This is a genomic window from Streptomyces sp. NPDC023541 (assembly GCF_055559995.1).
Window position 1 is genome coordinate 1 of record NZ_JBVHJO010000017.1, and the last position, 115343, is coordinate 115343.

Sequence of the window (115343 nt, forward strand, 5' to 3'; positions counted from 1 at the left end):
CGGCCCACGACCGGGCATCAGCACGTTCCCCACCCATGACCTGACAAACGACCGACCTGCCCAACCGTCACGGCAAGCACCGTTGCAGTACTAGGCCGGGCTGCTCGGGATCTGGGCCGGGCTGCGGAAGACGGGCAGGGCCCACTCGGGGGGCTCCGGAGGTGGTGCGGCCACCACCTCCGTGGCGCGGCGGGGCTTCTGGTCCGGACGGGGGCCGTTCTCCGCGGCGACCCGCAGGGCCGCCACGAACTCCAGGCAGGATCCGTACCGGTCCTCCGGGACCTTGGCCAGTGCCTTGGCGAGTACCTCGTCGACGGCGGGGGCGATGTCCTGGCGGCGCTCGGTCAGGGGAGGCGGCGCGTCGTACTGGTGCGCCCACAGCAGGGCCGCGTCCTCCTCGCGCACGAAGGGCGGCCCGCCCGCGAGGGTCTCGTAGACGACGCAGGCCAGGCTGTAGAGGTCGCACCGGCCGTCCACCGGCCGGCCGGAGATCTGCTCGGGCGCCATGTAGTCGAGCGTGCCGACGAACTCCCCCGCCGTGGTGAACCCGCTCAGCGACAGGGACTTCTTCGTCAGGCCGAAGTCCGTGAGGTAGATGTGCTCCGGGTGGTCCCGGTCGGGCCCCGCCGCGACCAGGATGTTGCCGGGTTTGACGTCCCGGTGCACCAGGTCGTGGTCGTGGGCGGCGTCGAGGGCGGACGCCACCTGGGCGGCGATCCGCAGGGCGGTCGGGACGGGGAGCGGGCCCTCCCGGTCCAGCAGGCCCCGCAGGTCCAGCCCGGGTACGTACCGCATGGCGATGTAGAGCACGCCGTCGGTCTCGCCGGCCTCGAAGATCGGCACGATGTGCGGGTGCTCGATCGAGGCGGCCACCCTGGACTCGTGGGTGAAACGGCGCCGGAAGGTGTCGTCCCGGGCCCGCTCGGGGGCGATCAGCTTGATCGCGACCGTGCGGTCCAGGCGCAGGTCCTTGGCGCAGTAGACGACGGCCATGCCGCCTCGGCCGATCATGCGCTCGATCTTGTAACCGGCGATCTGCTGCCCGACCAGCCCGGAGGGCCGGCCCGTGTACTGGCTCAGGTCCGCGCCCATCAGGCGCCCCCCTTCCTCAGCATTGAATTCTATCGAGTGCCCCCTCCACCCGCCCGACGGGCACATCCCAGACATGGGGGGAAGGCGGCAGATAGCGCACGTCACGGTGTCCGCGTTCGCACGGAGCTTCGGGGGGACGGACGCGAGCGAGCCTGTACTCGCACGTCCGGAACGTCCAGGACCTGCGCGAGGGTGTGGCCGTGATCGCCGCCTTCGGCGACGCCTACCGGCAGTACGCGCTGCACCACCCCGGGCGGTACGCGGCCCCGCAGATCCAGCTGAACCCGGCTCGGGCCGCCGCCTCCCCGGACGCCTGCGGAGCACCGAGCCGACATACGGGATGCTGCGCGGCTACGGCCTCGGCGAACCGGACATGACCGACGCGGTCCGGCTGCTGCGCAGGGGCGGGGGTCGTGCCGGGGAGTGGACCACCACCATTCGCCGGATGGCGGGGCGGCGCCCGGATGGGTGGCGCGGCCGGGGAAAATGGGGGGCCGGCGCCCATGTGCGGGGAGCGCGGACGGCGTTGACTCGGGAGTGCCGATCGGCCGGCGCCAGTCCTACTCCAGCCGCGCGTCCCGCGCATTCGACCTTTCTAGGAGGTGAACCGGGTGAGCGTACTCAAGCCCCATCACACGGCGGCCCGCAGGACGCAGCGCGGCCCGGGATACCTGAACTGACCCGGCGGATCCGGGCGGGGGCGCTCCCCCGTGCCCCGGCCCGGATCCCGTCGTTCCCACCGGCTGCTGCCGGCGGCGCCTCGGACGATCACAGAGGCTGACAGCTCACATGCGCAACGAAAGAGGGGTCGACCGCTCTCTCTACGCCTCCACGACCCGGACGCCGGGCGTGGTTCGTCCGCGCGGCGACCGGTGGAGCCACCGGCACGTTCCGGCACCGCCGGAGCAGGACTGGAAGATCCACACCTCGGCGAGCCGCCGGCGGCGCGAAATCGCCGCCCCGATGATCGGCACCTGAGCGCACGCGGCACCGACTTCGAGGGCGCCCTCGATCCCACCGACTTCGCGATGCGGGGCGGAGGCCGACTCGCCACCGTCCACCCGCACGATGTCGAGGAGTTCAGGAGCTGCCTGCCCGGCCCGGCCCGCCTCCTGGGCGGCGTGGAGGGACCCTGCGTCCTGTCGGACGCGCACCACCGGGACAGCAAGGCGCTGTACCTGCGCCACGGCCCGTCCACGACGCCCGCACCGTCGACGTCTTCGGGCGCCGGCTGCCGTCCGCGCCGCGCCGGCCGACGACGCGGGGCCCCGGAGCCGTCCGTCGAGGGGGGTTCGGCGGGCTTGGGGAAGGTACTTCTGCGCTACGGGGACCTGGCCTCGGCCCGCGCCGTCCTGCGCGGCCTGGACCTGCGGTCCTCGGCCCCGCCCGGGGTACGCCTGCGGGATGTCTGGGGTCACCGTCGCGCTGCCGGCCGCGGCGGACTTCTCGGGCGACCCCTCGCACCGCGAGACGGCGCTGCGGCAGCTCGTGTGCGCGACGCCCACGGGCGGCCCCTGCTGGGGGTAGCCGGTGAGGATCTGCAGCGCTGCTCCACCGACTACCTGACCGGTTCTGTTCGGCGGGCGTGCGGCGGGCGTGCGGCGGGTGCTGTCCCGCATCAACTCCCCTGTTCGATCAGGGCGGCTCAGGCCGGATCAGGCCGGCACGGGCGGGACGAGGTCGCGGGCGGCGGTGGCGAAGGCACCGCGGTTCGGGTGGCCGGTCTTCTGCAGGACGCTCGCCACGTGCTTCTCGACGGTGCGCGGCGAGATGTGCAGCCGGCCGGCGATGTCCCTGTTGCTGATCCGTTCCGCGACCAGCCGGGCCACCTCGAACTCGCGGACGGTGATGCCGGACCTGCGCAGGTGCGGCGGCACCTGCTCGGTGCCCGTGCGCCGCTGCCGGACGGACGCGCCCATCCCGCGCAGCAGGGCCCGGCCGGCGGCGGCCGCATGGTGGTGGCCGGCGGCGTGGAAGTACTCCTCGGCCTCGCGCAGCCACTCGACCGGCGCGCCCCAGCCGTCCTCGTACGCCGTCCTCGCCACCAGCCGCAGGCACAGGTGGCGGGCCATGGGGTACGGGGCTGCCGCCGCCAGCGCCTCGTCCGCGACGGCCGTCGCCTGCTCACGGTGTCCTTCGCGGCCGAGGAGCACGGCGTGGGCGAGACCGGCGAACTGGCGGTTCCAGCGGGTGCCGCCGGCGCCGGCGTCCGTGAGGCCGCCGCAGTGCCGACGGCCCATGCGTCCGGCCAGTACGCCGAGGAGTACGGCGATGCCGTGCCGGCCGAAGTCGCCGGTGGCCGGGTTCTCGGTGTCGTAGGCGAGCGCCCGCGCCAGCTCCTGTTCCGCGGCGTCGTGCCGCTCCTCCAGCAGCGAGCAGAAGGCCCGGGCCAGTCCGTACGACATGGCGCGCAGGCCGGGCGCGGCGTCGAGGTACGGCTCAAGTCGCTCCAGCGCCCCGCTCATCTCGGCGCGGCGTCCTTGGTGGGCGTACCGTACGGCGTCGGCGAGCCGGAACATGGCGAGGGGCCGGTCCAGGCCCAGGCCGGAGGCTTCGGCCGTCCCCCGGCCGATCCCGTCGCGGGCCTCGTCGAAGGCGCACCGCTGGATGCGCTCCAGTGCGAGGGCGAAGCCGGCCTCGTGTGCCGGCGGCAGCAGGCCCCGGCGCCGGGCTGCCTGCCGGGCCTGCTCCAGGCGGGTCGGCCGCTCGTCGTGTCCGGCCGCGGTGATGGCCAGCTCTACGTCGGCAGCCGCGCGCGGCACGGGGAGTCTGTGGGCGAGGGCGATCGCGCGGGCCCGCTCGAAGTGGGCCGTCGCCGCGGACTCGTCCTGGGGCCGGGCCAGTTGGCCGAGCAGCAGCAGGGCTCCGCACTCGACGTCCGGCCGGCCGCCGGCGCGGGCGGCGTCCAGGGCCCGGCGGGCGAGCCGGGCGGCGGTGTGCAGCCGGTCGGGGGCGGGCCTGCCCAGCTCGGCGTGGGCGGCCGCGAGGTCCACCAGGGCGCTGTGGCCGTCGGCGGGACGGCCGGGGAGCAGCGAGCGGGCGGTGTCGAGCTGGCGCAGGGCTTCGGCCGGGCGGCCGGTCAGGGTGGCGATGGCGCTGAACCGGGCGTGGATCCCGGCCCGACGGGCCGCGGGAATGCCCTGGTCGACGGTGTGCGGGGCCGGTATCCGGTCGAGGCGGGCCGAGCGGGCGGCCGTGTCCAGCAGCATTTCGAGCACCGTGGCGTGCAGTTCGGGTGGCGCGGTGCCGGGTTCGAGGAGGCGGTGGGCCCGGGTGAGCAGTTCCAGGGCCTGCTCCGAAGGCTGTTCCGGGGTGTGTTCCGGGCTGGTCCCGTCCGTCGCCCACCGCGCCGCTTCGCAGTACAGGCGTACGGCTTCACGGACTTCGCCGGCGTGTTCGTACAGCCGGGCGGCGTGTGCGCGCCAGGCTCCGGGCAGTTGCGGGTGGAGGTGGGCCAGTGAGCGGGCCGCGCTCCGCGCGTGCCGGGCGCGTTCGCCCGGCCCGAGGTCGTCGAGGAGTGCCTCGGCCGCCAGCGGGTAGCGGAAGGCGTACCACCGGCTGCCCGGCCCGTCCGGTGTGATCAGGGACGAGGCGAGGGCGGCGCGCAGGACCTCGGACAGGGCCGTGTGGTCGACGCCCATGGCGTGCTCCAGTACCGGCAGGGGGAAGCGCCGGCCGAACAGGGCTGCCGTGCTCAGGAACCGCGTGCCGAGCGGCCCGAGCGATGCGGTCCGGCGCCTGATGTCGTCGGCGACGGTGGAGGGTACGGCCACCGTCCGGTCGCCGTGGTGGGCGGGGCGGCCGGCGTGGTCGCGGACGAGTTCCTTGACGACGAACGGGATGCCGGCGCTGCCGGTCACCGCGCGGTGCAGGAGTTCGGGGCAGACCTCCCCCGGTGCGACGCCGAGCTCGGCCGCGACGAGGAGGCGTACGTCGGGGTGGGTCAAGGGGGTCAGGTCGAGCGTCTCGGCCGCCTCCCGCCGGCGGGCGCGCAGGGCCAGTTCGGCCGCCGCGCGGGGGGTGGGCCCCGCGACGAGCAGGAGTACGGCCGGCTGGTGCCCGATGTTGTCGAGGAGGTACTCGACGACGGCCAGGGTGCCGGCGTCGGCGTCGTGCAGGTCGTCGAGGACGAGCAGGCAGCCCCGCTGCCGTCCGACGGCCGTGAGCAGACGGAGCACCGTTTCGGCGACGGTGAGGGGTGACGGTGCGCGGTACGCGGCGCCCGGAGCGTCGGCCGCGCCCGGGGGGTCCGCCGCGCCCCGGGTGTCGCTCAGCAGTCCGGCCATGACGGGGCCGTAGCCGCCCAGTTCCTCCGGACCGGGCAGCAGCCCGGCACGGGCGAGCAGGAGCAGCGCCTCGACGAGCGGCCGGTAGGGGACGGGCGGGCCGACGGTGCTGGCCCGCCCGCGTACGGTGACCATGTCCGCCGCGGCGGCCTCGGCGAGGGCCGCGGTGGCGAGCCGGGTCTTGCCGACGCCGGGCTCGCCGGTGACGAACAGGGCTCCGCCCCGCCCGGACCGGGCGGCGGCCAGTGCGGCCGCGATCCGCCCCATCTCTGCCGTACGCCCGACGAGGTGTCCCCGCCCCCGGTGCGGGCCGCAGACGGGGTCCGTGGCGGTGCGGTCCTCGGCCGGCCCTGCCGGCCCTCCCGACCCGAGTGCGGTCACCGGCTCGTCCCCTTCCCGGCGGGCCGTCCGAGGCACCGCCGGGACAACCGTACGAGAGGCGCGGGTGCCCTCTGAAGCCGTCCGTTTGGGGGGCTTGCGCCGGGCGTCAGCCCCCGTCGAGGCTGTCCTCCCGTACCCGCAGGGCGAGGTCGAGCTTGGTGTAGGTGGGGCGTCCCGCCTGCTGGTACTTGGCCTTGACGCGGTCGAGGTAGTCCTTGGCCGTGTGGACGGTGATGCCGGCGCGCCGGGCCGCGGACTTGAGGGTCATGCCGGACGCGTAGTCGAGCAGGATCTGGCGTTCCCGGGGCGAGAGCCGGGGGCGGGCGGGACTGTCGTCGTAGGCGCAGGCGAAGGCGAGTTCCATGGAGTGGGCGCCCCGGCCCTCCGCCACGTCCTTGACGGCGGCGACCAGGGTCGGCAGGTCGTGGTCCTTGGTCAGGTACCCGTCGGCGCCCGCCCGGATCGCCTCGATGATCCGGGAGCGGTCCGGCACCGTGCTGATCATGAGGACGCGGCTCCCGGTGCGCAGCAGCCTGCGGATGTTGTCGGCGGGGTCCGAGCCGTCCCGCAGGACGAGGTCGAGGAGGACGACGTCGGCCGGGGCGCGCTGCGGGTCGCCGCACCGGCCCGGGTCCGCGAGGAGTTCCCCGACGGTGGCGACGGTCGCGACGAGCCGCAGGTCGGGTACGCCGCCGAGCCAGGCCCGCAGTCCGTCGCGGAGCATCCGGTCGTCGTCGACCACCGCGACCGTGATCACCCGGGCCATCTCAGCTCCACCCGTACGCCCTCGCCGGGGGCGGTGTCCACGGCGGCCCGGCCTCCCGCCTCGGTCATCCGGCCGTGGACCGAGCCGCGCAGGCCGAGGCCGGGCTCGCACCGAGCGGGGTCGAATCCCGGGCCGCGGTCGACCACGGTGACGACGGCTCCGCCGCCGCCGTCCGGGTCCGCGGTGGCGGTGAGGTAGGCGTGGCCGGTGCCGGCGTGGCGCCGTACGTTGTTGAGGGCTTCCCGTACGGCGTGTCCCAGTGCGGCGGCCACGTCGGGCGGTACCTGCGGCAGGGCGTGGTACTGGGCGGTGACCCGCAGTCCGAGGCTTTCCACGGAGCCGACGGCCTCCTCCAGTGCGGCGCCCAGCTCCCGGTGCGGGACCTCGTCGGCGGTCTGCTGGATCAGGCGGCGCAGGTAGGCGGCCTCGCGGGCGCACCGCTGCCGTACTTCGGGGGCGTTGGCGTCCACGGTGCCGGCCGCCAGGGTGGTCAGGGTGGCGAGGACGGTGTCGTGCAGGGCCCGGTGGTGTTCGAGGCGTTCGGCGTAGCGGGCCTTGTGCGCTTCCGCGGCCAGCGCGCGGGCGTTGGCCTCGTCGAGGAGGCGGCCCTGGCGGAGCAGGTACCAGCGGAAGGCATAGGTCATCACGGCGGACGACACCAGCGAGTTGAGGTGGCCGACGACGACGGCGGGGGTCGCGCCCACGGCCTGGTAGCCGATGAAGTGGGTCAGTACGAGGAGCGCCACCACGGCGAGGGCATGGAGGCGGTCGAGGGCGATGGCCGCGGTGGCGCTCGCCGATCCGCCGAGCAGCATCGCCCAGGCGATGACGGGGGGTTCGCGCACGCCTCCCCAGGCGCACAGGGCCAGGGGCAGGACGCATCCGGTCACGATGACGTCGGCCCAGATGTGCCGCCGGTCGAACCGGCCGCGTCGCAGGGCCGTGCCGTAGGTCAGCACGCTGAGGCCCAGGGCGGCGGCCAGGCCCAGGTGTTGCAGGGGCGGGTTCCACGGGCGGTGGGCGACGGCCATGACGGCGACCGTGAGGTGGCTGCCCCGGTAGAGCAGGGTGGCCACGATCAGGAAGGACTGGGCCCGGTCCGTCCCCGACCTCACGGAGGCCGTTGCGCGCAGTGCTCGTATGCGGCGTATCTGTAAGGACTGCAACGCCAGAACCACTCCTCCCCAATCCGTGGGCGGCGCGGGGTCCCAGGGGGGCGTGCCGTAGGGGACGGATGTGCCGCGAAGCCCGCAATTGCCAGTGACACCAGGCATTTTGCCCCAACCGGTGCACGCCAGAAAGGCACGTCCCGGACGGTCGGTACCGGGCCGAGGCCGATTTCACCGCCCGCGGCGGACGGCCGGGCCGGTTCGGGCGGTCCCGGCGCCGCGGAAGGAGTGCCGGTAGGCGGCGGGCGGGACTCCGACGATGCGTTTGAACTGGCGTCGCAGCGTGGTCGCGGTGCCCATGCCGGTGGCGAGGGCGACGGTCTCGATGCTCTCGTCGGTGGCCTCCAGCAGCTCCTGCGCGCGGCGTACGCGCTGGGTGAGGAGCCACTGCATCGGGGTCTGCCCGACCACCGACCGGAACTGCCGTCCGAGGTTGCGGGGGCTCGTGTGCGCCTCGCGCGCCATGTCGGTGACGGTCAGCGGCCGGTCGAGCCGCTGCTGGGCCCAGGCGAGCACGTCGGCTAGCCGGTGGTCGCCCCGGGCCTGGACGGGGGTGCCCACGAACTGGGCCTGTCCGCCGGGGCGGTGCGGTGACATGACGAGGCGGCGGGCGACGGCGTTGGCGACGGCGGCGCCGTGGTCGAGGTGGACCAGGTGCAGGCAGAGGTCCACGGCGGCGGCCTTGCCCGCGGCGGTGAGGACGCTGCCGTTGTCCGTGTAGAGCACGTCCGGGTCGACGACGGCCAGCGGGTGGCGTGCCGCGAGCTCCGCGGTGTGCGCCCAGTGGGTGGTGGCCCGCCGGCCGTCGAGCAGGCCGGCGGCGCCGAGTACGAACGCCCCGGTGCACAGGGAGGCGACGCGGGCTCCGGCCTCGTGGGCGGCACGGACGGCCTCGACGAGCTCGGGCGGCGGGGGGACGTCCACGTCGGCGCAGGCGGGGACGATCACGGTGTCGGCGGCGGCCACCCGGTCGAACCCGTGGTCGGGTTCGACCGTGAACGGGCCGACCCGCACCGGGCCGGGCCCGCAGAGCTGCACGTCGTACCAGCCGTCGGTTGCCTCGCGCGGCGGGTTGCCGAAGATCTCGTAGGCCACCCCCAGTTCGAAGTGCAGGAGGTCTCCGGCGGTGGGGAGCACGACGGTCGGCATGTCCGAAAGTGTACGGGCGGTGTCGTTGCGGACCATCACGGCCGGGCTCCCGCCACGGCGAGACTTGGCCCGTCGGCACGTCGAGAGCAGGGGGAAGCCATGGGTACAGCGGCAGTGGTGGTCTACGGGGCGACCGGACACACCGGCCGGTTCGTCGTCGCCGAACTGCGACGGCGCGCGATCGCCGTCATCGTCTCGGGCCGGGACGCGTCCCGGCTGGAGGCGCTGGCCGCGCGGTGGGGAGACGTGGAGGTGCGCCCCGCCACCGTCGACGACGCCGGGTCGCTGGACCGAGCCCTCGCCGGTGCTGCGGCCGTCGTCAACTGCGCCGGGCCCTTCGCGGTGACCGCGGGCCCGGTCGTCGAGGCGGCTCTGCGGGCGGGTATCCCGTACCTGGACGTCGCGGCGGAACTGGAGGCGAACGTCGCGACGTTCGCCGACCACGAGCGGGCGGCCGCCGCGGCAGGCACGCCCGTGGTGCCCGCGATGGCGTTCTTCGGCGGTCTGGGCGACCTGCTGGTGACGGCGGCGATGGGCGACTGGACCTCCGCGGAAGTGGTGCACGTCGCCTATGGATTGAACAGCTGGCACCCGACGTCCGGCACCCGGGCGGCGGGCCGGGTGTCCCACGAGCGCCGCGCGGGCCGCCGTGTGCGGTTCGCGGACGGCGCGCTCCAGTACCACGACGACGCGGCGAGGGAAGAGGACTGGGTCTTTCCGGAACCGCTGGGCCGCCGGTCGGTGATCGCGGAGTTCACCATGGCCGACGCCGTGACCGTGCCCACCCACGTGGCCGTGCCGGAGGTCCGTACCTACATGACCGTCGAAGCCGCGGGGGACCTGGCCGCCGAGGACACCCCGGCGCCGGAACCGGCCGACGACCTGGGGCGGTCGGACCAGACGTTCGTCGTGGACGTGGTGGTGGGTTCGGGTGGCGTCGAGCGCCGGGCCACGGCCCGCGGCCGGGACATCTACGCGGTCACCGCGCCCCTGGTGGTGGAGGCCCTCGAACGCGTACTGTCCGGGCGCACGCGGACCACGGGGGTCGCGTCGGCCGGTGCGATGTTCGACGCGGCCGACTTCCTGCGGGCACTGGCCCCCCACGTGTCGGTGGAGTTCCCGCGCTGAACGGGCGGGCGGTGGGGGTGGCCGCACTCCCGTTGGGGGGTCAGCCGTAGTGAGTGGACACCGCCCCCGCCCCTAGCGTCTCGCTGTATGACACATGGACAGAACACGGTGAAGAACGGCAGCTTGGGACCGGGGCGGCCATGGCGCGCCCGGCGGTACGCCGTGGCTCCCGCCCTGGCCCTGGCCGTACTGGCCGCCGCCGTCCCGGCGGCGTACGCGACGGCCGCCCCGGCGCAGGGCGGCGGGGACGGCCTCGACCGCTTCCACCGGCAGCGCCTCGCCTGGGGCAGCTGCGCCAAGGGCCCGGACGACACGGCGGGTCACGCCCTGGACGGGGCCGGCGTGAGCTGCGCCGATGTGACCGTCCCACTGGACTACGCGGACCCCCGCGGCCGCACGATCAGCATCGCCGTCTCGCGGCTCAGGGCCACCGACACCCGCCACCGCATCGGCGCCCTCCTCCTCAACAACGGCGGCCCCGGCGGCACCGCCGTCGAGTCCCCTCCGCACATCCGTGAGGCGATGAAGGAGGTCGGCGCGCGCTACGACATCATCGGTTTCGACCCGCGGTTCGTCGGCCGCAGCACCCCGCTGGACTGCGGCTGGCCCGTCGGCACGGCGTGGTTCTCGGCCGGCTCCGCCCGGGCCGGCTTCGAGCGCCAGGTCGCCCTCCAGAAGGACCTGGCCGCCAAGTGCCGTGCCGCCGGCGCCTCGGTGCTGCCGCACATCAGCACCCGCAACACCGCCCGCGACATGAACGTCATCCGCGGCGCGCTCGGCGAGCGGAAGATCTCCTACCTGGGCTACTCCTACGGCACCTACCTGGGCACGGTCTACACGCAGATGTTCCCCGGGCGCCATGACCGGGTCGTCCTCGACGGGGCCGTCACCCCCGGCGACTACAAGGCCCGGCTGCTGCAAGGCGCCGAACCCGAGAACGAACGGGCGCTCTCGGACTGGGCCGCCTGGGCCGCCGGGCGGCACGACGCCTACGGGCTGGGCCGCACCCGCGCCGAGGTCCTCGCCACCGTCGACGCCGTCGTCAGGGCGTCGGCGCGGGGACCTCTGACCGTCGGCGCCGGCCCGGACGTCTTCCGGCTCGACGACTCGCACATCCCGTTGATCCTGTTCATGGGGATCGCGGACGACACCGACCCGGCGCGGGCCGCCCTGGCGGAGCAGGTGTCCGCCCTGGCCCGGGCGGCGCACGGACAGCCCGCACCGCTGTCGCCGGACTTCGCCCGGCTGCTCCGGTACACGCTGGGCGGCGAGCAGGCGATCTCGGGCGGCGTCCAGGCCGCGATCATCTGCGGGGACGTCGCCGCCCCGCGCGATCCCGAGGTCTACTGGCGCGACATCGAGCGCAGCCGGGCCGCGCACCCGCTGTTCGGGCCGCTGACGAACAACATCGGCCCCTGCGCCTTCTGGGACCGGCCGCGGGAAGCGCTCACCCAGGTGCGGCGTGACGTCCCCGCGCTGATCGTCGCGGCCACCGGGGACCCGCGCACCACCTACCGGAGCAGCGTCGAGCTGCACGAGCAGCTGCCGAGTTCGAAGCTGATCACCCTCGAGGGCGCCAACCGCCACGGCCTCTACGGCGAGTACGGCAACCCCTGTGTCGACGACGCGGTCAACGCCTACCTCGCCTCCGGAAAGCTGCCGCAGCAGGACCGTACCTGCGGCGCCCGCCCGACCTCCGATTGACATTCTTGCACTCCAAGTGCAAGCGTAAAGCTGCACAGTAAGTGCAATATATTGCCGTCGGATCGTGGAGGGCCCGGATGTTCCTCACCATGGGGCGCTGGTGCGCCCGTCGGCCGAGACGGGTGATCGGGGCCTGGCTGATGCTGCTCCTCGTGCTCGGCGGCGCCGTCATGGCTTGCGGCCGGGTGACCAGCGAGGCGGTGACCATTCCGGGCAGCGACAGCCAGGCCGCGCTCGACACGGCGGCGACGGCCTTCCCCGGCCCGGCCTCCGGCAACCAGCCCCTCGTCCTGCGCACCGGGCCCGACGGTCCGGACCTGACCGGCGAGAGCGCCCGGGAAGCCGTGGAGCGCAGCGCCCGGGCCATCGCCGAGGTCCCGCACGTGGTGAGCGTGGCCGTGCCCTACGAGCGTGGCGGCGCCGCCGGGATGAGCCGCGACGGGCACACCGCCTACCTCACCGTGGGCCTCGACGTCAGCGGCCGCGACATCAGCCCCGAACTGTCGGAGCGGATCACCGACGCGGCCGGACCGGCCGAAGCCGCCGGGATCGAGGTCACGGCGGGCGGCGACCTGGCGGCCGCCGTCGACCGGCCGGACACCGGGCACAGCGAGCTCATCGGCCTCGGTGCCGCCGCCGTGATCCTCTTCGCCGGCTTCCGGAAGGCGGCCGCGGCCGGGCTGCCCCTGGCCATCGGCGTCGCCGGGCTGGTGGCCTCGCTGGCCGCCGTCGGCCTGGTCGGGCACCTCATGGACATGCCATCCTCCGCCACCACCATCGCCGCGATGATCGGCCTCGGCGTGGGCATCGACTACACGCTGTTCTGCCTCACCCGGTTCCGGGAGTTCCGCGGCCGGGGCGTGCCTGCCGCCGAGGCCGCCGCCCTGGCCACGGCCACGGCCGGGAAGGCCTCCGCCTTCGCCGGATGCGCCGTGATCGCGGCACTGGCCGGGCTGGCTCTCGGCGGGCTGCCGCTGCTGCGCGCCCTGGCGCTGGCGCCCGCGATCGCGGTCCTCGTCGCGGTGGCCGCGACCCTCACCCTGCTGCCCGCACTGCTGAGCCTGCTGGCCCGATTCCTCGGCGAAGCCCGGGAGGAGGGCGCCGCCGCACCGGACGGGGCGCAGGTGCCCGCCCCCGCGGGCCGCGGCTGGCAGCGGATCGCCGAGCGCGTCACGGCCCGGCCCCGGCGCCACCTGCTCGCCGGCCTCGCCCTGCTCCTGCTGCTCGCCGCGCCCGCCACCCAGCTGTCCTTCGGGCAGCTCGACGCCGGCGACAAGCCCGTCGGCTCGGCCGGCCGCACCGCCTACGACCAGCTCTCGGACGCGTTCGGACCCGGCGTCAACGGCCCCCTCCAGGTGACCGACACCCTGGCCGCGCCCGCCGCCGGCCCCCAGGACCCCCGGGTGGCCAAGGTGTCCGCCGCCCTGGCTGCCGCCCCCGGCGTGGCCTCGGTGAGCCCGCCGCAGCTCACCGCCGACGGCCGCACCGTCCGCTGGCAGATCACACCCGCCACCGGCCCCGGCGACCCGGCGACCGCCCGGCTGGTCGGCACCCTGCGCGGCGACACCCTGCCCGCGGCCACCGCCGACGGGGCGGGGACGGCACACGTCGGCGGGGCCGCGGCCGCCGTCACCGACCTCAACGACCGCCTCGCGGACCGGCTGCCCGCCGTGATCGGGACCGTGGTGCTCGTGGCCGGACTGCTGCTCCTGGCGGCCTTCCGCTCACCGCTCCTCGCTCTGAAGGCCGCCGTGCTCAACCTGCTGTCGGTGGCCGCCGCGTACGGGGTGCTCACCGCGGTGTTCCAGTGGGGCTGGGGGGCGGAACTCATCGGCCTGGAAGGCCCGGTCCCCGTGCCCGGCTACGTACCGCTGGTGATGTTCGCCGTCCTCTTCGGCCTCTCCATGGACTACGAGGTGTTCCTCCTGACCTCGGTGCGCGAGAAGTGGCTGGCGAGCGGCGACAGCCGGCAGGCGGTGGTCGCGGGCCTCGCCTCGACCGGCGGGATCATCACCTCCGCCGCACTGATCATGGTGAGCGTCTTCCTCGCGTACCTGCTCTCGGACGACCCCGTGGTGAAGATGTTCGGCACCGGGCTCGCCGCGGCCGTCGCCCTCGACGTCACCGTCGTGCGCGGCCTGCTGGTCCCCACCACCATGGCACTGCTCGGGGACCGCGGCTGGTGGCTGCCCCGCCGCCTCGACCGGCTCCTGCCCGAGCTCGACATCGAGGGCAGCGCCCACACACTGCCGGCCGAACGGCCCGGTACCGTCGCCGCGGCCGCAGCCGGCGGACGCGGCGAGACCACCGACACCAGCACCCTTCCCACCCCGTGAGGTTCCGTATGCTCCCCCGCACCACCCCACGGCCCGGCGACACCGCAGGCCGCCGTCCGTCCCGGCACGTCGCCCGGCCGCCCCGCTCCGGGCGCCGCCGCACCCTGCTCGCGGCCGGCCTGGCCGGTGCACTGCTGCTCGCGCTGCCCGTCACCGACTCGGTCGCCCGAGGCCTGGCCGAGGGGCGGCTCGCGGACCGGATCAGCGAGCGGCAGACGCGTCTCGAGGGACGCCCGGACGTGTCCATCGAGGGGCTGCCCTTCCTCCTCCAGGCCGCCCGCGAGACCTACCCCGAGGTACGGGTGAGGGCCGACGCGACGACCGACCGCGGCAGCCGGGTCAAGGCCGACGTCACCCTCGACAACGTCACCCGCGAGGGCGACGGCTTCACGGCGGACTCGGCGTCGGCCCGCTTCACCGCCCCCTACTCCTCGCTGGGCGACGGCCCGGGCGGCGACACCCGGATCTCCGACGCCGGCAACGGCCAACTCCTCATCCGACGCAGCGTGCTGGGCGCACCCGTGGTGCTGACGGCGGGCGTCGAACTCCACGACGGCGTCGTCTCCCTGCGCCCGACGGCCGCCTCGGTGGCCGGCCGGACCCTGGACCCGGACAGCCCGCTCGTCGCACAGGCGCTCGCCCGGCAGACCCGTACCCTGCCCGAACTGCCCCTGGGCCTGCAGCCCGCGGGTGTGTCGGTGGGCGCGGACGGCGTGACGGTGACCGCGCGGGCCGAGGGCGTCCGCCCGGTCTGAGGGCCCGTCGGGTGCGGCCCCGCCGCTCATCCGCGCGGGTGGTCGCCCGCCGCGAGCAGGTTCAGCACGGTGGCCTCCATCGCCGCGCGGGCCTGCTGCGGGCTCTTCCCGCCGGAGCGCCAGTGGTGCCAGGCCCCCCACGTGGTGACGGCGTCCAGACCGTCGAGGAGTTCGGCCGCCCGGTTGTCGTCCAGGCGGCCGAGCTCCTCCGCGAAGACCTCCGCGACCTTCCGCCGCGCGTCCGCGAACGCCTCGTCCGTAACCTGCCGGATGCGCGGCGACGGGTGGTCGATCCGCATCAGCGTCAGCCGCGCCGGGGTGATCCACTCAAGGATCCGCGCCCGCTGCTCGACCAGGGCCCGCACCCGGACCCGGCGGGGGCCGGTCACGGGCAACGGCCTGATCTGCTCGGCCAGTTGCTCCAGCCGGCGGGTGATCGCGAGGTCCACCAGCTCGGACATGTCGGCGAAGTGGTGGAAGACAAGCCGGCGCGAGACACCCGCGCGTTCGGCGACCCGCTCGGCCGGGAACTCCACGACGCCCTCGTCCAACAGGTCGAGCAGCGCGTCCACGATCTTGTCCCGGGTACGGCGTCCGCGCTCGGTCCGCCCGTCCACCCGTACCGGCGCCGGGCCGGGCACCCGGTCGTCCGTCTCCGCCACCGCCGCTCCCTCCGCCGCCCTCTCCGGTATTTTCGCACCTCCTGGCTCGGGGGTGTCCTACGCGTATCCCGCCACGGCCGGCTCCGCGGCCGGGGACGCGGCGGTGAAGCGGTGGCGCATCCGGTGCAGGCCCCGCCGGGTGTGGCTCTTCACCGTGCCGAGCGGCATCCCGGTGCGCTCGGCGATCTGGGTCTGGGTGAGGTCCCCGTAGAAGGCCATGGCCAGCACCTCCCGCTGCGGACCGGGCAGTTTCGCCAGCTCACCGGTGATCAGCAGCCGGTCCAGGACGGCCTCGGGACCGACCGCGGGCTCGTCCGGCGGGGGCAGGGCGGCGCCGGCCGCGGTGACCAGGGCCAGCCGCCGGGTGCGCTCCGCGAGCGCGTCGGCGGTCTTCCGGCGGGTGATGCCGACGAGCCAGCCGGGGAAGGCGCCGCGCTCCGGCCGGTAGCCGGCCCGGCCCCGCCAGGCGGCCAGGAAGACCTGCTGGCTGATGTCCTCGGCCTCCCTGGGATCCCCGAGGGTACGGGCCGCCAGGGCCTGGACGAGGCCTCCCCATCGACGGTACGCGGCGGTCAGGCACTGCTCGTCCCCGCGTACGAAGCCCTCGGCGACCTCGTGGTCGAGGAGGCCCTCCCAGGTCGCGGGGGACGGCTGGACGGTGGCGCTCCGGGCGGTCATGCGGCTGCTCCTCGGGCCGGGACGGAGCCGGCAGCGGGCCGGTCGGCGGACGGGTCGCCCCGTGGGGGGCGGGTCGGACCCCTCCAGATTCGGGCCCGTGCACGCTTCGGCACCACTCGCATCGGTTGTGCGTCGCATCATGGACCCATGACGGAGTCCGCACACGGCTTGACCACGGGGGCGGTGGCCCGCCGGCTGGGGGTCGCCCCGACGACCCTGCGTTCCTGGGACCGGCGCTACGGCATCGGACCGGCCGCCCGCGAGGACGGCCGGCATCGGCGGTGGACGCCCGAGGACATCGCCGTCCTGCGGGAGATGTGCCGGCTGACCTCGTCGGGGATCCCGCCCGCGGAGGCCGCGCGGGCCGCTCTCGCGGGTCCGGCGCCCGCCCCGCCCGCCGACCGGGAACCGCTCCCCCGGCCGGCCCGCCCGCCCGGTTCGGGCAACGGCCTGCCGCTGGGCGCCGTACGGCAGGAGTGCCGCGGGCTGGGGCGGGCGGCGGTACGTCTCGACGCCTGGGCCGTGGACGACATGCTGGCCTCCGTGATCGCCCAGTACGGCCTGGTCACCGCCTGGGAGGAGGTGATGGCGCCGACCCTGCACGCCGTGGGCCGCAAATGGGAGACCTCGGGCGACCGGTACGTCGAGGTCGAGCACCTGCTGTCCTGGCACGTGTCGAGCGCGCTGCGCCGCGCCTGCGGGCCCCCGCCCGCCGGGTCGAGGACGGGTGTGCCCCCGGTGCTGCTCGCCTGCGTGCCGGGCGAGCAGCACACCCTCGCGCTGGAGGCGCTGGCCGCGGGGCTGGCCGAAGTGGGCCTGCCCACGCTCATGTTCGGGCCGGCCGTGCCGCCCGAGGCGCTCGACCAGGCGGTGCGCCGGACCGGTCCCGCCGCGGTCGTGCTGTGGTCCCAGGCCCGGTCGACCGCGAATGCGCCGCTGGCCCGGCACGTGGCCGACACCGTGTGGGGCGTCCGGGGCGCCCGCGCCCGGCCCGCCGTACTGCCGGCGGGCCCGGGCTGGGCCGGTCAGCCCCTCGCCCCGGGCACGCTGCGGCCCGGCGGGCTGCGGGACGCCCTGGTCCTGCTGCGCGGGCTGTGCGACACGGCGGCAGCGGGGGCGGGGCGGCCCGCCGCCCCGGGTCAGTCCTGACCACGGGCCCTGCGGAAGCGGGCCAGCCCGTCCGGGAGTGTGATCAGCGGATCGGGATAGCGGTCGTACCGGGCCCGTTCGGGACCGTCCAGCTTCCACGGCTCGTGGATCCGGGGCCCCTGCAGCCCGGCGAGTTCGGGCACCCACCGGCGTACGTACGCGCCCTCCGGGTCGTAGCGCTTGCCCTGGATCACCGGGTTGAGGACCCGGTTGGGGCGGCTGTCGGTGCCGGTGCCGGCCATCCACTGCCAGTTGAGCTGGTTGTTGGCGACGTCCCCGTCGACCAGCAGGTCCAGGAAGTGGCGGGCTCCGGCGCGCCAGTCGATGTAGAGCGTCTTGGTCAGGAACGAGGCGGTGAGCAGCCTGCCCCGGCCGGGCATCCAGCCCTCGTGGGCGAGTTGGCGCATGGCCGCGTCCACGACGGGATAGCCGGTACGGCCGTCCTGCCAGGCCCGCAGGTCGGCCTCCGCCTGCCGGCCGCTCCGCCATCGGTCGGCCCGGGTGCGGTAGTCGGCGTCCGCGAGGGCGGGGCGGGCGGCGAGCAGCTGGTGGTGGAAGTCGCGCCAGCAGAGCTGCCGTACGAAGGCCTCGGCGCCCGCTCCACCCCGGTCGCGGGCGCGGTGCACGGCCTCGGCCGCCGACAGCGCGCCGAAGTGGAAGTACGGGGAGAGGCGGGAGGTGGTGTCCGCGGCGAGGTCGTCGTGTCCCTCCTCGTAGGCGTCGGCGTACCGGTCGAGCCAGTACGCGAGCCGCTTGCGGCCCTCTTCCTCGCCTCCGGTGGCCAGGCCCGCCGAGACGGCTCCGGCGGCCGGCCGGAGGGGCAGGGCCTCGGAGCGGATGCCGGGCGGCACCAGGACCGCGCGCGGGGCCGCGAGCGGCGGGCGCAGCCGCTCTGCCGACCAGCGTCTGAAGTACGGGGTGAACACGGCGAAGTGATCGGATCCGGTCGGTGTCACGGCGCCGGCCGGCAGCGCCGTGACGACCGCGTCGTGGACGTACAGGCGGCGGCCGTCGGCCTCCAGGGCCCGGCGCAGCCGCTGCTCCCGCCGCAGGGCGAAGGCACTGCACCCGGCGGCCATGTGCACCTCGTCGGCGTCGGCCTCCCGCACGACGGCGCACACTTCGGCGACGGGGTCGCCCGAGCGGACGACGAGCCGGCCGCCCCGCCGGCGCAGCCCCTGGTCGAGGTCGGCGAGGCAGTCCGCGAGGAAGGCGAGGCGGTTCGGCGGGGCGAAACCGGCCCTGTCCACCGCCGGGTCGCGGACGAAGAGCGGGACGGTCTCGTTGCGCGGGCCGAGCGCGGCACGCAGCGGCGGATGGTCGTGGACCCGCAGGTCCGAGGTGAACAGGACGACCGACACGTTCATGATTCCGCTCCCGGGGTGGGGCCTCCGGCGGGGTGGGGCCTTCCGGCCGTCGCTTCCGCCGTGCGCGCGATGTTGCGGGCCATGCCGCCGAAGACGAGGGCGTGGAAGGGCGAGACGCTCCACCAGTAGGCGTGGCCGGCCAGGCCGCGGGGGTGGAAGAGCGCCCGCTGCCGGTACCGCGTGCGGCCCTCGTCGTCGTGCTCGGCGTACATCTCCAGCCAGGCGAGGCCGGGGAGCCGCATTTCGGCGCGCAGTCTGAGCAGGCGCCCGCGTTCGATCTCCTCGACCCGCCAGAAGTCCAGGGAGTCGCCGATCCGCAGGAGGGTGGCGTCGCGCCGGCCCCGGCGCAGTCCGACTCCTCCGATGAGGCGGTCGAGCCAGCCGCGGACGGCCCAGGCGAGCGGGAAGGAGTACCAGCCGTTCTCACCGCCGATGCCCTCCACGACCCGCCACAGCGCCTGGGGCGGAGCGTCGACGATGCGCTCGCGGACGTCGGTGTAGAGGCTGCCGCCGGCCCAGTCGGGGTCGGTGGGCAGCGGATCGCTGGGCGTGCCGGGCACGGAGGCCGAGGACCAGCGGGTGTCGACCTGGGCGTCGCGGACCTTCTGGAGGGCGAGCGAGAGCGCCCTGTCGAAGGAGATCGGAGTGCCGGGCGGATCGGGCACCCAGTCGGCGATGTCGTGCTCGTCGCAGACGACCTCGTACTTGAGGGACTCCGCGAGCGGGCGGGCGATGGACCGGGGCACGGGGGTGACCAGGCCGACCCAGTGGCTGGACAGGCGCGGTGTGAGGACGGGCGAGGGCAGGATCAGCCGCCGGGGCAGTCCGTCGACGTCGGCGTAGCGGCGCATCATGTCGAGGTAGGTGAGGACTTCGGGGCCGCCGATGTCGAAGGCGCGGCTGACGTGGCCGGGCATGGTGGCGCTGCCGACCAGGTAGCGCAGCACGTCGCGGACGGCGATGGGCTGGATGCGGGTGCGCACCCAGCTGGGGGTGACCATCACGGGCAGCCGCTCGGTGAGGTACCGGAGCATCTCGAACGACGCCGAGCCGGAGCCGATGATGACGGCGGCGCGGAGCACGGTCGTGGGGACCCCGGAGTCGAGGAGGATGCGGCCGACCTCGGCGCGGGAGCGCAGGTGGGGCGAGAGGTCGCGGTCGGGGACCCCGCGCGGGACGAGTCCGCCGAGGTAGACGATGCGGCGTACGCCGGCGGCACGGGCCTGGTCGGCGAAGGTGCGCGCGGCCCGGCGGTCGGTCTCCTCGAAGTCGCGCCCGCTGCCCAGGGCGTGCACGAGGTAGTAGGCGACGTCGACGCCCCGCAGGGCGGCGGCGAGCGACGCGGCGTCGGTGACGTCGCCGCGGACGATCTCCGCCTGCCCCGCCCAGGGGTGGTCGCGCAGCTTCTCGGGGGTGCGCGCGAGGCACCGGACGCGGTGTCCGGCGGTGATCAGCTCGGGGACGAGCCGGCCGCCGATGTAGCCGGTGGCGCCGGTGACCAGGCACAGCGATCCGGGGGGCTGCGGGCCGGGGGGCCGGGCCGGGTGCCCTTGGGTGTCGGTCATGGAGGTGCTCCGTTCCGCCGTCGACCGGGGTGGTTCCCTGATCTCTTCCGCGATCGCGGGCGGGACGGATGCACGGGGTAGGCCGGATGGGCGTGCGCTCTTCAGCGGACCGGGGAGCGGAAGCGGTTGCGGTACTCGGTGGGGGTCGTGTCGAGGGTGCGGCGGAAGGCCCGGATGAGGGTGTCCGTGGTGTTGAAGCCGCAGGTGGACGCGATGCGGTCGAGGGTGGCGTCGGTGGATTCGAGCTGGTTGCGCGCCACCTCGACGCGGGCCGATTCGATGTAGGCGGCCGGGGTCGTGCCCAGTTCCGTCTTGAAGATGCGGGTGAGCTGCCGTTCGCTGACGTGGGCGTATTCGGCGAGGTCGGCGACGGAGAGCCGTCCGGTGATGTTGCGCGTGACGTAGTGGCGGAGGTCCTCCGTGCGCCGTGTGGTGGACAGGGGTGCCAGGGGGACGCTGAACTGGCTCTGTCCGCTCGGCCGTTTCAGGTACATCACGAGCTGCCGGGCGACGCGCAGGGCGACGGCCTCCCCGAAGTCGTCGGCGACGAGGGCGAGGGACAGGTCGAGGCAGGCGCTGATGCCCGCGCCGGTCCACACGTCGCGGTCGCGGATGAAGATCGGGTCGGCGTCGACCTCGACCGCGGGGTGGTCGGCGGCGAGCTGCTGCGCGGTCGACCAGTGGGTGGTGGCGCGCCTGCCGTCGAGGAGTCCTGCCTCGGCGAGGATGTGGGCCCCGACGCAGACGGACGCGAGCCGCCGGGTCCGGCCGGCGAGGGCCTTCACCCGGTCGACGACGGCGGGGTCGGCGACGGCGCGTGCCCGGCCGGTGTTGTCGATCTCGACCGAGCCCGGGACCAGCAGGGTGTCGATGCTCCTGCCGGACAGCTCCAGGTCCGTGAAGGTCGTGTCGGGCAGGATCCGGACGCCGGCTGAGGTGGTGACGGGGTCCGCGGTCTCGGCCGCGAGGACGACGTCGTAGCCGTCGGCGTCGCCCACTTCGCGGCGCAGCAGGGCGAAGACCTCCGGCGGGCCGGTGACGTCCAGGAGGTCCACACCGTCGAAGAGGACGACGACCACGAACCGTGCGGCGCTGTTCACGGGGTCTCCGTTCGGTCGGCCGGGGAGGCCGGAAGGCTCTCGTACGGCATGTCTGTTTCTGCAAGTCGGATGACATTGCAGACACTACCCGGGGGCTCATAGCGTTCATGGCACGGCCGCCGCACGATGCGGCCGGAACCTTCCGACATGACGCCCGAGGGGGCACCTCCATGACCACGACCACGCCCGTGAACACGACCACCCTGCGCGAGCTCAACGGCCTCGACCAGACCCCGGCTCCGCTGGCCGGGGCGACGCTGATCCTGGTCGACTACCAGAACACCTACACCCGCGGCGTGCTGGAGCTGACGGGTTGGGAAACCGCCCTCCACGCCGCGGCCGACCTGCTGGCCCGCGCCCGGGCCGCCGGCACGAAGATCGTCCACGTGCAGCACGACGGCGGCGCGGGGACCCCGTACGACATCCGCGAGGACATCGGCCGGATCCACCCCCGGGTGGCTCCCCTCGACGGCGAGAGCGTCGTCGTCAAGACGGCCGCCCCCAACGCGTTCGTCGGCACCGACCTCGGCGAGATCCTCGACGCCGCGGGCAACGAGCACGTCATCGTCGTCGGGTTCATGACCCACATGTGCGTGGCTTTCACCGCGGAGGGCGCCTTCCTGCGCGGCAACCGCCCCACTGTGGTCGCCGACGCCTGCGCCACCCGGCCGCTGCGCTCGGCGGTGGCCGGGCTGCCCGCGGAGCAGGTCCACCACGGCGCCCTCGCGACCATCGCCGACCTCTACGGCGTGGTCGTGCCTACTGCCTCGGACCTGGGCTGAGGCACGGGGCGGCCGGCCCTCCGCGTCAGAGTTCCTCGCCGAGCGGCAGCCGGTGGATGCCCGGCAGGTAAGCGTCGAGCTCCCCCGGCGTGAAACCGGGTCATGCCCCGCACGCGCCAGAGCCCCCGGCCGTCGCCCGTCGTACTTGCAGCCGCCGGGCGGTGTCAGGGCCGTCCAGCCGTCCGCCACGCCCATCGGCGTCGCGCGCAGCGACGGCGGTTCCCCGTCCGCCGGGATGCTCCCCATTCGCTGCTCGGGCATCGCCCGCCGGGACCCGCGGGCTCGCCCGCCCGACCATGTACGTCACCGCCACGCGGGACCGGGAGTTCCCGGGCACCGCCGAGGTCGGCTTCACCCACCCGCCCGAGGCCGTCCACAGCGCCTGCGCGGCGCGAACGCCGAGCTCGACCAGGTGGCCCGTCCGCATCGTCCCCCTCCCGCCGCCGATGACGCCCCGGCGGGTGTGTCGCGACCCGCTTCCACGACGTGGTGCTGTCCCCCACCAGCTCCATGCAACGCGCGCAGTCGCGGACCGACATCAACCACCCGATGTCCTTCGACCACCCCGTCGACACGCCCCGGGCATGCTGCTGCTGGAGGCCGTACGCCAAGCCGTGCGCCCCTCGCGCGCCTTCACCGCGCCCTGGCCTGCCCCAGGGGGTGTCCGCAAAGTCCCGCCGGTCCCGCGGTGCCTGGCACCGCACCTCGCCGTGTTCGCTGTCGGGCGCGCCCGGGTACGTCCGGTACCCGGGCGGTCGGCGCTGCCTTGCGGACACGCCCCCCCACGCGTACGACGAAGGCGCCTGCCCGGCCTCCGCCCGGCAGGCGCCTTTTCCCATGCCACGGATCCCCCAGGTCTCCTCAGACCTTGCGGACCACACGGGACTTGAGCTGCATCTGCCCGAAGCCCTCGATCCTGCAGTCGATGTCGTGGCCGTCCACGCCGTCGACGAGGCGGATGTTGCGCACCTTGGTGCCCGCCTTGATGCCGGTCGGACTGCCCTTGACCTTCAGGCCCTTGACGACCGTCACGGTGTCGCCGTCGGCCAGCACGTTCCCGACGGCGTCCTTGATCACCCGCTCCTCGGGCGCCTCGGCCGGTCCGGCGCCGGCGGTGAGGGGCCACTCGTGCCCGCACTCGGGGCAGATCAGCAGCGAGCCCATCTCGTAGGCGTAGGCACCCGCACACTCGGGGCAGGCTGGCAAGGGGTCCTCAGTCACCCCATCAGTATATTTCAGGCGCCATCGCCCCAGATCGCCCCGCCCGCCCTCCCGTCCGCCCGTCCATCCGCCCGCCCGCCCGTCCGCCCGTCCGCCCGTCCGCCCGTCCGCCCGTCCAGGAGGTCCATGTGTCTGCCGCATCGAGTTACGCGTCCGGGGTCTGCGAAGTGCCGTTGCTCGGTGACACCATCGGCGAGAACCTGGACCGCACGGTGCGGAGGTTCCCCGACCGCGACGCCCTCGTCGACGTGGCCGCCGACCGCCGGTGGACGTACGCGGAGCTGGCCGCCGATGTCGACGCCCTCGCCCTCGGGCTGCTGGACCTGGGCATCGTGAAGGGCGACCGCGTCGGGATCTGGGCCCCCAACCGCGCGGAGTGGACGCTGGTGCAGTACGCCACGGCCAAGATCGGGGCGGTCCTCGTCACCGTGAACCCCGCCTACCGCTCCCACGAACTGGAGTACGTACTGCGGCAGTCCGGCATCCGGCTGCTGGCCGCCGCGGACCGCTTCAAGACCTCCGACTACGCCGCCATGATCGAGGAGGTCCACCCGCGATGTCCGGACCTCGAGTTCGTGGCCCTGCTCGGAGGGCACCTGTGGGACTCCCTGCTGGAGCGCGGCCGCCGGGGCGACCCGGCCGACCTGGCCCGGGCACAGGCCGCGCTGAGCCCCGACGACGCCGTCAACATCCAGTACACCTCCGGGACCACCGGATTCCCCAAGGGTGCGACGCTCTCGCACCACAACATCCTCAACAACGGCTTCTTCGTGGGCGAGCTGTGCCACTACACCGAGCAGGACCGGGTCTGCATCCCCGTGCCCTTCTACCACTGTTTCGGCATGGTCATGGGCAACCTCGCCTGCACCAGCCACGGCGCGGCCATGGTGATCCCCGCGCCGGCGTTCGACCCGGTGGCCACCCTGGCCGCGGTGGAGTCGGAGCGGTGCACCTCGCTCTACGGCGTCCCCACGATGTTCATCGCCGAGCTGGCGGAGCCCGGTTTCGACTCGTACGACCTGTCCGGCCTGCGTACGGGGATCATGGCGGGCTCGCCCTGCCCGGTCGAGGTCATGCGGGAGGTCATCGAGCGGATGGGCATGACGGAGGTGTCCATCTGCTACGGGATGACGGAGACCTCCCCGGTGTCGACGCAGACCCGCGCCGACGACTCGGTCGAGCGCCGGGTGTCCACCGTGGGCCGCGTCGGGCCGCACCTGGAGGTGAAGGTGGTCGATCCGCGGACCGGGCGGACGGTGCCCCGGGGGGAGCCGGGCGAGCTGTGCACCCGCGGCTACTCGGTGATGCTCGGCTACTGGGAGGAACCGGAGCGGACCGCCGAGGCCGTCGACGCGGCCCGCTGGATGCACACCGGCGACCTGGCCGTCATGGACGACGACGGTTATCTGAGCATCACCGGCCGGATCAAGGACATGGTGATCCGCGGCGGGGAGAACCTCTACCCGCGCGAGATCGAGGAGTTCCTCCACACACATCCGGACGTCCTCGACGTCCAGGTCATCGGGGTGCCCGACCCCAAGTACGGCGAGGAGCTGATGGCGTGGCTGCGGATGCGCGAGGGGGCCGAACCGCTGACCGCGGACGCCGTCCGCGCGTACTGCGCCGGCCGGCTCGCCCACTTCAAGATCCCGCGGTACGTGCACGTCGTGGACGAGTTCCCCATGACCGTCACCGGGAAGGTCCGCAAGGTGGAAATGCGCCAGGAAGCCCTCCGCCTGCTGGAACCTCCTTCATAGGACAGCGCGTTGCGGCTCGCGCCGCCGCCGCTCCTGATCGATGATCTTTCTGGGCCCGTCGCGGTCGCGCCGTCCGGCCGTCCGCGACGCCCCGCCCTGTGCCGCCGACTGACCACCGACCAGAGGAACACCGTGCCGCTGCCCGTGCACCGACGTCTCGCCCTGACCGCCGCCCTGCTCGCCGTGACGGCCGCCGTCACCCCCGCGGCCACCGCCCAGGCGGCCGGGACCGCCGCCCCCGATCTCGAAGCGCTGACCCGGGCGCTGCGCAACACGACGGCCGCCGGAGCGCCCGGCGCCATGGCCCGCTTCAGCGGCCCCGGCGGGGTCCGCACCCGGGCCGTCGGCGTACGCGACAAGGCCACGGGCGCGGCCATGGACCCGCAGGCCCGCTTCCGGATCGGCAGTGTCAGCAAGACCTTCTCCGCCGTGGTCCTGCTCCAGCTCGTCGGGGAGAAGAAGATCGACCTGGACACGGCGGTCAACCGCTACCTGCCCGGCCTGCTGCCCGACGACCGGATCACGGTGCGCCATCTGCTGACCCACCGCAGCGGACTGGCGGACTACACGGACGCCATGTTCGAGCAGACGGTCCCCGGCTTCGAGGCCGTGCGCAACCGGGTGTTCAGCCACCAGGAGCTGGTGGACCTCTCACTGCGCGAGCCCAGGACCACCGAGCCCGGCGTGGCGTACAAGTACTCGAACACCAACTTCGTCGTCGTCGGCATGCTGATCGAGAAGGCCACCGGCAACCGGGTGGGCAAGGAGTACGAGCGGCGCATCTTCAAGCCGCTGGGCCTGCGCAGCACCGCGTACGTGCATCCCGACACCGAGATCAAGGGCCTGCACGCCCGCGGCTACCTGCACCCCGACGAGGCGGGCGCGCCGCTGGTCGACTCCACCGAGCAGACCGTGTCGTGGGCCCAGTCCGCCGGTGCGGTGATCTCCAGCCCGGCCGACCTGAACACCTTCACGTCGGCGCTGCTCGGCGGCCGGCTGCTGCCGCCCCGGCTGCTGGACGCCATGGTGACCGCGACCCCGACCGACACCGCGAACACCCGGTTCTACGGATTGGGTCTGCGCCGCTACGACCTCTCCTGCGGCACGTCGGTCTACGGGCACACGGGCACGGTGCAGGGCTTCTACACCTACGCCTTCTCCACGCGCGACGGCCGGCGCAGCCTGTCCGCGATGGCGAACACCTCGAACCGCGGCGAGGCCAACACGGCGCTCGGCGGCACCCTGGAAGCCGCGTTCTGCGGGAAGCAGACCGAGAAGAAGGGCGCGCGCGGCTTCGGCTTCGCGCCGGCCGAGACGGACCTGCCCGAGCGCAACGCGCGCTGACGCCCGCCCGGCGGACCCGCGCCGGCCCGGCGCCTCAGTCGGTGCCCACCGCGTCGTCGCACGCGGGGCAGACCCGGTCCGCGTACTCCGTGTCGTACCACGTCGCGCCGGGCTGCCCGGCGGGTTGCCCCGCCTGCCCCGGCTGCGGCGGGGCGGCCCGCATCGCGAAGGTGTCCCTGCCGCAGAAGGTCCGCGGACCGGGGACACCGGACATCCCGGGCGCCGCGGGCGCCGCGTGCACGCGCACGACGACCGCCTCACCGCCGCCGTCCACGGTCCCGCCGGGGTGCGCCGCCACCGGCTCCTCGACCTCGTACACCACCGCCATCGCACTCATGGCTCGACGGTAGGCCGTCCCGGCGTCTCCGGCCGACCGGCCACGCCGGACCCTGCCCGCCCGTACCGGCACTCCCCGGCGGAGCTACTGACGAACGCTACTGACGGATCATCAGGTCATCCGTCCCGGACTCTTGACTCTGTCGGCGCCAGTGGCGATTCTCGGATCACCGTTTGCGGGTTCATGACAAGTCAGCTCTCCCGTGTGGCCGTCGCGTCCCCGAACGGGTCCGGCTCCTCCACCGCGCCATCCGCTGACCGAAGACGTGAGTGATGACCATTTCCCGACACACGCACCACAGGCGCAGCCCCCTCGCGGTCCTGTCATTGCTCCTCGCCGTGGTGGCGATGGTGCTCGGCCCCGTGCCCAGCTCCGCCGCCGACCCCGGCTGGTGGAATCCGGTGGCGCGGCCCGCACCCGACTCCGACATCAACATCACCGGCGAACCGTTCAAGGGCACCGACTCCCAGGGCCGGGTGCGCGGTTTCGTCGACGCGCACGACCACCTGATGTCCAACGAGGGCTTCGGCGGCCGCCTCATCTGCGGCAGGCCCTTCTCCGAACTGGGCGTGGCCGACGCGCTCAAGGACTGCCCCGAGCACTACCCCGACGGCACCCTGGCGATCTTCGACTTCATCACCAAGGGCGGCGACGGCAAGCACGACCCGAACGGCTGGCCGACCTTCAAGGACTGGCCCGCCCACGACTCGCTGACCCACCAGCAGAACTACTACGCCTGGGTCGAGCGCGCCTGGCGCGGCGGCCAGCGGGTGCTCGTCAACGACCTCGTCACCAACGGCGTGATCTGCTCGGTCTACTTCTTCAAGGACCGAGGCTGCGACGAGATGACCGCCATCCGGCTCGAAGCGCAGAAGACGTACGACATGCAGGCCTACATCGACAAGATGTACGGCGGCCCCGGAAAGGGCTGGTTCCGGATCGTCACCGACTCCGCCCAGGCCCGCGAAGTCGTCAAGCAGGGCAAACTGGCTGTCGTCCTGGGCGTCGAGACCTCCGAGCCGTTCGGCTGCAAGCAGATCCTCGACATCGCGCAGTGCAACAAGGAGGACGTCGACCGCGGCCTCGACGAGCTGCACAAGCTGGGCGTGCGCAGCATGTTCCTCTGCCACAAGTTCGACAACGCCCTGTGCGGCGTCCGCTTCGACCAGGGCGCGCTCGGCACCGCGATCAACGTGGGCCAGTTCCTGTCGACCGGCACCTTCTGGAAGACGGAGAAGTGCACCGGCCCGCAGCATGACAACCCCATCGGGCTCGCAGCCGCTCCACAGGCGCAGAAGGAACTTCCGGCGGGCGTGTCCGTGCCCTCGTACGCGGCGGACGCGCAGTGCAACACCCGCGGCCTGACCGAGCTCGGCGAGTACGCGGTGCGCGGGATGATGAAACGCAAGATGATGCTGGAGATCGACCACATGAGCGTCAAGGCCGCCGGCCGGGCCTTCGACATCCTGGAGTCCGAGTCCTACCCGGGCATCATCTCCTCGCACAGCTGGATGGACGACAACTGGACCGAGCGGCTGTACAAGCTCGGCGGATTCGTCGCCCAGTACATGAACGGGGCCGAGGGCTTCAGCGCGGAGGCCAAGGCCAAGAACGCCCTGCGCGACAAGTACAACGTCGGCTACGGCTACGGCACCGACATGAACGGCGTCGGCGGCTGGCCCGGCCCCCGCGGGGCCGACACCCCGAACCCGGTGCGCTATCCGTTCCGCAGCGTCGACGGCGGCTCCGTCATCGACAAGCAGACCACCGGACAGCGCACCTGGGACCTCAACACCGACGGCGCCTCGCACTACGGCCTGGTCCCGGACTGGATCGAGGACATCCGGCTCGTCGGCGGCCAGGACGTGGTCGACGACCTCTTCCGCGGCGCCGAGTCCTACCTCACCACCTGGGGCTCGTCCGAGAAGCACAAGGCGGGCGTGAACCTCGCCGCGGGCGCGTCCACGGCGGCCAGCTCGGCGGAGTGGAACCCCTTCACGAGCTACGCCCCGTCCCGGGCCGTCGACGGGAACAAGGGCACCCGCTGGGCGAGCGACTGGAGCGACGACCAGTGGATCCAGATCGACCTCGGTGCGGCCCACCTGGTCAAGCGCGTCACGCTCGACTGGGAGCGGGCGCACGGGCACGCCTACCGCATCGAGCTGTCGAACGACGGCACCGACTGGCAGTCCGCGTGGTCCACCACCACCGGTGACGGCGGTCTGGACACGGCGCTCTTCACCGGCACCACAGCCCGCTACGTCCGTGTCCACGGCGTGCAGCGCGGCACCAAGTGGGGCTACTCGCTCTACGAGGTCGGCGTCTACAGCAGCTGACGCCGCTCAGCCGACCCATTCAGGTCCCGGGGCCGGGGCCGGCCGGATCCGCCGATCCGGCCGGCCCCGGCCGCCTTTGCCGCGACTGCACTGCTGCACCACTGCGCTAGGAACGAACGGAACGAAGGGAACCAGCGCCCATGGCACGCATGCCGTCGGCCGAGCGACGCCGCCAGCTGACCGAGGCGGCGATCCGCGTGATGGCCCGCGACGGCGTCGCCAGGGCGACGACGCGGTCGATCTGCGCCGAGGCCGGCGTGTCCCTGAGCGTCTTCCACTACTGCTTCGAGTCCAAGCAGGCCCTGCTGGAATCCGTGATCGTGGCGATCACCGAACACGGCATCACCGTGGCGAGGGAGGCCATCCGGCCCCGGGCCACCCTGCGGGAGACCATCCGGGCCGGCTTCCAGGCGTACTGGGACCACGTCGCCGCCAACCCGGGCGAGCACATGCTCACCTACGAGCTCACGCAGTACGCCCTGCGCCGGCCCGGGTTCGAGCACCTGGCGCGACGCCAGTACGAGCTGTATTCCGACACCTACACCGAGCTCATCGAACAGCTCCGCCTGCTCATGCCCTTCGAGCTGCGCGTACCGGTACCCGTACTGGCCCGCTACCTGGCCGCCATGACGGACGGGCTGACCCTCAACCACCTCGTGCTCGGCGACGCCGAAGTCGTGGCGGCCATCCTCGACATGGTCACCGACCATGTCGCGGGACTGACCGAGACCACGGACGGGGACCGGCCGTCCGTACGGGAGCACACCGGTCCACCGCTCTCCGTTTGAAGGGACCCGCCCGCCCCGCCCGCCGGCGCAGCCGGCGCCCACCTCAGTAGACGTCCTGGCGCCGAGCCGCATCTGGAGCCAGATCCAGTCATGGCGTGAATTGCGTCACTGCGACAGAAGTTGTGTCCCGCTTGTCCGTTTACGAGTACGAACTGCCTGGTCAGGGCGCTACGTTGCTCCCCTCGTACCTGGTTCATCGGGTACTCGCAGAAAGACCGAGGAAGTATGGCTACTCGCTTCTCCACGGCAAGACGCCGTGGAAGAGGGCCCTGGGGGACCACCCACTGGATAGCGGGCGGAGCGGCACTCATCGTGACCGCCACCCTGATCCAGAGCTCGCACCCGGCCGGCGCCGCTCCGGCCGAGGCCGCCACGGCCAAGCCCGGCGCCGTGACCGAAGAACTCAACCTCGCGCGCGCCCGGGTGGCCGCGCGGACGGCGGGGCACCGCGTGGAGGCGGTCTCGGAGCGGTCCGAGACGTCCACGACATGGGTCAACCCCAACGGCACGCTCACGACCGAAGTGGCCGCCGGACCGATCCGCTTCTACGACCAGCAGGCACGCGCCTGGCGCGGGGTCGACGTGACCCTGGGCCACGCCCCTGACGGGTCCGTCGCGTCCAAGGCCCATCCGCAGGGCCTGAAGTTGGCCGCGGGCAGCCTCCCGCGGATGGCCAAGGCCGTGCCCCAGGCCGCGCCCCAGGCCGCGCCGTCCGTCAACTACATCAGCACCGACCTCGTCACGCTGGGCGAGGGCGAGCAGCAGATCACCCTCAAGTGGAAGGGCGCCCTGCCGTCGCCGAAGCTCGACGGGGCCCGCGCCGAGTACACCAACGCCGTGCCCGGCGGTGACGTCGTCATCGAGGCCACGCGCAGCGGCTTCGAGCAGTTCGTCGAGCTGAAGCAGCGTCCGGCCGGCGGGAACTACGCGTACACCCTGCCGCTGGTGGCCAAGGGCCTGAAGGTGGAACAGCAGGCCGACGGCAGCGTGCAGTTCACCGATCGCAGGAGCAAGAAGACCGCGGTCATGCCGGCACCGGTGATGTGGGACTCCACGGTCGATCCGGTCTCCGGCGAGCACACCCGCAAGGTGCCCGTGGCGATGAAGGTCGTCCAGGGCAAGGGCACGGTCGACCTGGTGGTCACCCCGGACGCGAAGTTCCTCGCGGACCCGGCCACCAAGTACCCCGTGACCGTGGACCCCTCGACCTCCTCGCTGGGCAACGTCTTCGACACCTACGTCCAGCAGGGCGAGACCGTCGACTGGTCGGGCGACACCGAGCTGGACCTCGGCAACCCGGGCACCAAGAACGCGAACGGCACCTTCCGCACGGCGCGTTCGTTCATCACGTGGAACACGGCGCCGATCGCGGACGCACTGGTCTCCGACGCCAAGCTGTCCCTGTGGAACTTCCACTCGGGCAACACCGACTGCGTCGCGCAGCCGTGGGAGGTCTGGGACTCGGGCACCCCGAGCACCGCGTCGCGCTGGACGAACCAGCCCGCCATGGGCACCAAGTACGCCACCTCCACCGAGACCCGCGGCAACCCCGGCTGCGGCTCGGCACCGGACGGCTGGATCAACGCCGACGTGACCACCCTCGTCCAGACGTGGGCGTCCGCAAAGGCGCCGCTGTCCAGCATGGGCCTGCGCGCCACGTCGGAGTCGGTCGTCGGGCAGTGGAAGCGCGTCAATTCCGCGAACGCCACCTCCAACCCGCCGAAGCTGACGGTGACCTACAACTACCGTCCGCAGACCGGCACCAAGCAGGAGGCCGGCCCTCCGTTCGTCCAGGACAAGACCCCCGCCTGGCGCGTCGAGACGACGACGCCGATCCTGCGGGACACGTTCGCGGACAAGAACGGCGACACGGTCAACGGCACCTTCCAGATCTTCGACGCCGCCACCAACACCCAGGTCGGCGGCAACCTGGTGTCGCCGTTCGTCCCGCAAGGCACCCCGGCCTCGGTCGTCGTACCGGCGGGCGTGCTCCAGCACGGGCGCATGTACCGCTTCCGCACCTCGCCCTACGACGGCACGCACTACAGCAACAGCTGGTCGCCCTGGTCCAACTGGAGCACCTTCACGGTCAGCCCATTGCCTGACGCCCCGCAGGACATCCAGGCCGGTGCCCAGGAAACCCTGACGCCCATCCTGTCCGCGGTTGTCACGACCCCGGCGCAAACGCGCGTGAGTGCCGAGTTCTCCCTGAAGGACGCGGCCGGCAACCCGGTCCCGAACCTGCCGCTGCCCCCCGTATGGGTGGAGAGCGGCAACCGGGCCGCCCTGCAGATCCCCGAGGGCAAGCTGACGGACGGCGCGACCTACCGCTGGTCCGTGCGCGCCTGCACCAGCACCGGGTGCTCGCCCTGGTCGGCCGAACAGAACATGACGGTGCGCGTTCAGGCTCTGCCTCCGATGCCCGCCGCGCAGTCCCTGGTACTCGGTGACGCCGCTCTCGAGAGTGCGTCGGTCGCCACCGACTGCGCCACGGCGGGCTGCGCCACGCCTCCCGCCGGTCAGCTCCGGCTGGGGACGGCCGACGGCCACTCGTGGGCGACGCGGCTGAAGGCGAACTTCGCCGGGCTCCCCAAGGGGGCCCGGGTCACCTCGGCCAAGCTGTCGCTGAGCAGGGCCGACTGCACCACGCAGTGCGTGGTGCAGCAGCCTGACGTCTTCGAGCTGTCCGCCCCGTGGACCCCGGCGCAGAGCGGCATGGATCTCCTCACCGCCGCCGGAACCGAAAGCTACGCTTCCCAGATCGCGCTGAACGAGATCGAGTTCGGGATGCTCGTGCAGTCCTGGCTCGACCGCGGCGAGAACGAAGGCCTGGCCCTCACCGTCCCCGGCACGGTGCAGGGCGCCGCATACCACTCGGGTGCGGCGACGGACGCCACCAAGCGGCCCAGGCTCACCATCGAGTACCTGCCGCCGACGGCTCCCGGCGCGGTCAGCGAAGTCGTCGCCACCGCAGGCGACACCGGTCTGCTCGCCACGTGGAACGCTCCCGTCGACGGGGGTGCGACCGGCGAGACCGGCTACGTGGTGAAGGCCGAGAAGAACGACGGCACCGTGGTGGGCACCTGGGAGGGCGCCGCGACCCGTGCGGCCTTCACCGGCCTCGACAACTCCCTGTCCTACCGGGTGGCGGTGACGGCGAAGAACGCCGTGGGCACCGGTCCGGTGTCGCGCTCCGCGTCCGTCCAGGGGGCATCGGTGCCCGGCGGGGCGACCCGCTACAAGGACTACGTCCAGGCCTATCTGAGCGCCCGGGGCAAGCTGGTCACGGGCCTCAGCCTGACCGCCGCCGATGCGGCAGCCGCTTCCCCGCACGGAACCACCTTCGGTGACTTCCTGGGCACGCAGGAAGGCGCCCTCGTCGCGACGCGTGAAGCGCTGGAGGGCAAGGGCCAGGCCTACGTCGGTTCCTCCTCCGCGCTGACGGACACCGTGGTGGCCAAGGGCTCGACGGCCGGACGTGTACTGGTACGCACCACCGTGGTCCAGACGATGACGGTGCGGATCGACGGCGTCGACCAGGTGTCCGAGGACACGAGCACCAAGCGGTTCGTCTTCGGCCTCACAGGCGACGCGGCGAAGCTGGAGAGCGAGTCCGACGACACCAGTGCCGGCCAGACTCTGTCGACCACGGCGACCGCCGGCACCCAGGTCGTCGCCACACCTGCGGAGCCGGGCGCGGCAGACGACTCGGGCGCGCTCACACTCGGCGCGGACGGCTTCCCCGTGGAGGCGCCGGCGGCGCCCGGTGCGCAGCCGGCCGCGTACTTCAACGCGGCGGGCACCGGTGCCTGGGCCTTCCACAACACTGGAGTGAAGAAGGAGTACGACCAGGACTGCACCAATTTCGCGTCGAAGGCCCTCTACTACGGTGGTGGCATGAAAATGCGCACCGGCTGGTACCGGTCGGACAGTGCCTGGTGGAAGAATCCGAGCTGGGCCGTGTGGCCCAAGAACAGTTTCGCCTGGTCGGGGGCGGAGAACCTGCGCCGGCATCTCCTCGGCTACCGCTCCCAGTACTACGTGACCGACGTCAATTCCCTGCGCTCCGGTGACCTGCTCTTCTTCAAGTGGAAGAGGGAGGGGGTGTACAACCACGCGGCGGTCGTGACCGGCAGGGGCCAGGGCCAGGTCAACCTCGCCCAGCACGGCTGGACGAACCACACGACCCTGAACGCGGCCATCGGCCGGTACCGCGGCGGGGACAACCCCATCGTCAGCGTGGTGGCGATCCGACTGGTGAGCACGAATTGAGCACCGCACCGGTGAGGTCGGCGTTCCTGGGCTGTCTGATGGCGGTCTCCGTCCTGACGGGCTGCTCAGCCGGGTCGGACCTCGCCTACGACGACGACTATTCCCAGCACGAACCGCTGGCCGTGGTCGGATACCCGAGCCGAGGGACGTTGGAGATCACCCAGCGGGTGGTGTGGGGGATCGCCGACGGCCAGGCGGGCGAACTCGCCGCTCTCGGGACTGACGGGGAACCCCGGAAGACCGCCGAGAACTGGATCGCGGCGTTCGGCCAAGGAGCCCGTGGCAAGGTCACTGCGGATTTCTACGACTCCGGTTCCACCAGGCAGGTGGTCGTGCTGTATTTCCACGACACCAGCCAGATCAAGGAACTCCAGGTCCGGACCGTGGGCGACGACGGCTGGCGCGTGGTCATGGGCCAGCCCGACCCCAAGGACGCCACCGCCGTGTACCCCTGGGTGCCGAAGAAGCCGGGCGAGCTCGGTTCCAGGAGGGAAGGGTGAGCTGACCGGCTCCCGGCCTGCATGAGGGGCGTCGTCCCCGTGGGAGACCACGGGGACGACGCCCCTCGTCTCGCTCCTGGATCACCAGGTACCGACCGAAGGACCGAAGAAATATGGATACTCGCTTCTTCACGGCACGACGCCGTCGAAGAGGGCCCCGGGGCGTCCTCGTCGCCGCCCTGGTGTTCGGTCTGCTGACCGGCTGCTCGTCGGGCTACGACGCCGCCGACGTGGAGTACGCCGGGGACTACAGCAGCCACCCGCCGCTCGCGGTGGTCGGGTATCCGTCCACGGGGACGCTGGGGATCACCCAGCAGGTGGTGTGGCGGATCGCCGACGGGAAGGTCGACGCGCTGGCGTCCTTGGCCGACACCGACAAGGATCGGGGCACGATCGAGAAGACCGCAGAGAACTGGATCACCGCGTTCCGCAAGGGCGCCGGCGGGAAGGTCACCGCGGAGTTCTACGACGAGGGCTCGTACCGCCAGACCGTGGTGCTCTACCTGCACGACACCGGCCAGATCAAGGAGATCTACGTCCTGCCCGTGAACGTGGACGGAAAAGGCGTGTTTCGGGTGAGCATGGCCGAGCGGGAACCCGGCGAGGCCACGGCCGTGGCACCGTGGGTGCCGGAGACGCCGGGCGGACTCGGTTCGAAGATGGTCCCGTGAGCTGATCCGGGACGTGTACGGGCAAGGAGGCGCCGTCCCGCGGATTTCCGCGGGGCGGCGCCCCTATGCGTCCTCCGGGCGGGCCCGCGTCAGTAGCGGTCCAGCAGGGTGGTCAGGACCTTGTAGAGGACCGACTCCGGGTCCGCCACGGCGTCCGGCGAGCGCCAGGCCACGAAGCCGTCCGGGCGGACGAGGACCGCTCCGGACGCCGTGGTGCCGTGCGCCTCGGCCCAGTCGCCGCCGTCCTCCGGGATCAGGTCGGCCTCCGGGCCGGTGCCGATCGCGTAGGCGTCCAGGCGTACGTTCATCCGCTTGGCGACCGCTCCCGCCGCTCCGCTCCACGCTGTGCCCTCGGAGCTGAGCAGGACGAAGGACCGCTCGTAGAGGTCGACCGTGGACCTCCGCTCGCTCCGCGCCGGATCGCGGAGCCACAGGTGCGGGGCGCGCGTGCCCGGGTCCCCGCACAGCCGCATCCGTTCGGGCACGACGGGCAGGTCCGGGTCGGCCCCCACGACCGCGCCCTGGCCGTACCGGTACCCCATGGCCACGGTGAGGACGCCGTTCTGGCGGCCGCCGCCACCACGCGCGGGTGCTCCGGCGACGGGCTCCGCAACGGTCTCGGGGTCCGGTTCGTACCCCGGGTGGCTGTGCTCCGCGGAACGGGCCGAGGCCCGCTCGCTCGTGGCCCGCGCCACCGGGAGCCGCTCGGACTCGTACGTCTCCAGCAGCCCCGGGCCCGCGGCGCCGTCCAGCACCGCGGCGATCTTCCAGGCGAGGTTGTGCGCGTCCTGGATGCCGGTGTTGGAGCCGAACGCCCCGGTGGGCGACATCTCGTGGGCGGAGTCGCCGGCCAGGAAGACCCGGCCTGCCGCGTACCGCTGGGCGACGCGCTCGGCTGCGTGCCACGGCGCCTTACCGGTGATCTCTACGTCCAGGTCGGGTGCGCCGACGGCCCGCCGGATGTGCTCAACGCAGCGCTCGTCGGTGAACTCCTCCAGCGTCTCGCCCCGGTCGGGGTGCCACGGCGCGTGGAAGACCCACCGCTCCCGGTTGTCGACGGGAAGCAGGGCCCCGTCGGCGTCCGGCTTGGTGAGGTAGCACACGATGAATCGCCGGTCGCCGATCACGTCCGCGAGCATGCGGGACCGGAAGGTGATGCTCACGTTGTGGAAGAGGTCGCCGGGACCGCTCTGGCCGATCCGGAGCTGTTCGCGCACGGGGCTGCGCGGCCCGTCGGCGGCGACCAGGTAGTCGGCGCGCACGGTGCTGTGCTCGCCGGTCTCGCGGTTCTTGACGATCGCGGTGACCCCGCTCTCGTCCTGTTCGAAGGAGAGCAGTTCGGTGGAGAACCGCAGGTCCGCCCCGAGCGTGGGGGTGACGGACATCAGCACCGGCTCGATGTCGTTCTGGCTGCACAGGCACCAGGTCGAAGGGCTGAAGCGCGCCAGTGCGCCCCCCGGGTCGATCTGCTCGAACAGCCACTCCTGGTCGTCCCCGGTCAGGGAGCCGCCCTGCAGGATGCCGTGGTTGTCCGCCAGGACCGAGGCGGCCTCGCGGATCCGGTCCTCGACGTGGGCGACCCGGAACAACTCCATCGTGCGTACGTTGATACCGCGTCCACGCGGGTGCAGCGAGGTTCCCGCGTGCTTCTCGACCAGCATGTGCGTGATGCCGTGACGGCCGAGGAACAGCGAGGTGCACAGGCCCACCAGCGAGCCGCCCACGATGAGGACCGGGACGCGGTGGTCGACGTTTTCCTTCATGGCTCTTCCATGCCCTTTACGACGGGGGTTCCCTCGCTCGTTCACCCGGTTGGTTCTCTCCTCTCGCGCCGACGGGGCTACCGGACCACGATCGGTTCGGGTGGCGCCGCCCCGTGGCGACCGTGTGGTCTCGAAGGAGTGTGAACGATGACAACCTTGTCGGAACGGATATCCCAGTCCGCCTTCGACGACTCGAGGCTTCGGGTCGTGCTGCTGCTGGATCTGTACGACGGTGCTCAGAACCAGTTCCTGGAGGTCTACGAGGACCTCCACAAACATGTCTCCTCCGTCCCCGGGCACATCCGGGACGAGCTGTGCCAGTCGATCGAGAATCCGTCGCAGTGGCTGATCACCAGCGAATGGGAGAGCGCACCGCGGTTCTTGGCCTGGGTCAACAGCGAGGAGCACGTCGCGTCGGTCCAGCCGCTCCACGGCTGTGTACGGGACACCCGCTCGCTGCGGTTCAGCGTGCTGAGGGAGACCGGCAGGGACCACGGTCCCGGCGCCGCCGCGGCCTTCTCCCCCGGCCCGTCCGCCGCTACCCCCTTCTCCGCCGCCGCTGCCGCCGTGTCCGCTTCCGCGGACGGACCGGACCGGGCGAGGGGCTGCCTGCAGGTCGCCCCTCGGCGCGGGGACGGCGTCGTCCGCCACGCCCTGACCTTCACGGTGAAGCCGGGCAGCGAGTCCGTCGTGGCCGAGCTGCTGAGCGGGTACGCGTCGCCGGAGGCGCAGGTCGACGAGAACACCCGGCTGCGCCGCACCTCGCTCTTCATGCACGGCAACCGCGTCGTACGGGCCCTGGAGGTCGAGGGCGACCTGCTGGCGGCGCTGCGCCACGTGGCCCAGCAGCCCGGGGTCAGGGCGCTGGAGGAGGCCATCAACCCGTACTTGGAGCAGGACCGCGATCTCAGCGATCCCGGTTCGGCCCGGAACTTCTTCACCCGTGCGGCGCTGCCCGCCGTGCACCATGTGGCGGCGGGCGGGGGCGACGGCGCGGAGCTCGGACGGCACGCGCTGTTCTATCCCGCCAAGAAGGGGTGCGGCACGGAACTCGCCCGGCTGCTCGCCGCACAGGACGAGGCGGCCGTGGACGACGCGACGAGCCCCATCGTGGCGAGCACCGTCTTCCAGCGCGACGACATCGTCGTCCGTCTCCTCGACCTGCGCGGGCCGCACGACGCGCGGCCGGCCCTGACGCTCGGAGTCGAGGGCGGCCACAAGGCGGCGGTGCTCGCACGGCTGCTCGACAGCGCCAAGGACGGCGTCCCCACCACCCACCAGGAGATCTCGCGCTTCCTGGAGCGCTCCGAGATGCGCCTGATCACCGACCGGCGTTCGCCGGCTCGAGCCTGAGGAGAAGCCCGCCATGACCGACCGACTGACCGTGGAAGAACTGGCCGCGCTGATGAAGAAGGGTGCGGGCATCGCCGTCGACCCCGCCGTCATGGCCGACCGGCCCGATGCGAAGTTCGACGAGTGGGGGCTGGACTCCCTGGGGCTGCTCGGCATCGTCGGCGAGCTGGAGAACCGGCACGGCCGGTCCCTGCCCGCCGGTGCGGACCAGTGCAAGTCTCCGCGCGAGTTCCTCGACCTGGTCAACGAAGCCCTGACGGCCGGGACCTGACGGTTCCGGGCGGACGGGCGCCGCCGCCCGGCACGCATGACGACGCCCCGGGACCGGCCGACCGCCGGTCCCGGGGCGTCGTGGCGCGTGCCGGCCGGGATCACCCGGGCACGGTGCACTCGAAGGCGTGCAGGTACGCGTTGACGGGGCGGACGTCGCCGAGCAGGAGTCCGGCGTCCGCCAGACGGGTGCGGAGGCTTTCCTCGGTGTGCTTCGCCCCGCCGACGTTGAGCAGCAGCATCAGGTCCATGGCCGTGGTGAACCGCATCGACGGGGTGTCGTCGACGAGGTTCTCGATGACGACGACCCTGGCTCCGGGGCGCGCCGCGGCGACGACGTTGCGCAGGGTCCTGCGGGTGCTCTCGTCGTCCCATTCGAGGATGTTCTTGATGATGTAGAGGTCGGCGTCGACCGGGACGGCCTCGCGGCAGTCGCCGGGGACGATGCCGGTCCGGTCGGCGAGGGGGCCGCCGTCGCGCAGCCTGGGATCGGCCTTCGCGACCACGCCGGGCAGGTCGAGGAGGTGCCCGCGTACTGTCGGGTGCTTCTCCAGCAGGCTGGCCAGGACGTGTCCCTGGCCGCCGCCGATGTCCGCGACGACCGAGACGCCGGTGAGGTCGAGGAGGTCCGCGACGTCCAGTGCCGACTGCCTGCTGGAGGTGGTCATGGCGCGGTTGAAGACGTGCGCCGACTCGTGCGCGTCCTCGTGCAGGTAGTCGAAGAAGCCCTTGCCGAAGAGGTCGTGGAAGACGCTCCCGCCGGTGCTGACGGCGTCGTCGAGCCGCGGCCACGCCTGCCAGGTCCAGGGTTCCGTGCACCACAGGGAGATGTAGCGCAGGCTGTGCGGGTCGTCCTCGCGCAGCAGCCGCGACATGTCCGTGTGGACGAAGCTGCCGTCCTCGGTCTCGGCGAAGATCCCGTAGCAGGACAGGGCGCGGAGCAGCCGCCGCAGGGGCTGCGGCTCCGCGTGCACCGCGGCCGCGAGCTCGGCGGGGGTGGCGGGCGACTCCCCGAGGGCGTCGGCCACCTTGAGCCGCGCCGCGGCGCGTACGGCGGCGGCGACGGCCGCACCGAAGGCGAGCTCGCGCAGGCGCATGGCCGGCGGGGGTGTGTGCGGGGGGCCGGCGTTCGGGGCGGGAACGGCCGCGGGGGCGGCGGCGGGGGTGGAGCTCACCGTGGTCATTCGGTCTCGATTCTCCTCATGAGGGGGGCGCGGTTCAGCACAGGCCGGCCGGCACGGAGGTGTCGCACCGGTTGTCGAGGAACCGGTTGCCCGATCCGGCCCCCTGGTCGGCCAGGTCGTACGGCAGGTTGTCCAGCACCACGTTGTCCTCGATGACGTTGTCGGTGTTGGTCGCGCCCACGAAGCTCTTGAACAGCAGGATGCCGCCCGACAGGGGGGAGGATCCGACGTTGCCCCGGATGGAGTTCGCACGCACGATCGTCTCTTCGGCGCCGGTGAGGACGACGCCGACGCCCTGGATGTCGGGGAGGCGGCTGTTGCCCTTGCAGAACTTGTTGTTCTCGTGGATGCGGTTGCCGCGGATGGTGAGGTCCCCGGCGCCGGGCTCGCCCTCGTCGCCGACGACGAACACGCCGCCGCAGTTGCCGGTGAGGTGGTTGCCGCTGACGGTGAGGTTCCGCACGCGCCTGACCGTGACCCCGATCCGGTTGCCGGTCAGCCTGTTGCCGCGGATCACGGTGCCGCCGGTGTCGGTGGCGCCGCCCTCGCGCGCGACGGTGTTGGCGATGAAGATGCCCGACTCGGCGTTGTCGCGGGCGATGTTGTCGCGGAAGAAGCCGCGGGTGGAGCGTTCCTGGGCGATGCCCCAGGTGCTGTTGTTCTCGGAGATCACACGCTCGACGCTCAGCCGGTCGGTGTAAGAGGCCCAGATGCCGTTCCGCTTGAAGCCGGATACGGTCAGCGCGCGGATCTCGACACCGGTGACGGGCTGCTCCTCCGTACCCATGACGCAGATTCCGGTGTCGGCCTGGGAGCAGGCGGGGGCGGCCCGTCGCCACGTCTTCGGCGTGGCGGGCAGGGTCTTCGCGGCCGGTGGCTTGATCACCGTCCGCTCTCCCCACCCCCGCAGGGTCAGCCTCTTCGTGATCAGCACGTTCTCGTAGTAGGTGCCCGGCATCACGGTGATGATGTCGCCCGGCCGCGCGGAGTCCACCGCGTCCTGGATCGAGTCGCCCGGGCGCACTCGATGTCCGGCCGCGGATGCGGGAGGCGCGAAGACGCCGAAGCCGGCGGCCATGACGACGGCGATGCACGTGAGGGACTTGAGTTGTCGGTTCGTCACCCTGCAGAAGTTATGGGGCGATTGCGACAAATCGCCACACTGGGTGAGCGGATCGACGCATGCCGTCGGCAAACGGCCGCATTTTGACGCCTGGAGAGTGGATCGTCGTACCGCAGGCGGGTCCCGCGGGCCCTGCCGCTCGCGTTGTTGCCCCCTGACCGGCAACGACGCAGGCCACAAGGGGTTTCCCGGTCCGACGGAGGACGGTCGACGGGCAACCCGTCGACCCCGGGGCCCGGGCGGCACCAGGCTGGAGCCGTCAGCACGAGGCACGAACCGCAAGGGGAAACCATGCGCAAGCTGTTCCGCGGCGCCGCCGCTCTCGCCACGTCCGTCGTCGCGGTGATCGCGCTCAGCGCCGCGGTGGAGGCCAAGCCGGTCGGCTCCTGGGCGGGATGCCCGGACGGGGCGGTGTGCATCTACCCTCAGAACCAGAACCCGGCCGTCAAGCCGACGCACGTCTTCCACCGGTACGGGGCCCACAATCTCAGCAACCAGTTCGGACATCACTGGGTGCTCAACAACCAGTACGGCGGTGCGACCGCAAACCTGTGCACCGGCACGGGCGGCGCGGGCTGCGGCAGCCCCATCGCCGCCAAGACCGGTGTGTACGCCGACCTCACGCCGGTCAACTCCATCCGCCTCGACCGCTAGCGTCCCCGCGAGGGGACGTTCGGGTCCGCCGCGCGGCGGACCCGGACGTTCCTGTGCTCGTCATACCGGCTGGAAGATCCACATTTCCGGCCGCCCCGCGCGGTAGCCTGGGCGACGCCATCTCACTGCCTGGGCGCACTGCCATGGGGGATGCTTTGGGGGATCCGGACCGCCGGCGCAAGGCCGACCAGCTGCGGGAGTCCGACGACACCGCGCGGCCCTTCCCGGCCCAGCTGAGACGTCTGCGGTCGCAACGCGGCCTGTCCCTCGCGGACCTCGCGCGCGCGACGCACTACAGCAAGGGCTATCTGAGCAAGATCGAGACCGGCTCGAAGCGGGTGACCGTCGACGTCGCGCGGCGCTGCGACGACGTCCTGCGGGCGGGGGGTGAACTGCTGCGGCTGGCCCGGGACACCGAGGCTGCGGAGGGTGCCGTCGCCGGCGACGTCCGCGTGGCCGGGCCGCGGACGGAGGGCGAGTGCCCCTACCGCGGCCTGCCCGCCTTCACCGCGCGGGACGCCCGCTGGTTCTTCGGCCGGGAGCGGGCCACCGCCGAGCTGGCCGAACGGGTCTTCGAGCGGATCGGCGCTGGGCCCCTGGTGCTCGTCGCCCCGTCGGGCGCCGGCAAGTCCTCCCTGCTGAACGCCGGCCTCGTACCGGCTCTGCGGGGCGGCGGCTTCCCGATGCCGGGCGCCGACACCTGGCCGGTCGTCAGGCTCACCCCCACCGCGCACCCGCTGGACGAACTGCTCGACCGGTCCGCGAAGGTGCTGGGCGGCGATCTCGGCCTCACGGCAAGGGGGTTGCGGGAGCGTCCCCACGCCCTGCTCGAAGCGGTCCACCGGCTGTGGGACCCGCCCCCGGCGGCCGATCGGGGCCTGGCTGCGCCGCCGCTGCGCCCGGTGCTGCTGGTCGACCAGTTCGAGGAGCTGTTCACCCTCTGCGGCGACGAGGACGAGCGGCGCGCGTTCGTACGGGTGCTCTGCGCGCTGGCGGTCCCGGGCGCGGAAGCCGTCCCGTACGACCCGGCCGTCGTGGTGCTCGGCGTACGGGCCGACTTCTCCGGCGACTGCCTGGACCTGCCGGAGCTGGCTCCGGTCTTCACCGGCGGGCTGTTCGTCCTGCCGCCCATGTCACCCGCGGAGCTGCGGGAATCGGTCACCCGCCCCGCCCGGCTCGCCGGTCTCGCCCTCGAACCGGGGCTGGTCCCGCTACTGCTGCGTGACGTCGGCCTGCGCGACGACCCGTCCGGCGGGACGACGCCCTCCGGCGCGCTGCCCCTGGTCTCCCACGCGCTGATGGCCACCTGGCGCCAGCGCGAGGGCGCCACCCTGACCGTCGCCGGATACGAGCGCACCGGCGGCATCCAGGGAGCCGTCGCCCGGACCGCCGAGGAGGTGTTCGGCCGCCTCTACCCCGCCGAGCAGAACACGCTCCGCCGTGTCCTGGTGCGGCTGGTGCACGTCGCCGACGGTACGGGTGCGACGCGCCGGCGGATGAGCCGAACGGCCCTCATGGAGCAACTGGTCGACGCGGGCCCGGCCGCGGCCGCGCTCGACGCCTTCGTACGGGCCCGCCTGATCACCATGGACAGCGACACCGTGGAGATCACCCACGAGGCCCTGCTGCACGCCTGGCCACGGCTGCGCGGTTGGATCCGCGCCGACCGGGCGGGGCTCCTGATCCACCAGCAGCTGGCCCACGCCGCTGCTGAATGGGAGCGCGAGGGCCGCGACCCGTCGGCGCTCTACCGGGGGACCCGGCTGGACACCGCCCGCTCCTGGGCGGACGAACTCGACGGCAGGGGCCGGCTCGCGCCCAGGGAGGCGGCCTTCCTCCGGGAGAGCCGGGCCGCGCAGGACGGCCGGGAGCGGCAGGCCGCCCGCCAGGCGCGGCTGCGCCAGCGGATGCTGGCCACGCTGGTCGTCCTGCTGGTCCTGGCCGTGGGCGCCGGCGGGCTGGCGTACCAGCAGCGCGCCGGCGCGCTGGACCAGGAACGGATCGCCCGTTCGCGGGCGCTCGCCCTGCAGTCGGCGGCGCTGGCCGCGGGCCAGCCGGAGGCCTCCATGCTGCTCGCCGGCGACGCGTACCGGACCTCGCGGACGAGCGAGGCGCTCGGGGCGCTGCTGAGTACGCAGTCGCAGCCGTTCGTGGCCCGGTTGGGCGGGCACGGCGGACCGGTCAACACGGTGGCCTTCGGGCCGGACAACGGCATGCTGGCAACGGGCAGTTCCGACGGGACGGTGACCCTGCGGCGGCTGTCCGACCGGCGGACGACCGCGACGTTCACGATGGCCGGGCGGGTCCGCGCGGTCGCCGTGAGCCCCGACGGCCGGACCCTCGCGGCGGTGTCCACGGACGGGCCGGCCCGGCTGTGGGACACCGCCGACGGCCGGCCGAAGGCGGTGCTCCCGGCGAGCACGGCGGGCTCGCGGACGGTGGCCTTCGCACCGGACGGGCGGACCCTGGCGACCGGCTGCCCGGACGGGACGGTCCGGCTGTGGGAGACCACCGGGGAGTACCGTGCCGTCGCGTCCCTGGCCGGGCACACCGGGCGGGTCAACGCCCTGGCCTTCGCCCCGGACGGCCGGACGCTGGTCTCGGCCGGCGCCGACCGGAGCGTACGGCTGTGGGATCCGGTCCGGGCCGCGCCGCTGGCCGTGCTGTCCGGGCACACCGACGAGGTGCTGGGGGCGGCGTTCGCCCCGGACGGCCGTACGGTCGCCACGGGAGGCGTCGACCGGACGGTGAGGCTGTGGGACGTGGCCGGGCGCCGGACCACGGCCACGCTGACCGGGCACAGCGACGACGTCAACGGCGTCGCCTTCACTCCGGACGGGACGACCGTGATCAGCGCGGGCGGCGACGGCGCGACCCGGATGTGGGACGTCGCCGGCGGCCGGCTGACGGCGACGCTCGCCGGGCACACCGACTACGTGCTCGGGGTGGCCGTGGACAGCCGGGGCGCGTTCGTGGCCACCGCCGGATTCGACCAGTCGGTGGTGCTGTGGGACCTGCGGGGCGCGGTGCTGGCGTCACGTCCGTTCACGGAGATCTGGCAGGCCGCCTACAGCCCGGACGGGAAGCTGCTGGCCACCGCGGAGGCGGATCACGCGGTGCGGTTGTGGGACGTCGCGGGGCGCCGGGTCGTGGCCACTTTAGAGGGGCACAGCGAGACGGTGTTCTCGGTGGACTTCTCGCCGGACGGTCGGACGCTGGCCTCGGCCGGTTCCGACGGCACGGTCCGCCTGTGGGACGTCTCGGCGGGGGGACCGGCGGCCACCCTGGCCGGCCAGGGCGGGACCGTGTTCGCGGTGGACTTCGCACCCGACGGGCGGACGCTGGCCTCGGCCGGATCGGACGGCACGGTCCGGCTGTGGGACGTCGCCTCGCGCCGTCGGCTCGCCACGCTCAGCGGGCATACGGATTTCGCCAACGACGTGGAGTTCAGTCCCGACGGGCGCACCCTCGCGAGCGCCGGCGACGATCTGACCGTCCGCCTGTGGGACGTGGCCGGCCGCCGGCCGCTGGCCGCCCTCACCGGACATACGGGTGCGGTCCGGGGGGTGGCCTTCAGCCCCGACGGACGGACGCTCGCCACCAGCGGCAACGACGGGACCGTACGGCTGTGGGACACGCGGCGCCACCGCTTCGAGGCGTCGCTGGCCGGCCACACCGGCTCGGCGCGGGGCATCGCCTTCTCCCCCGACGGCCGGACGCTCGCGAGCAGCGGCAACGACCGGACGGTGCGGCTGTGGGACGTGGCCGGCCGGCGCACGCTGGCGGCGCTTTCCGGACACACGAACGCGGTGTGGGGCGTTGCCTTCGCGCCCGACGGCGGGACGGTGGCGAGCAGCAGTACGGACGGCACCGTACGGCTGTGGAACCTGGACGTGGGGGCGCGGTTGGCGGTGGTCGACCGGTTGCGGGAAGGGCCGGCCGACGCGCCCTCCCAGGGCGTCCGGGCCACCCGCAGTGGGGCCCTTTTCAGCCGCATTTGACGCAGCGACCATAAAGACTCGGCCAGAGTTTGGCTGAAACTCCTTTGCAGAAAACGTTGTTGAAAACCCGCCAATCGATAGTACGATTTACACCGAACATGTGCCCTTGGCAACCATCGACCGGGACCTCGACCATCCAGATCTTCCGCCAAAGGCGCATGCCGCATTGCTGTTCGTCCACCGGCACCGTCAGGTGCCCGGCCGAGGTCACAAACCTTGACGGGCGGGATGCGGGCGACGCGCACATCATGCACGCCGCCCGTCCCCCGCCGGCAACAACTAGGGGAGATTTTTCGTGTCGCACATGCGCAAGATCGTCGTTGCAGCCATTGCCGTTTCGCTGACCACCGTCGGTATTACGGCCAGCGCCTCCGCGGACCCGTCGAAGGACTCCAAGGCCCAGGCCGCCGTCGCCGAGGCCGGCATCACCGGCACCTGGTACAACCAGCTCGGTTCGACCTTCATCGTGACCGCGAACGCGGACGGCAGCCTCACCGGCACCTACGAGTCGGCCGTCGGCAACGCCGAGAGCCGCTACGTCCTGACCGGTCGTTACGACAGCGCCCCGGCCACCGACGGCAGCGGCACCGCCCTCGGCTGGACGGTGGCGTGGAAGAACAACTACCGCAACGCCCACTCCGCCACCACGTGGAGCGGCCAGTACGTCGCCGGCTCCGAGGCCCGCATCAACACCCAGTGGCTGCTGACCTCGGGCACCACCGCGGCCAACGCCTGGAAGTCCACGCTCGTCGGCCACGACACCTTCACCAAGGTGAAGCCGTCGGCCGCGTCCATCGACGCCGCCAAGAAGGCCGGCGTCAACAACGGCAACCCGCTCGACGCCGTCCAGCAGTAGAAGCGTCCGGGCACCCAGGGTGCCGAGACGCCGGACCGAACACGCGCGGGCGGTCCGGAGGCATGCCCTCCGGGCCGCCCGCCGTCGGCGGACCGCCAGGGCGGCGTCCGCACGAGACGCGTCTCACAGGTTTCTTCCCCGGCTGGTATTCAGCGTGATCACGACGACTTGGTACCGTCGACCGGGGGAAGGTGGAATTGACGTGATGGCAATGCCCGTTGACAGTGTGGACCTGTTCGACCAGGGGTATGCGCTGGACCCGTATCCGGCGATGGCGGCGCTCCGAGAACACGAACCCGTGAAGTTCGACGAGAACACGGGGCTTTGGCTGATCAGCCGCTACGAGGACGTGCGCGCCATTCTGCTCGATCCGGAGAATTTCCTTCCGGACAATGCGATCGACGCAATAGGACGATTCTCCGTACAGACGCTCCGCGTCCTGGCGCGGGTCAAGTTCGACCTCCCGCAAACACTCGCAAACAACGGCTCCGACAGCCACGCCGGCTATCGGCGCATCATGACCAAGCTGTTCAACGCCCAGGCCGTGAGCGCCTCGGTGCCGATGGTCGAGAAGGTCGTCGCGGAGGCGCTCGACGACGTCGAGCAGCGGCTCGCCGCCGATGGCGTCTGCGATCTGGCGACAACCATCGCCCGGGACGTTCCGTTCCGGGTGATGCTGCGGCTGCTCGGCCTGGAAGCGGCCATCGACGTGGACATCGACACCCTCGCCCGCTGGAGCGACGCCTCCCTGGAGCTCTTCTGGGGACGGCCGCGCGGGGAGCGCGAGGTGACGCTGGCCCGCGAGGCCGCCGAGTTCTACGCCTGGCTCACCGACCTGGTGTCGAAGCCCGCGTCCGAGGAGGGCACGCTCCTCGGCGCACTGGGCGCGCACCGGCTGCCGGACGGGGAGCCGCTGGGGGTGACCCAGAAGGCGGCCGTGGTCTACTTCATGATCATCGCCGGTCAGATGACGACCACCCAGATGCTGAGCACCATGTACCGCAGGGCGCTCCGGGAACCCGGCCTGTGGCAGCGGTTCGCCGCCGAGCCGGCGGCCGTGGAGCCGTGGACCGAGGAGGTGCTGCGGCGGGACCCGCCCATCACCACCTGGCGCCGGGTCACCGGCCGGCCGATGACGCTGTCCGGTGTCGACCTCCCGGCAGGGGCTCCGCTGCTGCTGATGCTGTCGTCCACCGGCTCGGACACCGAGGTCTTCGAGAACCCCGAGCAGATCTGTCCGCACCGGGCCAACGTGCGCAAGCACCTGTCCTTCGGCATCGGACGCCACCGCTGCTCAGGGGCCGAACTGGCCAGGATGGAGGCCGACGTGGTGATGCGGATGACCGCCGAGCGGCTTCCGGACCTCCGCTTCTGTACCGAGTCCTCGCCGGAGATGCTGGCGCTGCTCTCCTTCCGCGCCCCGCTCCAGGTGCTGGTGCGGCGGGGCTGACCCCGCCGCACCCGTACCGCCGTCCGGCCGGCCGGCACCCTCGGTCGGCCGCCGTCGGGCGGCCCCCCCCCTCAGTGGGCCGGATGGCGTTCGAAGAGGGTGGCGATGCCCAGACCGCCCGCCGCCCCGAGCGTGGCCAGGCCGTAACGGGCCCGGCCCGCCACGGGGTCGGCGGTCCCGAGCATGTCCGAGAACATCCGGGTCACCAGAACGGCCCCGGAGGCACCCCAGGGATGGCCGAGCGCGAGTGCGCCGCCGCCGCGGTTGACGCTCTCCTCGGGGATGCCCAGCTCGTCCAGACAGGCCAGCACCTGTCCGGCGAACGCCTCGGTGAACTCCACCACCTCGATGTCGGCCAGCTGCAGCCCGGGGTTGCGCTTCAGCAGCCGCCGTACCGCCGGCACCGGACCCCAGCCGAGGATCACCGGGTCGACGCCGGTCACCGCGGAGTCGACCACCCGCAGTCCCCCCGACAGCCCCAGCTCACGGAACTTGCGCTCGGAGACCACCGCGACCATCGACGCACCGTCGTTGACCGGGCAGGAGTTGCCCGCGGTCACGGTGCCACCCTCGACGAACGCCGGTCCCAGCCGGGCGAGCTTCTCCATGCTGGTGTCAGGGCGGGGGCACTCGTCCGACGCCACCGCCACGGCGGCGGCCCTGCCCACCCGGACCTGAACCGGCACCAGTTCGGCGTCGTAGCGCCCCGCGCGGGCCGCCTCGACCGCCTTGCGGTGGCTGGCCAGTGCGAAGCGGTCCTGCCGCTCCCGGCTGATCCCGCCGCGCCGTGCCACGTTCTCGCCGGCGACCCCCATGTCGGGGTCCCCGTACTCGGCGGGCACGAAGTGCGGGCGGGCGTAGAAGCGCGGTGTCCCGTGGGGGACGGCGGGGCGCTCCACCCGCCAGGGCGCGGTGCTGGCGCTCTCCGCGCCGCCCGCGAGGATGACGTCCCCGGCCCCCGACGCCACGAGCCGGGCGGCGAGGTTGACGGCCTCCAGGCCGCTGCCGCACTGCCGGTCCACGGTCGTCGCCGGCACCTCGATGCCGAGGCCGGCGGTGAGGGCGGCGTAGCGGGCGGGGTTGCCGCCGGAGCCGCCGGCGTTCCCGACGATCACGTCGTCGACGTCCGCGCCGGTGATGCCCAGGTCCTCCAGCAGCGCCGTGAGGACGGGGCTGAGGAGCTCGTGGATCGGGGTGGTGGCGAAGGCGCCGCCGATCCGGCCGATCGGGGTCCGCCGCGCCGCCGCGACGATGGGCCGCTGCCCGTTCACAGAACCTCCCGCATGTCGTGCCGACCCTCCAGGAGGGCGCCGCGCACCCGCCCGTGGTCGATCTTTCCGCTCGATGTGTGGGGCAGCTCGTCCGTCTCGAAGAGCCGCCGGGGGCACTTCTGCCGCGACACGTGGGCCGATGCCCGGTCGCGTACCTCCGCCAGGCCGAGGCGGGCCCCCTGCCGCCACCGGACGACGGCGCACACCAGGTCGCCCCAGTGTTCGTCGGGCAGTCCCACGACGGCGGCCTCCTCGACCTCCTCCAGGCGGAGCAGGGCCGCGGCGACCTCCTCGGGGTGCACGTTGAGCCCGCCGCTGATCAGCATGCCCTTCTTCCTGCCGACGAGGTGCAGGTAGCCCCGCTCGTCGACGCGGCCGATGTCACCGACGGTGAACCAGCCGTCCCCGTCCGGGCCTCGGCCGTCCTCGGCGGACAGGTAGCGGGTGAAGAGCATGTCGCTGCGGACGTGCACCTCGCCCGGCTCGCCGGCGCCGACCTCCTCGCCCGTGGGCGAGCGCAGCGACAGCTCCACTCCGGACACCGGCCGGCCCACGGACTCCTCCGGGCCGTCGTCGCCACCGTGCAGCACGGAGACGAGGCTGAGTTCGGTGGCTCCGTAGAACTCCACGGCGTCGGCGTTCGGGAACAGCCCTCCGGCGAGGGCTCGTCGGGCAGGGGACCATTTGGCGCCCACCGAGAGCAGCGAGCGCACGTGCGGGAAACTGCGGCCCGGGTGCCGGCGGGCGTGTTCGAGCAGTGCCTGGAACATGGTCGGCACCAGGTAGAGCCGGGTGACGCCGTACCGCTCGATGTCTTCCAGCGCCCGGGTCGCGTCGAAGGCGGGCATGAGACGGACGGCCGCGCCGACGTGCAGGGCGTGCATCAGCCCGAAGAGGAAGTGCGAGTGCGCCAGCGAGCCGGGCAGCAGGACGGTGTCGGACGGGCCGATGTCGAACTCGGCGGTGTAGCGGTCGAAGGTGCGCAGCCAGGAGCGGTGTGAGCGGACCACTCCCTTGGGGCGGCCCGTGCTCCCGGAGGTGAAGCCCACGTAGAAGGGCCTGTCGTCCGGCACGGGCGGCAACTGCGTGTGCAAGGACGGGCCTTGGGGGCTCCCGTGGTGGCGAAGCCACGTCTCGAAGCCGGGGCCGGTGACGTCCACCAGCGTGGCGGTGTCGGCGTACCGGGCGACCGGCCCTCCGGGGGAGTCGCAGAACAGCCGTGCGGGCGGGGCGTCCCGCAGGACGGCGCCCAGTTCGGCGCCGCTCCATGCCGGGTCGAGGACCATCACGGGGATGCCGGCGAGCGCGCCGCCGAGGAATACCCGTGCGAACTCCTCGCGGTTGCCGAGGAGTACGGCGATCCGGACGCCGGGGCCGGGGTCCGGGCCGAACTCGGCGCGCAGGGCCCGGGCGACGGCGAGTGCGCCGCGCCGCAGCGCGTCGTAGCTCCACCGTCGTCCGGTCCCGTCGCCGACGGCGAGGGCGGCCCGGTCGGGTGACCGGGTGGTGTGCGTGAGGAACCCACTGGCGATCGTCATGACGCCCTCCGTCACTCGGCCCGGGCCGTCGTCCGCCCCAGGTCAGCTGCCCTACCAGGGACTGTGCTTGACCACCACGTCGATGGCGCGGTCGATCTCCGCCTCCGTCAGGTCGGCCCGGGAGGTGAGCCGGATGCGGGAGAACCGGTCGGGCACCGACGGCGGGCGGAAGCACGCCACCTTGACGCCGTCGGCCAGGCAGTTCTCCGCCCACTGCGCGGTCTGGGCCGCGGAGGGTCCGCGGACCGAGACCACGGCCGCCTGTGCCTCGGTCACCGGCAGGCCGGCCGCCGTGAGGCGTTCGGCGAGCGCCACCGCGACCGCGCGGGTACGTGCCGGACGGTCCGGCTCGGCGCGCAGGACCCGGAGCGCGGCCAGGGCCCCGGCGGCGGAGGCCGGGGCGAGCCCGGTGTCGAACAGGAAGCTGCGGGCCATGTTCATGACGTGGTCGACGACCCGGCGGGGGCCGATCACCGCGCCGCCCTGGGCGCCCAGGGACTTCGACAGGGTGATGGTGGTGACCACGTCGGGGCTGCCGGCCAGGCCGGCGGCGGTCACCGCGCCCTCTCCGCGCTCGCCGATGACGCCGAAGCCGTGCGCGTCGTCGACGAGCAGTCCGGCGCCTTGCCGGCGGCAGACGTCGAGGACGGCGCGGAGGTCGACGAGGTCGCCGTCGACCGAGAACACCGACTCGGTCACCGCCACCGCGCGCTGCTGCTCCCGTTCGGCGAGCACCCGTTCCAGCGCCTGCGGGTCGGCGTGCTCGGTGTCGATCACGTCGGCGCCGGAGAGGCGGTAGCCGTCGATCAGGGAGGCGTGGTTGAACGCGTCGGAGGCGATCAGGGTGCCCGGGCGGGCCAGTACGGTCACCGCGCCCAGGTTGGCCAGGTAGCCGGAGGAGAAGACCAGCGCGGCCTCCGCCCCGGTGAACTCGGCCAGTTCCCGCTCCAGTTCGACGTGCACCTCGGTGGTGCCGGTGGCCAGCCGGGAGCCGGTCGACCCCGCCCCCCAGGTCAGGGAGGCGTCGGCCACCGCGTGGACCACGTCGGGGTGGCGGGTGAGGCCGAGGTAGTCGTTCCCGCCGAAGTCGATCACGTCCGGGCGGGGGCCCCGGACCTGGACCCGGCGGGTGAGGCCCGCCCGGTCCCGGCGCCGGGTGCTGTCGTCGATCCACGCGAAGACGTCGTGCGGATCACTGTGTCGCTCTGTTTCCATCGCTTCGCTCCGAACGCTATCCGGCAGGGCCGAGGACGAGGACGCCGTTGTGGCCGCCGAAGCCGAACGACTGGGTGAGGGACGGTCCGGGCTCCCACTTCCTGCCCTCGCCGGTCACCACGTCCACGGCGAGTGCCGGGTCGAGCGCGGTCAGGCCGACGGTCGGGGGTATCACTCCGTGGCGCATGGACAGGAGCACCGCGACCGCCTCGAACGCGCCGCCCGCTCCGAAGGCGTGCCCGGTGGCCCCCTTGGTGGAGGTCACCGGCGGGCAGTCCGCGAAGACGGACAGGATGGCGTTGGTCTCCGCCTCGTCGTTGCGCAGGGTGCCGGTGCCGTGGGCGTTGATCTGCCGTACGTCCTCCGGACTCACCCCTGCGTCCTGGAGGGCCAGGCGGATGCAGCGGGCCGCGTCGGCGCCGGTGGGCGCCGGCATGGTGATGTCGTGCGCGTCGGCCGTGCTGCCCGAGCCGAGCACCTCGCCGTAGACGGTGGCGCCGCGCGCCACCGCCGTGTCCCATTCCTCCAGGACCAGCACCGCGGCGCCCTCGGCGATGGCGAAGCCGTCGCGTTCCGCGTCGAAGGGTCGGGTGCGGCCGGACGAGGACAGGGCCCGCATGTTGGTGAACCCGGCCACGACGGTCGGTGTGATGGCCGCCTCGGTGCCGCCGGCGAGGACCCGGTCGCAAGTGCCGTCGGCGATCATCCGTGCCGCGTGCCCGATGGCGTGGGTGGCGGCGGCGCAGGCGGTCTCCAGGCTCTCGCACGGACCCCGCCAGCCCTGGCGCATGGCCACGGTCGCGGCGGCGGCGTTGGCCATCATCATCGGCACGAGGAAGGGGGAGACCCGCCGGCCGCCGCGCTCGTGGTGGATGACGCTCTGCCGTTCGAAGGTGCTGACGCCGGCGAGGGCCGTGGCGACGACGACACCGCTGCGCTCGGCGTCCACCTCCGTCAGGCCCGAGTCGCGGTACGCCATGTCGGCGGCCGCGACGGCGAACTGGGTGAACCGGTCGGTGTGCCGGGCTTCCCGGACGTCCATCCAGGGTGACGGGTCCCAGTCCGCCAGTTCTCGGTGGCCGTCCGGCGGCGTCTGGAAGAGACCCTCCCAGAAGGCCTCCGCCCCCGTGCCGCAGGCGCTCACGACACCGAGACCGGTGACCGCGACGCGGCGTGCGGACTGTGCTTCGCCGGCCATCAGGCGACCAGCGACAGGATCAGTCGGTGCAGGTCGCCCACGGTCTGGATCTCCTCGACGGACTCGTCGGGCACCGAGATGCCGAACTCCTCCTCGACGGCCATCACCAGCTCGACCTGGATGAGACTGCTGGCGCCCAGATCGTCGGTCAGGCTCGCGTCCGGGGTCACGGACTCGGCCTTGACCTGCAGGACGTCGACGGTGCAGGTGGTGAGCCGGTCGAAAACGTCGTCGTTAGCCACGGGTGGCCAACCTCCCCCAAAATCAGATGAATTGTCTAGGTTTCATACTTTTCCAGCTTTCGCGTCGCTGTGTCAGCGCCGGAAGTCCGGAAGTCGTCAAGGTCACACTTCGGGCACGGGCTCCCGCAGCACACCGGCGGGCTTCCCGGCCCGGCCCTTGCGGCCCGCGTGGACCCTGGGCAGGACGACCAGGGCCAGGGCGATCAACTCCAGGCCCGCCCCCGTCCAGGCGAGGGCGGCCGGCGAGAGCCGGTCGAGGACCGCGCCGCCGACCGCGCCGCCGAGGGCGACGCCGAGGTACGACGCGGAGCTGTTGACGGAGATGGCCACGCTCGGGGCCGTCGGCGCCAGGTCCAGCACGCGGTGGATGGCGGTGGGGGGTTCGGCCCAGTAGACCGTGCCCCAGGCGACCGTGACGGCTAGGAAGACGGCCACCACCGCCGCCGACCCGGAGGCGAAGAAGCTCGACAGCACCGCGAGCAGCGCCATGGTCAGTGCGACGCCCGACACCGAGGCGGTGAAGGTGCGTTCCGCGCCGATGCGGTCGCTGAGGCGGCCGCCGACCGCGTTGCCGACCGCTCCCGCGACGCCGAACACCAGCAGGACGATGCTCACCTTGGCGTCGTCCATGCCCGTGGTGGCGCGGGTGAAGGCCGCCAGGTAGGTGAAGACGGTGAAGCAGCCGGCGACCGCGAACAGGTTGGCCAGGACGGCCAGCAGCACCGGACGCTGCGCACCGATCCGCACCCGGTCCCGCATGCTGACCGCGGGCGGCTGCGGCACCGCGGGCAGGACCGCGAACAGGCCGATGAGGACGGGAAGGGCCAGCACCACGACCAGCGCCAGCGTGAGGCGCCAGCTGCCGAGTTGCCCGACCAGCGTCCCGCCGGGCACGCCGAGCGCCGTGGCCACCGTGAGCCCGCCGATGATCATGGAGACCGCCCGTCCCCGGTACCGCTCCCCCGCGAGCGCCGTCGCGGTGGCCGCGGCGGTGTTCATGTAGAGGGCGGCGCTGATCCCCGCCAGGATCCGGGCCGCCATCAGCACCCCGTACGTCGGGGCGAGTGCGCCCAGCAGGTTGGCGAGCAGGAAGGCCAGCATCGAGCCGCGCAGCATGACGCGCCGGGACAGTCCGGCGGTCAGGGTCATCAGGACCGGCGCGCTGATCGCGTAGCTCAGCGCGAAGGCCGTGACGAGCTGCCCGGCCATCGGCTCGGACACGTCCAGCTCACCGGCGATACGCGGAAGGATCCCACTGATGACAAAGCCGTCCGTGCCGACGGCAAAGGAGCCGATTGCGAGAAGCGCCAGAATCACCTTGTGGGGCATGACGCCTCCCCGGGACCCTGCGCGGGATCACGCATGTCAGGATCGTGAATTTCCCAGCTCCCCTTTCAAGTCGAGCCGGTCTCGTGAACCGGCTTTACGAACGGGGTTGTTCCGATCAACGTACCAGCAAGCATGTACCGACAAAAACGGCGCGGGCGTGAGGGCGATCACGCTCACCAGTGGCTGAAATCGTCCGCGTTGCCGCCGACTTGACCGGGAAGGAAAGTCGGTTTCCGGTCAACCTCCCCCCGAGCCCACTACATGTGGCTTGAAACTATCGGGTCGGTCGATATGTTCGGATCGGTTGTCAATACCCGATTCCGACGGAGTGCCCGCACATGGGCGAACCGCGAAGGAGGATTCCGTTTCCGTGCCCCGCGGTGACGCGGACGTGGCGGCGGCCTCGCGCGACGCCGGGCGCGAGCGGGTGCGGTGCGCCCTACCGCGACGTGGTCTACCGCGCACCCCGTTCCCCACCGGCGACACCGGCCTGGCCAGGATTGCGGCGGGCGTTCCGGCGGCCGCCGACGACGACTGATGGTCCATCAATATTCGCTTGCGGCGGGGACGTAGAGAGTGTGACAACTGACTCGGGTCACGACCGCGGGAGTTACCGCAGGTCGCAGTGGGTTGAGTCACACAAGGATGCATATTCGGCCCGGCATGACTAGCATCGAACGTTGGAACGGCCTTCCCGGACCGCAGTACCGGCCATCGACCAACGGCCATTTATGAACGTCCGGTGAAGATCCGAGCAGTGACAGACGCAACGGGGGCTTGAAAACATGTCACTTTCATCCGCATCGCCATGCCCGGCTTCCGCCTGAGCGTGCCGTCGTGCGCTCAATTCGGCGCAGTGGATTCACCGATGAATCACCACCGGTAGAAAAGTCGGTCAGCCGGTCCACCGTGCCCAAAAGGCCGGACCGGCCGTCAAGGAGCTCGACCACATCGTGATAGACCTGCGGATCCTTCTCGTAGACAACTATGACTCCTACACGTGGAACCTCTTCCAGCTGATCTGGAAGGTGGCGGGTGTGCCGCCCGTCGTCGTGCGCAACGACGAGGCGACGGCGGACGAACTGCTCAGGCAGGACTTCACCCACGTCGTGATCTCCCCGGGCCCGGGCACCGCGGCCAGGGACGAGGACTTCGGGCTGTGCCGGGACCTGCTGGAGCGGGCCACTGTGCCCGTCCTCGGGGTGTGCCTCGGCCACCAGGGCCTGGCCCTCGCCTTCGGCGGCGACGTGCGCCACGCGCCGGAGACCGTGCACGGGCAGACCAGCGGGATCACCCACACCGGGACCGGCGTCTTCGCCGGCGTCCCGCAGGGCTTCCGCGCGGTGCGCTACCACTCCCTCACCGTCACCGAGCCGCTGCCGGAGCACCTCGTCGCGACCGCCTGGTCCGAGGACGGCGTCCTGATGGGCCTGCGCCACCGCGAACGTCCTCTGCACGGCGTGCAGTTCCACCCCGAGTCGGTGGACAGTGAGTACGGCGAGGAGATCGTCGCGAACTTCCTGGGCATCACGCCCGCGCTCCGCTGGAGCGAACTGGAGGCGGACCTCGACGCCGAGGGCCTCTTCCTGCGCGCCTTCGCCGACAGCCCGTACAGCTTCTGGCTCGACAGCTCGCGCACCGCCTACGGGATGGGCCGCTACAGCTACCTCGGCTCCTGCGCCGGGGACGGCCTGGAGGTCCTCCGGGCGTACGCGGGGGCGGGCGTCGTGGAACGCGAGACCCACGAGGCCGTGGAGCGGCTGCCCGGCACCGTCTTCGAGCACCTGCGGGCCGGTCTCGCGACCACGCCCGTACCGGCCGGCGCGTCTCCGGTGCCGTTCGCGGGCGGCTACCTCGGCTACCTCGGCTACGGCGTGAAGGGGAGCGTCGGCATCGGCCGGGCCGGCAGCGGCGAGCGGCCGGACGCCGAGCTGCTGCGGGTCGACCGGTACGTGGCCTACGACCACGAGGCCGACCGGCGTTACCTGGTCACGGTGGGCCTGTCCGCCGAGGAGCACCATGCGTGGTGCGAGGAGGTGCGCACGCTGGCTCGCCGCCCGCTGGTGCCGCGGCCCCGGCGCGAGAGCGCCCCGGCCGTACTGGAGTCGGGCGTCGACCGGGAGACGTACCTGCGCCACTTCGACACCGTGCAGCAGTGGCTGCACGACGGCGAATCGTACGAGGCCTGCTACACGTACCAGATCAGCGGCACCAGCGAGGCCGACCCGCTGGAGACCTACCTGCGGCTGCGGGCCACGAACCCGGCGCCCTACGCCGCCTACATCCGGCTCGGCGAGCGCTCGCTGCTGAGCTCCTCGCCGGAGCGGTTCGTCACGGTCGCGGGCAACGGCGAGGTGGAGGCGAAGCCGATCAAGGGCACCGCCCCCCGGCACGCCGACCCGGTGGCCGACGAGGCCGCCCGCGAGGCGCTGGAGACGGACCGCAAGATCCGCAGCGAGAACCTGATGATCGCGGACCTGCTGCGCAACGACCTCGGGCAGGTCTGCGACGCCGGCACGGTCCACGTGCCCAAGCTGATGGCTGCGGAGTCCTACGCCACGGTGCACCAGCTCGTCACCACCGTGCGCGGGAAGCTGCGCGCCGACCGCGGCGCGGTGGACTGCGTGCAGGCGCTCTTCCCCGGCGGGTCGATGACCGGTGCGCCGAAGAAGCGGACGGTGGAGCTCCTCGATGCCCTGGAGCCGGAGGAGCGGGGGGTCTACTCCGGCAGCCTCGGCTGGTTCGGCTTCGACGGGGCGGCGGACCAGTCCATCGTGATCCGCACCATCGTCTGGGAGGGCAACCGCGTGCGCATCGGCGTGGGCGGCGCACTGATCGTGCTCTCCGACGGCGAGGAGGAGTTCCAGGAGACGCGGCTCAAGGCCCGCGCGCTGCTGCGGGTCCTCGGCGTCGAGGAGCTGGACGGGGCCACATCGGGAACGGCTGCGAGGTGCCAGGGATGAGCACGGTGGAATGCGGGACGGGCTTCGAAGCGGGGCCGGCCAGGCCCGAGGAGGCGCAGGCGGTGGCCGATGCCGTCACCGCGCTCCTGCGGGAGCTGCGCGGGGACGCCTCGCACACGATCCCGGGGCTCGGTGCGGCGGTGGCCGACGCCATCGCCGGCCGGGACGGCGCCGGGGTGCTGGTCGCACGGGACGGGCAGGGACGCGTGGCCGGCGTACTGGGGTACACCACCCAGACCGCGCTGCGGCTCGCCGCGCCGTACCGGCACGTGCAGGAGCTGTGGGTGGAGCCGGGCCTGCGGTCGAAGGGGGTCGCCGCCCTGCTGCTGGCCGAGCTGGACGCGCTGTGCGCCGCCGACGGCGTGCGCCGGGTCGAAGTCTGCCTGCCGGCCGAGCAGTTCCCCTCGTACCCGCGGACGCTGGCCTTCTACGAGCGCTCCGGCTTCCGCGTCATCGGCCCGCGCGTCATCAAGGATCTGTCATGACCCTGCATGTGGTGGTACCGGAGGAGTCCGAGGCCCTGCCGTTCACGGTCGAGCCGGGCGGCGCCCAGGTGGCCAGCAAGGAGGTGCCCGAGCGGATCCACCGGATCCTGGCCGGGCTGCTCGACGGCGGGGCGGTCCTCGCCCCGCCCGGCGGCACGGACGAAACGGTCCGGGCCGAGCGCCTCGCCGAGGCCGTGCACGGCGAGGAGCTGCTGGAACACCTGCGCCACGGGGTGCCCGCGGGCGCGGAGTCCGTCCTCGACGACGCGTTCGCGGCGCCCGGCCTGGAGCAGGAGACGCCCGTCACCCGGGGGGTCTGGCCCGCGGCGCTGGGCGCGGCGGCCGCCGCGGTCCGCGCGGCCGGGCTGACGGCCCGCCGGGGAGAGCACGCCTACGCGCTGGTGCGGCCCCCGGGCCACCACGCGGGGCCCGGCTGGTACGGCGGGTACTGCTTCCTGAACAACGCCGTCATCGCCGCCCGGGCCCTCCAGGAGGACGGCGCGTCCCGGGTCGGCATCCTCGACGTCGACTACCACCTGGGCAACGGCACGCTCGCCTGCGTCCAGGGCGACCCCACGCTGCCGTTCGCCTCGGTGCACTCCAGCCGGCCCGACGACTTCCCGTACGCCTTCGAGCCGGGCCCCGGCCTCTTCGGAGCGGGGTCCGACCCCGGCCCGGAGGGGTTCCTGGCGCTCGTCGGGGACGCCGTGTCCCACCTGCGCGGCCAGGACGTCGAGGCTCTGGTGGTCTCGGTCGGCTACGACGTGCTCGCGGGCGACCCGCACGGCTCCTGGAGCCTGGCACCGGAGGTCTTCGGTCCCGTCGCCGCGCTCGTGACGGAGCAGCGGCTGCCCACCGTCTTCGTCCAGGAGGGCGGATACGGACTCCCGTCCCTGCGCGGCGCGGCCCGCGCCCTGGCATTGGAGGCATCGCGATGAACGCGACTCCCGAAGAGGTCCTGCGGCCGTTCCGCGAGCGGCTGGAGGCACTGGACCAGCAGCTAGCGGAACTCGTGGCGGCCCGCCTGGCCGTCTGCTGCGAGGTGGCCGAGGTCAAGCGGGCCAACGGCATCCCGATGATGCAGCCGCAGCGGGTCACCGCGGTCCGCGAGGCGTACGCGGCCCGGGGCGAACGGCTCGACCTCTCCCCCGACTTCATGCGCTCCCTGGCGACCCTGCTCATCGACGAGGCCTGCCGCCTGGAGGACGAGATCATCGACGCTCCCGCGGCGGCCGGCGCGGAGGCACTGCGATGACCCTGACCTTCACCACCCTCGGTCCCGAGGGAAGCTGCCACGAGAACGCCGTACAGCACTACTTCGCCTTCCAGGGCATCGAGGACGAGGCCGAGATCGACCTCACCATCGACCTGCACGAGGGCCTGGAGCGGGTGCGCCGCGGCGAGTCCGACTACCTCGTGCAGTGCAGCGCGCACCCTGAGGTGCACCTGCTCACCGAGCGGTACTTCAGCGAGGTCCACGTGGTGGACACCTTCGTCCACCCCACGAAGGAACTGGTACTGCTCAGCCGCGCCGACGTGGAGCGGCCCCGGTCGCTCGGGCTGGTCCCGGCGACCGCCGGCTACGTCGACGTGTCGCAGTGGGAGGAGGTCGTACCCGTGGCCTCCAAGCCCGTGGTCGGCGCCGAACTGCTGGCCGGGAAGTACGAGTCCGGGCTCACGCACCTGGAGTACCTGGAGAAGTCCGACGGGGCACTGCGCCTGGACCGCTACATCGGCGCGGTGACCACCACCTGGGTGGTCTACGGACGCCGCCCCCGGTTCTCCGGTGAAGTCATCGGCACCAAGTGCCGCGCATACCTGCTGGGAGAGGACGCATGAGCCGGACCGCATCCGCCGCGCGGAAGATCCGCGTCTGTGACACCACGCTGCGCGACGGCGAGCAGACCTGCGGCGTGGCGTTCCAGGTCGAGGAGAAGGTGAAGATCGCCCGTCTCCTGGACGAGATGGGCGTCGACGTCATCGACGCCGGTTTCCCGGCCTCCTCACAGGCCGACCAGGACGCCGTGCGCGGCATGGCCGAGCTGGGGCTGAACGCGCGCGTGGTGGCGTTCTGCCGGCCGACCCGTACCGAGATCGACCTGGCCAGGGCCTGTGGCGCGAACGCCATCTACACCTTCCTCCCCACCTCCGACGTGCACATGCGGGTCAAGTTCGGCGGTACGGACAGCTCGGTGCGCGACCGCCTCAAGCGCGAGATGGCCGACGGCGTCGCCTACGCCAAGGACCTCGGCATGTACGTCGGCTGCGGGTCCGAGGACGCCACCCGGACCCCGTACGACTACCTGGAGGAGGTCCTCGTACTCGCCCAGGAGAGCGGCGCGGACCTGGTCGGTGTCGCGGACACCGTGGGCTCCACCACTCCCGACGCCTTCCGCGCCCTCATCCAGCGGCTGCGCTCGCAGATCCACGTGACGCTCTCGCTGCACTGCCACAACGACTTCGGGCTGGCCACGGCCAACACGGTCGCCGGCATCCTCGGCGGCGCCGATGAGGTCCAGTGCACGATCAACGGCCTCGGCGAGCGCGCCGGCAACGCCTCCCTGGAGGAGGTCGTGGTGGCCCTCACCCAGCTGTACGGCTTCGAGACGAACATCGACCTGTCCCGGCTCAAGCCCATGTCGAACCTGATCGCCGACCTGTCCGGCATCGAGGTCAGTCCGATGAAGCCGATCGTCGGCGGGAACGCCTTCTCGCACGAGTCCGGCCTGCACGTGTCCTCCGTGATGAAGGACTCCACCGCCTACGAGCCGCTCCGGCCCGAACTGGTGGGCCACACCCGGCGGATCGTCATGGGCAAGCACTCCGGCAAGGGGATCATCTCCCACGTCCTGGACAAGCACGGGCTCGCCTACGACGACGCGGTCCTCGGCACGGTCCTGCGCGAGGTCAAGGAGGCGTCCGTGCTGACGAAGTCGAGCGTCACGGAGGCCCAGGTCGTCGCGATCTACCACGAGCGAACGGCCATGGCGGTATGAGCGAGGAGCACGACACCGGCGCCTGGTTCGCGGACCAGGCGTTCTGGAGGGACTTCTACCCGCACCTGTTCTCGGCGGAGCGCGCCGCGCAGGCGGTGCGGATCGTGGAGCGGTCCCCCCTGTTCCGCTTCCCGTCCGGTGCCCGTGTCCTCGATCTGTGCTGCGGTCCTGGCCTGTTCACGGTGCCCCTGGCCCGGGCCGGGCACGCGGTCACGGGCGTGGACCTGAGCGCGCCGCTGCTGGAACGGGCCAGGGCGAGCAGCCGCGACGCGGGCGTCGACGTCCGTCTCGTCGAGGCGGACATGCTCGCCTTCGCCGAGCCGGAGGCCTTCGACGCCGCCGTCAACATGTTCACCTCCTTCGGGTACCTGGACCGGCACGAGGACAACGTGCAGGTGCTGCGCAACCTGCACACCAGCCTCGCGCCGGGCGGGACCCTGCTCGTCGACGTCGTCGGCAAGGAGGTCCTGGCGCGCCGCGACGAACGCGTCTCGCTGTCCGAGCTGGACGGGAAGATACTGGTCCAGCGCGACACAGTCCTCGACGACTGGAGCCGGCTGCGCAGCGACTGGTACTCCATCGAGGGCTCGCGCGCGGCCACGGGATCGATGACCCTCCACCTCTACAGCGCCGCCGAACTGCGGGACATGCTGCACAGCGCGGGCTTCGCCGAGGTCCGCTTCCACGGGGACTACGACGGCGGACCGTACGACCACCGGGCCGAGCGCCTGATCGCGGTCGCCACGAAGGGCGTGGACGTCCGTGGGGACTGAGGTCGTCGTCATGCGGTCGGCGTCCGCCGTCGGCCGTGAGGAGTGGGACGCGCTCGTCCCGCCGGCCCAGGTGTACCTCTCGTACGACTGGCTGCGCGCGGTCGAGGAGTGCTTCGGGTTCGAGCTGGTCCTCTTCCTGCTGCGGGACGGCGGGCGCACCGTGGCCGGCGTACAGGGTCTGCTGGTCCGGGACCCGGACGCGTTCCCGTACCACGATCCGACGGGCGCCCTGTTCGGAGACTACGAGATGGACCACCTCCGGCAGGCGCTGGAGCGGGACCGTTCGCCGCAGGAGTCGGCCGAGGCGGGCGCGCTGCTCGCCGCCGTCGTGCGCGCCGAGGCCGGGCACACGCGTGCGGCGGGCTATCCGGCGCTCGTGATGACCAGCCCGTACGGGTACGCCAGCGACGTCCTCACCCTGCCCGGGACCGACCGGAAGGGGGCGATCGGCGAACTGCTCGACGCCGTGGACGCGTTCTGCCGGGCCGAGGAGATCCCCTCGCAGTCCTTCCTGTGGGAGTCCGGCGGGGACGCGGACCTGCACGGGGCGCTCGCCGGCCACGGGTACCTGGAGTTCCTCTCCGACCTGGAGTACGACCTCGACACCGGGCCCTGCGCCTCGCTGGAGGAGTACCTGGGGACCTTGGAGCGCAAGCGCCGTACGGTCGTCCGCGCCGAGATCCGCAAGTTCGGCGAGGCCGGGCTGCGCGTGGAGCGGATCGCGGACCCGGGCCCGGCGGTGATCGCCCGCTGCGCCGAACTGTCCGAGGGACAGCAGAAGAAGTACGGGCTGCCCGTGGACCGCGGCGCGATGGAGCGGCTGTTCACCGCGCTGCTGGCCGCCCCGGCGCTGGGACCCGCGCTGTACGTGGTGCGGCGGAGGGACGCGCAGGGGCCGGACGTGTCGGGCTTCCTGCTGTGCCTGGAGGCCGGGGGCGTCCTGCACCCCAAGTTCCTGGGCTTCGACGCCACCGCCGTGGGGGCCGGCTACGCCTACTTCAACCTCGTCTTCTACCACCAGGTCGAACGTGCCGTCGCGGGCGGCGTCCGCCGCATCGCGTACGGCATGGGTTCGGCGGACGCGAAGCGGCTGCGCGGCTGCCGCCCGGCTCCGGTGCGCGGATGGATCCGGTTCTCCTCGCCGGCGGCGCAGCGGCGGATCGAGCCGTACGTCGCCGTCTTCGACTGCCTCAAGAAACAGCTTCTCGGCGACCAGGATGGACGCGTTCAGCGATGACTCTCGTAAAGCAGCTCTTCGAGCACAAACTCGGCCGTCCCGTCAGCACCGGCGAGGTCGTGGACCTGCCGTTCGACCTGTGCTGGGGCAGCGAGATGACCGTCAAGTGGGCCCTGGACATCCTGCGCGACTCGGGCTTCGACGACGCGTACATCGCCGCGGGCCTCGCCGCGCAGCGTGAGAGGACCGCCTTCGTCTTCGACCACGTCGTCCCCACCCACACCGCTTCGATGGCCTCGATCCTCGTGGAGCTGCGCCGCTTCGCGCGCGAGCACGGGATCAAGGTGTTCGACGTCGGCTACGACGGCGGCATCCAGCACAAGATCCTCATCGAGCAGGGTCTGATCCGCCCCGGCGACGTCGCGGTCGGCGCGGACTCGCACAGCTGCACGGCGGGCGCGATCGGCTCGCTCGCCACCGGCATCGGCTCCACGGACCTGGCCATGGCGCTGGTCCGGGGCAGCTGCTGGATGCGGGTGCCCGAGGCGACCCTGGTCCGCTTCCGCGGGAGCCTGCGTCCGCACGTACAGGGCAAGGACGTGGCACTGTACCTGTGCGGCCTGATCGGCGTGCACGGGGCGGTCTACCGCAGCCTGGAGTTCGGCGGCCCCGGTCTGGCCTCCCTGGCGATCACCGACCGGCTCTCGCTGAGCAACATGGCGGTGGAGATGGGCGCCAAGTACGGCCTGTTCCCCACGGACGGGGTGCTGGCCGACTACCTCGGCGACGAGGTGGAGTACCCGTCCTTCACCATCGACGAGGACGACGCCGAGTACGTCGACGTGATCGACGTCGACCTGGGCCTGATCGAGCCGACGGTCGCGCTGCCGTTCTCCCCGGACAACGCCGTGGGCACCCACCAGCTCCAGCACCTGCTGCGCAACTGGGGCGAGTACGAGGGCCGCGAGGACCTGATGACGGGCGTGGCGCCGCTGGCGCGGAGGGCCAACGAGAACGGCGAGATACCCGTCGACCAGGTCTTCATCGGTTCCTGCACCAATGGTCACCTGGAGGACCTGCGGGTCGTCGCGGACGTCCTGCGGGGCCGGCGCGTCCACGAGGGGGTGCGCACCATCGTCATCCCGGCCTCCCAGAAGGCCTACCGGGCGGCGATGAAGGAGGGCCTGATCGACGTCCTGATCGAGGCCGGCTGCTACGTGGAGTCCTCCAGCTGCGGACCGTGCATCGGCATCAAGTCCGGTGTGCTCGGCAAGGGGGAGGTCGCGATCTTCACCTCCAACCGGAACTTCCGCGGCCGGTGCGGCGACGTCGACGCCAGTGTCGTCCTGGCCAGCCCCGCCATCGCCGCGCGGGCCGCGCTGACCGGTGTGCTCGCCCCGATCGGCGACCGCGGCGACTACTACGCCGACGAGGACGCGGTGCGCGACAGCATCGACGAGCTGTTCGCGCTGCACTCGGCGCGCGAGGGCCGGGCCCCGCTCACGGGCGGAACGGACGAGGTCCCCGCGGCGGCGCCGGAGGCGGGCGGTTCGGGGGGCGGCGGAAGCCTGGCGTGGGTGTTCGGCGACCACGTCAACACCGACGTCATCCTGCCGGGCGTGTTCTGCCAGATCCCCGACCCGGCCGAGTACAAGAAGCACATCATGGCCCACGCGGGCAACCAGCCTTTCCTCGACCACTACGCGGCGTCCGGGCACGACCTGCGCGGCTCGGTGATCGTCGGCGGGATGAACTTCGGCTGCGGCTCCTCCCGCGAGAACGCCCCGATGGGCATCAAGGCGTCCGGCGCGCCCTTCGTCGTCGCGCACAGCTTCGCGCGGATCTTCTTCCGCAACGCCCTCAACATCGGCCTCAGGCTGGTGGAGGTCGGTGACTTCGCGTACGAGATCCGGGAGGGCGACCGGCTGGTCGTCGACGACGAGCGCGGCGAGCTGGTCAACGTGACCCGGGGGACCTCCGCCCCCATCACCCCGCCGTCCGCGTTCGAGCGGGAGCTGCTCGCCGCGGGCGGCCTGGTGGCCTACGCGGGGGCGCAGGTACGGGCGGAGGCGTCGGCCGTATGAGTACCCTCGCGGTCATCCCGGGAGACGGCATCGGACCCGAGGTCATGGCCGAGGTGCTGAAGGTGCACGCGGTGGTCGAGGACGTCTTCGGCACCGGCCTGAAGACCGAGGTGCTGCCCTACAGCGCCGACTGGTTCCTGGAGCACGGGGACGTCGAGATCGACATCCAGGCGATCCGCCGCGACCACCGGGCGGTGCTGCTCGGCGCACTCGGTGACGCCCGGATCCCCGACAACCGGCATGCGATCCGCGTCATCGGCGGGCTGCGCCAGCAGCTCGAACTGGGCGTGAACCTGCGCCCGGTGCGCCTGCGCGCGCTCGCGCACTGCCCGCTCAAGCACGTGAGCGCCGTCGAGGACGTGGACCTCGTCATCGTGCGGGAGAACACCGAGGACGTGTACGTGGGCGTCGGTGGCACGGTCCGCGGCGGCAGCCCCGGACACGTCGCGATGGAGGTCGGCGTCCACACGCGCTGGGCCGTGGACCGGGTGGTCACGGCGGCCTTCGAGCTGGCCCGCTCCCGCCGCCGCCGGCTCACCCTGGTGGACAAGAGCAACGCGATGCCGAGCGCCGGCCCGCTGTGGCAGGGCCGGTTCCGCGCGATCGCCGCGTCCTACCCGGACGTGGAGTGCGACCACCTGTACGTCGACGCCGCCGCCATGGAACTGATCCGCAACCCGGCCCGCTTCGACGTGGTGGTGGCCGGCAACCTCTTCGGGGACATCCTCAGCGACGAGGCCTCCATGCTCGCCGGCGGTCTCGGGGTCGCTCCCTCGGCGAGCTACGACCCGGACGACACCGACTTCGCCGGCGTGTTCGAGGCGGTGCACGGCAGCGCCCCCGACCTCGTGGGCACGGGCCGGGCCAACCCGCTGGCCTCCGTGATGAGTTACTCGCTGATGCTGGACCGGATGGGACTGCGCGCGGCGCACGCCGCCGTGGAGCGCGCCGTCGACGAGGTGCTGCGCGGGGACCTGTTGACACCCGACCTGGGCGGCACCGCGCGCACCGGCGAGGTGGGCGACCTGATTTGCCGGGCGGTCGCCCGGCACGACAAGGACTGAGAAGGATGAACGAACCAGCGAAGCTCATGTGGTGGCAGGGCAGCGTGGTCCCCGCCGGGGACACCGCCCTGACGCTCGCCAACCACAGCCTCCACTACGGGCTCTGCGTCTTCGAGGGCGTCTGCGCCTTCCCCTCCGGGGAGGGCGGCCACCACGTCTTCCGGCTCGAGGAGCACATGACCCGGTTCGCCGAGTCGTGCCGCCTGGTGGGGATCTCCCTCGCACAGTCCCCCGCCGAGCTGGCCGCCGCCTGCCACGAGACGCTGACCGCCAACGGCCTGCGCCGGGCCTACCTGCGTCCCATCGCCTTCCTCGGCGACGGGGTGCTGGGCCTCGCGGCACCCGGCGCCGAGGCCCAGGTCGCGGTGCTGGCCTTCGACGTCTCGTCCTTCGACTCGGTGATCCGCGCGCAGCAGCCCCGCCTGACCCTGTCGCCGGTCGCCCGGCTCAGCCCGCACGCCTTCCCGACCAAGGCGAAGGTGTCCGCCGGCTACCTGGGCTCCCGGATCGCATGGACGGACGCCCGGCGGCGCGGCTACGACGACGCCCTGCTGCTGGACGACACGGGCTTCGTCGCCGAGTGCACCGTGCAGAACGTCTTCGGCGTGCGCGGCCGTACGCTGCTGGTGCCCGACTCCCCCGCCGCGCTCGACGGGATCACCGTGGCTTCCGTGATCGAGATCGCGGGCGGCCTCGGGTACGAGGTGGACCGGAGCCCGCTGACCGCGGCGGACCTGTCGGCCTGCGACGCGCTGTGCGTGGCCAGCACCGCCGGCGGGGTGCGCCCCGTGCAGTGCCTGGACGACATCGCCTTCGACACGGACAACGCCGTGGTCGCCGAGATCGTCCGCGACTACCGGCAGGCCGAACTGGGCCTGCTGCCCGGTCACGAGCGGTGGGCGGCCCGCCCATGAGCGACGCACGCGGCGACGCACCCGTGGTCGACCTGTACGACACCCTCCCCGAGGAGGTGCGCGCCCGGATCGACGCGCTCGGCCGGGAGCACTGGCGGCGGGGACACGCCGGCGTGCCGCGCCTCGCGGACTCCTGGTGCCCCACCCGTCCCCTGCTGCTGGACGCCGACGCGTACGCACTGGTCGGCGCGGTCGCCGACCGTGCGGCGGGCCTGGTGCTCCAGGCGTGCCTGCGCCGGGTGTCGACGGCCGGGGAGCTGCTGGAGGCGCTCTCCATGCCCCGCAGCCAGTTCCCGCTGCTCGACCCGGCCGAGCCGCTCACCGAGCGGCTGCTGACCTCGATGCGCGCCGACGTGATGGTCGAGCGGGGCGTCCCGAAGGTCGTCGAGCTCAACATCGACGGGGCGATCGGCGGAGCCATCGAGGCCGACCTCATCGCCGGGCAGTTCCAGGAGCTCTACGCCGGCCCGGCGGCGGCCGGGGACCCGTCGGGAAGCCCGCTGCGCACCCCGCCGTCCGCGGTCGACGCGTTCTTCACCGAGCTGGTCTCCTTCCTCGGCCTGCCCGAGGGCGGCTGCCTCGTCGTGCCCGTCTTCAACGAGGACGGCCTCGACCACCTGGCGGACCTCGACGACTTCATCTCCTTCCTCGCCCCCATGGCCGAACGGGGCAGGGCGCACGGCATCACGGTGGTCGGCCACCCGCTGGACGGGCTGGCCCTCGACGACCGGCAGCGGCTGCTGGCCGGCGGGCACGTCGCGCACGGGGTGTTCCGGCTCTTCCTGCCCGTCGAGCAGGCCGGTCCCGGACTCGACGCCCTGGGCGCGGCCCTGCGGGCGGGCACGGCCCGCATGTACACCCCGGAGGCGACCAGCCCGGTCAGCGACAAGCGGGTGCTGGCCTGGATCTGGGAGGACCTCGACCTGCTCGGTCCGGACGACCGGGACTTCGTACGCCGGCACGTGCCGTACACCGTGATCGCCCGGGCGGAGGCCCTGGGCGAGGAGCGGACCTCTCTGGTGCTCAAGCCCGGTGACGGCTACGGCGGTGCCGGGGTGACCCTGGGCCGCTCGGTGGAGCAACGGGAGTGGCGGGAGCGGGTCCTGGGAGCCGCCGGATCGGGCGACCACGTCCTCCAGCAGGTGGTGGAAGCCGACCTCGTCACCTTCGAGTTCGCGCACGAGACCACCGGGGAGATCCGCAGCGCCGCCGTCGCTTGCGTCCTCGGGCCGATGATGTACGGCCGCAGGCTCTCGGGGATCTACGTCCGGCACGGCAGTCCCAAGCGGGGCGACCTCATCAACACGCACCAGGGCGCTGCCTCCAACAGCGTGCTGATCGTGGAGAGGCCGACGGTCCGACGATGAACGCCGAAGGGACCCGCGCCCCCACCCTGCTGGACCCGCTGCGGCAGCGGAACTTCCGCTGCCTCGCGGGCGGCCGGATGGCCACCTACTTCGCCAACGCCATGGCGCCGATCGTGCTCTCCTTCGCGGTGCTCGACCTGACCGGGTCGCTGATCGACCTCGGGATCGTGGTCGGGGCCCGGTCGGTGGCCAACGTGGCGCTGCTGCTGTTCGGCGGGGTGATCGCCGACCGGCTGCCGCGCAGGCTGGTGCTCCAGGGGTCGAGCGTGGCGGCCGGGCTGGCCCAGGCCGTGATCGCGGCAAGCGTGCTGTTCGGCTTCGCCTCGATCCCGGTGCTGGTCGTCATCAGCGTGATCAACGGCATGGTGTCCGCGCTGTCCCTGCCGGCGGCGGCCGCCCTGGTACCGCAGACGGTCCCGCACGAGATGATCCGGCCGGCCAACGCGGTCGTCCGGATGGCCGTCAACGCTGGCATGGTCCTCGGCGCCTCGACCGGCGGCATCGTGGTTGGCCTCGCGGGCCCCGGCTGGGGCATCGCCGTCAACGCGGCGGTGTTCCTGCTGGCGGGGCTGTGCTTCACCGGACTGCGGGCGGCGGGGACGCCCGCGGCGCCGGCCGGGCCGGCCCGGCCGCTGGCCGAACTGCGCGAGGGATGGAAGGAGTTCACCTCCCGCACCTGGGTGTGGGTGGTCGTGCTCCAGTTCCTGGTCATCAACGCGGTGGTCGCCGGCGGGCTCCAGGTCCTCGGGCCGACCATCGCCGACCAGTCCTTCGGGCGGACGACCTGGGGGCTGCTGCTCGCCGCGCAGACGGCCGGCGCGTTCGCGGGCGGCTTCGTCGCGGCCCGTACCCGGCCGCGCCACGCCCTGCGGATCGGCGCGGCCGTCGGAGCGTTCGAGGCGGTGCCGCTGCTCGCCCTCGGGACGACCTCGCACGTCGCCCTGCTGGTGGCCGCGATGTTCATCAACGGTGTGGCACTGGAACAACTGGCCGTCGCCTGGGACGTGTCCCTCCAGGAGAACATTCCGCAGGAGCGGCTGGCCCGGGTCTACTCCTACGACGCACTCGGCTCCTTCGCGGCCATCCCGATCGGGGAGGTGGCCGCCGGCCCGATCGCGCTGCACGCGGGCATCGACACCACGCTCGTGACCGGCGCCGTACTCGTCGTCGCGGCCACCGGCCTCGCCCTGTGCAGCTCCAGCGTGCGCCGCCTGACGGTGAAGCCGGCCGCGCCGCCGCACCTGCCCGCCGGGGAGGTGGCCGCATGACACGGACCACCGCGGCACCACCGCAACGACCAGCACCACGAGCACCGCGAGCACCACAATCAGGGGGACCACCATGCCGCACGGCATATCTCTAGTCGACAAACCGGGTTGGTACGGAGGGGAACCGTATCCGGCCGAAGCCCTCGACCACATCGCCGCACTGCCCGCCCTGCAGCAGCCCGACTGGGCCGCTCACGAGGACCTCCCCGCGGCGCTGCGGGAGCTGCGCTCCGCGCCGGGGCTCGTCGGCCCCGGCGACGTGAACGACTTCGGTCTGCTCGTAGCCGGGGCCGCACGGGGCGAGGTGAACATCCTGCAGGCCGGGGACTGCGCCGAGGATCCCGCGGACAGCACGCCCGAGGCCGTGCGCGCCAAGGTCGGCATGCTCGACGCCCTCGCCACCGCGTTCTCGGAGGCCACCGGCCGGCCGACGGTACGGGTCGGCCGCATGGCCGGCCAGTACGCCAAGCCGCGCTCCCGGCCCACCGAGCGCCACGGGGGCGGTGAACTGCAGGTCTTCCGCGGCCACATGGTCAACGGCCCGGAGCCGGACGCCGCCGCCCGCTTCCACGATCCGCGCAGGCTGACGGACTGCTACCGGGCGGCCCTGTCGGTGCACGCCGCGCTGCGACCGGACACCGGGTGGACCTGCACCACGACCTGGACCAGCCACGAGGCCCTCGTCATGGACTACGAACTGCCCCTGATCCGCGGGGACGGATCGGGACGGGCCTTCCTCTCCTCGACACACTGGCCCTGGATCGGTGAACGCACCCGCTCCGCCCGTGGGGCCCACGTACGACTGCTCGCCACGGTGGGCAACCCGGTCGCCTGCAAGGTCGGGCCGACGATGACCCCGGCGGAGCTGCTGGAGCTGTGCGGTCTGCTGGACCCGGAGCGGCAGCCCGGGCGGCTCACCCTCATCGCCCGCCAGGGGGCCGCCGCGGTGCGGCAGAACCTTCCCGCGCTCGTGGAGTGCGTACGCCGGGCCGGGCATCCCGTGGTCTGGATGTGCGACCCGATGCACGGCAACACCGTCACCACCGCGGCCGGCCGCAAGACCCGCCTCGTCGAGGAGGTCGTCCGCGAGGTCCGGGGTTTCCGGCAGGCCGTGGAGCGCGCCGGCGGGGCCGCCGGGGGACTCCACCTGGAGGCCACGCCGGACGACGTGCTGGAGTGCGTGGCCGACACCGACGGCGTCGCCGGGCTCGACGGCCGGCCCAGACCGTTGTGCGACCCCCGCCTGAACCTGGAACAGGCTGCCGCGGTCGTGTCCGCCTGGCGCGTCTGAACGCCACCGACCACCTCTCACCAGCTGGTTCTTTCTTTTCTGCAACGGGGGAACATCCGAGATGGACCAACATCCCGACCAGACGGTCCGTGCTCTGCGCGGCCCCTCCGTCGACCATCCCGCGCCGTACGGCATCCCGGGCCTCATCCGCTCCGCGGGCGAGCGCGCACCCGACGCGGTGGCGTGCACGGGCGCCGGGGAGACCTGGACCTACCGCCGGCTGGAGGAGGTCTCCGACCGCCTCGCCGCCGAACTGCTGCGCCGCGCCCTGCCCGAGGACCGCCCCGTCGCGGTGCTCGCGGACCGCGGCCCCCACATGGTGGCCGCGCTGCTCGGCGTGCTCAAGGCCGGTCTGCCCTACCTGCCGCTGGCCACCGACGAGTCGGCCGAGCGGCTCGCGCTGATCCTGGACACCGCCCGGCCGGACCTGGTGGTGGGGACCACCGGGGCACTGGTCGGCTGGCAGGGGCCGGACGGGGTCGCCCTGCTGGACGTGGAGCCGCTGTCCGCCGGCCCCGACGCGGCCTACGTGCCGGGCCCGCTGCGGCCCGTCACCGCGGACCAGCCGGTCAACATCATCTTCACGTCGGGTTCCACGGGCACGCCCAAAGGCGTCGTGGTGCCCAGCGGGGGCGTCACCAACCGGCTGCTGTGGGGCCAGCGCCACTACGGGCTGACGGCCGAGGACCGCGTCCTGCAGAAGACCCCGTACACCTTCGACGTGTCCGGCTGGGAGATCTACTGGCCGCTGATCGTCGGTGCGCGGCTCGTCCTGCTCGCGCCCGGCGAGCACGCCGACCCGGCCGCGATCATGAAGACGGTGACCGAACAACAGGTCACCGTCTGCCATTTCGTTCCGTCGATGCTGGACGAGTTCCTGCGCTGGCCGAACGCCGCCGACTGCACCAGCCTGCGGCACGTGTTCTGCAGCGGCGAGGCGCTGCCGGCCGCGCTGGCGCGGACGTGCGTCAAGACGCTGCCCGCCCGGCTGCACAACCTCTACGGTCCCACGGAGGCCTCGATCGAGGTGACCTACTGGGACAGCCCCGAGGATCCCTCGCTGATCGACGACGTGCCCATCGGGCGGGCCGTCGACAACTGCGCACTGCTGGTGCTGGACCGGCGGGGGCGACCGGTCGCCGAGGGTGAGACCGGTGAACTCTGCATCGGGGGCGTGCCGTTGGCACTCGGCTACCTCGGCCGTCCCGACCTGACGGAGCGGGTGTTCGTCCCCGCCCCCGAGGGCAGCGGCCTGGAGCGCGTCTACCGGACGGGGGACCTCGTCCGCGTGGTGGACGGCCAGATCCGCTACCACGGCCGGATCGACGAGCAGGTCAAGATCCGGGGTGTGCGCGTGGAGCCCGGCGAGGTCGAGAGCGTCCTGCGCGAGCACCCCGGGGTCGACGAGTGCGCCGTGGTCGTCGCCGGTGACCGGGCGCCCCGCCTCGTGGCGTTCGTCCGCCCGCACGGCACGGACCCGAACGCGGATCCGGGCGGCGCGGACCGGCAGGAGGAGTACCGCTCCCACGTCGCCGCCCGGCTGCCCTCCGCGTACGTCCCCACGCACTTCGTCGCCCTGGACACGATGCCGCTGACCCGCAGCGGCAAGCAGGACCGGGTGCTGCTGCGACAGCGCGCCGCCGAACTCCTCGCGCCCCGGTCCGGCGGGCCGGCGGCCGTGGAGGGCGACCCGCTGGCCCGGCTGTGGGCGCAGGTGCTCGGGCTCGACTCCGTCGACGAGGACGCCGACTTCCTGGCACTGGGCGGCCACAGCCTCGCCGCCGTCCGGCTGCGGGGCGAGCTGCTGCGCTCGTACGGGCTGCGGATCACCCTCGCGGAACTGCTGCGCGAACGGATCACCCTGGCCGGTCTGCGCCGGCGCGCGGCCACCGCGGCCACCGCCTCCACCCCGGCCGGTCCTCCTGGGGGTCCTGCTGCCGGCGGCGCCCCGCCCAGGCGGCCCGACCCGGCCCGCGCGCCCGTCTCCGGCGGGCAGCGCCGGCTGTGGCTGATGGAGCAGCTCTACCCGCGGCTGAGCGCCTACAACGTCGTCGCCGCGCTGCGCGTCCCGGGCGGTCTGGACGCGGCCCGGCTGCGCGAGGCCCTCGCCCTGGTCGTCCGGCGGCACGAGTCCCTGCGTACTGCCGTCGTCAGCGACGGGTCCGGCCCCTACCAGGCGGTCGCGGAGCGGGTGGAGCCGCCGCTGGAGACCCGGGTGGCGGACGGCGCCCTGACAGCGCAGCACTGCCGGGCACTGGCGGCCCAGGCCGCGGCCGAGCCGCTGCCCGTCGACCGCGCGCCACTGCTGCGGGTCCTGTACGCACAGGACGGTGACGGTGACGGCTGCCTGGTCGCCGTGCTGCACCACGCGATCGCCGACCAGCGCTCGGTGGACGTCTTCCTCGCGGAACTGGCCGCCGCCTACGACGGCTTCCCACCCGCCGACGAGCCGCCGCACTTCGGCGACCTGCTGGTGGACCGGGCGGGCCGCGAGGACGCGGCGGAGCAGCAGGCGCACCTCGCGTACTGGGTGGACCGGCTGGGCGACGCCCCGCGCACCCACGGGCTGCCCTTCCAGGCGCGCCGTCCGGCCGTCACCACCTTCGAGGGCGGCGCCGTCGACTCCACGGTGGGCGGGGCGGACGCACGGCTCCTGGAGGAGGTGGCGCGGCGCACGGGGGTCACTCCCGTCGCCGTGGTGCTCGCGGCCTTCACCGCCGTGCTCACCTCGTGGAGCGGGCAGGATGAGGTCGTCGTCGGCGTCCCGTGCTCCTCCCGCGACGGAGGCCCCAGCGAGGACGTCATCGGGTTCCTCATCGACACCCTGCCCGTCCGGGTCGACGTGGGGTCCGCGGAGAGCTTCTCCGCGCTGGTCCGCCAGGTATCCGACACGATGGTCGACGCCCACGGCCACGCCGGCGCGGACTTCGAGCAGATCGTCCGGGCGCTGGGCCTGCCCCGCAACCTGAGCCGCAACCCGCTCTACCAGATCTGGTTCAACGACCTCACGCACGCCGCTCCCGCCCCCTCGTTCGACGGGGTCCCGGCCGAGCCGGTGGAGCCGGGCACCACCGGCTCCCTGTTCGACCTCGGCCTGTACCTGCACCGGGACGGCGAGTCGGGCTACCGGCTCCAACTGGTGCACGCCCTGGACGTCTTCGACGCGGAGACCGCCCGGCACCTCCTCGGCCAGGTCGTCCGGCTCCTGCGGGAAGCCCCGGCCGATCTCGGCCGGGCGCCGTCCGGGTGGCTGCTGGGCGGTGACCGGCCGCCCGCCGGACCGGTCCCGCGTCCGGCCCTCACCGGCGTGGCCGAGGCCTTCGACCGGGCGGCCGCGCTGCACGCCGACCGGGTGGCGCTGAGCCACCCCGGCGGCCGGATGACGTACGGGGAGCTGCACGACCGGGTCGTGGCGCGCTCGGAGGCCCTGCGCGAGGCCGGCTGGTCGGGGCGCGCCGTGCTGCTGCCGGGCGACCGGTCGCCCGCGACCGTCGTCGAACTCCTGGCGGCCTGGTACTGCGGGTGCTCGGTGGCCCTGGTGGACGCGGCCCTGCCCGCCCGCCGGCTGCTGGCCGCGCTCGCCGGCTGCGGCGCCGAGGCGGTGCTGACCGGCGACGGCGCCGACTGGCCCGTACCGGTGCTCACGGGACCGGACCTGCCGCGTCCGGCCACCGAGCCGGTGGTCCTCGACTGGGGGCACGCCCTGTGCACTTCGGGCACCACCGGGGAGCCCAGTGTGGTGTTCGCCCCGCGCGAGGCGCTGCCCGAGGCACTGCACTGGTACCGCGAGGCGTTCGGGACCGGCCCCGACGACCGGTTCCTGATGCTGTCCGCGCCGGGCCACGACCCGGTACTGCGCGACGTGCTGGTGCCCCTGACCAGCGGCGCGGCCCTCCACCTCCCGGCCGCGGGCACCGAGCCCGGGGCACTCGTGGAGCTGCTGGCGGAGCACCGGATCACGGCCGTGCACGCCACCCCGGGCCTGGCCCAGCTGCTCGCCTCGGCGGCGCGCGGCACGGGCAGGCGGCTCGACCGGCTGAAGCACGTGGTGCTCTCCGGGGCGCTGCTCACCGACCCGGTGGCCCGGGAGCTGCGGCGCGTCGCCCCCGCCGCGGAGATCCACCACGGCTACGGGTCCACCGAGACCCCGCAGTTGAGCTCCTGGCTGCGCTGGCGCGACCCGGCGGGCGACCCCGTGCGACGCCGCCGCGACCGGGCGGGTGTGCCGCTGGCGGCCCACAGTCCCTGGCGCGAACTGCTCGTCGAGGGCGCCGGCGTCGGACAGCTCGGGGAGATCGTCGTACGCGGGCGCGGGCTGGCGATCGGCACGAGCCCGGTGCAGGAGCCGTCGCCGTTCGGGCCCGACCCGTACGGGCAGCCCGGGGTGACGGCGTACCGCACCGGCGACCTCGGCCGGTACACGCCCGACGGACTGATCGAGTTCGTGGGGCGGCGCGACCGGCAGGTGTCGGTCGGCGGCCACCGGCTCGAACCGGCCGAGGTCGAGGCCGCGTTGCGCGCCCATGCGGCGGTGGCACAGTGCGCCGTCGTGGTCTCCGGGACGGAGATCACCGCGTTCGTCGCGGCACCGGGCGCGGACCCGGTGCTCGGGGAGGAGCTGCGCCACGAGCTGGGCGCCGTGCTCCCGGCCTGGGCGGTGCCGGGCCGGATCGCCGTCATGGACGAACTTCCGCTCGACCGCAACGGGAAGGTCGACGTCCGCGAGGCCGCGGCCGCCCTGGCACCGCGGACAGCGGCCGTCGGGCCGGCGCGGTCGGCCACCGAGGACGTGATCGTGGCCGCCCTGCGCGAGCAGCTCGGCGAGGGGAGCGCCGTACAGGGCGAGGGGCTCGGATCGCCCGATCCGCTGGACTCGGCCACGAACTTCTTCGACGCCGGTCTGACCTCGCTGTCGCTGCTGCGCATGCACGAGCGGCTGCGGGAGCAGGGGCTCCCGGTCGAGGTCGTGGACCTGTTCCGCTTCCCCAACCCGCGGCTGCTCGCCCGCCACCTGCGTGGCGACGGCGCCGGCCCGCCGGGCGTCGTGCCGCCCGCCCCCGTGCGGCACGCCGCACCGGCCCTGGCGGCCGGCGCCGCACTGACCGGCACGGCCGCTGCGCGGCGTGCGGTCCGCCGACGCATGAACGACCAGAAGAGGACCACTCAGCGATGAACCCGCCGGAGAAGCAGGACATGGACGCAACGACCGACGAACAGACCGCAGCACCCGTCGCGATCGTCGGTATGGCCGGCAGGTTCCCCGGGGCGCGGAACCTGGAGGATTTCTGGCTGGCCCTCTCGGAGGGCGAGGACTGCTTCAGCACCCTCGGCGACGAGGAGCTGCGGGCCGCCGGCGTCGAGGAACGGCACCTGCGGGACCCGCACTACGTGCGCCGGGTCCCGCTGCTGGAGGACGCCGACCGGTTCGACGCCGCGTTCTTCGGGATGACCCCGCGCGAGGCCTCCATGCGCGATCCGCAGCAGCGGCTCTTCCTGGAGCTGGCGCACTCGGCCCTTGAGGACGCGGGCTACGACGCCTTCGCCGTGCCCGGCACGGTGGGCGTATACGGCGGCGCCGCCTCCAACCGGTACGCCGAGTTCAACATCCGGGCGAACAAGGAGCTCGCGGCCCGCGCCGGCGCCCTGTCCCTGGACATCTACAACAACAACGACTACGTCGCCAGCACCGCCTCCTACCGGCTGGGCCTGACCGGGCCCGCCCTGTCGGTGGCCACCGCCTGCTCCACCTCCCTGGTGGCCGTGCACCTGGCGTGCGAGGCGCTGCGTTCGGGCGAGTGCGACGTCGCCCTCGCGGGCGGTACGGAGATCGAGCTGCCGTACGGGCACGGCTACCGCTGGGCGCCCGGCAGCATCTACTCGCAGGACGGCGTGTGCCGGCCCTTCGACGCGAAGGCCAACGGCACGGTCTTCGGCAACGGCGGCGGTGTCGTGGTCCTGAAGCTGCTCGCCGACGCGCTGGCGGACGGTGACCCGGTGCGGGCCGTGATCCGCGGCTCGGCCGTCACCAACGACGGTTCGGACCGGGTCAGTTTCAGCGCGCCGGGCGTGGACGGGCAGATGCGGGCCGTGGTGGAGGCGATGACCGTGGCCGGGCTCGCGCCCGCGGACATCGACTACGTCGAGGCGCACGGCACCGGCACGGACATCGGTGACTCGATCGAGATCGAGGCGCTCACCTCGGCGTACCGGTTCCTGGCCGACGGCGGCCGGCTGACCCCGGCGAGCGTGGCGCTGGGGTCGGTGAAGTCGAACATCGGCCACCTCGGTCCGGCCGCCGGCGTCGCGGGGCTCATCAAGACCGTCCTGTGTCTGGAGCACGGCGAGCTGGTGCCCACGGTGCACTTCACCGAGCCCAATCCGAAGCTGAACCTGGGAGCCACGCCGTTCCGGGTCGTGGGCCAGCGCGACGCCTGGCCGGGCGGGGGCGAGCGGCCGCGGACCGCCGCCGTCAGCTCGTTCGGCGTGGGCGGCACCAACGCGCACGTCCTGTTGGAGCAGGGGCCGGCCGCCCGGCCGGGCACTCCGGCCGACGGGCCCGAGCTGCTCGTCTGGTCGGCGCGTACGGAGCCGGCCGAGGCTGAGGTCCGCGCGCGGCTCGCCCGGCACCTCACCTGGCGGGGCGAGGACGCCTTCGTGGACACCGTCTCGACGCTGCGCGGCGGCCGGACCGCGCACCGGGAGCGGCGGGCCGCCGTCGCCGGGTCGGCCCGGGACGCGGTGGACCTGCTGTCCGAGGCGGAGGGCCGCGGCGTGATCCGCCCGGCGGAGGGGGCGGCCGCCCGCCCGGTCGCGCTGCTCTTCCCCGGGCAGGGCTCCCAGCGGCCCGAGATGGCCGCCGGCCTGATGGGGTACGACGCGACGTTCACCGAGACGATGCACCAGTGCCTCGACACGGTGGCAGGGCTCGGCCTGGACCTCGAACCGGCGTGGCGCGGGCCGCACGCCGCCGAACTGCTGGGGCGCACCGAGTACGCGCAGCCGTTGCTGGCGTCGGTGGGCGTCTCGCTGGCCGCGATGTGGCGGGCGTGGGGCGTGTCCCCCGTCGCACTGCTGGGCCACAGCGTCGGCGAGCTGGTCGCGGCCGTGGTGGCGGGGGTGACGGGCCTGGAGGACGGGCTGCGGCTGGTGACCGCGCGGGCGCAGGCCATGCAGGCCATGCCCGCCGGCTCGATGCTCGCGGTGTCCCTGGGTGAACGGGAGGCCCAAGAGCTCCTGGGCGCCGCCGACGGGGTGGTGTCGGCGGCGGTGAACGGCCCCCGCCAGAGCGTCCTCGCGGGCCCCGCCGAGGCGATCGCCGCCGTCGAGGCCCGGCTGGTCGCGGACGGCGTGCAGTGCAAGCTGCTCGCGACCTCGCACGCCTTCCACAGCCCGGCCATGGCCCCGGCCGCCGAACGCTTCCTGGAGGCCTTCGACGGGGTGTCCCTGTCCGCGCCGCGGATCCCGGTGGTCTCGGCCGCCACGGGCCTGCCGATGACCGACGGGCAGGCGGTGGACCCCGCCTTCTGGGCCGGGCAGTTGACCACCCCGGTGCTGTTCGGGCCGGCGCTGGCGCGGCTCCTGGACGGTCAGCGGCTCACCACGCTGGAGGCCGGCCCCGGACGCGCCCTGTCCACACTGGCGCGCCGGCACGGCGCGGACGCCCTGGCCGTACCCGGCCTCGGCCCCGCCGGGAGCGACCGGGAGGCCGTCCTGGCGGCGGCCGGAGCGCTGTGGACCGAGGGGCACGACCTGCGCTGGGAGGCGGTCGGCCCCGCCCGTCCGGCCCGCCGGATCTCCCTGCCCGGCTATCCGTACCAGCGTGAGCGGCACTGGATCAGCCCGCCCGCGCCGACGGCACCACAGGAGTCGGCCACGGCGACCGGGACCACGGTGCCCGGGACCACGGTGCCCGGGACCACGGTGACCGAGCCGGAACGGCCCAGGACGGCGGACACGCAGGATCAGCCGGCCGCGGCCGCGCCGACCGCGGCCGTGCAGGAGGCCGCTGCCGTACCCGCGCCCTCTCCGCTGTCGGTGATGCGATGGGAGGAGTTGCCCACCGGGACGCGGCCGCCCCGCCACCGCAGCAGCGTCGCGCTGGCGCTGCTGCCGCAGGACCCGGACGCCGCCCGCCACGTGACGGCCGTGCTGGGCCGGGCCGGGCACCGCGTGGTGCCCGCCCGGCCCGACAGTCTGCGTTCCGTGCTGGACGGCCTGCTGGCCCGGGGCGAGGAGCCCGCCGTCTACGTGCACGCCCTCGCGGCGCAGCCCTGGCCGCAGGCCACGCCGGACACGGTCGAGGAGCAGGCCGCCGCGGGCGTGGAGAGTGCGTACGCCCTCGTCCAGACCGTGGTCCGGCACCCCCGGCTGAGGATGCCCGCCCGGTTCCTGCTGCTCGCGGCGCACGCCGCCGACGTGTCCGGCGGCGAGATCGTCAACCCGGCCAAGGCGGCGCTCGCCGGGCTGGCCCGGACCGTACCGCTCGAAGTGCCCGGCGCGCAGTGCATGCTGCTCGACGTCTCGCCGGGCACGGACGCCGATCTGATCACCCAGCAGGTGCAGGAGCCGCAGTGGCCGGCGGTGGTCGCGCTGCGCGGCGACCGCCGCTGGGTGCCGGTGGAGGTACCGGTCCCGCACGAGCCGGCCACCGAGCCCCCGGTCCGCCCGGGCGGGACGTACCTGATCACCGGCGGGTTCGGCGGCCTCGGGCTGGCCGTGGCCCGCGGGCTGGCCGAGACCGGTCTGGCGCCCACCCTCGTGCTGGTCGGCCGCTCCGGCCCCACCGACGCCGCGGCCGAGGAGGTGGCCGCTCTCGAAGCGCTCGGCGCGACGGTGCTGGCCGAACGCGGGGACGTCACCGACGAGCAGTCCATGCGGGCCCTGGTGGAGCGCGTCGAGGGTTCGGCCGGGCAGGTCCACGGGGTCCTGCACGCGGCCGGGCTGCCCGGCGAGGGCATGATCGCCTTCCGTACGCCCGAGCAGGTCAGGGCGGTGCTGTGGCCCAAGCTGCTCGGCACGCTCGTGCTGGAGCGGCTGTTCGCGGAGCGGCCCCGGCTTGACTTCTTCACGTCCTTCTCCAGCCGCGCCTCGATCTCGGGGCTGGTCGGCAGCGCCGACTACGCGGCGGCCAATGCCTTCCTCGACGCTCACGCCGCCGTCTCCCGGCACCGCTGCGTCAGTGTGAACTGGCCGAGCTGGGCGAGCGTCGGGATGGCCGCCCGGTCCACGGTGGACCCGGGCAGCGGTGAGCCGCTCTCCGCGTGGACGACGGAGCAGCGCCGGGCTCCGGAAGCGCTGGTGTACGAGGAGGAGTTGACGGAGAAGGACTGGGTGCTCGACGAGCACCGGTTCGCCGGGCGGGCGGTCCTGCCGGGCACCGGTCATCTCGACCTGGTGGTCCGCGCGGCCCGGGAGGTGTGCCCGCGGCTCGCGGGCGTACCAGTGGACCTGGGGGAAGTGGTGTTCCGCCGGCCCCTGTTCGTCGACGGGTCGCAGCGGGTCCGGGTCGTCCTCGAACCGCGTGGCGACGATGCCTGGGCCTTCTCGGTCCGGACCGGCTCCACCGTGCACTGCGACGGCCGCATCGGCGTCGCGGCCGAGCCGTCCGCGCCCGAGGTGGACCTGGCGGCGGTGGCCGCGCGCATGACGGAGACCGTCGACGCGTCCGGGGCCGGGGACCTGGCCGAACTCGGGCCGCACTGGCTCAACGTCACCGGACTGCGCCGCTCCGCGGACGAGCAGCTGGGGTCGCTCGCCCTCGACGAGCGCTTCCGCGCCGAGACGGACGGCCGGCCGCTGCACCCCGCGCTGCTCGACAGCGCGACGGCGCTCACCCGGCGCCGCGAGGACGCGCACCACCTGCCGCTGCTGTACTCCGCGGTCACGGTGTACCGCGACCTGCCCGCCGAGTTCACCAGCCACGTACGGCACGTGCGCGGCGGCGGCGACGGCGGAGTGCTCGTGTCGGACATCGACCTGGTGGACCGGGACGGGGTGGTGGCGGTCTCCGTGCGCGGCTTCACGATGCGCAAGGTGGAGGGCAATCCCTTCGGGGCCGGTCCGCCGTCCGAGCAGCGTCCCCCGGCGGAGCCCGCAGGGATGCCGTCCTCGGACGGCATCCCGCCCGGAGAAGGCGTGGCCCTGCTGTTCGACGTGCTGAGCGGGCGTCCGGCGCGCCAGGTCACCGTACGTCCCTACCGCGACGGGGCGCCGGTGCCGCCCGGGACGCCGCGTGCGCCGCTGGCTCCGCCGGCGGCGGCGACCGCGGCGCCGAGCCCGGTGCCGACCCCGGCCGCACCCCCGGCGCTCGTTCCCGTCCCTGCCCAGGCGGCGCCGCCCGGGCCGGTCCCCGTCCCGGCCGCCGGCAGCGGCAGCGGCAGCGGCAGCGGCGCCGGTGCCCCGGACATCGCCGAGATGCTGGAGGAGACCTGGCGGGCGGCCCTCGGCATGAGCTCCGTCGACCACGGCGCGGACTTCTTCGACCTCGGCGGGGACTCGCTCAGCGCCGTCGGTCTGATCGCGGAGGTCCGGGACCGGCTGGGCGTCGAGCTGAGCATCGGCATGCTCTTCGAGTTCCCGACCATCTCGGCACTGGCCGCCCAGCTGCGCGGCCGGACGGAGGGAACCCGGTGAGCGCGCCCGGACGGGACGACACGGAACCGCGCTGGTCCGTCCGCGGGGAGCACCGCGAACGGGCGCGCCTGCGGCTGTACTGCTTCCACCACGCGGGCGGGTCCGCCTCCGAGTTCGCCCGCTGGCACCGCTACCTGCCCGAGGACGTCGACGTGTGCGCCGTACAGCTCCCCGGCCGCGGGGCGCGGGTCAAGGAGCGCCCGCACACCCGCATGCGCCCGCTCGTGGAGGAACTGGCCGGGCAGCTGGAGGCGGACCTGCCCATGGTGTTCTTCGGGCACAGCTTCGGCGCGCTGGTCGCGTTCGAGCTGGCCAGGGTGCTGACGGAGGCGGGCGGGCCCGCGCCGCTGCACCTCTTCCTCTCCGCCCGGCCCGCCCCCGGCCTGGTCACGTACCGGGGCCGCATCCACGACCTGCCCGAGGAGGAGTTCCTGGACGTGATGGACAGCCGCCACGGCGGAGTCCCGGCGGAGCTGCGCGAACATCGCGAACTGCGCGGGATGGTGCTGCCGTACTTCCGGGCGGACTACGAGGTCATCGAGACCTACCGGCCGGCCGCGGCCGCTCCCGTCCCGGTGCCGGCGACCGTGCTCGGCGGTACCGACGACTCGATCCCGCTGGAACAGCTGGAGGCGTGGCGGGAGCACCTGTCCGGCCCGTTCGGACTGCGGATGTTCCCCGGCGACCACTTCTACCTCCGGCCGCGGCGGACTGCCGTGCTCGGCCTGGTGCGCGCGGTGGCCGGATGAGTACGGACGTACGCGCCGCGCTCGCGAAACGGCGGCTCGGCGCACCGTACGAGCTGCTGCTGTTCGCCTTCGTGGTGTCCGGGCTGGGCAACTGGATCTACCGCCTGGCACTGCCGCTGATGGTGTTCGAGCTGACCGGCTCGGCCCTGAACACGGCGGTGGTGTACGCCCTGGAGTACGCGCCGCTGCTGCTGCTCTCGCTGCCGGGCGGCGTCATCGCCGACCGGTTCGAGCGCAGGCGGATCCTGGTCGTGGGCGACCTGGCCGCGACGGTGCTCGCGGGGATCCTCGCGCTCGTCGTGACGTCGGGGTCCTCGTCGGTGCTGCTGGTCTACCTGGCGGCGTTCCTGCTCGCGTGCGTGGAACCGCTGTACTACCCGGCGTTCCAGGGGATGGTGCCCGACCTGGTCCGCGACAAGGACTTGGAACGCGCCAACGCCTGGATGCAGATGGGGGACAACGTGATGAGCCTCGCCGGTCCCGCCGTGGCCGGCGTGCTGATCGCGGCGGTCGGCTACGAGGGCGCGATCTGGGCCGACGCGGGCACGTTCGCCGTGTCGGCCCTGGCCATGGTCGCGATCAGGACCAGGTCGAAACCGCCGGCCGCGCGGCCGGCGGGGACGGAGCCGGTACGCCGGGACCTGCTGCGGGAGGTGAAGGACTCCCTGGTGCACATCACCCGGGACAACCGCCCCCTGCTCAGCGGGGCGGTCCTGTTCGCCCTGGCCAATCTGGGCACCTGGCTCGTGCAGGCCAACCTCGTCTACTACCTGAGCGACTACCAGTCGATGTCGCCGGCGTTGATCGGGGTGGTCTTCGCCGCGCAGGGCGCGGGCGCGGTGCTGGGGGCCGCCGTGTGCCCCTGGCTGGGCCGCCGCTTCGCACCCGGGCGGGTCGTCATCGCGGGCACGGTGCTGGCGGGCGCCGGGATCGTCCTGCTGATCCCGCTGCGGGACGTCGTGAGCATCTCCGTGCTGTGGGCGCTGATCTACGGCATCGGGACCGTGAACATGGTGAGCTGGTTCGTCCTGCGCCAGCGCACCGTGCCCCCGCAGATGCTGGGCCGGGTGGTCGCGACCACCCGGATGATCGCCTTCATGTCGATCCCGGTCGCCTCGGTGCTGGGCGGTGTGCTGGAGCAGCGGTGGCACAACATGTACCTGATCATCGCGATCGCGGGTGGGCTGCGCCTGCTCGTCGGCCTCGGGGCGCTGCTCTCGCCGCTCAACTCGTCGGCGGGATGGCGCAATCCGGCCGATTCCTGACGGCGGCGGGGCCGGCCGGTACGACGACCGCGGCCAGGATCAGTCGCCGGGCGGCCGCCCAGCGCCCCTCGTAGACGAGGGGCGCGGGCGGCGGCTCCTCCCCCGTCCCTCCCACGATCTCGGCAAGGAAGGTCCCGCCGGCAGGATCGAAGGTGACCGAGGCGTCCCGGAAGCCGAGCCGGCGCCTCGTCATCGGGAACCACGCCTTGTAGACGGCCTCCTTCGCACAGAACAGCAACCGGTCCCAGTGCACTTGGGGGAAGTCGGAGGCGAGGGCGGCCAGCCGCTCGCGCTCCGCGGGGAGGGTGACCGCCCCCAGCGTCCGCCCGGGCAGCGCCGCGTGGGGTTCGGCGTCGATCCCGACGGCCCGCACGTGGTCGCTGAGCGCGACGGCCGCCGCCCGGTACCCGGCGCTGTGCGTCATGCTGCCGACCACTCCGTGCGGCCACAGCGGGGCGCCGCGCTCGCCGGGCAGTACCGGGACGGGCGGTACGCCGATGTCCGCGAGGGCCTGCCGGGCACAGTGCCGGACCGTCGTGAACTCCCGCCGGCGCCCTTCGTGGCGCGCCGCCCCGAGTGCTTCCAATTCCTCGGGAAGAAGAGTGGATTCGGGTACGTCGGCAAAGCTCTCGGCACATGCCACGGCGGTCGGAAGGATCAGTTCGAGCACTTCAGGACCCTAGCGACCGGAACCGTTCTTCCGCCATTTCTGCGGGTCGTTGCGGCTGCTAGCGTGAGTCGGGACCGGCAATTGCATTCGAACGAAACCCAGAAGTTCGTTCACCGAGGGGGATTTCCGCAATGACCAGCGGTATCGATGATCTGCCGACCTCCATATCGGCGCCCGTCACCGGCCAGACGAAACGCCCGCCCGGTCTGCGGCTGCCCGCGGTGGTCCAGACCCTGTTGTTCGCCCAGTACCGGCACCGGCTGTTCCCGTTGCTGAAGCGACGGCACGGGGACGTCTTCACGCTCCGGCTCATGACGCCGACCCGCCATCTGGTGATCCTCACCAAGCAGGAGGACATCAAGACGGTCTTCGGCGGTCCGGTGGAGGTCCTGCACGCCGGCGAGGGCAACGCGATCATGGGGCCGGCGCTGGGAGAGCACTCGGTGCTCCTCACCGACGAGGCCGAGCACCGCAGGGCCCGCCGGCTGCTGATGCCCGCCTTCACGGGCGCGGCGCTCGCCGGCTACCAGGAGATGGTCGGCGGGCTGACGCGGGCGGAGGTGGAGAGCTGGCCCGAGGGGACGGTGTTCAGCTCCCACGAGCGGATGCAGGCGCTGACCCTGGAGGTGATCCTCCAGGTGGTGTTCGGGGTGACCGACGAGGCGCGGCTGAAGCGGATGCGCCCGCTCGTGCGCGGCATCGCGGACATCGGTCCGGTCACCCTGCTGGGGCTGCCCTATCCGCTCCTGCAGCGCTTCGGGCCGTGGCGCCGTCACATCGGGCTCCAGCGCGGGCTGGACAAGCTGCTGTACGCGGAGATCACCGACCGGCGCCGGGCAGCGGACCTGCACAGCAGGACCGACGTGCTGTCGCGCCTCCTGCAGGCCGCGGAGAACGAGGAGGGCGGCGGGTTCAGCGACGCGGAACTGCGCGACCAGCTGATCACCCTCCTCCTCGCCGGGCACGAGACCACGGCCACGGGCCTGGCCTGGGCCCTGCACGAGCTGGTCCGCCGGCCCGAACAGCTGCGCCGGGCGCAGCGCGCCGCGGACGAGGGCGACGACGCGTACCTCACGGCCGTCGCCAAGGAGGCGCTGCGCCTGAAGCCGGTGGTGTACGAAGTGGCCCGGCAGCTCACGCAGCCGCTCACGGTCGGCGGCTACCGGCTGCCCGCGGGCGCGACGGTGATGCCCGCCATCGGCATGGTGCAGTCGGACCCGGCCTACCACGACCAGCCCGACCAGTTCCGTCCGGAGCGCTTCCTCGACGGCCAGCCGCCGGCCAACACCTGGATCCCGTTCGGCGGTGGCGCCCGCCGCTGCATCGGCGCCGGCTTCGCGCTGCTGGAGGCGACCGTGGCGCTGCGCGAAGTGCTCCAGCGGTACGAGATCCGGCCCGACCGGCCGGCTCCGGAGCAGCAGAAGGCCCACCACGTGACGCTGATCCCCGCCCGGGGTGCGCGCCTGGTGGTGAGCCGCCGCCGCTGAGCCGGCTGTCCCGCGCCGTGGCCGCCCCGCACCGGGGCGGCCAACGGCCGGTGTCAGCGGGCGACTTCCGCCAGGACCTCCAGGCGACCGGTGAGGTACCGCTCCCGGCACAGGCCGCGCTGGACCTTGCCGGAGGAGGTGCGCGGGATCGTGCCCTTGTCCATGGCCACGACCTTGTCGGGGGCGTGGCCGAGGTGTTCGCGCAGCCGCTTCATCACTTGCGCGGCCACCTCCTCGTGGTTCTCCACGCCCTTCGCGGACTCGAAGGCCACGATCATGCGCTCGGTGTCCGGCACGGCGAAGGCGGCGCACACGGGGCGTACGCCCTCGACCTTGGCGGCCACGTGCTCGTAGTCCTCGGGGTACAGGTTGCGGCCGGAGACGATGATCATGTCCTTGATCCGGCCGCAGACGACGACGCCGCCGTCCTCGGTGCGGTAGCCGAGGTCGCCGGTGTGCAGCCAGCCGTCGCGCAGGACGGCTGCGGTCGCCTCCGGGTCCTGCCAGTACCCCTGCATCAGCGAGGGGCTGTGCACGCAGATCTCACCGACCTGCCGTTCGCGCTGCGGCTTGCCGTCCGCGTCCCTGATCTCGACGCGGACGCCGGGTACCGGCGGCCCGCAGACCGCCAGCGCGCGGGCGTCCGGGGCGCCGGCAGGCACCGGACGGGCGACCCCGCCCGCCTGCAGGCCGTCGCGGGAGACGTGGTCCCAGACCAGCGGCCGGGTCGCCTCCCCCATGGCCACGGCCAGCGTCGCCTCGGCCATCCCGTACATCGGGGTCATGGCCCGGGGCGTGAGCCCGTAGACCGCGCCGGCCTCGACGAACTGCTCCAGCGTGCCGGCGCGGATCGGCTCGGCGCCGTCCCCGCACACCTCCAGCCGTGACAGGTCGAGGTCGCGCGGGCGCAGCCGCATGCTCTGGGCGGCGAGGCCGTAGGCGAAGTTGGGGGCGACCGTGCTGGTGGCCTTGAACCGGGACAGCGCGTCCACCCAGGAGTCGGGGCGGGCCAGGAAGTCCTCCGGGGGCTGCAGGACGAGCTTGATCCGGTAGGCCATGCCGGACAGGACGGAGATCAGGCCCATGTCGTGGTAGAGCGGCAGCCAGCTCACGTGCACGCTGCGGTCCCGCTCCAGCTCCAGCCGCTCGCAGCACACGGCGGCGTTGGTGAGCATCTGCCGGTGGGTGAGCGCGACCGCGCGGGGCAGACCGGTGGTGCCCGAGGTGAACTGCAGGTACGCGAGGTCGTCGGGCCGGGTCTCGACCGGCCCGCTGATCTCCTCGCGCTCCGCGGCCAGGTCGCCGCAGGTCAGGACGGGACGCTCGCCCGTGATCCGACCGGTCACGAAGTCGCCGAAGGCGTCGGCCACCACCACGCAGCGCGCGTCGACGTGGTCGAGCCGGCGGTTGACCTCGGCGACGAACTCCGGCAGGTCCGACAGCCGGTGCGGCAGGGGCAGGATGACGGGCACGGCGCCCGCCCGCCAGGCACCGAACAGGCTGAGCAGGAAGCCGGGCGAGGTCGAGGAGACGATCGCGACGCGGTCGCCCTTGTTCACGCCCGCCCTGACCAGTCCGCCGGCCACCCGGCGCGCCCCGGCGGCGAGCAGGGCGTAGGGCAGCGGGGTCTGGTCGAGCTGCCGGTTCACGACGGTGATGCCGCGCGGGGTGGCGGCGGCCAGCTCCAGCACCTCGGGCACGGTCACCGCGCCGAACATGTCCTCGGGACGCGGGTGGTCCATGGTCTTCTCTTCCCCGTTCATCCGGCGCTCCGCGCCAGCGTGTGCAGTTCGTCGATGAAGCGGTCGGCCAGGTCCCGGACCGTCGCTTCCGTGTGCAGGTTGGTGCTGTAGGTCCACACCAGGCGCAGGGTGCCGTCCGAGGCCATCGCCATCAGGTCGAGGGTCCGGGTGCGGTGCCCGAGGCCGCTGCGGTGGTGGCCGAAGGAGTCCACGACGGGACGGGCGTCACCGGTGAAGTACTCGCTGACGTCGCCCCAGTAGTTGAAGCCGATCTCCGGGACGGGGATCCGGGCCATCCGGGCCCGTACGGCGGGGTCGGGGTGCAGATGGCGCAGGAGGCCGTACCCAACGCCCTGGTGGGGCATCTCCCGGATCTGGTCGCGGACGTCGGCGAGCTCGCCGGGGCGCAGGACCAGCGGGGACAGCGTGGAGAAGCGGGCGACGGTGCGGGAGATGTCCAGCGCGCCGAAGGCGCTCTGCCGGCCGTGTCCCTCGATCTCGACGACCAGTTCGGGCTGCCCGGCCCATGCGGTGACGGCCCGGGCCAGCGCGGTGAGCAGCACCTCGCGGATCTCGACCCCCAGCCGCCTCGGCAGCCCGGTCACCACGGCGGCGGCGGTGTCGCCGGCCACCTCGGTGAAGTGACGGACTGCGGAGGCCTGCGTGTTGGGGCCGAGGCGGTGGTCGACGGGCAGCGGCGGCGGCGAGAGGTCGGCGAGCCTGCTCCAGTACGGCAGTTCCGCCTCGACCTGCTCGCTCGCGGCGTACGCGTGGAGCTGCTCGGCGGCCTGCGGCAGCGAGGCGGTCTTGGGAGGCAGGTGCGGTTGGTCGCCCCGCTCGATGGCGAAGTAGGCCGTGCGCAGGTCCTCGTAGAACACGCGGGAGGAGTAGTAGTCCATGACCAGCCAGTGGGCGCTTACCAGCAGCCTGGGCCTGCGCCGCGGGCCCAGGTCGAACTGGGTGAGCTGGACGGTCATGCCGTCGGCCAGGTCGAGGGCGCTGTTGCGGAGGGCGACGTGCCGGGTGATCTCCGCCTCCACGTCGGCGTCGGCGACGTGGCCGAGGTCGACCTCCGAGACCCGGGAGGCGTCCGGCGCCCGCATGGCGGGCAGTTCGGCGTACGGGCCTCGGGCGTCGATGCGGAAGCGGGCGCGCAGTCCGTCGTGGTGGGCGAGGACGGTGGCCAGTGCCCGCAGCAGCGCACCGGGCTCCAGCCGCCGGTCGAGCTCGAAGACGGGCCACATGCCGTTCCAGTGGTCGGCGGCGGCGAAGTCCTGCTCGAAGAACCACAGCTGGCTGGGCGACAGGCCGGCGCGGCCGGTGATCTCCGACTGGTCGGCCGCGGCCGCGGGCCGGTCGGTGGCGCACCCGGCCTGTTCGGCGATGGTCGGACGGGCGAAGAAGTCGGCGAGCGTGAGGTGGAGTCCCTGCTCGGCCGCCTTGGCGACGGCGCGCACGCCGAGGAGGGAGTCCCCGCCGAGCGCGTAGAAGTTGTCATGGCGGCCGATCCGCTCCACGGGGAGCACGGACGCCCAGGCGCGGGCGAGCGCCTCCTCGACGGGGGTCGCGGGCGGCTCGTCGCCCGGCGCGACGGCCGCCGGCACCGGCAGGGCCCGCCGGTCGAGCTTTCCGTTGGCGCCCGTCGGCAGCCGGTCCAGGGTCATGACGACGGCGGGGACCATGTACGAGGGCAGCTTGGCGGCGAGGTGCTCGCGCAGCTCGCCCTCGGCGAAGTCGGCCCCGGTCTCGGGCACGGCGTAGGCGATCAGCCGCTTGCCGTCCTGGGCCACCACGACCGCGGTGCGGACGCCGGGGTGTCCACCGAGTACGGCCTCGATCTCGCCGAGCTCGATGCGGTGACCGCCGATCTTGACCTGGAAGTCGTCGCGGCCGAGGAGTTCGAGGGTGCCGTCGGGCAGGTAGCGGCCGAGGTCGCCGGTCCGGTACAGGCGTTCGCCGGTGGCCGGGTGGAGGATGAACTGCGCGGCGGTGCGCTCGGGGTCGCCCCAGTAGCCGCGGGCCACGCCCACGCCGCCGATGTGGAGTTCGCCGGTGACGTGGTCCGGCTTGTCGGTGAGGTCGGAATCCAGGACGTGGAAGGTCTGGTTGCGCAGCGGGGTGCCGTACGGGATGCTGCGCCACTCGGGGTCGATGCCCTCGATCGGGTGCCAGATCGACCAGATGGCCGCCTCGGTCGCGCCGCCCAGGCTGATCAGTTCGGGTGCGCCGGAGGAGACGGCCCGGACCCGCCCGGGCAGGCTCAGCGGGATCCAGTCACCGCTGAGCAGTGCCGTCCGCACCGATCGGGGGAAGGCCGCGCCCTGCTGCTCGCAGTGTTCCACCAGCAGTTCGAGCAGCGGCGGGACGGTGTTCCACAGCGTCACCCGGTGCTCGTCCGCGAGGGCCGCCCAGCGGCCGGGGTCGCGGGACTCGCCGGGCGCGGGCAGGACCAGCGCCCCGCCCGCTCCGAGCACGCCGAAGACGTCGTACACCGACAGGTCGAAGCTCAGCGAGGACAGTCCGAGGACCCGGTCCTCGCGGCCCACGGCGAAGCGGGTGCTGATGTCGTCGACCGTGTTCACCGCGGCGCGGTGGCTGATCATCACGCCCTTGGGGCGGCCGGTCGAGCCCGAGGTGAAGATGACGTAGGCGAGGTCGTCGGGGCCGGTGGCCGCAGGCGGGACCGGTCCGTCCGCCGCGTCCCGCCCCGGCTCCCGCTCCACGGTCAGGGCGGTGACGCCCTGCGGGACGTAGGCGCCGGGCTGGGTGACCGCGACGCTCACCCCGCCCGCCGCCAGCAACTGCTCGACGCGCTCGCGCGGCAGGCCCGCGTCCACGGGCAGGTAGGCCGCGCCGGCGCGGAGCACGCCCAGTACGGCGGGGACCTGCTCCCATCCCTTGTGCATGAGGACGGCGACCAGGGTGTTCGGCGCCGCGCCCAGTTCGCGCAGCCGGCGGGCGATACCGTCGGCGCGGCGGTCGAGTTCACCGAAGGTGAGGGTGGCGTCGGCGCTGATCACGGCCGGCGCGTCGGGGTGTGCGGCGGCCTGCCGGCCGATCGCGGCGTGCAGGAGTTCGCCGGGCTGCGGGCCCGTGGTGTCGTTCACGGACCTGCGGACGGCGGCCTGCCGTTCCGGCAGGCCGACCGGTGCGGGATCCTCCTGCTCCGCGATGCGCCCGACCAGGTCGACGTAGGCGGCGAACATGTCGTCAAGCACGCCCTCGGGGAAGACCTCCTCGACGGCGTCCCAGCTGATCAGCAGGTCGCTGCCGCGGGCCACGACCTGGTTGTCCAGGTAGACCTGGGGGGTCCGGGAGACGGCGTACGCGGTCTCGAAGACCATGCCTTCGAGGGAGCCGAGGCTGTCCTGCTCGCGCAGCAGGCTGGTGAAGACGACGGGCATCCGCGCCTGGGTGCCGTCCCCGCGGCGGGCCAGCTCGCGCTGCACCTCGACACCGCTGAAGCGGGCGTGGGCGAGGTCGCGGCGCAGCTGCCCCTGGATCCGGGTCGCGGCGGTGGCCAGGTCCGGTGCGCCGCCGAGGTCGCACTCCAGCAGGATCGTGCTGGTGAAGTCGCCGATCAGCCGGTCGATGTCGGCGTGCCAGCGGGGCCGGTCGGCGAGGGTCAGGTTGAGGGTGAACCGGGACGAGCGGCTCCAGGTGCGCAGCACCTGTGCGTACGCGGCGCACAGCAGCACCGAGGGCGTGACGCCCAGGGCGTTCGCGCGGTCCCGGATCTGCCGCCACACCCGGCCGGGCAGCCGGCGCTCGCGGCGTACGAAGGCGGGCGCCTGGGCGTGGGCGACGGCCCGCACGGGCAGTTCGGGAGCCGGCGGCAGCGTGTCGACGCGGTCCAGCCAGTACGCGCGGGCCTGCTCGTGGCCGGGCTGCGCGCGGTGGGCGGCGACGCCGTCGAGGTAGTCGCGGAAGGCGACCGCGGGGGCCGGGCCGAGGGAGTCGGCGTCGAGGATCAGGCGGATCCACTCGGCCAGCAGGACCTGGATGCTGCCCGCGTCGACGAAGAGGAGGTCGACGCTGATGTGGAGGCGGAGCCGGCCGGCGTCCAGCTGGTGGGTGCGTATGTCGTACAGGGGCCAGGTGTGCGGGTCGAAGACCTGGGCGGCCATCTCCTCGCGGGTCTCTTCGAGGCGACATCGTCCGTCGGCCTCGGGGAGCCCGCTCAGGTCGCCGTGGCGGAAGCGGTAGTAGGGGACCTCCCGCGCCACCTGCTGACGGCCGTCGGGCAGCAGCGTCGCACGCAGCATGCCGTGGCGGCCGATCAGGGTGTTGAACGCCTCCTCGACACGGTCGCGGTCGGCGGTGAACAGGTCCACTTCGACGTAGAAGTGGGCGGAGCGCCCGCCGAGGTCGAAGCCCCGGCTGCCCAGCCAGTACGCCTGCTGGACGTCGGTCAGTTCGAAGGGCTCGTGCTCGCGCCCGGGTGCCGGAACCAGCTGCGGGACGGCCCCGGCGTCCGTACCATGGTTGAGCAGCGCCGAGGCGAGCGTCTCGAGCGTGCAGTGGCCGAAGAAGATCTCCAGCGGGAGGTCGGTCGTACAGGCGGTGTCGATCGCGGACTTGAAGCGTACGGCGTCCAGCGAGTCGAGGATCAAGGGCTCCTGCGGATCGACCTGGCGGTCGTAGTCACTGTTGACCCCGGCCAGCAGGTCGCGGAGCCGGGTCAGGCCCTCGTCCTGGTCGGGAGCGGGCACAGCGGAGAGTTCGGACATCGGTTCCCCCGTATCGACCAGCGGGTCAGGCTGGTTCAGAGTGTTGTTGCGAACGTGTCTGCGCGTCGGCGACCCCGCGCAGGTACTTGTAGATACCACCGTTTCGGGCGATCCAGGCGGTGAGCCGCGGGGAGAGGGCGCTGACCACGTCCGCGACCTTCTCCATGACGGGAGCCACGGTGATCTCCACCTTGTCCTCCCTGATGCACTTCAGGACCGCGCGCGCGACCTCGTCGGGCCCGACCCGGCCGAGCAGGGCCGGGCGCCGGCCCGCCTGCCAGCCGGCGGAGATGCCGACGTCGGCGATCAGCGTCGGGTACACCGCCGACACCCCCACCCCGGTCCCCCGCAGTTCCTCGCGCAGGGACCAGGTGAAGCCGACGAGACCGTGCTTGGCCGAGGAGTTGATCGTGGCGTACGGATAGGCCGTACGCCCGCCCACGGACCCGATGTTGACCACGTGCCCGCGCCCGGCCCCGAGCATGTCCGGCAGCACCAGCCGGGTCATGGCCTCGGCGCCGAACAGGTTCACCAGCAGGACCTGCCGGATGCTCTCGACCGAGGCGTCCTGGAACCGGGTGATGTGCTCGATCCCGGCATTGTTCACCAGGATCCCGGCCGGCCCCAGTTCACGGCGGACCGTTTCCACGATCCGCCTCTGCGCCCCTTCGTCGGAAACGTCGGCGGGCACCACGAGCGGCTCGGGACCGAGCCGGCCGATCTTTTCCGCGGTGGCCCGGAGTCCTTCCTCGGACCGGGCGACGAGTGCCAACCGGACACCCGCCCCGGCCAATTCCGCGGCGATGTACGGGCCGACACCGCGTGACGCCCCTGTGACGATTCCCACAACATTGTTCAATTCGCGCACGGACGTCGTCCTTTGCCGAGAGGGACAGATTTCAGCGGGTCGGCTGCAGGGCAGCGCGCCTGCCGCAGAGCACCTGGATCAGCACCGCGACGCAGCACAGCAGCGCCCCGGTCAGCGCCACGGCGGCGATGCCGGCGTGGTCGAGCACCGCGCCCCCGACGACCCCTGACAGGCCGATGCCCAGGTAGAGGGCGGAGGCGTTGAGCGCCAGCAGCAGGCCGCCGGCGTCCGGGGAGAGTTCGAGCAGCCGGCGCTGGACCGGCGGGTTGAAACCCCAGCTCGACACCCCCCACACGAACAGCAGCACCGCCGCGATCGCCGTGCTGTGCACCGCGGACAGCGCGGACAGCGCGACGACGCTGCCGGAGACGGCCACCAGCAGCGGCATCCGGTAGCCGTAGCGGTCGGCGGCGAATCCGCCGACCACGTTGCCGACGGCGCCGCCGAGCCCGTACCCGAAGAGCAGCAGGCTCAGTCCGGTGCCGTGCGCCCCGACGGTCTCGGCCAGCACCGGAGCCGCGTACGTGTACACGGTGAACACCCCGAGGCTGGCCGCGAGGGTGATCCCGAGGACGGTGACGACCCGGCTGTCCGAGGCGACCGCGACCCTTTGGCGCAGGGTCACCCTGGCGGGCGCCGCGACCTCGGGCACGGCCACCGCCACGGCCACCGCGGAGAGCGCGCAGAATCCCGCGACGAGCCAGAAGACGCCCCGGTGTCCGAGCGGACCGACCAGCAGCGTTCCGGCCGGCACGCCGACGATGGTGGCGGTCACCAGCCCGCCGAAGACCCAGGCCGCCGCGCGGGCCCGGCGCTCGGGGCCGCTCAGCTCGGCGGCGACCGCGGTGGCGGCCGGCGTGAACACCGCGGCCCCCACGGCCGTGACGATCCGGGCGGCCGTCAGCACGGCGAAGTTCGGCGCCAGCGCGGCGAGCGCGTTGCCCGCCGCGGCCACCAGCAGCGCCGCGATGATCAGCGGTCGGCGGCGCCACCCGCCCAGGGCCACGGCCAGCAGCGGGGAGCCGATGGCGTAGGCCACCGCGAAGGACGTGGTCAGCAGCCCGGCCGTGGACAGGGAGACGGACAGCTCCTCGCTCAGCTGCGGCAGCACACCGGTGACGACGTAGCCGCTCGTCCCCACTGCGAACGCTCCGAGCGCGAGCGTAGAGATCTTGCGCAACACGAAATGAACCCCCTGCCCCCCGGCTGGTCAGTGCCGAACGTGATCATGGCACGGGTCTCGAAGGCCGCGCGAACCGGAGTCCGTTCCACACTCCCACAACAGAAGTTGCAGGCCAACAGAGGTTTTGCGCCATGATCACATCACCGGGCGCGGACATGGGCGACCCGCCCGCCGCGGGAAACCTCCTCGCTGCGGACGGATCGCACGCTCGCCGGTGCGGCCGGATCACTCCCCGCCGGAGGCCGGCGGATTCGCAGATGTCACGCCCAGCTGACGCGCCTTCTCGATGTCGGCGGCGGAGGGCTTGACCCGGGTGAACTCGTCGTGGCCGAGGAAGGTGGACTTCCACTGGTCGGCCGGCGCCGTGCCGTAGCTCAGCAGCCACTGGGTGACGATCCGCTCCTGGCTGCCCCCGACGTACTGGCCGCTCCAGGTGGCGACGGAGTGGGCGTTGCGGTGGGCGTTGCGGTAGGCGACGGTCCATCCGACCGCGGTCCCGGTGCCGTCGGCGGGCGCGCTGTCGTAGCGGCCCGTCATGACGTAGCGCTTCTCGGCGTTGCCGACCGCGGACTCGTAGGTCCCGACGAACCCGCCGTCCGCGGCGCGCGTCACGACCATGACCGAGCCGAGCTGGTTGTACCAGGTGCCCAGGATGCCGGGGCGGGACTCGGCCACGGAACCGGTCTCCGCGGCGTCCGCGGCCACGGCCCCCCGGGGGTCCGCCGAAGCGCTCGCGGATACGGTGACGAAGGTCAGGGACAGGGCGCACAGTGCGACTAAGGCTTGGCGTACACGCGTCACGAGATGATTCCCCCTGTGAGGGCCGAAGGGCCCGCCGATCGCCCGTGATGGTGGAAGGCCACGGGCGCTTTCGGGGAAGAGCGTAGTGTCGTGACCGGCGGTAAGCCGGGGTCGCACCCGCGAATTGTCGGAGTTCATGCGGAGAGTCGGCGTGATGTGTTCACCCGCCGGCCTCCGGCGACTTGCGGAGGCCGGCGGTCCGCCGATGTCAGCGGTCGCGGACCGCGACGATGCCGTTGAACACGCCGACGTAGGCGGTGCCGTCGGGGCCGAGCGTGATGGTTGCCCAGTTGTTGTCGTAGAGCGGGCCGGTGCCGGTCAGCTGCCGCCAGCGCCGCTCCCCGGTGCGGAAGTCCACGGCCGTGAGGTACCAGCCGTCGATCCCCCAGGCGTTCGGCTCCTTCTCGTAGAAGTAGAGGAGCCCGTTCGCGGTGGAGAGCTTGGGGACCACCGACGGCGCGCGGACGGCGCTCTGCCACACCGTGTCGCAGCCGCTGCCGTCGGCGCGGACGTCGATGCGGGCCACCCCGCCCACGACGGACCTGCCCAGCAGGAGGCTGGTGGGGTTCTCGTATCCGTAGTTGTTCTCGACGACGATGCTGTTGCCCCACGTGATCAGCGAGTTGTCGGTGGTGGACGCGCCGGAGCCGAAGACGGGCACCTTGCAGACGAGCCTGCGGTCCGCGGCGACGTCCGCGCCCCGCCGGTGGACGAGGACGTTCATCCGGTCGTCGGCGTTGTCGGTGATGGCGACGTAGCCGTCGCCGAAGAGGTCCGGAGTCGTGCCCGAACCCTGGTTGACCGAACCGGGCTTGGTACCGGTGCCGCGGTCGTAGGTCTGGCGCCACTGCACCTCGGGGGTGCCGTCGGCTCCGGCCCGGAAGCTGTAGAGGGCGTGGTCGGAGACGATGGAGACACCGTCCTCGGCGACCGAGAAGGAGTTCTGGATCTCCTCGCCCTCCAGCCGCAGGGAGCGGATCTGCGAGGTCGCGGGGTCCACGGTGCCGACGCGGCCCTGGCGGGTCACCCACCAGATCCGGCCGTCCCAGTCGGGCATCACCGAGGTGACGGGGTCGCAGGTGCCGCTGGGCCGCAGGTTGGTCCAGGTCACGCAGTCGTGCGGGACGTGGCCCGTGAGGTCCCAGTCGTCGTCGACGGTGAACTTCCAGCTGCCGTCCGGGTTCTGGGAGTGGGCCAGGCGCAGGACGTGCTGGCGGGAGTCGGCGAGCACCGCCCGGTCCTGGTCGTCCAGGTAGAAGTAGGCGCCGCCGGAGGTGTCCTTGAAGATCTTCGCGAAGTCGAGCGAGGTGATCGCCTCGACGGTCGAGGAGCGCTGCGGGAGCTGGTGCTCCGCGAGTGTGGCGAGCGTACGCGGCTCCAAGAGCTTGACCTTGAAGCCGGTGAATGTGCCGCACATCGTGACCAGCCGGCCGCCCGAGTCGAAGGTGGCGGTGGCGCATTCCCCGCCGAGGGCCGCGATCTTCTCGCTGGTCACCCGGGGGTTCCTGCCGAGCGGCCCCGACCAGGGAGAGGTGGCGCTGCCCGCCGCGTCGGAGTGCATGCCGCTGCGGCCGTTGGGCGCGAGGTGCGGGTGTTGCGGCGGGGCCTCGCCCGGCAGCGGGGCGGCGGACGCGAGGCCGCCCTCGTAGTGGGGGATCAGCCGGTGGCCGGGGGCCTTGGGTATCTCATCGCCCTGGGCCGGGGAGCCGCCGTGGAGCACCGCGAAGGCGGCCACGACGGGCAGTACGGCGCAGTTCAGCGCTCTTCGGAACATCCGGACTTCCTCCGTGTCACCACAGGTCTCTGTCGACATTGCGTCTGACATCGCGCCGCCGCCAGACGCTAGAGCGCAGTGCCGGAGGAGTCCATGGATGCGCCGGATGCTTCACGAAGGCGCAACAGTCGATCAAGGATTGAGGCTGGAGACCACGTTCGCGGTGGCCGTCAGGCCGTCGTGGATGGTGGCGGCCATGCTGCTGCTCGCGAGGTAGAAGCCGAGCAGGACGCAGACGAGGGCGTGCGAGAACTTCAGCCCGCCGCTGCGCAGGAAGATCCAGGCGAGGATGAGGAGCAGGACGACCACGGAGAGGGAAAGCACCATCGAGACCTCCTGAGTCACCGTCATGGTGGCGCAGAGCCGGGTGCTACCGGGCGAACGACGTGTCGGCCGTACGGGTGTTGACCGTCCGTGACGGGCGTCAGTCCTCGACGCTCTCTCGTTCCAGTGGGTGGTGCGCCCGCACCAACGCGACAGCAGCACCGGGTCGTGGCCCACCGCGAGGAGTCCGGCGTCCGTCTCGGCACGGCGGTCCTCCACCACCGCGACCGGGGCCGCCGTGGTGGAGGCGTCCGGCATCGCCGTCGTCTCGTCGCGGACCGGCCGGCGCGGCCGCAGCGCCAAGGCCCCCGTCGGGCAGGTACGTTGCAGCCGGCCGTCGCCGACCTCGCGGGGGCGGCCGGGGAGCAGGTCCGCGCCCGAGGCCCACCCGTTTCCGCCAACTCGGCGAGCCGCGCGGCCGCTTCCGTACGCCGGCCGGTCGCCCGGAGGGGCTCCGCGAGGAGGTCGCGCAGCCGCAGGCGGGGGTCGGCGGCGAGCCGCGGCTGCTGGAAGACGGCGCCGACGGCGGTGCGCGCCAGCTGGACATGATCAGAAGTCGACGAATCGGGTCGTGTAGCCGGTCCTCGGCGCACAGGTCTTGTCGCCCTCCCGCCTTCCGTGCCATATATGTCTAGACCTTTACGGAAGCCGAGGAAGGCACCCCGTGCGACGCAGCGCCCCCACGCTCGCCCTCTTCCTGGCCCTCACCGGCCCCGCCGGCCTCTCGGGCCTCACCGCGTGCACCGCGCCCGACACCGTGCCGCCGCCCGCCCCCACCGGGCTCACCGCCCAGGCCGGCAGCGCCACCTCCGTCCACGTCATGTGGGACGCCGCGGCGGACCGGGCAGGGGTGACGCGCTACCAGGTCTTCGAGGGCGGAAGGCCGGTACGGGAACTCCCGGCCGAGAAGACCATGGTGGACATCACCGGCCTCGCCCCCCAGACCGGCTACTCCTTCACGGTGCGGGCCGAGGACGCGGCCGGGAACCTCTCCGCAGCCGGCCCCGCGGCGCTCGTGACCACCCCGGCGGCCAAGGCCGAGGACCGCCTGGCCCCCACCGCCCCCGCCGCCACCACCGGTGGCGCGACCGGCCCCCGGTCCGCCCGGCTGTCGTGGGCTCCCTCGACGGACGACACCGGCGTCACGGCGTACGACGTCTATCAGGGCGGCGTGCGCATCCACACGGCCGGCCCCGGCGACGAGGAGACCACGCTGACCGGCCTCCAGCCGGACACCGTCTACACCTTCACGGTCCGGGCCCGCGACGGCGCGGACAACTCCTCCCCCGACGGCCCGGCCGTGGACGTGAGCACACCGCCCGCCTCCGGCGACGGGCCGCCCACCGCCCCCGCCGATCTCACCGCGACCGCCTCACCGGGCGCCGTCACCCTCACCTGGACCGCCCCGGACACCGGCCGCGCGACCACCGAGTACGAGCTGTACGTCAACGGACGGCCCACCACCGTCATCCAGTTCGGCGCCGGCGCCCTCCCCGCCGGGCGAGTGGAACACCGCCTCACCGTGGCCGAACCGACCGGCACCGAATGGGCCGTGAAACTGCGGGCCAGACTCCCCGACGGCAACTGGGGGGCCTTCTCCGCGGAACGGCGGATCACCCTCGTCGCGTGAACCGGGCGGCACGGATCCCGCCCCAACGGCACGGTGGGATAAGAAGATCACGCACAATACTCCCGTGTTCGGTGAGTACTCGGTCAATGACAATCAGCCAGATTCCACGGACGGCGTGCCCCAGCCGGGCGCCGGGACACCACCGGGAAACCTGCCGCCGGAACCGGCGAGCTTCATCGGCAGGGAGTCCGAACTGCGCCTGCTCGAAAGGCTGTTACGTGAGCGGCGACTGATCACCCTGACCGGGGTGGGCGGCGTCGGCAAGTCCCGGCTCGCCCTTCGCGCCGTCGCCGCCGCCCACCAGGCCCGGGCCGACGGCGTCTGGTGGGTCGAGCTGTCGCCGCTGCGCGACCCCGCCCTGCTGACCGCGACCGTCGCGCACGCCGTCGGCCTCGCCGACCACTCCCCGCGCCCGCTCGACGAGGAACTGTGCGCGTGGATGGCCGACAGGGAACTCCTGCTCGTCCTGGACACCTGCGAGCACCTCGTCTCCGAATGCCGCCACTTGGCGGGCGAACTCCTTCAGTCCGCGCCCGGGTTGACCATTCTGATCACCTCGCGGGAGCCGCTGCGCTGCGCCATCGAGGAAGTCGTCGAGGTCCGGCCGCTGCCCTGCGAAGGACCCGACAGCGACGCCCTGGCCCTCTTCCGCGCCCGCGCCCTCACCGCGGCCCCCCGCGCCGCCGCCGTCTTCGCCGACCCGGAGCGGACCGCGGTCGCCGCCGAGGTGTGCAGGCGCCTGGACGGCATCCCCCTCGCCCTGGAACTCGCCGGAGCCCGGCTGCGGTTGTGGACGGTCGAGCAGATGGCCGAGCGGATCGGCGAGCGTTTCGAGATGCTGTCGGACGTCCGCGTGCCACGGCCGGCCCGGCACCAGACGATGCGGACCACGATCGGCTGGAGCCACGAGCTGTGCGAGCCGCTGGAACGGCTGCTGTGGGCCCGGCTCTCGGTGTTCACCGGCGACTTCGACATCGCCGCGGCGCGCGCCGTGTGCGCGGGCGGCCCCCTGCCCGCCGCCCGGGTGGAACGCGTACTGGCCGGCCTTGCCGCCAAGTCCGTGGTCCTGCGCTCCCAGGAACGGGGCGCCGGCGCCCGCTACCGGCTGCTGGACACGATCCGCGAGTACGGGCACGACTGGCTGTGCGAACTCGGCGAGACCCAACTGGTCACCGACCGGCACGCACACTGGTACGCGGCGCTCGCACAGGCCGCCGACCGGGGCTGGATGGGCCCGGGACAGGTCGACTGGTACCGCAGGATCACCGCCGAGCACGCCCAACTGCGCACGGCCCTGGAGCACCTGCTCGCCGCCGACCCGACGGCGGCGCTGGAGATGGCCGGAAACCTGTGGTTCTACTGGTTCGCGTGCGGGCACGTGCACGAGGGCCGGGCCTTCCTGGAACGGGCCCTGAGACTCGCTCCGCGCACGGAGGCCGCGTACAACCAGGCCCTGTGGTCCCTCGGGCTCACGATGGTGCTCCAGGGCGACATGGAGCAGGCGCGGCGCCTCGGCGAGGAGTGCGCGCGGGACGCCGCCCGCCTGGCCGACCCCGAACGGGAACTGCGCGCCGCCTACCTGTACGCGGCCTCGGTCCTCATGCCGGGCGACCCGGTACGGGCCCTGGAGCTGTCCGGCCCGCGGGCGCGGGCCGCCCACGGCGGGCGGCCCACCGGGCCGGGGTGGCTCCTGTGCAAGCTTTCCACCAGCTACTCCCTGTGCGCCCTGGGGCGCTTCGAGGAGGCGACCGAGGAGGCGCGCTCGCTGCGGGAGGCCTGTGCGGAGCTGGGCGAGCGGTGGATGCGGGCCTACGCGGACTACATTCTGGCGGTGGCTGCGCTGGGTCTGGGCGACCACGGGGAGGCGGCGCGCCACGTACGGGCCATGCTGTCCGGCAAGCGGCTCCTCGGCGACCGCCTGGGCATCGCCCTGGGCCTGGACCTGCTGGCCACGGCGGTGGCGGGGCTGGGCGACGGCGAGCTGGCGGCCCGCCTCCTGGGTACCGGGCACGCGTGGTGGCGGACCGTGGGCCGGCCGCAGATGGGCTCGCCCTCCCTGACGGCCATGCGGGACCAGGGCGAGCGGCAGGCGCGGGCGGCGATCGGTGACGCGGCCTTCGAGGCGGCGTTCCGGGGCGGGGCGGCGGCGTCCACGGGCTGAGGGCGTCAGCCCGTGAACGGCGCGGTGTGCAACTTCGTCGGGGCTCCCGTCAGTACGGGAGGGGTCTGCCCGACGGTGTGCGCAGGTCCAGGTCTCGGGGGGCGGGCTTGGGGACGGGCTTGCGGATCAGCTGCTGGCGCATGCTGCCTCCTCGCTCAGACCAGGGCCGGGCGGCGGGGTTCCACCGCGCGGCTGTCGGGGAGCAGTTCACCGGTGTCGTCGAAGATCACGACTCCGTTGCAGAGCAGGCTCCAGCCCTGTTCGGGGCGGGAGACCACAATGCGGGCGGCGTCGTGGTCGGCGCTTTCGGCGGCTGGGCAGGGGGGCTGGTGGGAGCACATGGCGCACCTCCTCGCGATGTGGGGCGGGAGGGCCGGTGGTCACCCGGTCGAACCGCGATCCACGGTGGCGGCGAGTATTACTGATCGCCACCCCCGGACGGAACCCATATTCGCCGTCCAGTTCACGGTGTGTATGCCCGATTACCATGCGCTCATGCCCGTTATCCGGATCGTTCACCGTACGTCCACACCGGCCGCCGAGGCCTGGTCGAGGCTCACTGACTGGGAGCGCCACGGCGCGCAGGCCCCCCTCACGCGGACGATCATCGAGACGGCTCCGCCCACGCACGCGGGAACGATCTTCACGGCCCGCACGGGTGTGGGCAGGATCACATTCGACGACCGCATGGAAGTGGTGGCCTGGCGCCCACCCGCCGAAGGCGCGCCGGGATTCGTCCGGCTGGAGAAGCGCGGCCGGACGGTGACGGGCTGGGCGGAGATCGAGATCCGCCCCCTTCCCACGGGCGGCTCGGAGGTCCACTGGCGCGAGGAACTGCGCCTGCGCGGCCTCCCCCGCGCCCTGGACCCCGCGGTCACGGCGGCGGGCCGCCTCCTGTTCACCCGCGCCATCGCCCGCCTGCTGGCCCGCTGAGGGCGCGGGCAGGACGCTCCTCTATGGTTCCTTGATCACCGCGCCGGTGATCACGAAAGCGAACGAGGAGAGATCCGTGGCCACTCCGCCACCGCCGCAGCAGGCTCCCGGTCCGTACGGCCCGGCCGGGGGGCCCGTGTTCACGGGGCCACAGCAGCCGTACGGCGCGTACGGCGCCCACCCGCAGCCGGGCCGGTACGGGTGCAGCCTGTGCGGGTCCTGGCCGGCCGCGCCCGCCACCGTACGGGGCCACCAGGGCATGGTCGTGCTGGCGCGGTTCCTGAGCCGCCGCGGCCCGTTCTGCCGGGACTGCGGCCTCGCCACCTACCGCGGCATGTCGTCGGACACCCTGTGGCAGGGCTGGTGGAGCCCGGTGTCCCTCTTCGTCACGCCCGTGACCCTGCTCATGAACCTCGGCCCGCGCGCGGCCTTCCGCAGGCTCGCTCCCCCGGCCGGCGGCTTCCGCCCGCCCCTCGACCCGGGCAGGCCCCTGTGGCGGCGCGCACCGGCCCTGCTCTTCCTCATGCCGGTGCTGCTCCTCGTGCTGGCCGTCCAGACGCTCCTCGTGCTCGGCCTGCTGGTCGACGGCCCGCCGCAGCTGTCCGTGGGGCAGTGCGTACGCAACGAGGGCACTTGGGTCGAGCAGGACCTCCAAGTCGTCTCCTGCGACTCGTCCCGCGCCGCGTACAAGGTCACGGGGCTGCTGGACACCCCCGGAGCGCACTGCGCCGCGCTGGACCACATCGCCGACCCGAAGTACGGCCCGGACGAGTTCACCAGCGCCTGCCTGACACCACTGCGCTGAGGCACGCGGCGGTCACGGTACCCCCGGGCGAGGGCCAGGGCTCGGACCCGCCCGGGTCCCACCGAGGCCCCGCTCCGAGCGGACGGGCATGCCCGTCCGCTCGCGCCGGGGCGCGGGGCCACACCCCGCACCCCCACCGCAGAGGCCCGCGCTAGCGGATCGGCATGCCGGAGATCGTGCGTGCGATCACCAGCCGCTGGATCTCGCTGGTGCCCTCGAAAATGGTGTAGATCGCGCTGTCCCGGTGCATCCGCTCGACCGGGTACTCGCGGGTGAAGCCGTTGCCGCCGAGGATCTGGACGGCCTGGGCGGTGACCTTCTTGGCCATCTCGCTCGCGAAGAGCTTGGACATCGAGCCCTCGGCCGATTCGAACGGCCGGCCCGCGACCGCCATCCACGACGCCCGCCACACCAGCAGCCGGGCCGCGTCGATCTGCGTGCGCATGTCGGCGAGCTGGAAGGCCACGCCCTGGTTGTCGATGATCGGGCGGCCGAACTGCGTACGGGTCTTCGCGTAGTCGAGCGCGACCTCGTACGCGGCGCGCGCGGTGCCCACGGCCATCGCGCCGACGGCCGGCCGGGAGGCCTCGAAGGTGGCCATGGCCGCGTTCTTGACCCGCTCGCCCCCGCCGCTGCGGGCGCGCTCGCGGGACCGGGCGAGGCGCTCGTCCAGCTTCTCCTTGCCGCCGAGCAGGCAGTTGCCGGGGATCCGCACGTCCTCCAGGACCACCTCGGCGGTGTGCGAGGCGCGGATGCCGTGCTTCTTGAACTTCTGTCCCTGCGACAGCCCGGGGGTGCCCGGCGGCACGATGAACGAGGCGTGGCCCTTGGTGCCGAGCGCCGGGTCCACGACGGCCACGACGATGTGGACGTTGGCGATGCCGCCGTTGGTGGCCCAGGTCTTGGTGCCGTTGAGGACCCACTCGTCCTTGGCCTGGTCGTAGACCGCCCGGGTGCGCATGGAGCCGACGTCCGAGCCGGCGTCCGGCTCGGAGGAGCAGAAGGCGGCGACCTTCACGTCGTCGGGGGTGCCGTACATCTGCGGGATCCAGGTGCCGATCTGCTCCTCGGTGCCGTTGGCGACGACGCCGATCGCCGCGAGCCCGGTCCCGACGATGGACAGCGCGATGCCCGCGTCGCCCCAGAAGAGCTCCTCCATCGCCATCGGGATGCCGAGTCCGGTCGGGTCGAAGAACTGCTGGGCGTAGAAGTCCAGCGAGTAGATGCCGACCTTGGCGGCTTCCTGGATGACGGGCCACGGAGTCTCTTCGCGCTCGTCCCATTCCGCGGCGGCGGGGCGCATCACATCGGCCGCGAAGCCGTGGATCCAGTCCCGCACCTGCTTCTGGTCCTCGTTCAGCTCCATGGTGAACTCCGCCATGTCCCCTCCACCTGTCGTACTCGTCGCTCCGGAGGTTACTAGCGGTAACCTACGTGGGGGCCACAGTCTGTTACCGGCGAGTAAGTACTGTCAAGCACGGGCGATGCCGTCGCCGGCCCTCAGGTCGCGTCCACCGATTCGATCGCCGGGGTGCCATGGGTGTTACGTTGCGTGGGCGTCACGCACATCGCAAGGGCGGGGAGAGAACACGTCATGGAGACCACGCAGCAGACCGGCGAACCGGGAGCGGCCGAACGCCGCCGGCGGGAGCTGCTCGAAGCCGCCGACCGGGTCGTGCTCAGGGACGGCCCCAAAGCCTCCATGAACGCCATCGCGGCCGAGGCCGGCATCACCAAACCCATCCTCTACCGGCACTTCGGGGACAAGGCGGGCCTCTACCAGGCGCTCGCCGTCCGGCACACCGACGCCCTGCTCGGCTCGCTGCGGGCCGCGCTCGACGCCCCCGCCGAACGCCGCCGGCGGGTGGAGGCGACCCTCGACACCTACCTGGCCGCCATCGAGGCCCGACCGCAGGTCTACCGCTTCCTGATGCACCCGGCCGAGGACTCCCACACGGCCGAGCGCGGCTTCGACGTCGGCCTGCACTCGGCGCCGCTGCTGCGCAGGCTCGGCGAGGAGCTGGCCCAGGTGATCAGCGAGCGCGTCGACCTCGGCCCCGGCGGAGAACAGCTGGCCCGGGTCTGGGGCCACGGCATCGTCGGCATGATGCACGCGGCCGGCGACTGGTGGCTGGGCGAACGCCCCTGCGCACGCGCGGACCTGGTCGCGGGCCTCACCGACCTCCTCTGGGGCCGCCTCGCCACCGCCGGCAACCGCGAAAACGGCCCCGGCTTCTGACCCTTCGGGCTGCGCCACCCTTCAGCCCGCAAAAGAGGCGGGCGCGGCCCGGTGGCGGGAGGGCTCCGCTAAGGGCTGTCCCGTGATCCCCGGCGGGCGCACGACGACAGCCACGGCACCTCGCCGCGTTGTCGGAACGCCCGGATACGCCCAGTACCAGCACGCTCCTCCGCCTTGCGATGCACCGCGTCTGACGCCGCGCGCTGATCCACCGGGGATTACGGGACAGCCCTCAGCCGCGCGACGCGCCGGGGCCCCACGGGGCCTTGCGGATCGCCCGCCGAAGGCGCCGGGCCCTCACCCCCGTCACGCGGTCCGCGTACACCGTCCCGTCGAGGTGGTCGCACTCGTGCTGGAGGCAGCGCGCGAAGAAGCCCGTACCGGCGATCCGCACGGGGGCGCCGTCCGACGTGACCCCCTCCACGACCGCGTGGTCGAAGCGGACCGTGCCCGCCTCCAGCCCCGGCAGGGACAGGCAGCCCTCGGGCCCGAGGAACTCGTCCCCGTCGGCCGTCACCAGACGGGGGTTGACGACGTGCCCGACGTGTCGTACGTCTTCGTCATCGGGGCAGTCGTAGACGAACACCCGCTGGGCGACGCCGATCTGGTTCGCGGCCAGGCCGACGCCCTCGGCGGCGTACATCGTCGCGAACATGTCCTCGATGAGCCGGTCGAGGTCCGGCCCGAATTCGGTGACCTCCGGGCAGGGCGAGTGGAGCACCGGATCACCCAGCAGGCTCATGGTGCGGACGAGGCCGGTGGTACCGGGGATGAGGCGCTGTCGCATGGCCGCAAGCCTACGACGGGCGACTGTATGAGGAGATCCGCGGCGGGGCGGGGGCGCCGCGGTCAAGGCTCCGGCCGGTACTGGATAGGCTGGGGCCGACCGACGCTAGGAGGACAAGGGACGATGGCAGGCAACACGGAGCCGCTTTCGCCGCGGGCCAAGCTGGCCGTGACGGCGGGCAAGGCCGCGGCGGCGGTGTCGCGGGCCGCGGGACGCGGAAGCGGATCGGTGATCGGCGGCAAGGTCGCACTCAGGCTCGACCCCGATCTTCTCGGCGCGCTGGCGCAACATCTCGACGTCGTCCTCGTCTCCGCGACGAACGGCAAGACCACGACGACCCGGCTGATCGCCGAGGCCCTGCGGGCCAGCGGACCGGTCGTCTCCAACGCCCTCGGCGCCAACATGCCGGCGGGCATCACCTCGGCCCTCGCGGGCGGCTCCGACGCCAAGTACGGCGTCATCGAGGTCGACGAGAAGTACCTCGCCGGAGTGGCCCGGGACGTCACCCCCAAGGTGATCGCCCTGCTCAACCTCTCCCGGGACCAGCTGGACCGCGCTGCCGAGACCCGCATGCTCGCGGAGAAGTGGCGTGAGGGCCTCCAGGGCTCCAAGGCGGTCATCGTCGCGAACTGCGACGACCCGCTGATCGTCTGGTCCGCCTCCTCCTCCCAGAACGTGGTGTGGGTCGCGGCCGGCCAGGAATGGAAGGACGACGCCTGGTCGTGCCCCTCCTGCGGCGGTGTCATGCAGCGCCCGGGCGACGACTGGTTCTGCGGCGAGTGCGGCTTCCGGCGCCCGACCCCGACCTGGGTGCTCTCCGGGGACCACGTGCTGGACCCGCACGGCTCGGCCTGGCCGATCCACCTCCAGCTGCCGGGCCGCGCCAACAAGGCCAACGCCGCCACCTCGGCCGCCGTGGCCGCCGTCTTCGGCGTCCCGCCGCAGGTCGCGCTGGAGCGGATGTACCAGGTGCAGGCCGTCGCCGGCCGCTACGACGTGGTCAACTTCCAGGGCCGTGAGCTGCGGCTCCTGCTCGCGAAGAACCCGGCGGGCTGGCTCGAAACGTTTTCGCTGATCGACCCGCCGCCGACCCCGGTGATCCTCTCCGTGAACGCGCGCGGCGCCGACGGAACCGACACCTCCTGGCTCTGGGACGTCGACTACCCGCGCCTGGCCGGCCACCCGATCTTCGTGATCGGCGACCGCAAGCTGGACCTGGCGGTCCGCCTGGAGGTCGCGGGCCTGGACTTCCGGGTGTGCGAGACCCTCGACGAGGCCGTGCAGCTCGCGCCGCCCGGACAGATCGAGCTGATCGCCAACTACACCGCCTTCCAGGACGTGCGCCGCCGCGTCGGCAACTAGTACTCGTACCCCCAGAGGACACAAGAGCATGAGCGACAACAGCCTGCGTCTGGTGTGGGTCTACCCCGACCTGCTCAGCACGTACGGAGACCAGGGCAACGCCCTCGTCGTGGAGCGCCGGGCCCGTCAGCGCGGCCTGGACGTGCAGCGCGTGGACGTGCGCAGCGACCAGCCCATCCCCACCTCGGGCGACATCTACCTGATCGGCGGCGGTGAGGACCGTCCGCAGCGCCTGGCCGCGGAGCGGCTGCTGCGCGACGGCGGTCTGGAGCGGGCCGTCTCGAACGGGGCGATCGTCTTCTCCGTCTGCGCCGGCTACCAGATCCTCGGCAAGGAGTTCGTCAACGACCAGGGGCAGCGCCAGGAGGGCCTCGGCCTGCTGGACGTCGTCACCGTGCGCGGCGAGGGCGAGCGGTGCGTCGGCGACGTCCTCGGCGACATCGACCCGCGCCTGGGCCTGCCGCAGCTGACGGGCTTCGAGAACCACCAGGGCATCACGCACCTCGGCCCGACGGCGAAGCCGTTCGCCCGGGTGACCATGGGCCGCGGCAACGGCACCGGCGACGGCACCGAAGGCGCGTACAACGACACGGTGTTCGGCACCTACATGCACGGTCCCGTGATGGCCCGCAACCCGCAGATCGCGGACCTGCTGCTGAAGCTGGCCCTCGACGTGAACGCGCTCCCGGCCATAGACGACCGGTGGTACGAGGCGCTGCGCGCGGAGCGCATCGCGGCGGCGACGCAGCCCGCCTAGCACCCTCGCGGACCGCTCATCGGGGCGGCCCCCGCATCATGTGTTCGGCCCGGTTTTCCCTAGGGAGAACCGGGCCGATGTCGGTTTGTACGACGATCACGACCAGCATGTGGAGGATGGTTCAGCGCACCTCCAAACCGCTTGTAGGGTGGCCGTAGTTCCAACCGGACGACGTGGTCCGGTCGTCGGCCCACGTTGCAAAGGTCTCTTCTGCCATGCGCATAGGTGTGCTCACTTCCGGTGGCGACTGCCCCGGCCTCAACGCCGTCATCCGCTCCGTCGTGCACCGCGCCGTCGTCGACCACGGTGACGAGGTGATCGGCTTCCACGACGGCTGGAAGGGCCTGCTGGAGGCGGACTACCGCAAGCTGGACCTCGATGCCGTCGCCGGCATCCTCGCCCGCGGCGGCACCATCCTCGGTTCCTCCCGGGTCCAGCCCGCGCACCTGCGCGACGGTGTCGAGCGTGCCCGCGGGCACGTGGCGGACCTCGGCCTCGACGCGATCATCCCGATCGGCGGCGAGGGCACCCTGAAGGCCGCGAACCTGCTCTCCCAGGCCGGCCTGCCGATCGTCGGCGTCCCGAAGACCATCGACAACGACATCTCCTCCACCGACGTCACCTTCGGCTTCGACACCGCCGTGGGGGTCGCCACGGAGGCGCTCGACCGGCTGAAGACCACCGCCGAGTCCCACCAGCGCGTGATGGTCGTCGAGGTCATGGGCCGCCACACCGGGTGGATCGCCCTGCACTCCGGCATGGCGGCCGGCGCGCACGCGATCGTCGTTCCGGAGCGCCCCTTCGACATCGACGAGCTGACGGCGATCGTCGGCGAGCGGTTCTCGGCGGGCAAGCGGTTCGCGATCGTCGTGGTCGCCGAGGGCGCCAAGCCGAAGCCCGGCTCGATGGCCTTCGAGGAGCGCGGCAAGGACATATACGGCCACGAGCGGTTCGCCGGCATCGGCAACCTGCTGGCCGTCGAGCTGGAGAACCGCCTGGGCAAGGAGGCCCGGCCGGTGATCCTGGGCCACGTGCAGCGCGGCGGCACGCCCACGGCGTACGACCGGGTCCTCGCCACCCGTTTCGGCTGGCACGCGGTGGAGGCGGCGCACCGGGGCCAGTTCGGCATGCTGACCGCGCTGCGCGGCACGGACATCGTGATGGTGCCGCTCGCCGAGGCGACCTCGACCCTGAAGACGGTCCCCGCCGAGCGCTACGACGAGGCCCAGACGGTCCTCTGACGCTTCGCCGACACCCCTTTCGACGCCCCTTTTGTCCTGGGCCGCCCCCGCGCGCACGAGCGTACGGGGGCGGCACTACTGTGGTGGGGCAGCACAGTCAAGGGAGTGGACAAGATGGATCACAGCGGGCACGGCATGGACATGAACATGGACTTGCCGCCGTTCACTCTCGCGCGCGGGCTGGAGTTCTCCTTCGACGCCTTCTTCCTGTTCGGCTCGCTGTTGGGGCTCGCCCTGTACGGGTGGGGCGTGCTGCGGCTGCGCCGGCGCGGGGACTCCTGGCCGCTGGGCCGGACCATCGCCTTCACCGCGGGCGTGCTGACCGTGATCCTGGTGATGTGCACCCAGCTGAACGACTACGGCATGGTCATGTTCAGCGTGCACATGGTCCAGCACATGGTGATCAGCATGATCACCCCGATCCTGGTGCTGCTGGGCGCCCCGGTGACGCTGGCGCTGCGCGCGCTGCCGCCCGCCGGCCGCGGCCGCAAGGGCCCGCGCGAGCTCCTGCTGGCGCTGCTGCACAGCCGGTACATGAGGGTGATCACCCATCCGGCGTTCACGATCCCGATGTTCATCGCGAGCCTCTACGCGCTGTACTTCACCCCGCTCTTCGACTTTCTGATGGAGAGCCGCACCGGGCACATCGCGATGATGGTCCACTTCTTCGCGGTCGGCCTGATCTTCTTCTGGCCGATCATGGGCATCGACCCCGGTCCGCACCGTCCGGGCTACGTCATGCGGATGCTGGAGCTCTTCGCGGGCATGCCCTTCCACGCGTTCTTCGGCATCGCCCTGATGATGGCGAGCCAGCCGATGATCAAGACGTACGCGAACCCGCCGGCTTCCCTCGGCATCGATCCGCTGCTCGACCAGCAGTGGGGCGGCGGCATCGCCTGGGCGTTCAGCGAGATCCCCTCGGTGCTGGTCCTGATCGCCCTGATCTACCAGTGGTACCGCTCCGAACAGCGGGCCGCGAAGCGCTCCGACCGGGCCGCCGACCGCGACGGAGACCAGGAGCTGGAGGCGTACAACGCGTATCTCGCCTCGCTCCAAGCGCGTGGCCAGTAGCGGAACCCGGCCTCCGCGCGCCACCATGGGGCATGACCGGATCCGTTAAGGCGATGGCAGTCATGACCTTCGCCGCACTGGTGGCCGTCGCCACGTACTCCGTGGTCCTCGGCAGCAACGGCTGGCTGTGGTTCGGCTGGGTGGTCCTGGGGCTGCTGACGGCGGGGATGGCCGCCTCGCGCAGTACCTGAGGAAGGTCACCACCGCCCCCTCCATCCCGCGACTCACCGTCCGTAGACTGGCCGTGACAACGGGATACCGACAGGAGCGGCCTGGTGTTCTACCACTTGCTCAAGCACGTGTTCCTCGGACCCCTGCTGCGGCTGCTGTTCCGGCCGCGGATCGAGGGGCTGGAGAACATCCCGGCGGAGGGCGCCGCGATCGTCGCGGGCAATCACCTGTCGTTCTCCGACCACTTCCTGATGCCCGCGATCCTGGCCCGGCGGATCACCTTCCTGGCGAAGGCCGAGTACTTCACCGGTCCCGGGATCAAGGGCAGGCTGACGGCGGCGTTCTTCCGCAGCGCCGGGCAGATCCCCGTGGACCGGTCCGGCAAGAACGCCGGCCGGGCGGCCCTGCGCGAAGGGCTGGGCGTACTGGCCAAGGGCGAGCTGCTGGGCATCTACCCGGAGGGCACCCGCTCGCACGACGGCCGGCTCTACAAGGGCAAGGTGGGCGTGGCCGCCATGGCTCTCGGCGCCGGGGTGCCGGTCGTGCCCTGCGCGATGGTGGGCACCTTCGAGATCCAGCCGCCCGGGCAGAAGCTCCCGAACATCCGGCGGGTGACGATCCGGTTCGGCGAGCCGCTGGACTTCTCCCGGTACGCCGGGATGGAGGGCGAGCGCGCCGTCCTGCGGGCGGTCACCGACGAGATCATGTACGCGATCCTCGGCCTGTCCGGGCAGGAGTACGTCGACCGGTACGCGGCCGAGGTCAAGGCCGAGGCGGAGGAAGCGCGGAAGAAGGCCCGGCGCACGACGCGCTGAGCCTTCTCCCGCTTCACGGGTCACGCGGGGGCTGCCCGCTTCCCCGTCCGCGGCCTCAGCGGACGGCGGGGAGCTCCTCGCGCGCCGGGAGTCCGGCCGCAGCGGCGTCCAGCGCGCGGGCGGCCGCCGCGGCCGGGGCCACCGGAGTGGCGTGCGGGGCGCACGTCACGTCCTTGGCGTCCACCTTGCCGGTCAGCAGGTAGGTGTCCACCCGCGTGTTGATGCAACCGTTCACCAGGCTGGTGACACCGTGCGAGCCGGCGTTCTGCTCGGTGATCAGCCGCGAGCCGGCGAGGCGGCGGTGCAGCTCGACCGCGCCCTTGTAGGGGGTGGCCGCGTCCCGCTCGGACTGGACGATCAGGACCGGCGGCAGACCGCGCTCGGCCCCGACCTCGATCGGGGTGCTCTGCTTTGCCCTCCAGGTCGCGCACGGCAGGTTCATCCACGCGTTCGACCAGGTCAGGAACGGGTACTTCTCGTGCAGCTTGGTGTTGTCGCGGTCCCACTTGGACCAGCTGGTGGGCCACTTCGCGTCGGCGCACTCGACGGCGGTGTAGACGGCGTTGCTGTTCTCCGACGCCGCGTTGCCCTTGGTGTCCGACATGTCCGGGGCGATGGCGTCGATGAGCGCCTGCTCGTCGCCGGCCGCCCAGGCCGCGAAGGTCTGGGCGACGGGCACCCAGGAGGAGTCGTAGTACGGGGCGCTCTGGAAGAAGCCGATGAGCTCGGCCGGGCCGACGATCCCGCCGAGCGGGTCGGCCTTGGCCTTGCCGCGCAGCTCCTGCCACTTGGCGTCGACCTTCGCGCGGGTGTCGCCGAGGTGGAAGACGGCGTCGTTCTTGGCGACCCAGTCCTGCCAGTCGTTCCAGCGCGTCTGGAAGGCGACGTCCTGGCCGAGGTTGGCCTCGTACCAGATGTTGTCCTGCGACGGGTCCACCACGCTGTCGACGATCATGCGGCGCACGTGGGTCGGGAAGAGGGTCGCGTAGACCCCGCCCAGGTAGGTGCCGTAGGAGACGCCGAGGTAGTTCAGCTTCTTCTCGCCGAGCGCGGCCCGGACGACGTCGAGGTCGCGCGCGGTGTTCGGCGTGGTCATGTGCGGCAGCATCTCGCCGCTGCGCTCCTTGCAGCCGTCCGCGTACTCGGCGGCGAGCTTGCGCTGGGCGCGCTTGTCGGCCTCGCTGTCCGGGACCGGGTCGGCCTTGGGGGCCTTCACGAACTCCTGCGGGTCGATGCAGGAGATGGGCGCGGAACGGCCGACACCGCGCGGGTCGAAGCCGACGAAGTCGTAGGCCTTGGAGGCGTTGACCCACAGCGGGCTCTTGGTGGTGACCCGGCGCGGGAAGCGCATGCCGGAACCGCCGGGGCCGCCGGGGTTGTACACGAGGGCGCCTTGGCGCTCCTCCTTGGTGCCCGTGCTGCCGATCCGGTCGACGGCGATGTCGATGGTCTTGCCGTAGGGCTTCGCGTAGTCCAGCGGGACCTTCACCCAGCCGCACTGGATGGGCTTCTCCAGGCCCCAGTCCGCCGGGCAGTCCTTCCATTCGATCCCGGTACGGGAAGCGCGCGCGGCGGCGATCTGCACGCCCAGCGACTCCGGGAGCCGGAATTCCCGGTCGGCCGGCGCCGCGGCGGCCGGCGGAGCGAGCAGCAGGCCCGCGGCCAGCGTGCCGGTGATCAGTGTGGCGGCGCTCCCCAGCGCCGCGTTGCGTATCACGTGGTTGTTCCCCCTGCGTCAGATCCCGCCGTGGGCGGCCGGGTTGGCCGCTTCGGTCGTCGGCGTGCAGGGGGATCCTGACGTCTGGGCCCGCCCCGGCGACAGGGTGGAGCGGACTTCTTTGCCAACCCGATAACCGGACAGGCGTGTACCGCTGAGCGGTGCCCGATTCGTCCCCGCGTTCAGCGGCCGTAGGTACGGCAGGCCGCGTCGAGCACCTCGCGCAGCCGGAGGGCGTCCCCGGCCAGGGCCGTCACGAGGACGGCGGGCCCGGCCAGCGGAGTCGCGACGGCGCACTCCCCCAGCACCGCGGCCGGTGGCGGGTCCTGCGCGAACGCCGGGTCCACCACGAGGAGTTGGCCGACGGCCCGGTGTCCGCCCAGTCCGGCCGGCCCGTCCCAGCCCCCGGGTGCGCCGGGGCCGCAGGCCAGCTCCTGGTCCAGCAGCGGCCGGCCGCCGCGGGTGACGGTGAGGCGGCTGCTCAGCAGACCGGGCGGTTCTCCGTGGCGTCCCAGCACCTGTTCCTCGCGCAGCATCAGGCGTGCGGTGGGCGCGAGCCGGACGCGGGTGCGCACCCGCAGGTCGCTGCCGCGCACCGAAACGAGCGGCTCCGGCAGCCACCGCACCGAGGCCCCGTCCTCCAGGTCCAGCTCCACGTCGTAGCGGGCGGGCTCGCCGGCCCGGCCGGGCAGGGCCAGGGTGGCCGCCGCCGAGGCCAGGGCCAGGCGGGCGCCGGGCCCGGCGGTGGCGCGGACGGTGAGGTGGTCGCCGCCGAGCGGGGCGCTCATCGCGCCGACGAGCACGACCCCGGCCTCCTCCGCCTCCCGGCCGCGGGTGCGGCGCAGGGCGAGCGGGCCCTCCCCGGCGAGCAGGGGCAGGGCGGTCCCGCCCCGCCCGTCGGCCACGGCGTGGATGCGGGCGGTGGCCCGCACTCCCGTCGCGGGCGGGGGGACGGGCGGCGCGGTGGTCACCGCACGCTCCAGGCGGCGATCCGCCCGCGCACCCAGTCGGCGACCGGGGCCACGCCCTCGGGGCCGCGCAGCGACTGGAAGGCGACGGGCAGTTCACCGCGCTGCTCGGCCGCGTCGCGGGCCATCCGGCCGAGGTCGGAGCCGACGTGGGGGGCGAGGTCGGTCTTGTTGACGATGAGGAGGTCGGCGGTGGTGACGCCGGGGCCGCCCTTGCGGGGGATGTCGTCGCCGCCGGCCACGTCGATGACGAAGATCTGGGCGTCGACGAGGCCCCGGGAGAAGGTGGCGGTGAGGTTGTCCCCGCCGGACTCGACGAGGATCAGGTCGAGCGGGGCGTGCTCGCGGAAGGCGTCCTCCAGTTCCTCGACGGCTTCCAGGTTGGCGGAGATGTCGTCGCGGATGGCGGTGTGCGGGCAGGCCCCGGTCTCGACCGCTGCGATCCGCTCGGGCGGCAGGACCGCCTCGCGGAGCAGGAACTCGGCGTCCTCGCGGGTGTAGATGTCGTTGGTGACCACCGCCATGGACAGGTCGGTGCGCAGGGCGCGGCACAGGGCGGCGACGGTGGCGGTCTTGCCGGAGCCGACGGGTCCGCCGAGTCCGATGCGCAGGGCGCGCCGGGTGCCGTCGGCGCGCAGCGGTGCGGCGCTGTGGGTGTGCCGGTGGGGCTGCGCGACGGCGTGGTCGAGGTGCATGGGTGCTCCCGGGGGTCGAAGGGGTGCGGTGGCGTGGTCAGGAGGCGAACAGGCGTACCGGCCAGCCGGCGTGCACCTCGGCCGCGATCTCCAGCAGGGGCGAGGAGGCCGCGGGCAGGGCCTCGGTCCCGTCCAGCAGTGCCCGGTGCGCGGCCTCGGCGGCCCGGGCCGCGACGGAGTCGAGCTCGGGGGCGAGCCGGGCCAGTACCCCGCTCGCCTCGAAGGGGTCGAGGCCGAGCAGCCGCACGGTGGCGGTCGCCGGTCCGCCGACGCTCTCGTACGCCGCCACGTGCGCGGCGTCGAGCGGCCCGAGCCCGGCCGCCCGGGCGGTCAGACCGAGCACCAGGGGCTGGTGGGCGCCGCGCGGGAAGGCGGCGGCGAGCTGCTCCAGGCCGGGGTCGGGCCAGGTGGCCCGTGCGGCCCGCAGCAGCTGGCGGCCCAGTCGCCGCGCCGCGGTGCGCAGCGCGGGCGACGGGGTGCGGGCGTCGGCCGCGGCGTCGAGTACGGCCGGGTCGAGGCCGAGGGCGGCCGCGGCGGCGAGGGCCGCCGCGGTGAGCCCGGCGGTGTGCAGCCGGCCCCGGCAGAAGTCCTCCAGGGTGGCCGCGTCGTGGATCCGGCCCGCCTTGCAGGCGGCCTCGGCTC

General features: G+C 73.0%; 88 protein-coding genes and 4 pseudogenes (1 of these 92 running past the window's edge). 55 read left to right on the forward strand and 37 right to left on the reverse strand.

Annotation, left to right across the window (positions count from 1 at the left end; all coding sequences use genetic code 11):
• Positions 1-90 precede the first annotated feature (90 nt).
• A complete protein-coding gene (locus tag ACZ3X1_RS30425) occupies positions 91-1092 on the reverse strand; it encodes a serine/threonine-protein kinase (protein WP_356814246.1) in 1002 nt (333 codons plus the stop codon).
• 73 nt (positions 1093-1165) lie between these two features.
• On the opposite strand from ACZ3X1_RS30425, the pseudogene ACZ3X1_RS30430 reads away from it, so the two are divergent.
• From ACZ3X1_RS30430 to ACZ3X1_RS30445, 4 genes and pseudogenes are all read left to right on the forward strand, one after another.
• Positions 1166-1492: pseudogene (locus ACZ3X1_RS30430) on the forward strand (TetR-like C-terminal domain-containing protein); the annotation flags it as partial.
• A gap of 389 nt (positions 1493-1881) precedes the next feature.
• Entirely contained in the window at positions 1882-2070 is a 189-nt protein-coding gene (locus ACZ3X1_RS30435) for a hypothetical protein (protein ID WP_467281810.1), read from the forward strand.
• A 50-nt stretch (positions 2071-2120) separates the two neighbouring features.
• Positions 2121-2285: pseudogene (locus ACZ3X1_RS30440) on the forward strand (class III lanthionine synthetase LanKC N-terminal domain-containing protein); the annotation flags it as partial.
• Positions 2286-2496: 211 nt separating this feature from the next.
• Positions 2497-2619 carry a hypothetical protein gene (locus ACZ3X1_RS30445; protein WP_467281812.1) on the forward strand — a complete coding sequence of 41 codons (123 nt, stop codon included), beginning with the start codon at positions 2497-2499 and terminating at the stop codon, positions 2617-2619.
• 128 nt (positions 2620-2747) lie between these two features.
• On the opposite strand, the gene ACZ3X1_RS30450 is transcribed toward ACZ3X1_RS30445, so the two are convergent.
• The 4 genes from ACZ3X1_RS30450 to ACZ3X1_RS30465 form a co-directional block, all read right to left on the reverse strand.
• Positions 2748-5759 (reverse strand): helix-turn-helix transcriptional regulator, encoded by a 3012-nt coding sequence (locus tag ACZ3X1_RS30450; RefSeq protein ID WP_467281814.1) that lies wholly within the window; start codon positions 5757-5759, stop codon positions 2748-2750.
• Positions 5760-5865: 106 nt separating this feature from the next.
• On the reverse strand, positions 5866-6525 hold the full coding sequence (locus tag ACZ3X1_RS30455) for a response regulator (protein WP_467281816.1): 660 nt from the start codon (positions 6523-6525) through the stop codon (positions 5866-5868).
• Positions 6513-7640: a sensor histidine kinase gene (locus ACZ3X1_RS30460; RefSeq protein ID WP_356814251.1), complete on the reverse strand. Its 1128-nt coding sequence runs from the start codon at positions 7638-7640 to the stop codon at positions 6513-6515. The genes ACZ3X1_RS30455 and ACZ3X1_RS30460 overlap by 13 nt, the downstream gene beginning before the upstream one ends.
• Positions 7641-7865: 225 nt before the next feature.
• The gene (locus tag ACZ3X1_RS30465; protein ID WP_467281818.1) at positions 7866-8843 is read right to left on the reverse strand and encodes a helix-turn-helix domain-containing protein; all 978 of its coding nucleotides are present in this window, start codon (positions 8841-8843) and stop codon (positions 7866-7868) included.
• 99 nt (positions 8844-8942) lie between these two features.
• Between ACZ3X1_RS30465 and ACZ3X1_RS30470 the strand changes: the two genes are divergently transcribed.
• The 4 genes from ACZ3X1_RS30470 (at position 8943) to ACZ3X1_RS30485 (ending at position 14766) form a co-directional block, all read left to right on the forward strand.
• Positions 8943-9971 (forward strand): saccharopine dehydrogenase NADP-binding domain-containing protein, encoded by a 1029-nt coding sequence (locus tag ACZ3X1_RS30470; protein ID WP_467281820.1) that lies wholly within the window; start codon positions 8943-8945, stop codon positions 9969-9971.
• A gap of 87 nt (positions 9972-10058) precedes the next feature.
• Positions 10059-11675, forward strand: coding sequence for an alpha/beta hydrolase (locus ACZ3X1_RS30475; protein ID WP_467281822.1), 1617 nt, complete (start codon positions 10059-10061; stop codon positions 11673-11675).
• 77 nt (positions 11676-11752) lie between these two features.
• A complete protein-coding gene (locus ACZ3X1_RS30480) occupies positions 11753-14011 on the forward strand; it encodes an MMPL family transporter (protein ID WP_467281824.1) in 2259 nt (752 codons plus the stop codon).
• Positions 14012-14019: 8 nt separating this feature from the next.
• The gene (locus ACZ3X1_RS30485; protein WP_467281826.1) at positions 14020-14766 is read left to right on the forward strand and encodes an LmeA family phospholipid-binding protein; all 747 of its coding nucleotides are present in this window, start codon (positions 14020-14022) and stop codon (positions 14764-14766) included.
• A 26-nt stretch (positions 14767-14792) separates the two neighbouring features.
• Here the strand turns inward: ACZ3X1_RS30485 and ACZ3X1_RS30490 are convergent, their stop codons facing one another.
• Both ACZ3X1_RS30490 and ACZ3X1_RS30495 read right to left on the reverse strand, forming a co-directional pair.
• A complete protein-coding gene (locus ACZ3X1_RS30490; RefSeq protein WP_356814258.1) occupies positions 14793-15428 on the reverse strand; it encodes a TetR/AcrR family transcriptional regulator in 636 nt (211 codons plus the stop codon).
• A gap of 57 nt (positions 15429-15485) precedes the next feature.
• Entirely contained in the window at positions 15486-16106 is a 621-nt protein-coding gene (locus ACZ3X1_RS30495; RefSeq protein WP_467281831.1) for a sigma-70 family RNA polymerase sigma factor, read from the reverse strand.
• Positions 16107-16253: 147 nt separating this feature from the next.
• Here ACZ3X1_RS30495 and ACZ3X1_RS30500 point away from each other — a divergent pair, with 147 nt between their 5' ends.
• The gene (locus tag ACZ3X1_RS30500) at positions 16254-17255 is read left to right on the forward strand and encodes a MerR family transcriptional regulator (RefSeq protein WP_467281834.1); all 1002 of its coding nucleotides are present in this window, start codon (positions 16254-16256) and stop codon (positions 17253-17255) included.
• Here ACZ3X1_RS30500 and ACZ3X1_RS30505 read toward each other — a convergent pair.
• From ACZ3X1_RS30505 to ACZ3X1_RS30515, 3 genes are all read right to left on the reverse strand, one after another.
• The gene (locus ACZ3X1_RS30505) at positions 17246-18622 is read right to left on the reverse strand and encodes a cryptochrome/photolyase family protein (protein ID WP_356814262.1); all 1377 of its coding nucleotides are present in this window, start codon (positions 18620-18622) and stop codon (positions 17246-17248) included. The genes ACZ3X1_RS30500 and ACZ3X1_RS30505 overlap by 10 nt on opposite strands.
• A complete protein-coding gene (locus tag ACZ3X1_RS30510; protein WP_467281837.1) occupies positions 18619-20187 on the reverse strand; it encodes an SDR family oxidoreductase in 1569 nt (522 codons plus the stop codon). Before ACZ3X1_RS30510 ends, ACZ3X1_RS30505 begins: the two co-directional genes overlap by 4 nt.
• 101 nt (positions 20188-20288) lie before the next feature.
• Positions 20289-21287, reverse strand: coding sequence for a GlxA family transcriptional regulator (locus ACZ3X1_RS30515; RefSeq protein ID WP_390076685.1), 999 nt, complete (start codon positions 21285-21287; stop codon positions 20289-20291).
• Between the two features lie 188 nt (positions 21288-21475).
• Between ACZ3X1_RS30515 and ACZ3X1_RS30520 the strand changes: the two genes are divergently transcribed.
• Entirely contained in the window at positions 21476-22069 is a 594-nt protein-coding gene (locus tag ACZ3X1_RS30520; protein WP_356814276.1) for an isochorismatase family protein, read from the forward strand.
• A gap of 861 nt (positions 22070-22930) precedes the next feature.
• Here ACZ3X1_RS30520 and ACZ3X1_RS30525 read toward each other — a convergent pair.
• On the reverse strand, positions 22931-23290 hold the full coding sequence (locus ACZ3X1_RS30525) for a zinc ribbon domain-containing protein YjdM (RefSeq protein WP_356814266.1): 360 nt from the start codon (positions 23288-23290) through the stop codon (positions 22931-22933).
• A 128-nt stretch (positions 23291-23418) separates the two neighbouring features.
• On the opposite strand from ACZ3X1_RS30525, the gene ACZ3X1_RS30530 reads away from it, so the two are divergent.
• Positions 23419-25047 (forward strand): AMP-binding protein, encoded by a 1629-nt coding sequence (locus ACZ3X1_RS30530; RefSeq protein WP_467281840.1) that lies wholly within the window; start codon positions 23419-23421, stop codon positions 25045-25047.
• Positions 25048-25179: 132 nt separating this feature from the next.
• Positions 25180-26391 carry a serine hydrolase domain-containing protein gene (locus tag ACZ3X1_RS30535; protein WP_356814269.1) on the forward strand — a complete coding sequence of 404 codons (1212 nt, stop codon included), beginning with the start codon at positions 25180-25182 and terminating at the stop codon, positions 26389-26391.
• 34 nt (positions 26392-26425) lie between these two features.
• Here ACZ3X1_RS30535 and ACZ3X1_RS30540 read toward each other — a convergent pair whose 3' ends face one another.
• A complete protein-coding gene (locus ACZ3X1_RS30540; protein ID WP_356814271.1) occupies positions 26426-26728 on the reverse strand; it encodes a hypothetical protein in 303 nt (100 codons plus the stop codon).
• A gap of 272 nt (positions 26729-27000) precedes the next feature.
• On the opposite strand from ACZ3X1_RS30540, the gene ACZ3X1_RS30545 reads away from it, so the two are divergent.
• The 6 genes and pseudogenes from ACZ3X1_RS30545 to ACZ3X1_RS30570 all read left to right on the forward strand — a co-directional run bounded on the left by ACZ3X1_RS30545 (position 27001) and on the right by ACZ3X1_RS30570 (position 35295).
• Positions 27001-29064 (forward strand): galactose-binding domain-containing protein, encoded by a 2064-nt coding sequence (locus ACZ3X1_RS30545; protein ID WP_467281846.1) that lies wholly within the window; start codon positions 27001-27003, stop codon positions 29062-29064.
• Positions 29065-29204: 140 nt separating this feature from the next.
• Entirely contained in the window at positions 29205-29852 is a 648-nt protein-coding gene (locus ACZ3X1_RS30550; protein ID WP_390076683.1) for a TetR/AcrR family transcriptional regulator, read from the forward strand.
• Positions 29853-30164: 312 nt separating this feature from the next.
• A pseudogene (locus tag ACZ3X1_RS30555) lies at positions 30165-31973 on the forward strand (DNRLRE domain-containing protein); the annotation flags it as partial.
• 666 nt (positions 31974-32639) lie between these two features.
• Positions 32640-34124, forward strand: a complete 1485-nt coding sequence (locus ACZ3X1_RS30560) for an amidase domain-containing protein (protein WP_467281991.1) — start codon at positions 32640-32642, stop codon at positions 34122-34124.
• Positions 34121-34624, forward strand: a complete 504-nt coding sequence (locus ACZ3X1_RS30565) for a hypothetical protein (protein WP_356814274.1) — start codon at positions 34121-34123, stop codon at positions 34622-34624. Before ACZ3X1_RS30560 ends, ACZ3X1_RS30565 begins: the two co-directional genes overlap by 4 nt.
• Positions 34625-34737: 113 nt before the next feature.
• A complete protein-coding gene (locus tag ACZ3X1_RS30570; RefSeq protein WP_467281851.1) occupies positions 34738-35295 on the forward strand; it encodes a hypothetical protein in 558 nt (185 codons plus the stop codon).
• A gap of 89 nt (positions 35296-35384) precedes the next feature.
• On the opposite strand, the gene ACZ3X1_RS30575 is transcribed toward ACZ3X1_RS30570, so the two are convergent.
• On the reverse strand, positions 35385-37103 hold the full coding sequence (locus tag ACZ3X1_RS30575) for an FAD-dependent oxidoreductase (protein WP_467281853.1): 1719 nt from the start codon (positions 37101-37103) through the stop codon (positions 35385-35387).
• A gap of 102 nt (positions 37104-37205) precedes the next feature.
• On the opposite strand from ACZ3X1_RS30575, the gene ACZ3X1_RS30580 reads away from it, so the two are divergent.
• Positions 37206-38411: a SchA/CurD-like domain-containing protein gene (locus tag ACZ3X1_RS30580; protein WP_467281855.1), complete on the forward strand. Its 1206-nt coding sequence runs from the start codon at positions 37206-37208 to the stop codon at positions 38409-38411.
• Positions 38412-38424: 13 nt separating this feature from the next.
• Positions 38425-38682, forward strand: coding sequence for an acyl carrier protein (locus tag ACZ3X1_RS30585; RefSeq protein ID WP_356812369.1), 258 nt, complete (start codon positions 38425-38427; stop codon positions 38680-38682).
• Positions 38683-38782: 100 nt separating this feature from the next.
• Here the strand turns inward: ACZ3X1_RS30585 and ACZ3X1_RS30590 are convergent, their stop codons facing one another.
• Complete coding sequence (locus ACZ3X1_RS30590; protein WP_467281857.1) at positions 38783-39865, reverse strand: methyltransferase; 1083 nt, start codon at positions 39863-39865, stop codon at positions 38783-38785.
• Between the two features lie 34 nt (positions 39866-39899).
• On the reverse strand, positions 39900-40988 hold the full coding sequence (locus ACZ3X1_RS30595) for a right-handed parallel beta-helix repeat-containing protein (RefSeq protein ID WP_467281859.1): 1089 nt from the start codon (positions 40986-40988) through the stop codon (positions 39900-39902).
• Between the two features lie 291 nt (positions 40989-41279).
• On the opposite strand from ACZ3X1_RS30595, the gene ACZ3X1_RS30600 reads away from it, so the two are divergent.
• The 4 genes from ACZ3X1_RS30600 (at position 41280) to ACZ3X1_RS30615 (ending at position 47949) form a co-directional block, all read left to right on the forward strand.
• Complete coding sequence (locus ACZ3X1_RS30600) at positions 41280-41642, forward strand: hypothetical protein (RefSeq protein WP_467281861.1); 363 nt, start codon at positions 41280-41282, stop codon at positions 41640-41642.
• 143 nt (positions 41643-41785) lie between these two features.
• A complete protein-coding gene (locus tag ACZ3X1_RS30605) occupies positions 41786-45643 on the forward strand; it encodes an nSTAND1 domain-containing NTPase (RefSeq protein ID WP_467281862.1) in 3858 nt (1285 codons plus the stop codon).
• Between the two features lie 304 nt (positions 45644-45947).
• Entirely contained in the window at positions 45948-46499 is a 552-nt protein-coding gene (locus ACZ3X1_RS30610) for a streptavidin (RefSeq protein ID WP_362630399.1), read from the forward strand.
• Positions 46500-46704: 205 nt separating this feature from the next.
• Positions 46705-47949: a cytochrome P450 gene (locus ACZ3X1_RS30615; protein WP_467281867.1), complete on the forward strand. Its 1245-nt coding sequence runs from the start codon at positions 46705-46707 to the stop codon at positions 47947-47949.
• Between the two features lie 71 nt (positions 47950-48020).
• Here the strand turns inward: ACZ3X1_RS30615 and ACZ3X1_RS30620 are convergent, their stop codons facing one another.
• The 6 genes from ACZ3X1_RS30620 to ACZ3X1_RS30645 form a co-directional block, all read right to left on the reverse strand.
• On the reverse strand, positions 48021-49220 hold the full coding sequence (locus ACZ3X1_RS30620; RefSeq protein ID WP_467281870.1) for a thiolase family protein: 1200 nt from the start codon (positions 49218-49220) through the stop codon (positions 48021-48023).
• Positions 49217-50758: an AMP-binding protein gene (locus ACZ3X1_RS30625; protein WP_467281872.1), complete on the reverse strand. Its 1542-nt coding sequence runs from the start codon at positions 50756-50758 to the stop codon at positions 49217-49219. Before ACZ3X1_RS30625 ends, ACZ3X1_RS30620 begins: the two co-directional genes overlap by 4 nt.
• 51 nt (positions 50759-50809) lie before the next feature.
• On the reverse strand, positions 50810-51973 hold the full coding sequence (locus ACZ3X1_RS30630) for an 8-amino-7-oxononanoate synthase (protein ID WP_356812359.1): 1164 nt from the start codon (positions 51971-51973) through the stop codon (positions 50810-50812).
• Positions 51974-51989: 16 nt separating this feature from the next.
• Positions 51990-53171 (reverse strand): beta-ketoacyl-[acyl-carrier-protein] synthase family protein, encoded by a 1182-nt coding sequence (locus tag ACZ3X1_RS30635; protein ID WP_356812358.1) that lies wholly within the window; start codon positions 53169-53171, stop codon positions 51990-51992.
• The gene (gene acpP / locus ACZ3X1_RS30640; protein WP_356812355.1) at positions 53171-53413 is read right to left on the reverse strand and encodes an acyl carrier protein; all 243 of its coding nucleotides are present in this window, start codon (positions 53411-53413) and stop codon (positions 53171-53173) included. The genes ACZ3X1_RS30635 and acpP overlap by 1 nt, the downstream gene beginning before the upstream one ends.
• Before the next feature lie 102 nt (positions 53414-53515).
• Entirely contained in the window at positions 53516-54742 is a 1227-nt protein-coding gene (locus ACZ3X1_RS30645) for an MFS transporter (protein WP_467281874.1), read from the reverse strand.
• Between the two features lie 370 nt (positions 54743-55112).
• Between ACZ3X1_RS30645 and ACZ3X1_RS30650 the strand changes: the two genes are divergently transcribed.
• The 19 genes from ACZ3X1_RS30650 to ACZ3X1_RS30740 all read left to right on the forward strand — a co-directional run bounded on the left by ACZ3X1_RS30650 (position 55113) and on the right by ACZ3X1_RS30740 (position 83770).
• Positions 55113-55280 (forward strand): hypothetical protein, encoded by a 168-nt coding sequence (locus ACZ3X1_RS30650; protein WP_467281877.1) that lies wholly within the window; start codon positions 55113-55115, stop codon positions 55278-55280.
• Between the two features lie 415 nt (positions 55281-55695).
• Positions 55696-57705: an aminodeoxychorismate synthase component I gene (pabB, locus tag ACZ3X1_RS30655; protein WP_467281880.1), complete on the forward strand. Its 2010-nt coding sequence runs from the start codon at positions 55696-55698 to the stop codon at positions 57703-57705.
• Positions 57702-58190, forward strand: a complete 489-nt coding sequence (locus tag ACZ3X1_RS30660; RefSeq protein WP_467281883.1) for a GNAT family N-acetyltransferase — start codon at positions 57702-57704, stop codon at positions 58188-58190. The genes pabB and ACZ3X1_RS30660 overlap by 4 nt, the downstream gene beginning before the upstream one ends.
• A complete protein-coding gene (locus tag ACZ3X1_RS30665) occupies positions 58187-59128 on the forward strand; it encodes an arginase family protein (RefSeq protein ID WP_467281885.1) in 942 nt (313 codons plus the stop codon). The genes ACZ3X1_RS30660 and ACZ3X1_RS30665 overlap by 4 nt, the downstream gene beginning before the upstream one ends.
• Positions 59125-59445, forward strand: coding sequence for a chorismate mutase (locus tag ACZ3X1_RS30670; RefSeq protein ID WP_053631241.1), 321 nt, complete (start codon positions 59125-59127; stop codon positions 59443-59445). The genes ACZ3X1_RS30665 and ACZ3X1_RS30670 overlap by 4 nt, the downstream gene beginning before the upstream one ends.
• Positions 59442-60029: a hypothetical protein gene (locus tag ACZ3X1_RS30675; RefSeq protein WP_467281889.1), complete on the forward strand. Its 588-nt coding sequence runs from the start codon at positions 59442-59444 to the stop codon at positions 60027-60029. Before ACZ3X1_RS30670 ends, ACZ3X1_RS30675 begins: the two co-directional genes overlap by 4 nt.
• The gene (locus ACZ3X1_RS30680; RefSeq protein WP_356812347.1) at positions 60026-61186 is read left to right on the forward strand and encodes a LeuA family protein; all 1161 of its coding nucleotides are present in this window, start codon (positions 60026-60028) and stop codon (positions 61184-61186) included. Before ACZ3X1_RS30675 ends, ACZ3X1_RS30680 begins: the two co-directional genes overlap by 4 nt.
• A complete protein-coding gene (locus tag ACZ3X1_RS30685; RefSeq protein WP_467281892.1) occupies positions 61183-61959 on the forward strand; it encodes a class I SAM-dependent methyltransferase in 777 nt (258 codons plus the stop codon). Before ACZ3X1_RS30680 ends, ACZ3X1_RS30685 begins: the two co-directional genes overlap by 4 nt.
• The gene (locus tag ACZ3X1_RS30690) at positions 61949-63196 is read left to right on the forward strand and encodes a GNAT family N-acetyltransferase (protein ID WP_467281894.1); all 1248 of its coding nucleotides are present in this window, start codon (positions 61949-61951) and stop codon (positions 63194-63196) included. Before ACZ3X1_RS30685 ends, ACZ3X1_RS30690 begins: the two co-directional genes overlap by 11 nt.
• A complete protein-coding gene (locus ACZ3X1_RS30695) occupies positions 63193-65220 on the forward strand; it encodes a LeuD/DmdB family oxidoreductase small subunit (RefSeq protein ID WP_362630329.1) in 2028 nt (675 codons plus the stop codon). Before ACZ3X1_RS30690 ends, ACZ3X1_RS30695 begins: the two co-directional genes overlap by 4 nt.
• Complete coding sequence (locus ACZ3X1_RS30700) at positions 65217-66284, forward strand: isocitrate/isopropylmalate dehydrogenase family protein (RefSeq protein ID WP_390076664.1); 1068 nt, start codon at positions 65217-65219, stop codon at positions 66282-66284. Before ACZ3X1_RS30695 ends, ACZ3X1_RS30700 begins: the two co-directional genes overlap by 4 nt.
• A gap of 5 nt (positions 66285-66289) precedes the next feature.
• Positions 66290-67198, forward strand: coding sequence for an aminotransferase class IV (locus ACZ3X1_RS30705; RefSeq protein WP_467281900.1), 909 nt, complete (start codon positions 66290-66292; stop codon positions 67196-67198).
• On the forward strand, positions 67195-68565 hold the full coding sequence (locus ACZ3X1_RS30710; protein WP_362630321.1) for a hypothetical protein: 1371 nt from the start codon (positions 67195-67197) through the stop codon (positions 68563-68565). Before ACZ3X1_RS30705 ends, ACZ3X1_RS30710 begins: the two co-directional genes overlap by 4 nt.
• Positions 68562-69833, forward strand: coding sequence for an MFS transporter (locus ACZ3X1_RS30715; RefSeq protein ID WP_362630318.1), 1272 nt, complete (start codon positions 68562-68564; stop codon positions 69831-69833). Before ACZ3X1_RS30710 ends, ACZ3X1_RS30715 begins: the two co-directional genes overlap by 4 nt.
• Positions 69834-69906: 73 nt before the next feature.
• Entirely contained in the window at positions 69907-71124 is a 1218-nt protein-coding gene (locus ACZ3X1_RS30720) for a 3-deoxy-7-phosphoheptulonate synthase (protein ID WP_467281904.1), read from the forward strand.
• 61 nt (positions 71125-71185) lie between these two features.
• Positions 71186-76297, forward strand: a complete 5112-nt coding sequence (locus ACZ3X1_RS30725; protein WP_467281906.1) for an amino acid adenylation domain-containing protein — start codon at positions 71186-71188, stop codon at positions 76295-76297.
• A 20-nt stretch (positions 76298-76317) separates the two neighbouring features.
• Entirely contained in the window at positions 76318-81756 is a 5439-nt protein-coding gene (locus ACZ3X1_RS30730; protein WP_467281908.1) for a type I polyketide synthase, read from the forward strand.
• Positions 81753-82505 carry a thioesterase II family protein gene (locus ACZ3X1_RS30735; protein WP_362630306.1) on the forward strand — a complete coding sequence of 251 codons (753 nt, stop codon included), beginning with the start codon at positions 81753-81755 and terminating at the stop codon, positions 82503-82505. Before ACZ3X1_RS30730 ends, ACZ3X1_RS30735 begins: the two co-directional genes overlap by 4 nt.
• Complete coding sequence (locus tag ACZ3X1_RS30740) at positions 82502-83770, forward strand: MFS transporter (protein WP_356812334.1); 1269 nt, start codon at positions 82502-82504, stop codon at positions 83768-83770. The genes ACZ3X1_RS30735 and ACZ3X1_RS30740 overlap by 4 nt, the downstream gene beginning before the upstream one ends.
• On the opposite strand, the gene ACZ3X1_RS30745 is transcribed toward ACZ3X1_RS30740, so the two are convergent.
• Positions 83730-84440: a 4'-phosphopantetheinyl transferase family protein gene (locus tag ACZ3X1_RS30745; protein ID WP_390076654.1), complete on the reverse strand. Its 711-nt coding sequence runs from the start codon at positions 84438-84440 to the stop codon at positions 83730-83732. The two genes, ACZ3X1_RS30740 and ACZ3X1_RS30745, sit on opposite strands and share 41 nt — an antisense overlap.
• A 131-nt stretch (positions 84441-84571) precedes the next feature.
• Between ACZ3X1_RS30745 and ACZ3X1_RS30750 the strand changes: the two genes are divergently transcribed.
• Positions 84572-85927 (forward strand): cytochrome P450, encoded by a 1356-nt coding sequence (locus ACZ3X1_RS30750; protein ID WP_356812332.1) that lies wholly within the window; start codon positions 84572-84574, stop codon positions 85925-85927.
• Between the two features lie 53 nt (positions 85928-85980).
• Here the strand turns inward: ACZ3X1_RS30750 and ACZ3X1_RS30755 are convergent, their stop codons facing one another.
• The 8 genes and pseudogenes from ACZ3X1_RS30755 to ACZ3X1_RS30790 form a co-directional block, all read right to left on the reverse strand.
• Positions 85981-87690: an AMP-binding protein gene (locus ACZ3X1_RS30755; protein WP_356812331.1), complete on the reverse strand. Its 1710-nt coding sequence runs from the start codon at positions 87688-87690 to the stop codon at positions 85981-85983.
• Positions 87687-92399, reverse strand: a complete 4713-nt coding sequence (locus tag ACZ3X1_RS30760; RefSeq protein WP_467281915.1) for an amino acid adenylation domain-containing protein — start codon at positions 92397-92399, stop codon at positions 87687-87689. Before ACZ3X1_RS30760 ends, ACZ3X1_RS30755 begins: the two co-directional genes overlap by 4 nt.
• A 25-nt stretch (positions 92400-92424) precedes the next feature.
• Entirely contained in the window at positions 92425-93267 is an 843-nt protein-coding gene (locus ACZ3X1_RS30765) for an SDR family NAD(P)-dependent oxidoreductase (RefSeq protein WP_467281919.1), read from the reverse strand.
• Between the two features lie 31 nt (positions 93268-93298).
• Complete coding sequence (locus ACZ3X1_RS30770) at positions 93299-94447, reverse strand: MFS transporter (protein ID WP_467281923.1); 1149 nt, start codon at positions 94445-94447, stop codon at positions 93299-93301.
• A 228-nt stretch (positions 94448-94675) separates the two neighbouring features.
• Positions 94676-95251: a streptavidin gene (locus ACZ3X1_RS30775; RefSeq protein WP_362630286.1), complete on the reverse strand. Its 576-nt coding sequence runs from the start codon at positions 95249-95251 to the stop codon at positions 94676-94678.
• 208 nt (positions 95252-95459) lie between these two features.
• Entirely contained in the window at positions 95460-97025 is a 1566-nt protein-coding gene (locus tag ACZ3X1_RS30780; protein WP_467281928.1) for a hypothetical protein, read from the reverse strand.
• Between the two features lie 132 nt (positions 97026-97157).
• Complete coding sequence (locus ACZ3X1_RS30785) at positions 97158-97352, reverse strand: hypothetical protein (protein WP_030820628.1); 195 nt, start codon at positions 97350-97352, stop codon at positions 97158-97160.
• A 105-nt stretch (positions 97353-97457) separates the two neighbouring features.
• Positions 97458-97882: pseudogene (locus tag ACZ3X1_RS30790) on the reverse strand (ATP-binding cassette domain-containing protein); the annotation flags it as partial.
• Between the two features lie 131 nt (positions 97883-98013).
• On the opposite strand from ACZ3X1_RS30790, the gene ACZ3X1_RS30795 reads away from it, so the two are divergent.
• Both ACZ3X1_RS30795 and ACZ3X1_RS30800 read left to right on the forward strand, forming a co-directional pair.
• A complete protein-coding gene (locus tag ACZ3X1_RS30795) occupies positions 98014-98979 on the forward strand; it encodes a fibronectin type III domain-containing protein (protein WP_467281932.1) in 966 nt (321 codons plus the stop codon).
• 64 nt (positions 98980-99043) lie between these two features.
• Positions 99044-101140, forward strand: coding sequence for an ATP-binding protein (locus tag ACZ3X1_RS30800; RefSeq protein ID WP_467281936.1), 2097 nt, complete (start codon positions 99044-99046; stop codon positions 101138-101140).
• A 155-nt stretch (positions 101141-101295) separates the two neighbouring features.
• On the opposite strand, the gene ACZ3X1_RS30805 is transcribed toward ACZ3X1_RS30800, so the two are convergent.
• Positions 101296-101481: a DUF5999 family protein gene (locus ACZ3X1_RS30805; protein ID WP_030820612.1), complete on the reverse strand. Its 186-nt coding sequence runs from the start codon at positions 101479-101481 to the stop codon at positions 101296-101298.
• A gap of 154 nt (positions 101482-101635) precedes the next feature.
• On the opposite strand from ACZ3X1_RS30805, the gene ACZ3X1_RS30810 reads away from it, so the two are divergent.
• Both ACZ3X1_RS30810 and ACZ3X1_RS30815 read left to right on the forward strand, forming a co-directional pair.
• Positions 101636-102073 (forward strand): SRPBCC family protein, encoded by a 438-nt coding sequence (locus tag ACZ3X1_RS30810; protein ID WP_356812321.1) that lies wholly within the window; start codon positions 101636-101638, stop codon positions 102071-102073.
• A gap of 76 nt (positions 102074-102149) precedes the next feature.
• Positions 102150-102878, forward strand: a complete 729-nt coding sequence (locus ACZ3X1_RS30815; RefSeq protein ID WP_356812320.1) for an LppU/SCO3897 family protein — start codon at positions 102150-102152, stop codon at positions 102876-102878.
• Between the two features lie 151 nt (positions 102879-103029).
• Here ACZ3X1_RS30815 and ACZ3X1_RS30820 read toward each other — a convergent pair whose 3' ends face one another.
• Positions 103030-104259 carry an acyl-CoA dehydrogenase family protein gene (locus ACZ3X1_RS30820; protein ID WP_356814010.1) on the reverse strand — a complete coding sequence of 410 codons (1230 nt, stop codon included), beginning with the start codon at positions 104257-104259 and terminating at the stop codon, positions 103030-103032.
• Between the two features lie 213 nt (positions 104260-104472).
• Here ACZ3X1_RS30820 and ACZ3X1_RS30825 point away from each other — a divergent pair, with 213 nt between their 5' ends.
• Entirely contained in the window at positions 104473-105117 is a 645-nt protein-coding gene (locus ACZ3X1_RS30825; protein ID WP_356814011.1) for a TetR/AcrR family transcriptional regulator, read from the forward strand.
• A gap of 232 nt (positions 105118-105349) precedes the next feature.
• Here the strand turns inward: ACZ3X1_RS30825 and def are convergent, their stop codons facing one another.
• Positions 105350-105904 (reverse strand): peptide deformylase, encoded by a 555-nt coding sequence (def, locus tag ACZ3X1_RS30830; RefSeq protein WP_356814012.1) that lies wholly within the window; start codon positions 105902-105904, stop codon positions 105350-105352.
• 123 nt (positions 105905-106027) lie between these two features.
• Here def and ACZ3X1_RS30835 point away from each other — a divergent pair, with 123 nt between their 5' ends.
• The 6 genes from ACZ3X1_RS30835 to ACZ3X1_RS30860 all read left to right on the forward strand — a co-directional run bounded on the left by ACZ3X1_RS30835 (position 106028) and on the right by ACZ3X1_RS30860 (position 111321).
• Complete coding sequence (locus tag ACZ3X1_RS30835; protein ID WP_030029096.1) at positions 106028-107266, forward strand: MurT ligase domain-containing protein; 1239 nt, start codon at positions 106028-106030, stop codon at positions 107264-107266.
• Between the two features lie 28 nt (positions 107267-107294).
• Positions 107295-108023 (forward strand): type 1 glutamine amidotransferase, encoded by a 729-nt coding sequence (locus tag ACZ3X1_RS30840; protein ID WP_356814013.1) that lies wholly within the window; start codon positions 107295-107297, stop codon positions 108021-108023.
• Positions 108024-108238: 215 nt separating this feature from the next.
• A complete protein-coding gene (locus ACZ3X1_RS30845) occupies positions 108239-109264 on the forward strand; it encodes a 6-phosphofructokinase (RefSeq protein ID WP_356814014.1) in 1026 nt (341 codons plus the stop codon).
• Between the two features lie 114 nt (positions 109265-109378).
• Positions 109379-110335, forward strand: a complete 957-nt coding sequence (locus tag ACZ3X1_RS30850; protein ID WP_356814015.1) for a cytochrome c oxidase assembly protein — start codon at positions 109379-109381, stop codon at positions 110333-110335.
• Between the two features lie 32 nt (positions 110336-110367).
• Positions 110368-110526, forward strand: coding sequence for a hypothetical protein (locus tag ACZ3X1_RS30855; protein ID WP_037929045.1), 159 nt, complete (start codon positions 110368-110370; stop codon positions 110524-110526).
• Between the two features lie 84 nt (positions 110527-110610).
• The gene (locus tag ACZ3X1_RS30860; protein ID WP_467281944.1) at positions 110611-111321 is read left to right on the forward strand and encodes a lysophospholipid acyltransferase family protein; all 711 of its coding nucleotides are present in this window, start codon (positions 110611-110613) and stop codon (positions 111319-111321) included.
• Positions 111322-111376: 55 nt separating this feature from the next.
• On the opposite strand, the gene ACZ3X1_RS30865 is transcribed toward ACZ3X1_RS30860, so the two are convergent.
• The 4 genes from ACZ3X1_RS30865 to ACZ3X1_RS30880 form a co-directional block, all read right to left on the reverse strand.
• Positions 111377-113038: an alpha/beta hydrolase gene (locus tag ACZ3X1_RS30865; protein ID WP_362630257.1), complete on the reverse strand. Its 1662-nt coding sequence runs from the start codon at positions 113036-113038 to the stop codon at positions 111377-111379.
• A 182-nt stretch (positions 113039-113220) separates the two neighbouring features.
• Positions 113221-114009 carry an urease accessory protein UreD gene (locus tag ACZ3X1_RS30870; RefSeq protein ID WP_467281946.1) on the reverse strand — a complete coding sequence of 263 codons (789 nt, stop codon included), beginning with the start codon at positions 114007-114009 and terminating at the stop codon, positions 113221-113223.
• Positions 114006-114701, reverse strand: a complete 696-nt coding sequence (ureG, locus tag ACZ3X1_RS30875) for an urease accessory protein UreG (protein ID WP_356814019.1) — start codon at positions 114699-114701, stop codon at positions 114006-114008. Before ureG ends, ACZ3X1_RS30870 begins: the two co-directional genes overlap by 4 nt.
• 37 nt (positions 114702-114738) lie before the next feature.
• On the reverse strand, positions 114739-115343 hold the 3' portion of the coding sequence (locus ACZ3X1_RS30880; RefSeq protein ID WP_356814020.1) for an urease accessory protein UreF. 70 nt of this gene lie beyond the right edge of the window; only the last 605 of its 675 coding nucleotides appear in the window; its start codon lies off the right edge, out of view; it ends in the stop codon at positions 114739-114741.

Excerpts from the sequence above, each read along its gene's own strand:
- ACZ3X1_RS30605 (WP_467281862.1), top strand. The coding sequence starts at position 41,786 with ATGGGGGATGCTTTGGGGGATCCGGACCGCCGGCGCAAGGCCGACCAG.
- ACZ3X1_RS30685 (WP_467281892.1), top strand. The coding sequence starts at position 61,183 with ATGAGCGAGGAGCACGACACCGGCGCCTGGTTCGCGGACCAGGCGTTC.
- ACZ3X1_RS30740 (WP_356812334.1), top strand. The coding sequence starts at position 82,502 with ATGAGTACGGACGTACGCGCCGCGCTCGCGAAACGGCGGCTCGGCGCA.
- ACZ3X1_RS30840 (WP_356814013.1), top strand. The coding sequence starts at position 107,295 with ATGAGCGACAACAGCCTGCGTCTGGTGTGGGTCTACCCCGACCTGCTC.
- ACZ3X1_RS30550 (WP_390076683.1), top strand. The coding sequence starts at position 29,205 with ATGGCACGCATGCCGTCGGCCGAGCGACGCCGCCAGCTGACCGAGGCG.
- ACZ3X1_RS30695 (WP_362630329.1), top strand. The coding sequence starts at position 63,193 with ATGACTCTCGTAAAGCAGCTCTTCGAGCACAAACTCGGCCGTCCCGTC.
- ACZ3X1_RS30820 (WP_356814010.1), bottom strand. The coding sequence starts at position 104,259 with ATGGCGGAGTTCACCATGGAGCTGAACGAGGACCAGAAGCAGGTGCGG.
- ACZ3X1_RS30630 (WP_356812359.1), bottom strand. The coding sequence starts at position 51,973 with ATGGAAACAGAGCGACACAGTGATCCGCACGACGTCTTCGCGTGGATC.
- ACZ3X1_RS30445 (WP_467281812.1), top strand. The coding sequence starts at position 2,497 with ATGTCTGGGGTCACCGTCGCGCTGCCGGCCGCGGCGGACTTCTCGGGC.
- ACZ3X1_RS30560 (WP_467281991.1), top strand. The coding sequence starts at position 32,640 with ATGCTCGTGCAGTCCTGGCTCGACCGCGGCGAGAACGAAGGCCTGGCC.
- ACZ3X1_RS30750 (WP_356812332.1), top strand. The coding sequence starts at position 84,572 with ATGACCAGCGGTATCGATGATCTGCCGACCTCCATATCGGCGCCCGTC.
- ACZ3X1_RS30725 (WP_467281906.1), top strand. The coding sequence starts at position 71,186 with ATGGACCAACATCCCGACCAGACGGTCCGTGCTCTGCGCGGCCCCTCC.
- ACZ3X1_RS30665 (WP_467281885.1), top strand. The coding sequence starts at position 58,187 with ATGACCCTGCATGTGGTGGTACCGGAGGAGTCCGAGGCCCTGCCGTTC.
- ACZ3X1_RS30580 (WP_467281855.1), top strand. The coding sequence starts at position 37,206 with ATGACAACCTTGTCGGAACGGATATCCCAGTCCGCCTTCGACGACTCG.
- ACZ3X1_RS30645 (WP_467281874.1), bottom strand. The coding sequence starts at position 54,742 with ATGCCCCACAAGGTGATTCTGGCGCTTCTCGCAATCGGCTCCTTTGCC.
- ACZ3X1_RS30675 (WP_467281889.1), top strand. The coding sequence starts at position 59,442 with ATGACCCTGACCTTCACCACCCTCGGTCCCGAGGGAAGCTGCCACGAG.
- ACZ3X1_RS30500 (WP_467281834.1), top strand. The coding sequence starts at position 16,254 with ATGACGGAGTCCGCACACGGCTTGACCACGGGGGCGGTGGCCCGCCGG.
- ACZ3X1_RS30435 (WP_467281810.1), top strand. The coding sequence starts at position 1,882 with ATGCGCAACGAAAGAGGGGTCGACCGCTCTCTCTACGCCTCCACGACC.
- ACZ3X1_RS30850 (WP_356814015.1), top strand. The coding sequence starts at position 109,379 with ATGGATCACAGCGGGCACGGCATGGACATGAACATGGACTTGCCGCCG.
- ACZ3X1_RS30835 (WP_030029096.1), top strand. The coding sequence starts at position 106,028 with ATGGCAGGCAACACGGAGCCGCTTTCGCCGCGGGCCAAGCTGGCCGTG.
- ACZ3X1_RS30475 (WP_467281822.1), top strand. The coding sequence starts at position 10,059 with ATGACACATGGACAGAACACGGTGAAGAACGGCAGCTTGGGACCGGGG.
- ACZ3X1_RS30785 (WP_030820628.1), bottom strand. The coding sequence starts at position 97,352 with ATGGTGCTTTCCCTCTCCGTGGTCGTCCTGCTCCTCATCCTCGCCTGG.
- ACZ3X1_RS30545 (WP_467281846.1), top strand. The coding sequence starts at position 27,001 with ATGACCATTTCCCGACACACGCACCACAGGCGCAGCCCCCTCGCGGTC.
- ACZ3X1_RS30715 (WP_362630318.1), top strand. The coding sequence starts at position 68,562 with ATGAACGCCGAAGGGACCCGCGCCCCCACCCTGCTGGACCCGCTGCGG.
- ACZ3X1_RS30755 (WP_356812331.1), bottom strand. The coding sequence starts at position 87,690 with ATGAACGGGGAAGAGAAGACCATGGACCACCCGCGTCCCGAGGACATG.
- ACZ3X1_RS30455 (WP_467281816.1), bottom strand. The coding sequence starts at position 6,525 with ATGGCCCGGGTGATCACGGTCGCGGTGGTCGACGACGACCGGATGCTC.
- ACZ3X1_RS30590 (WP_467281857.1), bottom strand. The coding sequence starts at position 39,865 with ATGACCACGGTGAGCTCCACCCCCGCCGCCGCCCCCGCGGCCGTTCCC.
- ACZ3X1_RS30635 (WP_356812358.1), bottom strand. The coding sequence starts at position 53,171 with ATGGCCGGCGAAGCACAGTCCGCACGCCGCGTCGCGGTCACCGGTCTC.
- ACZ3X1_RS30730 (WP_467281908.1), top strand. The coding sequence starts at position 76,318 with ATGGACGCAACGACCGACGAACAGACCGCAGCACCCGTCGCGATCGTC.
- ACZ3X1_RS30600 (WP_467281861.1), top strand. The coding sequence starts at position 41,280 with ATGCGCAAGCTGTTCCGCGGCGCCGCCGCTCTCGCCACGTCCGTCGTC.
- ACZ3X1_RS30670 (WP_053631241.1), top strand. The coding sequence starts at position 59,125 with ATGAACGCGACTCCCGAAGAGGTCCTGCGGCCGTTCCGCGAGCGGCTG.
- ACZ3X1_RS30710 (WP_362630321.1), top strand. The coding sequence starts at position 67,195 with ATGAGCGACGCACGCGGCGACGCACCCGTGGTCGACCTGTACGACACC.
- ACZ3X1_RS30780 (WP_467281928.1), bottom strand. The coding sequence starts at position 97,025 with ATGTTCCGAAGAGCGCTGAACTGCGCCGTACTGCCCGTCGTGGCCGCC.
- ACZ3X1_RS30705 (WP_467281900.1), top strand. The coding sequence starts at position 66,290 with ATGAACGAACCAGCGAAGCTCATGTGGTGGCAGGGCAGCGTGGTCCCC.
- ACZ3X1_RS30505 (WP_356814262.1), bottom strand. The coding sequence starts at position 18,622 with ATGAACGTGTCGGTCGTCCTGTTCACCTCGGACCTGCGGGTCCACGAC.
- ACZ3X1_RS30810 (WP_356812321.1), top strand. The coding sequence starts at position 101,636 with ATGCCCGTTATCCGGATCGTTCACCGTACGTCCACACCGGCCGCCGAG.
- ACZ3X1_RS30680 (WP_356812347.1), top strand. The coding sequence starts at position 60,026 with ATGAGCCGGACCGCATCCGCCGCGCGGAAGATCCGCGTCTGTGACACC.
- ACZ3X1_RS30615 (WP_467281867.1), top strand. The coding sequence starts at position 46,705 with ATGGCAATGCCCGTTGACAGTGTGGACCTGTTCGACCAGGGGTATGCG.
- ACZ3X1_RS30570 (WP_467281851.1), top strand. The coding sequence starts at position 34,738 with ATGGATACTCGCTTCTTCACGGCACGACGCCGTCGAAGAGGGCCCCGG.
- ACZ3X1_RS30465 (WP_467281818.1), bottom strand. The coding sequence starts at position 8,843 with ATGCCGACCGTCGTGCTCCCCACCGCCGGAGACCTCCTGCACTTCGAA.
- ACZ3X1_RS30760 (WP_467281915.1), bottom strand. The coding sequence starts at position 92,399 with ATGTCCGAACTCTCCGCTGTGCCCGCTCCCGACCAGGACGAGGGCCTG.
- ACZ3X1_RS30610 (WP_362630399.1), top strand. The coding sequence starts at position 45,948 with ATGCGCAAGATCGTCGTTGCAGCCATTGCCGTTTCGCTGACCACCGTC.
- def (WP_356814012.1), bottom strand. The coding sequence starts at position 105,904 with ATGCGACAGCGCCTCATCCCCGGTACCACCGGCCTCGTCCGCACCATG.
- ACZ3X1_RS30845 (WP_356814014.1), top strand. The coding sequence starts at position 108,239 with ATGCGCATAGGTGTGCTCACTTCCGGTGGCGACTGCCCCGGCCTCAAC.
- ACZ3X1_RS30425 (WP_356814246.1), bottom strand. The coding sequence starts at position 1,092 with ATGGGCGCGGACCTGAGCCAGTACACGGGCCGGCCCTCCGGGCTGGTC.
- ACZ3X1_RS30540 (WP_356814271.1), bottom strand. The coding sequence starts at position 26,728 with ATGAGTGCGATGGCGGTGGTGTACGAGGTCGAGGAGCCGGTGGCGGCG.
- ACZ3X1_RS30485 (WP_467281826.1), top strand. The coding sequence starts at position 14,020 with ATGCTCCCCCGCACCACCCCACGGCCCGGCGACACCGCAGGCCGCCGT.
- ACZ3X1_RS30470 (WP_467281820.1), top strand. The coding sequence starts at position 8,943 with ATGGGTACAGCGGCAGTGGTGGTCTACGGGGCGACCGGACACACCGGC.
- ACZ3X1_RS30700 (WP_390076664.1), top strand. The coding sequence starts at position 65,217 with ATGAGTACCCTCGCGGTCATCCCGGGAGACGGCATCGGACCCGAGGTC.
- ACZ3X1_RS30510 (WP_467281837.1), bottom strand. The coding sequence starts at position 20,187 with ATGACCGACACCCAAGGGCACCCGGCCCGGCCCCCCGGCCCGCAGCCC.
- ACZ3X1_RS30585 (WP_356812369.1), top strand. The coding sequence starts at position 38,425 with ATGACCGACCGACTGACCGTGGAAGAACTGGCCGCGCTGATGAAGAAG.
- ACZ3X1_RS30480 (WP_467281824.1), top strand. The coding sequence starts at position 11,753 with ATGTTCCTCACCATGGGGCGCTGGTGCGCCCGTCGGCCGAGACGGGTG.
- ACZ3X1_RS30720 (WP_467281904.1), top strand. The coding sequence starts at position 69,907 with ATGCCGCACGGCATATCTCTAGTCGACAAACCGGGTTGGTACGGAGGG.
- ACZ3X1_RS30825 (WP_356814011.1), top strand. The coding sequence starts at position 104,473 with ATGGAGACCACGCAGCAGACCGGCGAACCGGGAGCGGCCGAACGCCGC.
- ACZ3X1_RS30805 (WP_030820612.1), bottom strand. The coding sequence starts at position 101,481 with ATGTGCTCCCACCAGCCCCCCTGCCCAGCCGCCGAAAGCGCCGACCAC.
- ACZ3X1_RS30495 (WP_467281831.1), bottom strand. The coding sequence starts at position 16,106 with ATGACCGCCCGGAGCGCCACCGTCCAGCCGTCCCCCGCGACCTGGGAG.
- ureG (WP_356814019.1), bottom strand. The coding sequence starts at position 114,701 with ATGCACCTCGACCACGCCGTCGCGCAGCCCCACCGGCACACCCACAGC.
- ACZ3X1_RS30855 (WP_037929045.1), top strand. The coding sequence starts at position 110,368 with ATGACCGGATCCGTTAAGGCGATGGCAGTCATGACCTTCGCCGCACTG.
- ACZ3X1_RS30625 (WP_467281872.1), bottom strand. The coding sequence starts at position 50,758 with ATGACGATCGCCAGTGGGTTCCTCACGCACACCACCCGGTCACCCGAC.
- ACZ3X1_RS30660 (WP_467281883.1), top strand. The coding sequence starts at position 57,702 with ATGAGCACGGTGGAATGCGGGACGGGCTTCGAAGCGGGGCCGGCCAGG.